The organism is Micromonospora sp. Utrum1, from assembly GCF_057197805.1.
This window is the reverse complement of record NZ_CM170071.1, coordinates 5255646-5370988: the sequence shown is the minus strand read 5'-3', so window position 1 is coordinate 5370988 and position 115343 is coordinate 5255646. Positions and strand designations below refer to the sequence as shown.

The following is a 115343-nucleotide window of genomic DNA, read 5'->3' as shown; positions in this document are numbered from 1 at the left end:
CGGCATGCTCGCCGCGCCGGCTCCCGAGCGCGCCGAGGTGGACGCGGCCGGCTACTTCGGTGCGGCCAAGTTCGCGCCCGAGGTGGACCGGGACCGGATCGACGGCGCCCGGCGGGAGGCGCGGGACCTGCCCGGCGTACCCGAGGTGGCGGAGGGCTTCGCGCGGGCCTGGCGGGCCGCGGACGCGGCGGTGGCCGCCGAGCCGCCGGGGCGGCTCGTCCGCACCCGGCACGGCGACGCGATGACGCTGACCGAGTTCCTGCGTACCCGGGTGGTGGAGGTCGCGGTGCACGGCCTGGACGTGGCCGACGCGCTGGGCCGGCGGCCCTGGCTGACCCCGACCGCGGCGGCGGTGGTCGCCGACCTGCTGCGGGACGGCCGGCCGGTGCCCGACGGGCTCGGCTGGGACGCGCTGACCCTGGTGCGGAAGGCCACCGGCCGGGTGCCGGTGACCGACGCGGAGCGGACGGTGCTGGACCGCACCGGCTTCCGCTGGCTTGCCTTCGGGGGCTGACCGGCGACGGTCAGGCGTCACCGGCCGGCGCGGCGGTGCGGCGCAGGTGCTCGAGCACGACCGGGTCGATCCGGCCGGGGACGATGCGCTCCTCGAGGTTCTCCACGCCGGCCCAGGCGTCGAGCGCCTCCTCCAGCCCGGCGGCGCGGACCGGGTGGCCGGCGGCGGCCAGCAGCCCGGCCACCTCGCCGGCGACCGGGCCGGTGAGATCGAGCAGCGTGGCCGGGTCGGGCTTGCCGAACAGCAGGGTGTGGATGTCGAGCAGGCGGCCCAGCTCGGCCACCGGGTCACGGTGGTCGTCGACCCGCAGGTCGACCAGCTCGTCGCCGGTGCCGGCGTAGCCGCCGTGGCGCCGCACCACGAACAGGGCGGCGCTCTGTCGGCCCCGCCGGTCGCCGCCGGCGCGGTCGCCGGCGGCCAGCGCGGCCAGCAGCCGCTGCGGGAAGGGCAGGTCGGCGCCGCCGAGCCAGGTGTCCCGGAGCGCGTCGATGACCTCGGGGCCGGCCAGGATGTTGCCCTGGGCCGCCCAGCCGTCGCCAGACTGGCCGCCCGCCCAGGGGTGGCAGCGGGGCCCGGTCCAGGTGGCGCCGTCGCCGGTCGCCCCGACCACGCCGAGCTGCCGGTCGTCGCGGCCCGGATCGGCGGCGATCAGGCCGGCCACCACGTCCGCCGCCGGCACCCCGGTGCGCAGCATGGTGAGCCCCTGCGCCCGGTACGCCAGGTTGGCGTGCGCCTGGCTGGCGAGCGCGCCGACCTCCGCCTCGGCGGCCGGGACCAGCGCCCCGGCGGCGAGAAACTTGCTGGCCACGGCGATGCCGTGCACGAGGCCGTCGGCGGAGCGGGCGACGATCGAGAAGGTCACCCGCGGATGTTAGCGCCGGGGCGGGCCCGTCGGCGGCCCCCGACCGATCGCGGTCAGAACGGCGGAGCGGCTTGCTCCGGTGGGCGGCCCCAGGCGCGGCGGGCGTCGGCGACCGCCACCCCGAGCAGCACCAGTGGGGCGGCGATCGCCGCAGCCAGCGGCACCACCGGCTTGAGTGGCGCCATGAGCAGCAGCAGGACGAGGATCGCCACCCAGCGTGACCGCGACACCCGGCCGAACACCTCGTACTCGAAGCGGGCGCGGCCGGCCAGGAAGAGCGCCGGGCCGCCGAGGATCATGGCGAGCCAGCCGACCTCGTTGTGCCCCGTGGGATGCTCGTTCACCAGCTCGTAGCCGATCGCGGTGGCCACCACGCCGATCACCATCACCAGGTGGGTGTCGGCGGCGGAGCGGCCGATGGTGGCCGGGTGCGCGGCCCCCATCACCGCCTCGCCCAGGATCTGCCCGGCCCGCTGCACGTAGATCCGCCAGATCAGCACCGAGGTGACCAGCGCGACGGCGAAGGCCGCGGTCCGGGTCGCGCTGGCCGGCGCCCGGCTGTACGCCAGCCCGGCGACCAGGATCGCCTCGCCGAGCGCGACGAGGAAGAACTGCTGATACCGCTCGGCCAGGTGCTCGCCGTGGATGTCCCAGCGCGAGACGGTCGACCGGCCAAGCCCCGGCACGGGCCAGCCGAGCCGGGCCAAGAGGTACTCCAGCAGGAGCGCCAGCGTCCAGAGGATCACCCGGGGGGTGGTGGGCAGCAGCGCGCCGCTCAGCCAGAGCACCCCGGTCAAGCCGAAAGTGATCAGCATGCGCAGCTTCAACCGGCGGTGCTGGTACCGGCCCAACGTCACCAGCAGGATCGCCGGCCGGCTGACCTGGGCCACCACGTACGCGGCGGCGAAGGCCAGCCCGGTGGAGGAGAAGGCACGGGGGATCGCGATCCCCATCACCATGCTGCAGACCAGCGCGATGACCACGACCGCCTGGAGCCAGATCTCGTACGGGTCGTACCGGCTGGTGGTCCAGGAGGTGCCTTGCCACACGGCCCAGAGCGCGAGGAGCAGCAGGAGCGTCTTGCCGCCCCCGGTCACCGCCGACCAGCCGATCTGCCCCGGTTCCAGCGCCAGGTCCTCGAAGGCGCGGGCGGAGACCCGGGTCAGCGCGAAGACGAACACCAGGTCGAAGAAGAGCTCCAGGAACGTCGCCCGGTTCGGACCGCGTTCCGCAGGGGCCACGGCGGCCGGCTCGGAAGTCGTCACCGCGGCCTCCCGCCCTCGGCCCAACCCACCTGGCAGTCGTAACACTCTTTCCGGGTGCGGTGGTGCGTATCGCCGGATCGCCCCGATCGGGACCGATCAGGATCTTGCTCGGGACGACGGCGACCGGGCACGATCGACCGATGACGAATCGATGGGGCATGACGGTGCCGCTGGGCGGCATCACGCTCGCCGACCACGCCACCGTCTACGCGGCCCTCGACCGGGCCGGCTTCACCGACGTCTGGTCGTCCGAGGTCGCCGGGACCGACGCGTTCACGCCGCTGGCGCTCGCCGCCGCCTGGCAGCCGCGGCTGCGGCTGGGCACCGCGATCACCCCGGTCTTCACCCGCGGGCCGGGGCTGCTCGCAATGAGCGCCGCCGCCCTCGCCGAGGCCGCCCCGGGCCGCTTCGCGTTGGGCATCGGCGCCTCCTCGCCGGTGCTCGTCTGGGACTGGAACGCGGTGCCCTTCGACGAGCCGTTCCAGCGGACCCGGGACGTGCTGCGCTTCCTGCGTGCCGCGCTGCGCGGCGAGACCGTCGACGAGGCGTACACCTTCACCGTCCGCCGGTTCACCCTGGAACGCCCGCCGGCCGTGCCGCCGCCGGTGCTGCTGGCCGCGCTGCGCCCCGGCATGCTGCGGCTCGCCGCCGCCGAAGCCGACGGGGTCATCCTCAACTGGCTGTCCGCCGACGACGTGCCGACCGCCCTGGCCGAGCTGGGCGAGCGCCGCCCCGGCTTCGAGGTCGCCGCCCGGATCTTCGTCTGCCCCACCGAGGACGCCACGTACGCCCGGGCGCTGGGCCGCAGGCTGATCACCGGCTACCTCACCGTGCCCGCGTACGCGGCCTTCCACCGCTGGCTGGGCCGGCAGGACAGCCTCGGTACGATGTGGAAGGCGTGGGCCGCCGGCGACCGGCGGGGCGCCTCGGCGGCGGTGCCGGACGAGGTGGTCGACGCGCTGGTCCTGCACGGCTCGCCCGAGGAGTGCGTCGCCCAGGTCCGCCGGTACGCCGACAACGGCGTGGACGTGCCCGTGCTGGCGCTGCTGCCCACCCCGGAGCTGACCGCCGGCGGCGCGGCGGCCTGGGCGGGGCTGATCCCGCGGCTCTCCCGGACCGGCGTGAAGGCTGGCTGAGCCGTTGAGGCCGCGATCGGAGACAACCCGACGTGAAGGTGATCCAGGTGTACCGGTTCGTCCTACCTTGATCTTTAACCTGTGCGTCGTGGCCTCGGGCTATTCGAGGTCTTCGTTTTCTTGGTGTTGCTGTTCGGCTTGTTGCTGGTAGTGGCTGTGACGATGTGGACGTCGTGGCGGGCGGCTCGGTGGCGGTTGGGGTGTCCGGGTGGTCGTCCTGGGCCTGGTCGGCTCGGTTTCGGTGCGGCGGCGGGGCAGCCGGCTTTGGTGCGTAGGTGCCGAAACGCGCGGCGGACGCGGGCTGGGGTGAGCCGTTCGGGTGGTGTGGGGCGTTCCCAGGGCCGGCGGAGGTCGGCGGCGGCGGTGCGGGCCAGCCGTAGTTGGGTGTAGGCGGCCAGCACCAGCCAGGTCCAGCGGTCGGCGGCGTGTGGGTCGCGCAGCTTGGGGCTGGTCCAGCCGAGGGTTTGCTTGAGCATGCGGAAGGTGTGCTCGATGTCGAAGCGGCGCAGGAACGCCTGCCAGAGCAGGTCAACCTCGGCGTCGGTGGCGGTTGCCTGTGACCACCACAGCCAGACCGGTTTCGCGGTGGCGCCGCTGGGCAGTCGGTCGACGGTCAGCAGGATCACGGTGCCTTCGATGATCGGCAGCGGGCCGTGCTGGGCGGTCCAGGCGGTGCGGAGGGTCAGTCTGGGGTGCAGCCGGTGCCAGGCCCGTGCGGTCGCGGTGCCGTAGAGACGGGTGTCGGTGGTCGTGGCCACGTCCGGGTCGCCCCAGCTGGCCGGGTCACCGAAGATGAACTCGCCGCCGTGCCTTCGTGGGCGGCCGGTGGTGGCGGGCGGCCGGGGTGGTGCGGGTCGGCGCAGTACCCGGTCCGAGCGCATCCGCACCAACACCTGAACGGGCAGGTCGGCTAGCAGGAAGGCCAGCCGGGGCCCGTCGTATCCGGCGTCCGCGACGATCCACACGTCCGGATCACCAGGCTGCCACTGCCCGGCAGTGATCAGCCGCTGCACCACGTCCCGCAACTGGCCGGCGGTGACCGTGGCGGCGTCGCCGCCGGGCGCCAGCCGGCGGGCGTCCAAGGGCGCGGTCCACGAGGTGCGCCCGGTTTCCAGGGCGGTGACGAACGAGTACGGCCAGCCCGGAACCCCGATGTGGGTGTCCTTGCCGCGCCCGTAGGTGTGGCACAGCACCCGCTGCGGGCAGGTGTGCGCCTCCGGCCGCAACCAGCAGGTCACATCGACCGCCAGGACGATCCGCCCGTCCGCGGCCCGCGGCAGGGGCACCGCCGCCACCGCGGTCCGCAGCCGCTCGATGTCGATCCGGCCGCGGTTCAACGCCGCGTACAGCGAGCCGTGACCACGGCGGTGCTCACCCACCAGCGATAACTCCACCAGCGACCGCACCGGGCCGTCACCGCACAACAGCGCGTCCGCCAGCTCGAACAACGCATCCCCACGAGCGGTCAGACAACTGTGGAACTCACGCCGGAACGCGGACAGCCGCCCGACCTCATCGGTCGTCGCGCCATCGTGCACACTGATCACCAGACAGCCCTTGGTTTGCGATCTTCTTCCCCTAGAGGGAGTGTCAAGTTAACGGCTGATCTTGGTTCTTGAGGTGGTCAGTGGTTGGCCGGGGTGAGCCGGCCTTCGAAGGCGATCTGGAAGGCGTTCAATGGGGCCTTCCAGCGCATGGTCCACCGCCGGCGGCCGGCGCCGGTGGGGTCAAGGCTCATCAACGCCATGTAGACACACTTCAAGGCGGCTTGCTCGTTCGGGAAGTGGCCGCGGGCGCGGACGGCTTTGCGGATGCGGGCGTTCACCGACTCGATCGCATTCGTGGAGCAGATGACCTTGCGGATCTCGACGTCGAAGGCGAGGAACGGCACGAACTCGGCCCAGGCGTTCTCCCACAGCTTCACGATCGCCGGGTACTTCTTGCCCCAGGCGTCGGCGAACTCCAGGAACCGCTCGGTCGCGGCGTCCTCGGTCGCTGCGGTGTAGACCGGCCGCAGCGCCTTGGCAATCTTGTCCCAGTCCTGCCGGGCCGCGTACCGGAACGAGTTGCGCAGCAGGTGCACCACACACGTCTGCACGATCGTGCGTGGCCAGACCGTCTCAACCGCCTCGGGCAGGCCCTTGAGCCCGTCGCACACGAGCATGAGCACGTCGGCGACGCCGCGGTTCTTCAGCTCGGTCAGCACGTGCAGCCAGTGTTTGGCGCCTTCGCCGCCGTCACCGGCCCAGATGCCGAGGATGTCACGGTGCCCGTCGACGGTGACCGCCATCGCGAGGTAGATCGGCCGGTTCGCGACCTGACCATCCCTGATCTTGACGTTGATGGCATCGATGAACACGACTGGGTAGATGGCGTCGAGGGGCCGGTTCTGCCACTCGGCCATGCCGTCCATGACCTTGTCGGTGATGGTGGAGATCGTCTGCTTCGACACGTCGGCGCCGTACACCTCGGCCAAGTGGGCGCTGATCTCGCCGTGGGTCAGGCCCTTGGCCGACAGCGACAGGACCATGTCGTCGACCCCGGTCAGGCGCCGCTGCCGCTTGCGCACGATCTGCGGCTCGAACGTGCCCGCCGCGTCCCGCGGCACCCGGACCTCGACCGGCCCGACGTCGGTGAGCACGGTCTTGGTCCGGCTGCCGTTACGAGTGTTCCCGCTACCCCGACCCGCCGGGTCATGCTTGTCGTAGCCGACGTGATCGGTGATCTCCCCGTCCAACGCCGACTCCAGGACCCGCTTGGTCAGCTGCTGCAACAGCCCACCCTCGCCGGTCAGCTTCAGCCCGTCACCACGAGCCCGATCGACCAGCATCGCGATCAACTGCTCGTCCGTGACCGCACCCACCGACCCTGCGGCCGGCTCCTGCCCCGAGGTGATCTCGGTCGTCATCTGGCGTCTCTCCCTTGATCGGTCGATCAGCCGTTATTTGTACAGTCCCTCCCTAGATGATTGAGTCCGAAGTCTGAGCTGTGTGGCTGGGCAGCTTGACTTGGACACGGCGAAGGGTATCGATGTCAGTTTGTGAAGACAGACCTCGATACCCTTCTGACCGCACTCTACGTGTTCCTCGACGATCACGTCATCGGCCGTCGCCGGATCGGTCGCCCGCCGCTGCTGTCCGACGCCGAACTGCTGTGCCTGGCCATCGCGCAGGTCCTGCTCGACTTCCCCCGTGAGCGGCACTGGATCCGCTACGCCCGTAAGCACCTGCGTCACCTGTTCCCCTACATCCCCGACCAGTCCGGATACGGCAAGCGGCTACGAGCCGCCGGTCCGCTGATCGCCGCAGCGATCCGACACCTGGCCGAGAACACCCCGACCGGGGTACCGATCCTGCGGCTGGTCGATTCCACGCCCGTGCCCTGCGGAGCCTCTCGCGAGACCGCGAAACGCTCCGACCTGGCAGGCGACGCCGGCTACGGCTACTGCGCCTCCCACTCCCGCTACTTCTGGGGCATGCGCCTGTATCTGGTCACCACCGTCGAGGGCATGCCGGTGACCTGGTGCCTGGCCAACCCGAAACTCGACGAACGCGACGTCCTGGCCGCCCTGCTGCAAGTCGACCACCACCTTGTCCAGTCCGGGCAGGTGATCCTGGCCGACCGGGGCTTCGCCGGTCAGACGTTCGAGGCGTTCCTCGACGACCTCGGTGTCCACCTGCTGCGCCCCGCCCGCAAGGGCACCCGGGACCCGACACCGAGCTGCACCGAACAACGTCTGCTGTGAACCGCCCCGACGCTGGTAGAGACCTCTTTACTTGAGAGGATCTTCGTCATGCCGAAGCAGTACCCGAAGGATCTACGTGATCGTGCGGTGCGCCTGGTTCGTGAGCATCGCGGCGATTACGGCACCGAGTGGGAGGCGATCGGGTCGATCGCGGCCAAGCTCGGGATCGGGTCAGCCGAGACGCTGCGCAAGTGGGTCCGCCAAGCCGAAGTTGACGCCGGGCAGCGCGCCGGGGTCACCAGCGATGAGTCGGCGGAGCTTCGCCGGTTGAAGCGGGAAAACGCCGAGTTGCGCCGGGCGAATGAGATCTTGAAGGCCGCGTCGGCTTTCTTCGCGGCCGAGCTCGACCGGCCACACACACGCTCGTGAGGTTCATCGACGAGCACAAGGCCCGCTTCGGCGGAGTCGAGCCGATCTGCCGTGCCCTGACCGGGCACGGCGTGCAGATCGCGGCCTCCACGTACTACAAGGCCAAGGCGATGCCGCCCTCGGCGCGGGCCGTCTCCGACGCTCAGCTGACCGAGCAGATCCGCCGCGTGCACGCGGGCAACTACGGCGTCTACGGCGCCCGGAAAGTGTGGGCGCAGCTGCGCCGTGACGGGATCGAGGTGGCCCGCTGCACCGTCGAGCGACTGATGCGCGACGCCGGCCTGCGCGGGGTCGTACGCGGCAAGAAGATCCGCACCACCGTCACCGATCCCGGTCACGATCGTGCCGGTGATCTCGTCGCCCGGGACTTCACCGCCGCAGCACCCAACCGCTGTTGGGTGGCCGACTTCACCCACGTGGCCACCTTCGCCGGCGTCGTCTACGTCGCGTTCGTCGTCGACGTCTACTCGAGGGCGATCGTGGGTTGGTCAGCGGCGACCAACAAACGCACACCCCTGGTCCTCGACGCGGTGGACATGGGCCTGTGGCGCCGCGACCGCGACGGCCGAACCGTGACGGGAGGCTTGATCCACCACAGCGACGCCGGGTCGCAATATACGTCGTTCCGGTTCACCACTCACCTCGTCGCCGCCGGCATCGACGCCTCCATCGGCACCGTCGGCGACGCCCTCGACAACGCCCTCATGGAATCCACGATCGGCCTCTACAAAACAGAGCTCATCAAGCCGCGGCGGCCGTGGCGCAGCCTCGCCCACGTCGAGCTGGCCACCGCCGAATGGGTCGACTGGTACAACCACCACCGCCTGCACTCCGCGATCGGCCACCGCCCACCCGCCGAACACGAATCGATGTTCTACGCTCACCAACAGCCCGACCAGCCGGAGCTGGTCACAGTCTGAGGACTCCACCAGACTCGGGGCGGTTCAGTGCAAGTGGTGGGGTGTTTGTCGGTGGTGTGTGGCATGGTGTGCTGCCGTGGCCCGTTTCACCACGTTCCGGTTCTGTCTGAACCCGACCGGCGAGCAGGAGATTGTGCTGCGTCGGCATGCGGGTGCGGCCCGGTTCGGCTACAACCAGTGCCTGCGGCTGGTCAAGGACGCTTTGGACGGCAAGCGCGGTGGGACGGTCGGCAAGGTGCCGTGGTCGGGCTTCGACCTGATCAACGCGTTCAACGGGTGGAAACGGTCGGGTGACGCGGGCCGGGTGATGGTCGCCGCCGGTGACGGCACCGTGACGGTGCAGGTGACCGGTCTGGCGTGGCGGGGCGAGGTGTGTCAGCAGGTCTTTGAAGAAGCCGCGGTCGATCTGGGCCGCGGCTTGTCCGCGTACACGGCATCGGGCACTGGCCACCGGCGGGGTCGGCGGGTCGGTTTTCCGAGGTTCAAGTCGAAGAAACGCGCACCGCTGTCGTTTCGCATCCGCGGCAGGACCTCTGCCGCAGGTCGGGCGGGTATCCGGGTCGGTGAGCACGCCGCGGACCGTGACCCTGCCTGGCATCGGCGCTCTGGCGGTAGGGCAGGACACCCGCCGGGTGCGGCGCATGCTGGCCGAGGGGCGGGCGAAGGTGGTGTCCGCGACGGTCAGCCACCGGGCCGGCCGGTGGGCGGTGTCACTGACCTGCGAAGCCGCCGACCTGCACGATGCCCGCCGTCACGAGCCGAACACCGGCGCCGCGGGGTGGGTGGGTGTCGACCGGGGCCTGTCGACGTTCGTCGCCGCAGCGCTCGCCGACGGCACGCAGGTCCTGCGGGTCGACGGCTGGCCACGGCCCGCCCGGGCTGCGGTGGCGCGCCGGCGCCGCCTGTCCCGGAAGGTCACCGGCAAACAGCGCGGCTCCAACAACCGTGCCAAGGCCGCGGCCCGGCTGGGCCGCCACCACGCCCGGGTGGCCGCGATCCGGCGTCGTTTCCTGCACCAGGTCTCCAACCAGCTGGTCAATACCCACGACCGGCTCGCCATCGAGACCCTCACCATCACCGGCATGCTCGGCGACCGGCGCCTGGCGTCGGCGGTCGCCGACGCGGCATGGGGCGAACTGGCCCGCCAACTGGCCTACAAGCAGCAGTGGCGCGCCGGCCAACTGGCCCTGGTCGACCGCTGGTACCCGTCGACCAAGACCTGTTCCGCATGCCGGACCGTGGCCCCCGCGATGCCTCTGCACCAGCGCACGTTCACCTGCCAGGTGTGCGGGTATCAGGCCGATCGGGACCACAACGCCGCAGTCAACCTCGCTGTCTGGGCCGAGCAGCACCACGCCCAGGTCCGGGACCTCCCCGCAGGGGGCCCGGTCACCAACGCCGGCCGAGGGGAAGGCTCTGGCCCGCGCACACGCGCGGGCGAAACCGGCCCCGACGACGCAGGAACCGAACCCACCCCACCCGGGGCGAGGCGCGGACGCCCGAGAAGGGCGCTGTCTCACAACTCCACCGAGTTATGAAACAGGCCGTAGACCTCAGTGCCAGGCAGGAACGCGCCGTGCTGGGTCATGCCGGCGCCGCCCGTAAGGCGTACAACTGGGCGCTGGAACGGGTGCAAGCGGTAAGGGGCCAGCGGGCAGCCGAGCGCACCTACGGCATCCCCGCCCAACAACTCACACCGTCGATCTCGTGGTCGCTGCCCGCGTTGCGCAAGACGTGGAACGCCGTCAAGGATGGGGTAGCGCCGTGGTCGCGGGACTACTCCAAGGAGGCGTTCAGCTCCGGCCTTGATGCCCTCGCCCGTGCCTTGAAGAACTGGTCGCACTCGCGGCGTCTCGTCGGATGCGCCGTTTGGCGCGGTGGATGTCCCGGCGGGTCGGCCCGGACCGGCGGACGGGTCAGAAAGCCTCGCACCGGCGGGAACGGGCACGGCGACAAGTGGCGCAAGCTAACGCCCGCGTGACGAACCTGCGCCGCGACGGCCTACACAAGCTGACCACCCGGCCGGCTGGTGAGCACGGCACGGTCGCGGTGGAAGACCTCAACCTGTCCGGGATGCTACGCAATCGCTGCCTGGCCCGGCACATCACCGACGCCGGGTTCGCCGAGATGCGTCGGCAACTGGCGTACAAGACTGAATGGAACGGCGGGCGGCTGATCTGGCCGACCGCTGGTCGCATAAGGATCAGGAAGTCAGTGGTTCGGGGCTGTCGAGTAGTGGATGGTCTGGGCGACGATCAAACCCTCGCGGACGACGTAGGTGTCAGCGCCGTCGTGCACCTTGGTGTCGGCGCTGCGGCCGGTCCAGGCCAGCATCGCCACGTCACCGTCGTGGAGTACCCGGTGGTACCGGTATTCGCTCTCGGGCAGGTAGCTGTTGAGGATCTGGGCGAGTTTGCGTACGCCGTCGTGGCCATGGTTGACCCCTTCGGCGGACATCAGCCGGACGTGGGGGTGGTAGTTGTGCGCCAGGTCGCCCTCGAGGTCGCCGACCCGGCGGCGGCGCAGATGGTCCTCCACGACCTCTCGGGTAGAGCGTGCCACCGGTACCTCAACTCGATCGACGAACGTTCAGCTCCTCGCCATACCCTGGGCAACGGGAAAGATGCCGGAGCACCTGAATGGCGTTTGCGGGATTGACCCGGGCGATATGGGGAATTTGCCGGCCATGCGTACCACGGGTCTCGTCGTCGTCGTCACCGGAGCGTCGGGGGGTATCGGCCGGGCCACCGCGGAGACCTTCGCCGCCCACGGGTGCGCGGTGGCGTTGGCCGCTCGCCGGGAGGCGGGGTTGGAGCGGGTCGCCGAGGAGTGCGTGGCTCGTGGCGGGCAGGCGCTGGTCGTGCCGACGGATGTGAGCGACGAGCACGCCGTGCAGGAGTTGGCTCGGCGTACGGTCGAGCGGTACGGGCGAATCGATGTCTGGGTGAACAACGCGGCGGTGAGCGTGTTCGGCCCGTTTCAGGACGTCCCGGTGGAGGACTTTCGCCGGGTTCTCGATGTCAACGTGATGGGGTACGTGCACGGGGCACGCGCGGTGCTTCCGATCATGCGGGAGCAGGGCCGCGGTGTGCTGATCAACGTGTCGTCGATCGTCGGCGTCGTTTCTCAGCCCTACACCCACGCCTACACGATGGCGAAGTTCGCCATCCGGGCGTTGAGCGCCAGCCTGCGGCAGGAACTGCGGCTGGAGGGGGCACGCGGCATCGACGTGTGCACGGTTCTACCGGCGACGATCGACACCCCGTTGTTCCAGCACGCAGCGAACTACACCGGTCGTGCCGTGCGGGCCATGCCCCCGGTGTATCCGCCGGAACGGGTGGCGCGCACGATCGTGAACTTGGTCCGGCTGCCGCGGCGGGAGGCCGTCGTCGGGACCATGGGTCGGGCTCTGGTCGCGCAGTCCCGACTGACTCCCGGGCTCGTCGAGAGACTCATGGCCGTCCAGGTTGATCGAAAGCATCTGTCCCGTGACCAGCCGGCCCCGGCCAGCTCCGGAAACCTGTACCAGCCGGCACCCGGCACCGGCTCAGCCCACGGCGGCTGGACCGGACCGCGACGCATGGCACTGCGCGGCGTCGGCACCGCAGCAGCAGCGCTGACCTGGGCCGTCGCGGCCGGTCGCCGATGGCTGGGATGAACGGCTGGCAACAGGCCGAGTTGGGACGCGCGGGTGGCCGCTCCGGATTTGCCCGGTTTCGAGCGGCTCATGGCCGTCCAGGTCGACCGGCAACACTTTCTTCGGTCAAATCCGGAAACCTGTACCAGCCAGGTTCCTCAGCTCAGGCCCGCACCGCATCCATGGCCTTCTTCAGCGCGCGCGGGGCGGTCGGCTTCCGGGGCGCCTTCTCCTTCATTGCGGCCAGCCTGGCCCCGAGGTCCTGCAACTGTTGCGATGAGACGGCCTCACGCACCTTCGGGAACCACTCCTTCTCTTCTTCCTCGATGTGATGAGTGACCGCCTCGATGAGCACCATCGTCTTGGCCTCAAAACGCTCATCATCGGGGCTCATCATGGCGAGCTCGAAGCCCAGCACGTCGGCGACGTGGTGCTCTTCGTAGGACTCCAGCACCGCTTCATCGAGGTTCGGCACCAGCCTGCGGGTCTCCGGGTACATGCACTCGTTCTCAATGTAAGTGTGCATGGTCAGTGCTTCGAGAATCTGGCTGACCAACTGCTTCTTCCTGTTCGCGTCCGCGCCCGTCTCCTGGAATTCCTTGAACAGCCGGCGTACCTCGCGGTGGTCCTCAATGAGCAGGTCTATAGCGTTCGTGGACATGGGACTCCCTCGGATGGCTCCTGGTGGCGCCTCCGAGCGTAGACCGGGCCAAACGCATCATGCGGACAAATCGCCATGCCGCCACAACCTCTCCCACGCCCCTGTGCACCGACTCCCCGTATGCGGTGGTGCCGGGTGGACCGGCAACTGGTTGGCGCCGCTGACGAACTCGTGGAGTTGACCCATGAGACCCGCGAAGGCACCTCCGTCGTCGCCGTGCAGATGTGCAACCGGACATTCGTGTCTGCCAGCCACCCACGCTTATGCAGGCCATGCGGATGGGACCAGGGCGCTCGCGTCCTCGCGGACGGCCCTGCACTGTGGCCCGCTCGGTCGGGGTTCTTCGTCGTGCCGCTCGCCTCGGTGCTGCTGCGGCAGCACGACTACCGGATCGGTCCGCGCGAGCCGTGGGGGCTACCTCGCGGTGGCCGGCGCTGCGGGACTGGCACCTCCCGCGTTGCTCTACGCGGCTGCCGGTGCCACCGGGCGGACGGCGGAGAACAGCATCATGATCTTCCTCGCGCTGTCCGGACTCGCGGCGCTCTCCGGCAGGCTACTCCGGCGTCAGGAGAAAGTGCTCCACCGTGGTGAGGTGGCCCACGAGGACCACCGAGTCCGCCGTGGCCACCGGCAAGCCGACGAGCGGCTGAACTGTTGACCAGGCCGCATGACCAGCGCCCGGTCCACACCTCGCAGGCCCGCCACCCGCGCGGGCGCACCTCCGCCCGAGGAACCGAGGAGTAGGTCGACGGGAAGCGGGTACCGCGACCGGGCCGGCCGGGAGCTGACCGTGGCGACTGCCTTCGCGAACGTCGAAAGGTCGAGCCTTGTTGACACCCAGGATCGGGCGGAAGGGCGGCGGCACGCCGGGACGGTCCGGTCGGCCGATCCGACCCATGACGCGGCTCGCCACCGCAGGGGTCGCCGCGCACGTCTTCTTCGAGCTCGGGGCCGGAGTTGGCATGCCCACCGCCTCCATCCTGGGACCGGTGCCCGCCGCCGGACTGTGGGCGCTTGGCGCCGCCACGGTCTGGCGGGCAGCGGGTAGCCACCCGCCCTCCAGCGACGCCGCCTTTTCCGCCTGCAACGGCATCGGGCTGGCCGCGGTGATCGCCCACCTGCAGGGGTGGCCGCGTGAGCGCGGCTATCTCGGCCTGCCACGGCTGCGCGAGTGCGAGGGTATGGGACCGGAACTCATGACGTTCTACAACCCGATCCTCTACGTGTCCAGCGGAGCGGCGGTCGCCGGGCTGGTCTGGGAGAACCGCTCGGCACCCCGCTACCTCCCGCTGCTGACGCTCGCCCTCGTCCCGATGCTCATCGTGCTGCAACACGCCGAACAACTGCGGCTCAAGGACCTGGCGCAGCGGCGGCCGGGCTGGTGGAACCGCAGACTCCAGCAACAGAGCGATCCAGCCATCGCCTGACCCGCACCCGACGTGCCGAGACGGGCCATGCCTGGTCCACACGTCTGGGAGGGGTGGCCATCCGCCAACTTCCGCCCAGAACCAGGCGGTCAGTTTTACGCGGCAGTGATAGTTGGAGCCGCGCCAGACGAGGCCGGACGATCCGCACAGAGCTTACAAGCGAGGGGTCGTAGCTGCGAAAACCCGTCAGTGGACGTTGGGCGGCTCGTCCTGCGGAACCCCTGATTCCGGCGCCCGCCAGCACGTCCGCCAGTGCCGTTGACCGCCGTCGGGCTGGCCACAGGGGCACTCGCCGTCGAACCACGCGACGACCCCTCCGTACCACACGCCGTCCCAGAGCATAGAGATCGCAGAGTGGCGTGGTTTGGCTGGTGGCGGTGGAGTCTGGAAACTGGCTGAAAGGATGATCGGCCCGGTTGGGCGTGCTGGTTATGGTGTCGCCTGCTGTATCACCCCTTGGAAGGAACACCAGTGTCAGAGCAGGTCGCACCGCCTTTCCCCCCGCAGCCCGGCCAGCCCGAGCCGGCCTTCCCGGCGCAGCCGCCGGCGGAGGCGAAGAAGTCTCGGGGTCGGAAGATCCTCAGCATCGTCGGCCTCCTTCTCGCCGTCGTGGCGATTGGCCTCGTCAAGGGCGGCCTCCACCTGTGGGAGCAGCGCGATGACACCGTGCAGGCGAAGGCCGGCGACTGCATCGCGAAGCTGCCCGAGTTGGCCGACGGCAAGGAAACGGAGGCCAACGACGCCAAGGTGGTGGAGTGCACCTCCACCGAGGCGGTGTACAACGTCGTGGGTCGGGTTGACGGCCAGACTGAGGCCCAGGCGCAGGCCGGCGAGGCCTGCGACCAGTACATCAAGGAGGGCGAGGACGGCTACGTCTTCTGGGGCAACGAGCGCACCGGGGACAAGTACTACCTGCTCTGCCTGACCAAGAAGGCCTGACCTCCGCGACGAGCGACGGCGGCACGGGTGGCCCCGCGCCGCCGTCGGCGTTTCTGTGTCGGTCTCACGGGCCAGCCTGGCGTGGACTTACGGTTGGGCACCGGTCAGGCTTCTAGATCAGGATGGTCGGTCGGGCGTCCTGCTTCTCTCACTTGTCGTCTCGTTCGCGGGCGTGCGCGGGTGACCGTAGACGACCGGCCGTTCGGGTAGCCTAGATGATTGAGTCCGAAGTCTGAGCTGTGTGGCTGGGCAGCTTGACTTGGACACGGCGAAGGGTATCGATGTCAGTTTGTGAAGACAGACCTCGATACCCTTCTGACCGCACTCTACGTGTTCCTCGACGATCACGTCATCGGCCGTCGCCGGATCGGTCGCCCGCCGCTGCTGTCCGACGCCGAACTGCTGTGCCTGGCCATCGCGCAGGTCCTGCTCGACTTCCCCCGTGAGCGGCACTGGATCCGCTACGCCCGTAAGCACCTGCGTCACCTGTTCCCCTACATCCCCGACCAGTCCGGATACGGCAAGCGGCTACGAGCCGCCGGTCCGCTGATCGCCGCAGCGATCCGACACCTGGCCGAGAACACCCCGACCGGGGTACCGATCCTGCGGCTGGTCGATTCCACGCCCGTGCCCTGCGGAGCCTCTCGCGAGACCGCGAAACGCTCCGACCTGGCAGGCGACGCCGGCTACGGCTACTGCGCCTCCCACTCCCGCTACTTCTGGGGCATGCGCCTGTATCTGGTCACCACCGTCGAGGGCATGCCGGTGACCTGGTGCCTGGCCAACCCGAAACTCGACGAACGCGACGTCCTGGCCGCCCTGCTGCAAGTCGACCACCACCTTGTCCAGTCCGGGCAGGTGATCCTGGCCGACCGGGGCTTCGCCGGTCAGACGTTCGAGGCGTTCCTCGACGACCTCGGTGTCCACCTGCTGCGCCCCGCCCGCAAGGGCACCCGGGACCCGACACCGAGCTGCACCGAACAACGTCTGCTGCGCATGCGCCAGTGGATCGAGGCGATCTTCGACACCCTCAAAGGCCAGCTCAGTCTCGAACAACACGGAGCCCGCCGCCGGGCCGGCATCTACGCCCGCGTCGGCCAGCGTCTGCTCGCGATGGCCACCTGCATCTGGCACAACACCAACACCGGCGCACCCAGGAAACGATCACTCATCGCATACGACCACTGACCAGCCCGAACTTCGGACTCAATCATCTAGATGGCGAACCGGCCCGATCAATCGCGTACGGGGCCGAGCAGACTTGGAAAGCGTGTGTCTCGGAACGGCTGTCGACAGCAACGCCGACAGCAACCGCGCCGGACGGCAGCGCACTGACGAGCGCTGGCACGGACGAAGCTCCGAGTGTGCAGCCGTTGCCGGACGTGTGCGGACGCGATGCACAGAGCTTGTAATCGAGCGTCCGGCAGCGGGGCGCTCAGCCCCTTCCCCGGTGCCCGGGTCCTGGCCGAGGTGTCTGGCGGGCGTGCCCGGCCTCCTTATCTGGCCAGGACGGTCACCAGGATGGCGAGGCACCCGACCAGGAGGATGATTCCGCCGAAGATGCCATACGTCGACCACTGGCGGGCGCGTTGCGGCGTCCGGCGAAATTGCTGCGTCGGCTGGTTCCACGCGGGAGGTGCAGCCAGGGCGTGGCGGCGGTCTGACCACAGCGGTGGCGGGGTCGGGATCGGCGGCTTAGGCATCATGTGGTGCCTCCAACGGCGTCATGGTGCTGTTCCGTCTTGGGACCGGGCGGGGCCGAGGGGGTCGGGTCGGTAGTCCTGCCCGGTCGTGGAGGCCGCGCACCCGACCTTCCAAGAGCAATAGGCGGTGAGTGGCGGTGGTCTGTTACATGTCTCAGCATCCGAGATGGTCGGATTTCTCGCTTACACGCGTCTTGCAAACCTTGTCCGCCCAACCGCCTGATCGCCTTCTACCCGACGCGCCCACCCGTGGGCGGTCAGCCGACGATCGTTTCCCTGCTCAGATGGCTGGGTACGTTCTGCCCAACCCGGGGCCCCTCCGCGGGTTGCTCAATCACGGGAGAACAGGCATGACCATCGCCGAGGTGCCAGCGCCGGTCGAGGTCGATACCGAGGAACAGCTGAGACTGGATCTGGAAGAGCTGCATGTCCGCGCGCAACAGGCAGCAATCCAGCTCGCGGACATCAATCGCCGGCTCGCGCTGTTACAGGGCCAGGTTCGACGGCATCAGAAGCGCCATTAGCACTACGGCCTACCGTCGGAAGCTTGCCAGCGCCACAAGGCGGCGTAGGGGGTCCGACCGGAGTTCCGGCGCGTAGCAACCGTCTCGCCGGTAATCCCTTAAGGACGTCCTCGACGAGCGGGGCCAGGACCAGAAGTAGGACGCGGGCCAGCCGTTGTCAGGCGGAGTCAGCAACGCGTCAGCAAAAGGCGCACCACGCGACGACGCCGGTCGGAAGGAGCGACAGTGCCGCCGAGCGTGAGCGCGTAGGACGACACCTGTTGGTGCTGGCTGACAACCGCGATCAGGCTCCCCCCGGCGGGGTCGTCCCTATGCTGACTAGCGCTCCACCGCGGGTCACAGGTCATCTCCGCCCCCCGTCGAGCCCTCCCGCCGGTGTTCGGCAGGTCAAAGCAAGAGATCGTCAGAGGCACCATGAAGGCGGCCAAGATCCAGCGGCGTGGTCCTCCGGGGTGATCGTTCGCGCCACATGGCGGCTATGAGCCAGAGCGGTCGTCGCGCCTGCTGCAGCGGCGTCGTGAACGGCGATCCACGGTGCTCGGTGGCTGCTCGGACGTCGGGGGACTGGTCCAGACGTGCCGGGACCTGTTCGGATTTCGGGGCGTCATCTGGCGGCGAGCGGCGATCGACGAAACCGGATACAGGGCCTGGACCTGCTGGCATCCGGTGGGATCGATACGGACCGGGCGGGACTGGGCGGATGCTTGACCACATCCGATCAAATCCATAGACAGGCACCGGTCTACCAATCACGTGCTCACCAGAGCACGCTGAGAGGTAACGGTGATCCTCAACTGGCTGGCCGTGCTGGCGCTGCTGCCCACCCCGGAGCTGACCACCGGCGGCGCGGTGGCCCTGGCCGCGCTGGTCCGGCGGCTCGGCGTGACCGGTGAGGAGGCGGGCTGAGATGAACCTGACCGATCGGGTGGCCGTGATCACCGGCGGGGCGGGCGGCATCGGGGCCGCCCTCGGCCGCCGGTTCGCCGCCGAGGGAGCCGCCGCCGTCGTCCTGGCCGACCTGGACGCCGACGCGGCCCGCGCGGTGGCCGAGGGGATCGGCGCGGTGGCGCACGGCGACGGGCTCGACGTCACCGACGAGGCGCAGGTACGGGCGCTGGTCGACGAGACCGAGCGCCGGTACGGCCGCATCGACCTCTTCTGCGCCAACGCCGGAGTGGCCACCGGCGGGGGAGTGGAGGCGCCCGACGCCGACTGGGCTCGCCTACAAAACCCAGTGGAGCGGCGGCCGGCTCATCGTGGCCGACCGGTGGTACCCGTCCTCGAAGACCTGCTCGGGCTGCGGCGCGGTGAAAGCCAAGCTGGCCCTGTCCGAGCGCACCTACCACTGCCAGGCGTGCGGCCTGGTGATGGACCGCAACCGCAACGCCTCACTCAACCTGGCCGCCCTGGCGGCCCAGTTCGACACCGCCGGGAGTGGCCCGGTGGCAGCACGTGGAGCCGACCAGAAGACCCGCCAACGCGGGCAGGCGGCTGTGAAGCATGAACCCGGCACGGCGCCCGCCGGTCAGACCGGGACCGTCCCCCCGCAAGGCGGGACTACCCACCGTGTGCTCGCTAGAGCGCACTGAAAGGTAACGGTACCTGCTGTTCACCTGCTCGGCGGCGGGCGTGCTGACCGCGGTGGGCGATGCCCCGTACACCGCGACGAAGCACGCGGCGGTCGGCCTCGCCGAGTGGCTGGCCATCACCTACCGGGACGCCGGCGTCCGGGTCAGCGCGCTCTGCCCGCAGGGCGTGGCCACCCCGATGCTCGCCGGCGACGTCGCCGAGGGACACCTGGGCGCCCGGGTGATCGCCGCCTCCGGCGCGGTGCTCACCCCCGACCAGGTCGCCGACGCCACCATCGCCGGGCTGGCCGAGGAGCGGTTCCTCATCCTGCCGCACCCCGAGGTCGCCGGCTACGCACGCCGCCGCGCCGAGGACCCCGACGGCTGGCAGGCCGGCCTGCGCAAACTCGTCCGGAAGCTACGCGCGGCGGATCAGTAGGAGCCGCCGCCGTCCCCGCCGCCGTGTGGCCGGCGGCGTCGCCGTACGCGCTGTTCTCCAGGATCGCTGCGGAGTGGCGGTCGACGGGGGCGGCGCCCCGCTCGAAGGTGTCCCGGTGCGCCCGCGGGCCTGTCCGGCGCAGGTCGCGCGCGGCCTTCCGGGCCGCGGCCAACCGTTCCGCCCGGGTCGGCTCGTGACGGGCCCGCGCACGCCACCGCCTGCCGGCGGTCACCGCCAGCGCGACGCCCACCAGGGACAGCGTCACCCACATCGCGACGGACATGCCCTCACGCTAAGCGCCCCGCGCCAGCCCGCCGGTCGGCACCGGTTCGTCGGAGCCCTTGGCGAGTTGGCGCTCGGCCCGCGCGGGATCCCGCCAGGATCGGTCGTGGGTCAGCGGCGCCAGCGCAACGGGCCGGGGTGGACGGTCCACAGGAGGCGGCGCCAGCGGCGGCGGGTGGCGCGGAGGGCGGCCACGTACGCCGTGGCGACCGCCGCCGCCCGGTCGGCCTGGGCGGGGCTGGCGGTGCCGGGGGCGAAGGCCACCTCGTTGAGCAGGCCGGCCAGCTCGTCCACCTCGACGCCCGGCAGGTCGGCGCCCGCCTCGCCGGCCGGACCGGGCATCGGCGCCCGCGGCGACCGGGCCTGCGCCGGTGCGGCCTGCGCCGCCTGAGCCGGCCGCGATGTGGCGGCGCGGGCCTCGGTGAGGGTGCGGCGGGCGCGCTCGGCGACCTCCGCGGCGGACAGGTCCGCGCCGACCGGGTGGCCGGCCAGCCGCAGGGCGTCGGTGAGTTCCCGCCAGGCGCCGGCGATCCGGCGGCCCGGGTCACCCTGCCTCAGCCGGGCGCGGGTCAGGTTGCGGCGCAGCGCGGCCAGGGTCAGCAGCAGCGCCCCGACCAGCAGCACGAGGCAGCCGACGCCGCCGCCGACCAGCACCGGCAGGCCCGGCCCCCGGTCGCCGCCGCGCCGGTCCGGGCCGGCCGCCGCCGGCGGGGTGGCGGTGGGTTCCACGGTCGGCGCGGGCACCTCGGACGGCGGCGGGTCCTCCGGCTTCGGCCGGAAGTCCTCCTCCACCGGGCGCGGCTGTTCGTCCGGGCGTGGCATCGGGTCGAACGGCACCCAGCCGACGCCGTCGAACAGCACCTCCGGCCAGGCGTACGCGTCCGCGGCCCGGACCGGGCCGTCCGCCTTGGGTTCGAAGCCGACGACCACCCGGGTGGGCAGGCCGGCCAGCCGGCCCAGCACCGCGAACGACGCTGCGAACTGCTCGGAGGTGCCCCGTTGCCCGCCGCCGTTGCGCGGTCCGAAGAGGAAGAACGTCAGGTTCGGGTACGCGTGTCCGCTCGGCGCGTCAGCGGTGACCCGGTAGTGCTCGGCGAGGAAGTCCGCGATCGCGGTGGCCCGGGCGTACGGGGCGCCGTTCTCCTCGGCGAGCTGGGTGGCCAGCCGGCGCAGCTGCTCCGGCGCCCCGTCGGCCACTCGCAGTACCCGGGCCACCGGGTCCCCGGCCGGCACGTTCGCCGTGCTGAGCAGGTTCACGTCCGGGCGCTCCCGGACCGAGGCGACCGTGTACCGCAGCCCCGGCGTCAGCCCTTCCGGCCGGATCAGCGTCCCGGTCGCCGGGTCGTATGCCACCCGCGCGCCGGTCACCTCGTGCGGGGTCGGCACGGCGGGCAGCAGCCGGCCGGTCAGGTCGGCGACGGTGATCTCCTGGCGTACCGGATCGGTGGCGGTACCCGGTGTCGGGTCGGCGGCCGGCAGGATCCGCCCCGCGTTGCGGTACGTGGCGCCCACCCGCCAGGTCACCCCGTCGTAGTCGCTGAGAACGGCGAGCCGGATCCGCGGCGGCCCCGCGTCCGCCGGGCCCGCCTCGGTCCGCACGTCGAGCAGCTTCTGGTCCGGGTTCAGCGCCCACCCGGAGATCCGGATCAGCGGGTTCTCGTCCAGCGACTCCACCTGCGGCGGCTCGACGTAGCGGCGCGGGTCGACCGGGCGGTCGTCGACCTGGCCGGCCACCACCGGGGCGAGCAGGGCCGCGAGGGCCACCACCACCGCCACCCCGGCCGCGCTCGCTGCGAGCAGCCGCAGCCGCACCGCCGCGCGCACCGCCGGGGCCAGGCCGGCGACCGGATCGGCCGGTCCGGCCCGCCCGGCGGGCGCCGCCAGGCCGGCGGCCGCGGCCGCGGCGAAGACCACCGTCGGGCCGACCGCCGGGCCCGCGTTCGGCCCGACCACGTAGAGCGCGCCGGCGAAGAGCAGCACGGGGGGCAGGTAGCCGAGCAGCACCCGGCCGGCCCGCAGCGCCACCTCGGCGGCGGCCAGCCCGGCCAGCCAGGCGGCCACCACCGGAAGCAGCACGGTGTCCGGGGCCGGCTCCACCGGGATCATCGCGGTGAGCAGCCGGGGGATCGCGTTGCGGGCGGCGTCCGCCGCCACCTCGCCGAGGCCGCCCGGCAGCGCCGCGTGGCTGGCCGCCAGCCGCAGCGACAGCAGCGTCCAGCCGGCGAGGGCGGCCACGGACAGCGGCGCCACCAGCCAGGACGGCAGCCGCCGGGCGGCCACGCTGACCAGCACCGAGCCGACCGCCGCGCCGGCCGTCAGGCGGGTCAGCAGCGGGTCGGCGTACACCCGGCCGAGCACCACGCCGGCCAGGGCGATCATGACGATCAGCGCCAGCGGCACCGGCACGGCCCGCAGCACCCGCGCCGCGCCGCCACCCGCCGCGCCGGCCGGCGCGGCGATGTCCGGGCGCGGCGGTGCCTCGGTCACCACCGGCGGATCCCGTCCCACTCGGCGGCGAACTCGGCGCCGTTGGCCGCGTCCACCACGACCAGGCCCGCGCCGGCCGCCGTCGGCCCGGCCGCGCCGAACATCCCAACCACCACCGACGGGTACGGCCCGCGCAGCGCGCCCACGTGCCCCAGGTCGCCGCGGGCACCCGGCCCGGTGAGGAAGACCAGCGTGTCGCCGAGCCGGTCCTGCCGCAGCCGGGTCAGCGCGGCACGCAGCACGTCCGCCCCGCCCTCGGTGAGCTCCGCCGCGGCGAGCCGGTCCAGCGGCCCGTGCGACAACTCCAGCTCGGCGCGTCTGACGCCGCGCGACGACCCGGAGCCGTCCTCGGCCGGCTCCTCGGGCGGGGGCGCGACCAGCAGCAGGCTCACCGGCAGGTCCTCCCGGGTCGCGGCGGCGACCACCGACGCCGCCGCCTCGCATCCGGACTCGAACGACTCGGCCACCCCGGCGTCCCGGTCCGGGTGGGCGGCCGCCCTGTTGTCCAGCACCACCACGAGCCGGGGCAGGCTGGTGTCCACGTTCTCCCGCACCATCAGCTCGCCCACTCGGGCGCTGGTCCGCCAGTGCACCCGGCGCAGCTCGTCGCCGACCACGTACTCGCGCAGCGAGTCGAAGGTGATCGAGCCGTGCGGCACGCTGTCGGTGCGCCCGTCCAGGCTGCGGCCGGCGCCGGTTGGCACCGCCGACAGCGGGTGGATGCGCGGGTGCACCCACACCGGCACCGGCTCCCCGTAGGCGCGGGCCAGCGCCACCAGGCCGAGCGGGTCGCGCCGGGTCACCCGCAGCGGCCCGACCGGCACCACGCCGCGGCGCCGGGTCGGCACCGGGTAGCGCACCTCGGTGTCCCGGCCGGGACGCAGCCGCAGCAGCGGCACCGGCACCAAACGGCCGCCGCACCGGTCCTCGGCGACCAGGTTCGCCGCCCGCAGCCGGCCGGTGTTGCGCACGGTCAGCACCATGGCCGCCGGTTCACCGCGGGCCACCCGGTTCGGGTCGGCCACCCGCTCGACCGTCAACCGGGGGCGCCAGGCGGCGGTGACCACGGCGTACGCGACTGCGATTCCGGCCGCCGCGCCGAGCACGGTCAGCTCCGGGTACGCGTACCGGAAGCCGACGCCGAGCAGCACGACGGCGGCGACGAGCAGCCCGACGCCGCGGGCGGTGATCCCCACCGGTCAGCCGTGGACCGGGGCGGGCTGGCCCGACGGCAGCGGCACCGGCACCGAGGCGACCGCCTGGCGCAGCACGTCGGCGGGGGTCACCCCGCGCACCTGCGCGTCCGGGGTGAGCAGCAGCCGGTGCGCGAACACCGGCTCGACCAGCGTCTTCAGGTCCTCCGGCATGATCCAGCCTCGCCCGTCGATCAGCGCGTACGCGCACGCCGCCCGGGTCAGCGCGATCACGCCCCGGGGGCTGACGCCGACCCGGACCTGCGGGTGGGTGCGGGTCGCCGCGGCCAGCCGTACCGCGTACGCGTAGAGCGGCTCGGCGATGTGCACCCGCCGGGCCATCTTCACCATCTCCCCGACGGTGGCCGTGTCGGTGACCGCGGTGAGCGAGTCGGGGGAGCGGAGGGTGGCGCCCCGCAGCACCTCCACCTCGACCGCCTCGTCCGGGTAGCCGACGGAGAGCTTCACCAGGAACCGGTCGAGCTGAGCCTCCGGCAGCCGGTAGGTGCCGTCCATCTCCACCGGGTTCTGGGTGGCCACCACCAGGAACGGCTGCGGCACCGGGTGGCGTACGCCGTCCACGGTGACCGTGCGCTCCTCCATCACCTCCAGCAGCGCCGACTGGGTCTTCGGCGAGGCCCGGTTGATCTCGTCGGCGATCACGATGTTGGCGAACACCGGTCCCGGGTGGAACTCGAAGCCCCGGGTGGCCTGGTTGAAGATGGTCACGCCGGACACGTCCGAGGGAAGCAGGTCCGGGGTGAACTGGATACGCCGCCACTGCCCCTTCACGGTGGCCGCGACGGCCCGGGCCAGGGTGGTCTTGCCCACCCCGGGCACGTCCTCGAGCAGGACGTGCCCCTGGGCGAAGAGGGCGGTCAGCGCCAGCCGGACCACCTGCGGCTTGCCCAGCACGACCGCGTTGACGTTCTCGGCCAGCCGGGCGGCCAGGGCGGCGAAACCCTGCACCTCCGGCTGGGTGAGCGGTTCGTGGATGTTCACGGGCGGGAGTGCTCCTCGGTGCGGCGCGGTCAGCAGGTGGGCAGGAGGTTGATGTTGTCGCCACCCTCCAGGTTCAGCCAGGCCCACGGGATGTAGTTCTTGCCCGAGTACTCGACCTGCACCCACCAGGTGCTCTGCTTCTGGTTGTTGTAGATCCAGGAGTCGACGTTCTCGCCCTGCTTCTTGCAGTAGGCCTTGAGCCGGGTGCCGGGCTTCGCCCAGCCGACCTGCTTGGCGTTGAGCTGCTGGGGGACCGAGAAGATCTCGTTGCCGTTGCGGCCGTCCACCTCGGCGTTGCAGTAGGTGCGCTGGTCACCGGTCGGTCCGTTGTTGCAGGTCGCGATGCCGTAGAGCGCGTCGGTGCTCTGCGCCTGGGTGTCAGTGCCCTTGCCGGCCGCGTTGGTCGCGGTCACCGTCACCGTGTATGCGATGCCCGGCGTCAGGCCGGTCACCCGCAGGCTGGAGCAGCTCCCGCTGGCGGTCTTGCCGCCGGTGGCGGCCGTGCAGGTCGCCCGGCCGCCGCCCGCGTCCACCGTGAACGTCACCGTCACCGAGGTGGCGTCGGCCGACGAGCCGGTCACCGTGACCCGGGGCGCGGCCACCGTGCGGGCCGTGGTGCTGGCCTGCGCGCCCGGGCCGGCCTCGTTGACCGCCTTCACCTTGACCGTGACGTTCTGCCCGTCACCGAGCCCGCCGATCGTGGTCCGCACGTCGGTCACCTCGGTCGTCTTGCCAGCGGCCTCCACCACGTACTTCGTCACCGGGCGGCCGTTCTCCACCGCCGGCGCCCACTGCACCGCGATGGTGCCCGGCTGGTCGGCCACCGTGGACGCGCGCAGCTCGGTCGGCGCGGCCGGGGCGGTGAACGGCACCACCGTGTTGCTCACCGGCGAGGCCTTGGACCCGGCGCCCTTGTCGCTCACCGCGATCACGGTGAAGCCGTACTGCGTGCCGTACTCCAGCTCGCCGACGGGGATGACCAGCTCGGTCTTCGGCGACTCGCCGGCCGGGGCGCTCGCGCCGGCCGAGCTGGCGGTCACCGCGTACTTCGTGACCGTGTTGCCCTGGCCGTTCGCCGCCGGCCACTTCACCAGCACCGTGCCGTCCGGCCGGGCCTCCGCGGTGACGCTGGCCGGCGGGTCCGGCACGGCGGCGGTCGGCGTCACCGGGTTGCTCCGGCGGGCCGGTCCGTCGCCCTTGGCGTTCACCGCGTGCACCGAGAACCTGTAGGTCTCGCCGTTGGTCAGCCCGGTGATCTCCAGGGCCCGCTGGTTCGCGCCCACCTCGTGGCGTTGGCCGGCGCCCTCCACCACGTACTTGGTGATCTCGGCGCCGTTGGACGCGGCCGCCTGCCAGCTCACCCGCGCCGACGCGTTCCCCGCGGCGGCGGTCACCGCGCGCGGCGCGCCCGGCTTGCCCACCTTCGGCTTCTTCGGCGGGGGCGGCGGCGGCGCAACCGGCGGCGGGTCGCCGCCGAGCACGTCGTTGGCGTACTTGTTGACCTCGCGGACCTGGTTCCGGTCGTCCACCACCTGCGCGGTCGACGAGTTCGGCGGGTTGATGAAGAGGTGGTTCTCGCGGACCTCCAGCTCCATCGGGCCAGGCCGGCCGGAGCCCTTGATGGTGTCGACGAGCTGCCCGTTCGCGTCGAACGAGTAGACCGTGCCGGTGTTCTCGTCGGCGCAGTAGAACCGCCCCGCCCACGCCACCGCCGGGCTCAGCCGTTCACCCGCGCCCGGCACCGCGAACCGCCGCACTTCGGCGCCGTCGCTGACCACGTGCACCTTCCGCTCGCCGGCCACCGTGACCGGCACCTGCGGGCCCGTGGTGCGCGTCGGCAGGCTGCCCGGGGCGGTCATCGTCAGGTTGGCCCGCTGCGTCTGCCCGGCCCGGACCGTGACCAGCGAGGCGGAGGTGCGGTCGAGCACCGCCACGCCGTCGTCCAGCGTGGACACCACCAGCTCGTGGGCCGGCTCCGCCACCTCGTACGTCTCGACCCGCTTGGGGCTGAGCCCGGCCGGCGGCGCGGCGCCCGCGGTGGCGGGCAGCTCGGCGGCGGTGACTGCCGAGACCGTGCCCTCGCTCGGCACCGCGATCCACAGTTTGCCGGCGCCGTCGAACGCCCCGCCGGTGATGCCCGGGGGGTAGCGGACCGGCTCGCCCATCGGGGTCAGCGACCGTGGGTCGAGCTGCCGGACGATGCCCTGCACCGCGTCGACGACGAACGCCGCGTCCTCCTGCAGCGCGACGCTCACCCCGAGGCCGGGGGCGGTCGGCGTGGTCGCGGTGATCTGGAGGGTGGCCAGGTCCAGCGAGCTGACCTGACCGGTGTTCAGGTCGCGCAGGATCAGCAGCCGGTCGGTCTGGGCGACCTGCATCTGGTGCCGGCGCCCGCCGGGCACCTCCATCCGGGTGTCCACCCGGGCGGTGACCCCGTTGACCCGGGCCAGCTCGCTGCGGCTGGTGCTCCACAACCAGGAGGAGGCGTCGTAGTTGGCCACCGCGTTGTCGGCGGCGCCCAGCCCGAGCACGGTCAACCCCATGGCGGCCAGCAGCGCGGCCACGGTGCCGATGGTCACCAGCCCGCCCCGCATCCGGGACCGGGGGCGGGCCGTCTCCGGCCCGGTGCTCGTGACGTCCTCGATGGTGGTCACTGGCGGCTGCCTCCCCGCATCGGTGGGGGAGGGCGGCGCGCGTGGTCGACCCTCCCCAGAGCCGGGAGCCATCATAGGGGCCGGCCGGTGCCGGTGAAACCCGCACCGTCCGCCTGTGGACACCGAGCGTGTCGCCGGTGGCCGGTCAGTTGGGCGTCGTGCCGCCCTCCCGGTCCGTGCAGACCTGGCCGGAGGTGGCGTAGGTGTCGGTCGAGTAGACGGCCAGCACCGTGAAGCAGTAGTCCAGCTTCGGGCTCAACCCGTTCACCGTGTAGCGGGTCTGCCCGGCGTCCACCGTGGCCATCACCCCCAGCTTCTGCCCGGCCCGCCCGCCGGCCACCACGAACGGCACACCGCCGCCCGTCGGATCCGTCCAGGTGACCGTGATCGTGGTCGCGTCGTCCTGCAACCGCAGCTCACCCGGCGGCGGCCCGCTCACCTTCGGCTTCGCCGCCGTCGGCGCCGGCGCGGGCGGCGGCGCCGGGTCCCGATTCAGCAGCACCGCGCCCACACCGACTGCGGCCGTCACCGCGACCACCACGGCACCCGCCACCACGGCCACCACCGTCCGGTTGCGGCCGCGCCGCTCCGGCTCCTCCACCACCGGGTACGCGGCCGGCTGGTGGAACGCCGGCGGCACCGCCGGCCACGCCCCCTGGCTCGGGTACGCCTCCGGCGCCGCCTCCTTCGACTCGGGAAACGTCAGCAGGTCGTCGTAGACCGGCAGCGGCCGAGCCGCCCCGTCCCCGCTCTCCGGCGCCGGATCCGGCTCAACCGTGGCGGGCGCGTCCACGACTGGCTCACGCTGCGGGTCGCCGGGCCGGTCGACCGGCTGCGGCGGGGCCGCGCTGCTCCACGGCGGCGCGGTCATCCCCCAGGGCGGCACGGGCGAACTGACCGGAGCGGCGGCGGGCGGCCCGCTCACCGACGGCGGGTACCCGGGCGACGGCGACCCGCTCACCGGGTAGCCGGGCGGGCCGCTGACCGGATGGCCGGGCGGTGGGGGAGCGGTTGGCGTTAGTCCGCTCGCGGGCGGCGCGCTGAACGGCGGGTGGGCGCCCGGCGGGGTGGCGAAGGGCGTTCCCGTGCCCGGTGCGGCGTTGACGGGCGGGCCGCTGACCGGCGGCAAAGGGGGAGTGCCGCTGGTTGGCGGGCTGCTGACCGGCGGCGAAAGGGGCGCGCCGCTGGCGGGCTGGGGCGGAACGGGTGCTCCGCTGCCGTGTGGCGCGGCGAAGGCCGCACCACTGGCGGGCGGGCCGCTGACGGGAGGCGGCGGATGGGGCGCGCCGCTGGTCGGCGGGCCGCTGACTGGCTGGGGTGCGAACGGGGCAACGCTGGTCGGTGGGCCGCTGATGGAGAACGGTGCGGAGGGCACACCACTGACCGGTGGACTGCTGACCGGCAGTGGGGGGAAGGGGGAGCCGCTCGGGGGCCCGCCGACGGGCTGAGGCGCGGAGGGGATGCCTCTGACCGGTGGGCTGCCGACCGCCTGCGGTGGTGAGGGGATGCCGCTGGTCGGCGGCCCGCTAACGGGTTGCGGCCGGAAGGGCGCGCCGCCGGTCGGCGGCACGCTCACCGGTGGTGCGAGCAGGCGCCGGTCGCTGTCGGGCGCACCGCCGGTCGGCGATTCCGAGACCGAGGTGCTGGCCGGCGGAAGCGGCTCCGGCGCGCCAGCGGTCGACGTGTCGTGGATCGCCCGCGCGCCGACAGCGGATCCCTCCACCCCAGATTGACCCTCCCGTGCGGTGCCGCCCGACGGCGGCCCGCTAATGGGGGCACTCGCCGGCCGGGCGCCGACGGGCGGCTCGGCGACGGCTCCGGCGGCGGTCGAGGCGGCTGGCGGACCGCTCACCGGGAACGCGCTTTCGGGCGAGGTGCTCGCCGGGGATCCGCTGGCGGGCGGACCGCTCACCTGGGCGGTCGCAGGGGCACCCGGGGAAGACGAGGCGGCGATCCGCTCCGCCTCCTCCTGGAGCAGCGGGCTGATCTGCTGCACCTGGATGGTCGGCTTGTCCCACCCCGGCGCAGGGCTCGCTGGGGCGCCGGCGCGGTCGCCCGCACCGGACCCGCCCGCATCGGCGGCCGACTGCACATCCGTCCGGTGTGGTGGGACGGGAGTCGAGGGTGCGGATGCCGGCGGGGCCGAGGTGGGCGCCGGGATCGGCGCAGCGGCGGCAGGTGGGGAGGAGAACGGGGACGGAGGTGGAGGCAGCACGCCGGACGCGGGCGGAGCCGAGGTCGGGGCCGCGATCCTCGGCGCGGGCGGCACTGCTGCCGGGGCGGGCGGAACCGACGGTCCCGGCGCGCCGGAGGTCGGCGCGGCCGGCGGCATGTCGCGTGCGGGCGGTGTCGAGACAGGGCGGGCCGGAGGAGGGATGACCGGTGCCGGCGGCAACGGCACTGACCTCGCGGCCACGGGCGGCGCGGCCGGGACTGGCGGCACCGGCTCCGGCGCTGGCGGCGCCGGGTGCGCGGGGGGCGGCACGGGCCCCGGCGGCGCGGGGATCACGGGCGGTGGCGGGACGACCGGAGGTCGAGGTGCGACCGGCGTGATCCCGGGCGCCGGCGGCACGGCGCCGACCCGGGTGACCCCGGGTGCCGGGGGCGCGGCGGCGACCAGTGGCGGCGCCGGGGCGGCCGGAGCCGGGCCGGCAGCCGGCGGCACGGGGAAGCGGGTCGTCGCCTCCGCTGGCGGCGCCCAGCCACTCGGCGGGCCGCCGACAGGTGCACCCGGCCCGGAGGTCGGGGCCGGGGGAGCGGACATCGGCGCGGGAACGACCGGGGGCGGCGGCAGCGGGGCCGAGGCGGGAGCGGCGCTGATCGGCACGGGTGGCACCGGCGGCGGTGGCGGCAGATGCGTCGCCGGACCGGCGGAGGGCGGCGCCCAGGAGGCCGGCCGAGCCGGTCCCGGCTGGGGTGCCCATTCGGCACCGGGCACCGGCGGGACGGGCGCCGCGGGCGCGCCGGGTCGGGGCGGGGCGGGTTGCGCCGGGTGTGGCTGCTGCACCGCGGGTAGTGACATGGTCGGCCCCGACAGCGCCCCTGGACCGGGCTGCGAATCGGCGGCGGCGGCGGAGCCGCCGAGGTACTGGCGGGCTGCGCGTACCGCGGGGTGGTCCGGACCGAGCACGGCGGGCCCGGCGGTGGCCACGCGGGCGTAGTTGCGGCGGGCCTCGTGCCGGTTGCCCAGTTCCTCCGCCACCGCGGCGAGGTCGAAGCTGAGCGCCAGCATGAGCGGGTCGCCGTCGCCGCGGCGGCGCTCGCCGGCCGCGTAGGCCTCTTCGAGGACCCGCCGGGCGGCGGCCGGGGCGCCGGCCTCGCGGTGGAGCCGGGCGAGGAGGTGGCCGGTGGCCAGTACGTCGGGGTGGTCCTCCCCGTAGGCCGGCCGGGCCGCCGCGATCGCGTCGGCGAGCAGGCGGCGGGCGGTCGGCAGATCACCCGCGGAGCGCAGCGCGAGGGCCTGGTGCTGAGCGGCGGTCAGGGGGGAGGGGTGGGACACGTGAGCAATGCTGCCCGGAATCGCCGGTTCCTCGCTACCCGGCCCCCAGGATCCGGTATCGGCTGCCGGAGTCGGCCGCTCCAGTGTCGTACTGACCTGCGGAAAGGCGGCAGCGTGACGGCGATGTGCATGATCCATCCGGGCCGTGTACAGTAATGCCCCGTGCGGCCCACCGGGGCGGCCGAACCGGTGACAAGGTCACCTCGGCTGACAGGGTAGGCTGGACGAGTAGGTCCGGGTGGCGGAATGGCAGACGCGCTAGCTTGAGGTGCTAGTGCCCGTATAGGGCGTGGGGGTTCAAGTCCCCCCTCGGACACAAACCATTACCCCACGGTGCGCGCTTAGATCCACTGAAGCGCGCACCGTTTGCGTTTCCGGCTGGTAGGTGAGCCGAAGGCCGAGTTGGCGGTAGACCTCGGCCTTGTCCGCAGGGTCGGCGTCGCGAAGGGCCGCGGCGATATCGCCAAGGGCCGTCACCAGGCCTGTGATTTCCGCTCGGCTCATCCGGCGTGGGCTGTTGCCCGCGTACGCGTCAAAATCCGCTTCGGCGCGGGCGCGTTCGGTCTGGGTTTGAGCGATCCACCCGGTGACTACCGCCGGGTCGGCGCCGGCATCGAGGGCCGCTCGGTAGCGTTCCAGCTTCGCGTCGCATTCGTTGATGATCGTCTGGGCTGCCGTGGCCGGAGCGGGCGAAAGATTCAAGGGTTGGGCGTCGGCGAGCGCGGTGAGTGTCTGTTCGATGCGGTGGGGTGCGAAGGCAGAGGCCAGCCAGGTGTCGAGGGGGTCGGTGAGGGCGTCCTCGCGTAGGTACGCGTTGCGGGGATGTGGGACCTGGTTGGCGAGGGCGTATTCCTGGGGGAAGCGGCAGCGGTAGTAGGCGTCCCCGTGGTTGTACTGGCCCTGCATGCGTCGATCGCAGGCGGCGCAGTAGATCATCCCGCGGAAGACGTACGGGTTGCGGGTGCGCTGCCTGACGTGCTGACCGCGGGTTCCCCGTCCGCGCCGTTGCAGGATTGCTTGGACCTGCTCGAACGTCGCATCGTCGATGAGCGGCTCGTGGATGATCTCCTTTGAGACCACCCACTTGTCTCGGGTGTTCCAGCGCATGACGCCGGTGTGGCCCATTGCTACGTCGTCGACGTCGAGCAGCACCTCGTCGGTGCGTTGCTTGGTCCACACCTGCCGCCCTGTGTAGCGGGGGTTGGTGAGGATGACCCGAACGGCGCTCTTGGACCAAGCGATTCCGCTGCGGTGCGGGTTGCAGGCGCGGTCATGCGCCGACGGGCAGGGTAGGTGATTGGCGGTGAGTCCTTCGGCGATGGCGAAGAGTCCGATTCCGGCGAGGAACTCGGCGAAGATACGCCGGACGATCGGCGCGGTCTCCTGATCGGGAGTCAAGCCCTTGAGGCGTTTGCCGTCGGCGGCCTTGGCGGGGTTGGGGTGGGGTCCGAGGTCGCGGAGGGTGTAGCCGTAAGGCGGGCGTCCGCCTAGGTAGCGGCCCTCGAGGAGGGTCTGGGCGGTCATGGCGGTGCGGACGCGGAGCTTGATCCGGTTGCGTTCGCCTTTGCTCATGCCGCCGAAGACGGACATGACGAGTTCGTGTGCCTCGTTGTCGGGGTCGATCGGGCCGCCGATCTCAGGCACCCAAAGTTCGACGCCGTAGTGGGCGAACAGAGGCACCGTCAGGCCGAACTGGTTGCCGTAGAAGGCCCGGTGGGGTTCGCCAACGATGACGGCGGAGAACCCGCGCCGTGGGTTGCGCAGCGCGGCGAGGAGTTGGTTGGCCTGGGTTCGGCGTTGCCACGGCAGGGAGCGGCTCTGGCCGACGTCGAAGTATTCGGTGACGATGCTGCCGCCGTGGGGCTGGATCAGGGTAGTCGCCCGGGTGAGTTGCCAGCTCCGGGACGATTCGGGGTCCTGGATGTCCTCGGTCGACACGCGGCCGTAGAAGGCGAAGAGTTTCGGTTGAGGGGTGGTCATCGGTTCTCCTCGTTCGAGTTGTCCATGCGGCGGTCGTTGACGCGTCTGAGCAGCTTCAGCAGGGCCGCAGCTGCGCCGGGGTGCAGATCGGGTGGCTGGCCGGGAGCCACCACCTTGGTGAACCCGTTCGTTGCGCGGCCATCGGCGTTGTCGACCGTCCATGAACCGTCGTCTTCGCTGGCCTGGTCAAGTCGCTTGCCCGGTGCCGCGGCCGTTGCCGGATCGGGCTCCTTGCGTTGCTGATGTTGGTCATCGGGCGGCAGCGTCATGCGCCTCCGTCCGGCGGTTGGCCCGGCCGAGACACGCGTCGGTGGGCGTGCATCGTTCGCTCCTCGGCCTCCGCGACCCCGATGCGAAAGAGGGCGGACTGGAGGGCGATGCCAGCATCGGCTTTGTGAGCGGGCGGGGTGGTGGCGCTGCAGCTCGATGCGTCGGCGACTCGCGCCGTGGCGGATGGGTGGGTTGTCATGGAGCGGTCCTCCGAGAGTTGGTCGTGGCCGGTTGGTCCGGCAGGCATGAAGAAGCGGCCGGTGCCGTCGGGCACCGGCCGCTGGTTGAGCAGGGCGGGCGTTACATCTCTGCGGTTGTCATGTCCCTTGGCAGCCTTGGCATGGGCGAGCGTTGCTTAATGGCGGGGCTTGCTGCTGCGCGCCTAGTACTCCAACGTCACTTGGCTTCGGCGTTGGGCGTGGCGTGGGCATGAGGACGGCCACCGCGTTGATCATCGATGGTTTGTGAGGACAACCGAAGATCGTGCGGTGGCCGTGGGCCACAGCCTAGACCTTGACCGGTGGCGGGTCATCCTGGACGAGGCGGTGACGCGTGTCGCTGCCCGGTTCGTGCGGGTGGAGCCACGCCGGACCGCTGGGCAGTTCGTGGAAGGGCTGCTGTCGGACGCGGAACGCAAGACCTGCTGGTCGTTGGCGGAGCGGGCCGGCCACTGCGACCCGCAGGCGATGCAGCGGCTGCTGCGCACGGCGGTGTGGGACGCCGACGCCGTGCGCGATGACGTGCGTTCGTGGCTGGTCGAGCAGCTCGGCCATCCCGACGGTGTGCTGGTCACCGACGAGACCGGCTTCCTGAAGAAGGGTGTGTACTCGGTCGGGGTCCAGCGGCAGTACACCGGCACCGCCGGCCGGGTGGAGAACAGCCAGGTCGGGGTGTTCCTGGCCTATGTCACCCCGCACGGGCGGGCGCTGATCGACCGCCGGCTCTACCTGCCGGAGACGACCTGGTGCGAGCAGCCCGACCGCCTCACCGCCGCCGGCGTGCCGGACGACGTCGGGTTCGCGACGAAGCCTGCCCTGGCCCGGCAGATGATCGCCGCCGCAATCGAGGCTGGCGTCCCGGTCGGGTGGGTGACCGGCGACGAGGTCTACGGCGCCGACCCTGGCCTACGCGCTGACCTGGAACACCGCGAGATCGGCTACGTCCTGGCGGTCGGCTGCGACCGACGCGTGCACGTCAACGACGGCCGCACCCTCATACGCGTCGACGAACTCGCCGACCGGATCCCCACCAGCGAGTGGCAGCAGCACAGCTGTGGACCGGGAGCGAAAGGCCCCCGCGACTACCTGTGGGCGTGGATCACCACCGCCACCCAGCCAGGTGAGCACCGGTGGCTGCTCATCCGCCGCAACCGCACCACCGACGAGCTGGCCTTCTACCTGTGCTGGTCACCTCGCCCGGTGCCGCTGCACACCCTCGTGACCGTCGCCGGCTCCCGCTGGAGCATCGAGGAGCTGTTCCAGACCGGTAAAGGCCAGGTCGGCCTGGACCACTACCAGGTCCGCGGCTGGACCGGCTGGCACCGCTTCATCACCCTGGCCATGCTCGCCCTGGCCGTCCTGACCATCCTCGCCGCCACCGCGCAGCAGCCCGACGCTGACCCGGAGATCATCGCGTTGACCGTCGCCGAGATCCGCCGCCTCCTCAACGCCTTCGTCCTCGCCGCATCGCTACCGCCAGAGCACACCCTGCACTGGTCGATCTGGCGGCGAACATCCCAAGCCCGAGCCCGACGATCCCACTACCAGCGCAGACAGGCGAACTGACGTTGGAGTATTAGGTTGCCGGGCCACAGCACTGAGTCGTCGCCGCGCTGGGTCGCGGCTCATCGACCTCGATTCCAGATTCAGTCCGATCAAACCGCCTCGCAAGAACGCCACACCCGGCGCTCCGCTCGACATGACCAAGTGCAGTCAACTCGGCATGAGCGGACGCTCGGCGGGAACCGTCGTAGGCGGTATCACGGCGGAGTCCGAGCGCCCCCGGCGTGAGCGCTCCGTGGTCCTCCGGTGGCGACGCCGAAGGTGGGTACATGGACGGAACGTTGTTGATCTCCGATGGTGTGCGCGGTGTGTGCTCTCCAGCGGATGCCAACCCGGGTCAACCGGTGCCAACGCGGGTCACTGCGGCCGACGCCGGTCGCAAACCGGGGTTCGTGTGCTCCGGGTGTGGTCCTGGGCTGGGAGAACGGGGGTCCGGGTGACGTGGGTGAACATGGGTCACTCCCTGCCACCCCAGGTGAACCCCCATGTCGCTAGACTGGGCCCTCGCGCCCCCGTAGCTCAGGGGATAGAGTATCGGTTTCCTAAGACGATGCTCAATCTGCGCCCGCATGGCTGATTACCTGCGGCTCTCCTGGTTGTCGCCGCCTTTGCGCCGGTCGCATACGGGTTTGCTGTGCTCGCTCGCGTGAGATCTGCGGCCCGCTGGCCTGGTCAGTCTCGCAGCCAAGGCAGCGGCGAGCGGGCCGCGGTAGGGCGTCCGGCTCAGCACGATGGCTGCCTGGAGGCGGATGTCGAATACCGGGCTGAACAAAACTCGTCCAGCAGGACCGGCAGCACCTCGTCGCGGAAGTTCGGAATGTCACGGGGTGCCAGGGCAACCGCGGTGCCGGCGAGCCGGGTCACTATCCGCCGGCTGGCCTCCCGGTCGGCCAACCGGCCCACCTAGAGGACGCGATGCACTCGCGAATCGGCGGCCAGCGCGCCTCCCCGGGCGCCTACCGGGTCGCGCTCCCGGATCATTCGCTCTAGCGGGCGGAGCCGGCGATCGCATTCGCTGGCGGTGCGCTGACCCTGCCTTCGCCGGTCCAGGTTCACGAGAACGTGCGCCAGGACGTCGGGCAGCAGGTTAGAGCCCAGTTGGACTCCTGCGTGCGCCCTATCGAGCGGGCCCCCTCTGGCTGTCCCTTCGTCGCGAGCAGCAGCGTGCCGGTGAAGGTCCTGTCCTGGACCATCGTCCGGTACTCGGAGTTGAGCTTCACGGTCGCCGCGGACGGCGGGGTGTCGGTGACGAGTCCCGCACACGGCGTCGCCGCTGCGACCGTTGTCCGTGCCTCGGGCGTCGGCGCCTCCTGGCAGGAGACCGCCAGCATTGACATCAGCGGGACCGTGCGCGTCGTCGACGGAAAGGCGGTCCTCGCCGCCGAGCGTGGCTGAGAAGCGTTCGATCACACGATCCGAAGCTCTTCAGCAGCCCTACGCGACAACGAAATTTAGGCACACCCGTGTAGATACCGACGATCACGACCAGCGGCACTCCAGGCGTAGGCCGTGGCCAGCGAAGTGGTAACGGTCGCGGCTTGCGAGGTCGAATGCGTTCGGCAGCATGTGGATGCAGCGGTTCTCGTTAATGACGTTGGTGATCACGAGGAACCGCCATCGCTGGTCGCGGGCGTTCTCCTGCGCCGCGGTCACCTGGGTCTCACCGGGTTTGGTTCGGCCGCCCTCGCTGAGCGTGGTCTTGACCCCGTAGTGCTGGCTGCCGCGTCGGCCGGGGATTTCGCAGTCCCAGCCAAGTTGTCGTCACCAGCGCCGGGGAAGACCTGCTTCCGGTACCGCGGGACCCAGCACTCTGGGGTGAATTCGACCCTGTAATGCCGCTCCAGCCATCGATACGCGAACCACTCGCCCGCGAAACCTGCGCCCAGCTTCTGCAGACTCAGGTCGGATCGACGGCTTGCCGGAGGAGTGCGGCGATGGCAAGCCAGGCCATGGTGCTGGCGCCGAGGACGCAGAGCATGAGCGGTGCTTGAAGCGCGGTGGGCTGGCTCCCGCGTGCGATCTTGACGTTTGTGACCATGGCAGCGCCAGCGACGATCCCGCCGATCAATCCGCCGTGGAGTGCGAAAATGAACACGACAAATGGCAGGGCGGTCATGACTTGTAGCAGGGCCGGTACAGGTGGCCCCGTGCGGTGTTTGACGCCCGCGATCTCGAGGCTCGGGTAGGGGTCTAACAGGCCGCTGGTCAGCTTGGCGTCGACCAGCGTTCCGTCGGCCGCCGGTAGGACGTACCTGTTTCCGCGGGTGCGGGTGGCGCGCTGCTCTCCGACGGTGATCGATGCGACGCCGAAGGTGGGTGCGGTGACGACGACCGGGCCGGCGAGGCCATCGATTTGTATGGGTTCGGTGCGCATGGCGGGACATGCTAGATGGCCGTGGGGTGCTGCGCTGTCCCTCCGCTCTCCGCCCTTCGACGGGGCCAGTTGATGCCGCTCGCCTGTGCGGCCTTGTGAGGGCTTCCAAGGCAACAGGTCATGAGGTGCAAAGTGTCTGAATGGTGCCGATGTGTCTGTAGATTTCTTCCGTCACCCCAGGTGATCGACGAAGACATCTTCCAGGGCGTGGTCAAGACGCTTTCCGCAGGTCGGCGTGATCATGCTGTCTACCAGGCGTTCGTTCCTCTCGGTAATCGATGATGTTAGGTATTGCCACACGTGAATTACTGCACGTAGCGTCCTCGGAACTTGGTGTGTCGATCTGGGAGGGCTCGTGGTGGGGCGCGCAGGGGTTCGACGGCGGTTGCGGGTGGGTTGGGGATCCGGCTGGTTGATGAGTCTGGCGAGGAGCCGGTCTTGGCCGGTGCTGGCGGTCGGGTTGGTGGTGGCGCTGACGGCGAGTTTGCTGACGCAGGTGCCAGCATCCGCCGCGCCTAAACCGAAACCGGCAGTGCAGTCGCAGAAGCCGGTGCCGACTCGCAAGGTGAAGCCTCGGGCGACGGTCAAGGCCCAGACCGATGGGCGTGGAGTCACCCGATTGGGTAGCAGCGTGCTGCCGAAGGCAGGATCGGCGAGGGTGGCGGTGTCCGGGCGCAGGACCAAGGTCGGTGATTTGCCGGTTGTGGTCAGTCCTCTGGTCCCTGTGTCGGCGGAGGATGAGCAGCGGGCTATCAAGCGGCCGGAGCTGATGCCGACGTCGGTGACGGTGCGGGTGCTCGACCGCAAGGTGGCGAAGGCGGCGGGAGTGTCCGGTGCGGTGCTGGCCGTTTCCCGGGCCGACGGTGCTCGCGGGGCCGGGAAGGTCCGGCTCGGAGTCGACTTCGCCAAGTTCGCCAAAGCCTACGGCGGGGACTACGCCGGCCGGCTGCGGCTGGTGGCTCTTCCCGCCTGTGTGCTCACCACCCCTGCCGTTGCGAGCTGTCGTGTTCCACGGGACCTGGCGGCGGTGCGGGCGCAAACCACGCTGACCGCGGACGTGATGTTGACCGATACTGAGGGCGCTTCGGTGCTGGCGTTGACGGCTGGTTCGTCGTCCGGTGGTGGGACGTTCGCCTCGACGAACATGTCGCAGGCGTATTCCTGGGCGGCCGGCAATCAGAGCGGTAGCTTCACCTACAGCTATCCGCTGCCGGTTCCGCCGGCCGGTGCCGGCCCGCAGCCCAACCTTGCGCTGACCTATGACAGCGGGCGGGTGGACGGGCAAACCTCGACGCAGAACGGGCAGACGTCCTGGGTCGGTGAGGGCTGGGACCTGCAGGCCGGTTACGTCGAACGCTCCTACCGGCCGTGCGCACAGGATGGTCTGCCCAACGTCGGTGACCTCTGCGGGTTCTCTCCGCACAACGCGACGCTGGTGTTCGCGGGGAAAGCGTCACCCCTAGTCCGCGACACCGCATCGGGTGTGTGGCGGGCAGCCAACGATGACGGACTGCGCATCGAAAAGTTCGACGACAGCACGGCCTGGCCTGATTACCCCGTCAACAACGGCGACAACGACAACGAGTTCTGGCGCGTCACGACCCAAGACGGCATCCAGTACTACTTCGGCATCAACAAGCGCTACAGCAACGACAACGAAGACACGAACTCGGTGCAGACGGTGCCGGTTATCGGCAACAACCCCGGTGAACCATGCCCCAGCGGCTGCAACCAGGCCTACCGATGGAACCTCGACTACGTCGTCGACACCCACGGCACGTCGATGACCTACGGCTACACCAAGCAGCAGGGCGCCTATGCCGGCACCGCCACCTCAACCACTTATGACATCGCGGCCCAGCTGGACTACATCGACTACGGCGACCGAGCCGGCACCGAGCACGGACAGCGGGCGCCGATGCGCGTCGAGTTCGACACCGCCGAGCGCTGCACCGGCGAGCCTTGCCTCAACGCCGACGGCACCCCGATTCGCGACAAGTACCCCGACACCCCGTGGGACCTCTACTGCGAGATAGGCCTGCCCTGTGGAAACCACAGCCCGAACTTTCTGACCACCAAGCGGTTGGCCGGAGTTCGGACGATGGTGATGGATGACGGTAACCCGCCGCAGTGGCGCACCGTCGATGAGTGGAAGCTGACGCAGAACTACCCGGACACCGGCGAGTCCAACACCTCGCCACATCTGTGGTTGCAGTCGATCGAGCACACCGGCCGGGGTGTCGACGGCACCACCAAGACCGAGCCGAAGATCCAGTTCGGCGGCACCAGGAAAGCTAACCGGGTCGACTCCACCGGCGGCCCCCAGTACATGCACTACCGGCTCACCTCGGCGACCAACGGCACCGGCGGTGACACCCTCGTTGAGTACACCACCATCCCCGACGGTGGCGTGGTCTGCGACTCGACATGGGAGCCCATTCCGGACAACAACCCGTACCTGTGCTTCCCGCAACGCCACTACCAGCAGAGCAGCGACCCGAGCAACGCCAGCGGCTACGGATGGTTCTTCAAGTACCTCGTCAACAAGGTGACCCAACGGGATCTGGTCGGCGGCTCACCTGACGAAACCACCACCTACCGGTACGTCAACAACGCCTCATCCGACAGTGCGCTGTGGGCGCACGACGTGAACGAGAACGTGGAGCTGCTGTACCGTACGTGGTCGGTGTGGCGCGGCTACAGCAGCGTCACCGCCACCAAGGCGACCGCCGCCGCGCAGACCATCAACCGCAACATCTACCACCGCGGCATGGACGGTGACGGCAAGACTACCGGCGACGGCACAGGGGTGGCCTGGTACGAGCGCAATGCCGGACTGCTGACCCCCATCGGTACCCCCGGCCTGGACGGTGCGATCTCCGGCCGAGACGGCAAGTGCCTCGACATCAAGGGCCCCAGTACCGTCAGGGGCACGCTCGTGCATATGTGGAAGTGCTACGACACGCCGAGCCAGGTGTGGCAGTTGCAACTTGACGGCCACCTCAGGAACCCGTGGTCGGGCAAATGCCTCGACATCTCTGAGTACAACAAGGCCAACGGCGGCACCCTGCAAATCTGGGACTGCATCGCCGGCGGCTGGAACCAGATATGGCAGCCCCAGCCCAACGGAGCCCTCAAAAATCCCGACGCGGCGAAGTGCGTAGACATCTACAACTTCGGCACCGCCGACGGCACGAAGGTCCAAACGTGGGGCTGTGGCGGCAACTGGAACCAGGTCTTCCAGCCGCAGGCCAATCAAAGTCTGCTGAACCCGCAGGCAGAGCGTTGCATCGACGTCGCGGGCTCCGCGACGATCAACGGGACCGTCATCCAGTCCCGCCGGTGCAACGGCGCCGCCAACCAGGTCTGGCAGGCGCAGACAGACGGCAAACTGAAGAACCCGAACTCCACCCGCTGTCTAGACATCAAGGGGCCCTACAGCGTCAGCGGCACCGTGATCCACCTATGGGACTGCTACGCCACCTGGAGTCAGATCTGGGAGCAGCAGCCTGACGGCAGCCTCAGAAATCCGCAGTCCAACAAGTGCCTCGACGCCAGCCCCGACGTGACCGGCGGCGCCAACGGCCAGCTCGTGCTGAACGACTGCGACCCCACCCGCCTCAGCCAGAAGTGGACCAACCGGTTCAACGACGCCGACGGGCTCGCCGGCTTCCTCCGCGAAAGCATCGACCTCGACGGCACGGACATCGCCGCCTCCACCATCCACGTCCCCAGCACCACCCAGACGGCTGTGCGGACGAAACCGGTGACCGGCGGGCAAGATCTCTACGCGCAGCGGGTGACCGAGAGCAGCACCAGAACGCGCACCCGGATCGCCGCGGACGCCAAGTGGCGGTGGACCGAAGCCCAAGCCAGCTACGACACCTACGGCCTCCCGACCGAAACACGAGACCTCGGCGACATCTCCACCCCCAGCGACGACACCTGCCTGCGCGCCGAATACAAGCCCAACACGACCGCCTACCTCATCGCCTTCCCTTACCAGACCACCGAGTACGCGGGGGCCTGCGGCAGCGCGACGATTCTGGCCCAAAGCCGCACCTATTACGACGGCAGCCTAATCCTCGGCACAGCGCCCACCAGGGGGGACAAAACCAAGAACGAGTCCCTCGTCAAATCCCCTGATACCTGGGCAACCACCCAGGCCACCTACGACCTGCTCGGCCGTCCCGACACCAACATCGACGCCCGCGGCCAGTTCACCTTCACGACCTACAACCCGCCCGGGAACCTGCCGCTCAAGGACATCACGGTCAACAAGCCCATACGCCAGGACCTCGACTACGTCACGAAGACGACCTTCGACCCCGGCCGGGCGCTGCCCACGCAAACTCTGGACCCCAACGGCAGGACCACGCTGACCGAGTACGACCCGCTGGGCCGCCGCACCAAGGTCTGGCTTCCTACCGAAAAGAAGGAAATCAGCGACCCGCCGTCGATGACGTTCAGCTACGACATCAGAGCGGACGCGCCGAGCAAGCTCACCACCGAAACCCTCCAGAACCGGCCGACCGCAACCAGCGGCGCGGTTTACCTCACCTCGTACCAGTTCCTCGACGGCCGCATGCGCCCGCGAAACGCGCAAACCACCGCTCCAGGCGGCGTCGGCCGGATCATCACCGAAACCACCTACGACGCCCGTGGCCACGTCGCCGCCGAAACCGCCCCCTACTACGACACCAACACCGCTGGCTCGTCCATGGCAACCGCAGCCGCGGCGAACCTGCCCTCCCGCACGGTCTACAGCTACAACAACCTCGACCAGACCACCGCTGAGGCGCTGGAGGCCAGCGGCAGCGAGAAGTGGCGCACCCGCCACAGCTATGACGGGGACCGCCACACCCTCATCCCCGCCTCGGGGGGCAACAGCACGACCTACTACGACGCCGCCGGCCGCGCCACCCGCACCACGGTCAACCCCACCACTGGCACCTCCGAAACCACCACCTACGACTACAACCCCGCCGGCGAACTCACCACAATCACCGACGCCGCCGGCAACATCACCCGCTACGGCTACGACCTGGCCGGCAACCGCACCAGCGTCGAAGACCCCGACGCCGGCACCAGCACCTCCACCTACAACGAAATGGGCGACCTGCTATCGACCACAGACGCCCGCAGCCAAAAAATCTCCTACCAGTACGACACCCACGGACGACCCACCGTGAAGTGGGCGGGCGACCCCGGCACCGGTACGAAACTCACGACCTACGTGTATGACGGCCTCACCAAGGCCACGGGGATGCTGTCCTCGACCATCCGTCACGTCGGCAACGCCGACTACGTCGTCCAACCCATCGGCTACGACGACCGGTACCGGCCGACCGGCACCCGCTGGATCATCCCCCAAGCGGAAGGCGACCTCGCCGGCACCTACAGGGTCGACTACGGATACGACTCCGCCGACCACCTGACGACTCTGTCCTATGCGGGAGGGGCAGGCCTGCCAGCAGAAACGGTCACCACCGGCTACGACACCCTCGGCTACGCCACCACCCTCGCCGGCGTCAACAACTACGTCACCACCACCGGCTACACCAACACCGGACAGCTGGCCTCCCGCACCTACGGCGACCCCGGCGCCGGCGAACTCATCCGCAACTACAGCTGGGAAGCCGCCACCGGCCGACTCTCCACAATCTCCGCCACCCTGCCCGACCCGACACTGCCCGGAACCCGCAAGACCATCCAGGACGACCTCTACACCTACCTACCCGCCGGCGACATCGCCTCGGTCAAGGACCGCACCGACGGCCAGTCACAGTGCTACCGCTACGACGGCCTCCACCGCCTCACCGAAGCGTTCACCACCGCCATCGACGACTGCGCCGCGACCCCGACCGACGTCGCCGCCACCGGCAAACAGCCCTACTGGGACAGCTACACCTTCGACACCAGCGGCCGCCGGAAGACCGACATCCACCGCACCGGCACTGCCACCAACCGCACCTACACCTACCCCGCCAAGGGGCAACCTCAGGTCCACGGCATGAGCTCGATCGCCGTGACCGGCAGCACCACCCGCACCGACACCTTCGGCTACGACCTCGCCGGCAACATGCGCACCCGCACCGTCAACGGAGTCAAGACCGACTACACCTTCAACGCTGAAGGCCGGTTCGACACCGCCACCGTCACCGTCGGCACGGGCACCGAACAGACCAAACACCTTTACGACGCCGACGGTGCCCTCCTGGTGCGCCGCGATCCGACAGGCACGAGCCTCTACCTCGGCAGCGAGGAACTCCGCCTCGAAGGCAAGACCGTCACCGGCACCCGCTACTACAGCCACAACGGTGCCACCGTCGCCGTCCGCGCCAAAGACGGCCTCGACTGGCTTGCCACCGACCACCAGACCAGCGCCAACCTCACCGTCGACCCCACCACCGGCACCGCCCAACGACGCTGGTACACCCCCTACGGCGGCGACCGAACCGGCGCCACCGACTGGCCCACCGACCGCGGCTTCCTCAACGCACCCGCTAACGGCTCCACCAAACTCCTCGACGTCGGCGCCCGCGAATACGACCCCGACACCGGCACCTTCACCTCCCCAGACCCCCTCATCAACCCAGGCAACCCGAACAGCCTCAACCCCTACGCCTACGCACACCACAACCCCATCACCCTCAGCGACCCCAGCGGCCTCTTGCCGCAAGAGCTGTATGGCATCGGCGGAAGCAAGCTGTCCGACAACCAAAGAGCGGTGCTGGTATACGGCGCGACCGTCGTAGCGGCGTTCGCGGTCTGCGCAGCCACCGCGGGAGTCGGCTGCGCAATCATGATCGGCGTCTCCGTTGGCTTCGGGCTAGGCGCAACATTTGCCGAGGAGGGGCACCGGACCGAAGGCGGAGTAATCGGGGCCATCGCCGGAGGCGTCGGTGGCGGCGTCGGAGGGCTCCTAGGCGTAACCCCCGGTATTACAGCGATCTCCGGAGCGCGGCTATTCGCCGCCACCGTCGCCGCCGGAGCCTCCGAAAACGTCGCTAGCCAACTTCTCACCACCGGCACGGTCGACTGGCGGCAAACAGCAGAAGCCGCAGCGGCGGCCGCCACCTTCTTCTTCGCAGGGGCAATAGCAGGAAAGGCCGCCAGAAAGATTCGCGGCGGGTGCGGCGTGAGCAAGCACAGCTTCGCGCCTAACACACCTGTCCTGATGGCCGACGGCACCACCAAACCCATCGAGGAAGTAGAGCTCGGTGACGAAGTCGTTGCTACCGATCCGGAGACAGGCGACACCGAGTCGAAGCAGGTCGAACAGCTTCACCTCAACCATGACACCGAACTGACCGAACTCACTGTCCGAGTCGAGGGCAGTGCACCCAGCGATGGGGATAGCCCCAACGTCAACAATGTTCTGCACACCACCCAGACCCATCCATTCTGGGATGAGACCCTCGAAGACTGGGTCGACGCGGCCAACCTTGTCACCGGCCACCGACTCCAGACCAGTGACGGCAAGACCGTCACCGTAACCGGAGTTCGGAACTACACCGGCGCGGTCGGCATGAACGACCTCACCATCGCCGACATCCACACCTACTACGTGATGGTCGGCGGGACCTCAGTCCTCGTCCACAATAACAACGCGGCCTGCCCGGTTCCGAATCATATTATGAAGCGAACTGATTTCGATTCCCGTGGCAATAAGCGGGTGGGGTCTGAGCAGACCTACTACGCAGGGCGTCAGACGCCGGAGGAGCGGGCCCAAGGTAGATACAAGGGCGGACTGATTTCTCACACGGAATCTAGGGCGACTCGGGAAGCTGGCTCTCCTCATCCGTACTGGAAGGGCGGCGACGATCCGATCTTGGGGCGGCAGCGCCCTGCAGCAGGTGACACGGTATTCTTTGAAGGTGACTTGCCGCCATGCCAATGGTGTCAAATCGCGATGGAGGAAGCTGCCGAAAACACTGGCGCGAACTTCGTATATCGCTGGGTCGAAGGTGGGGTTGAGCAATTCTGGTGGCGCGGACCAAGTGGGAGATGATGTGGGCACGCTGATTATTAATGACTTCAGTTTCGAGGAGCATGGTCCGGTGCTTTCGGTCGGGTTGGCCGAGTCAGCAGACGAGAGCGGCCGCGACTTGATTTTTCAATGCGACCTCAGGCACAACAGCTACCCAGCTGAAAGTAACTGGCCCGAGGGCGAGACTTACTGCGTGACGGATACCTGGGGCCGCACAAGCTATGGCGGCGTAACGGAAGCCTCGTTTCGCGGCAGGGTATTGCGGATGGTTTTCAATGAAAAGACAACGCGAGTGCTGGGATTGGAAGAACCTAGTTGGGAATTCGTAATCAGTGATGCTCTGGCTAACGTAGACGAACTTCGGCGGCAACTTGAACGCGTACTTTCGTGTGGCCGTCCGGAGTATCGGCCTCGTGTATTCGACTTCGGGGAATAGCCTGGAGTGGAGGCCCTGTGGGCAAGAGCGGAAATTCGCTTATCACCCTCGTCTTGCGAGTAGTCTGGGTGCAATGAACGGCGCTGAACAGCGCTCAGCGGCACCTTGAACGAGTTCAACAGCAGTTGCCCGGGCATGTCCACTCTCGTCTCCGCAGGTCGATGCGCTGCAGCGTTCGGCGGGGAAGACGAAGTGGTCAGCCCGGGCTGCACCGCGTCTCGCCGGTGCGGGCCGTTCCCCTAGATGCTGGCACCGGCCCAGCAGCACGGCGCCGCATCAAGCCATGACTCTGGCTTCTGCGGCACCAGCCGTCGGTATCGTCCCGGCGGCTGAGGCGAATTTAACTTGCCACCTCGGACCACGGTCTTCAGCATGATGAGCCCTTCGGACTCCAGATGGCCGGCGCGTGCAGGCGGGCGATCCCGTCGATCCCCTCCTCGAGTTTCGCCTTGCCCAGCCGCCGGCCCGCCTCGTCCTGTATCTCGACATCGTGGTGGTCCTCGGCCCAGTCGTCTCCCACGAACAGCATGTCCTCCTCCCGCTGGTCCAAGGTCGAGCGAGCTGTCTGGCAGCCTCCGGGAGACCTTCCGCAAGCTAATGATCAAGTGCTCACGCCGGTGCGGCGGGCACGACATCCCATCAGCGGTTACGTCTCCCGACCACCGGCAGGGGCACGATCTGTCAATAGGACTGCAAGCACGTCCTGCAACGGGGAGTGCTCACCCGCCAGCGGGGCTACCTGCTGAGCGTCATCGACGGAGCGACGACGGAGCAAATGGGCGCCGCTTGGCGCGCTGCGGCTGACATGCGCGACTGGGCGCTGGCCCAGTGCACCGCCGTCGAAGCGGAACTGAACAGCGGCGACCTTGGCGACGCGACGCTGACCTGGATGTTGGGCGCCGTTCTCGGCTTGCCGCGACTGCTCGTCCGCGACGTGCTGCGCGATCGCCGCCCATCCATCGGCACCCGGGTCAACACCGCGATCATGCTGCTGCTCATCAGCGACGGTTTGCACCGGCTACGCGAGTTGGTGCCCGACGGACAGTTCGAGCTGTTGCCCCAGATTCTGCCGCCCTTCCTACATGTGCTCGCTGGCGTGCCGACCCCCGCCAACCCATCGTGATCACCCCGGGCGTGCCTCACCTCGGCCCGAGCCGAAATTCATCACGGTCGGGTGCATGACGTGGGCGCCCGTCGAGGCGTCGATGTACCAGAGACACCAGTGAGAACAGATCCGGGGCGTCCGGCTCGTTACCGCCCATCCGGCGGTGGCCCGCGGTGTGTGGGCTGGCGGGTTTGTGGAACATCCCGACTCTGCTGCCGAGTTTGTGACACGCCGGCGGGATCGTTCTGGCTGGCTGGTTCTGGGTTGATGATCCCTGTTCGCGGTCGTGTTCTCGTCGTTGGTGGCCGCGGGATGGGGGTGTGTGGGTGTCGATGCAGCCGCGGTCGCGGGTGGAGATTCCGGAGCAGACTGAGCTTCCCCCGGTTTCCCGGACACCTGAGCTGAGGCGACACTGGTCGCCGAGGGAGGAGTTCGGATGCCCGCACCACACCCGCCGGAGTTTCGTCAGCGCGCGGTCGAGTTGGCTCGGCTGCGGGACAAGCCGATCCAGGAGATCGCCAACGATCTGGGGATCTCCGAGCCGTGTCTGCGGAACTGGCTGGGCCAGGCCGACACCGACGACGGTAAGCGCGAGGGCCTGACCAGCGACGAACGCGGAGAGCTCGCGACGCTGCGTAAGGACGCGCTGTGGGTTACCGACATCACCCAGCGCCGCACCCAGGGCGGCTGGGGTTGGCCGTGTCCGGCAACAAGATCTACGCGGTCACTGACCAGTTGGCCGAGCCTCCGAAGTGGAAAATACGGGAAACGCCCCGGCACCGAGGCGGCCAGATGAGGCGGAGGAGTGGGCCAGTCTCAGCGTGAGGCCCGCCGACCGGGGACCGGAAGCCAGGCGCGTGCCACTGTCGGACGAGAGCCGGAACGGACGACGGCGCGGACGTAACAGTGACTACGGTCTTCGCGCTCAACCCGAGGGACGCCGACGATCCCGACGACTCGGGCCGGCTGGCCCGGTCGATCCCTCCGACGTTAGGACCTGATGTCCGTTCGTCTCCGTTCCACCCGCCATCACCTGCTCCGTAGCAGTCTCCTGGTCGGCGCGCTGGCCGGTCTCGGTGCCGGTCTGCTGCCCGCCGCCCCGGCCGGCGCCGCCGCCTCCCGGGCGGACCTGGTGGTCGCCGCGTCCGTCAGCCCGGTCGAGGTGCCGGCCAGCGGTGGCTGGTCGACCCTGACGCTCGACGTGCGCAATGCCGGCACCAGGGCCAGCCAGGATGTGACCGTGGCGTTCACGCTGCCGCCGGGAGCCTGGTTCTCCACCGACGGATTGGTGATTCCGCCAAGCTGGCACTGCGACCTGGCAGGCGCCGCGACCTGCACCCACGCCCCCCTGGCCGCCGGGGAGGTCGCCGACGCGCTGAACATCCCGTTCGGTGTCCCGGCCGCTACCGCCGGCGACACGCTCACCGTCACCGTCACGGCGTCGACCCGTACGGACTCGACGACCACCAACAACACCGGCCGGGCGAGCGTGCGTTACGTGCCCAGCACCGTGGACCTCGAGTTCGTGCCCGCCGCAAACAGCCAGCAGCTGCTCCCGAACGAGTATGTGAACCTTTCCGCGTCGGTCCGGAACACCGGGAACTCGCCCTCGGGTGAGGTGACCGTCACCATCCCGGTGCCGGCCGGGGTGCAGGGCTCGGAGACGTCGAGCGAGGGGTGGGACTGCGCGTTCGGCGACGGCGTGGCCGACGGCCGGACCGGCTGGCGCTGCATGCACGGCCCGCTGCAGCCGGGTCAGACGAGCGAGCAGCTGTACTACGGCGGGATGCTCACCGCCACCACGGTCGGCGAGGTCGTGACGGTGGAGGCGACCGCCGCGACGACCGCGCTGGAGACCACCCTGGACAACAACACTGCGCGGCACACCATCACCGTCGAACAGGGGGCCATCATTCGCGGCACCGTCTGGGTGGACGGCAACAACAACCGCGTATGGGACTCGTGCGAGGTGGGCGCCCCGGTCGGCTCCGAGGGCATCTCCCGCATCGACGTGGTGACGGCCCCGGGGCAGCCCGGCTCCGGTGGGCTGACCACCATCAACCCCGACGGCACGTTCATCGCGTACGTCCGCTCGGGCACCTATCGGGTGCAGTTCCACGTGTATCACCCGCACGACTTCATCGACTCCGTCGACTCGGACCTGATCTACTACTGGAACGAGACCGGCGGCGCCAACTACGGCTACACCGACTGGGTCACCGTGGCTACGGGTGACGAGGTGACGCTGGACGCGGGCGTGCGGTCACGCTGGATCGAGTCCTGCTGACATTTCTCGACGCCGTTCCGGCGACACCCGGGCGGCCCGGCGTCTGCGGCCGGGCCGCCCGTTGCTTGTCGTGGACCCTCGCCCTCATCGATATTCAGGTCTGCCACACCCACCGTGACCTGCAAGATCAGGTTAGAAGAGGCTCATTGGCGAGCCTCAACGACGTCACCCCGGCCGACGTAGGTGGAGCCAGAGTCGTTCGGTGCTCGTATGGTGATCGGACGTGGGCGAACTGGCCCACCCGGTACCTGGCTGAACTCGCGTCCCCGCTTCCCGCCGCTACCCTGAGCCCGAGGGGCGGGAGCGGTGAGCGTCGAGATCCTCAGCAAGGTCCCGTTCTACGTCGAGCAGGCCTCCTACTGCGTCAGCTACCACGAGAAGAACACCTGTGACCGCTGCACGGCCGTGGGGTGTCCTCGGCTAGATGAGGCTGCGGAGCTGCTAGCCCGTGTTTCATAAGGCCCGGAGGTACTGGTTGATTGCGGCGATGGTCAGGGTGGCTTCGTAGCGCACGGCCAGTTTGTCGTAGCGGGTGGCCATGGCGCGGTGTTGCTTGAGCTGGTTGATGCCGCATTCCACGGCGTGGCGCCGGCGGTAGGTCTCAGGACTGAAGGCGGGTGGCCTGCCGCCGCGGGAGCCTTTCGCGCGGCGGTGGGCGTCTTGGTCGCTCTTGCTCGGGATGCAGGCCTTGATTCCCCGTCGGCGTAGGTAGGCGCGGTTGGCTTTGGAGGTGTAGGCCCGGTCGGCCAGGACCTGCTGTGGGCGGGTTCGGGGCCGGCCGGGCCCGGAGCGGGTGACTCGGATGCGGTCGAGGACCGTGGTGAATTGCGGGCTGTCACCGCGGTGCCCGGCCGTGACGACGGTGGCCAGGACCTTGCGGCCCTGTTCGCAGGCAAGGTGAGTCTTGGTGGTCCATCCGCCTCGCGAACGGCCCAGCGCGTGATCGGCAGGCTCGGCATGGATCCCGCCGGGTGGTTCTTTCTGCCGGTCGCCGTCGCGACGGGCACCGGCCGCGTGTTGATGGGCGCGGCTGATCGTGGAGTCGACGCTGACGGTCCAGTCGATCCGCCCGGCCGTATCGGAGGCGGCTTGCAGCCCGGCCAGGACGCGGGCCCAGGTGCCATCACGCTGCCAGCGGCGGAACCATCGATACAGCGTTTGCCATGGAGCGTAGTTCGCGGGCACGTCACGCCAGGGTGCACCGGTGCGGACCCGCCACCGTATGCCGTCGATGATCTGTCGTCTGGTCCACTTGCACGGTCTTCCCCGCGACGATTCCGCAGGCAGCAACGGGTGCAGGTGCTGCCACTGGATGTCGCTCAGGTCATGCCGCGCCGCCGCCGCTAGGCTGGCCACGAGGTCTCCGGTATTCAGGTTTGCTTGGTCGCTAACCCACTTACCGGAGACCTCTTCAGTTATCGATCACCGCCACGCCGTGACCTCACCCAGCCCACGCCCACTTACGAAACGCGCCCTAAGGGATGTCTCGTAACCCTGGCGTCTGTCTCTTGAGGATGGTCGGGCAGGATGCCTGGATGCAGGTGATCACCGCGGCCCGCCCGGAGTGGATCTTCCCGTTCACCGGGTTGCAGCCCGTTCAGTTCCGCAAGCTGGTCCGGCTGGTCGCCGAGCGTGGCGGTGACGGCATCGCCGACGGCCGGCCAGGCCGGCAGTGGGCCCTCGACCTCGCCGACCGGGTGCTGCTGGTCGCGGCGTACTGGCGCACGAACCTGACGATGCGCCAGATCGGCCCGCTGTTCGGGGTGTCGCACTCCGCTGCGCACCGCGTCATCGACACCCTCGCGCCGCTGCTGGCCCTGGCGCCGGTACGTAAACGGCCGGTCGAGCAGATCGCGATCGTCGATGGCACCCTGGTCCCCACCCGCGATCACCGCCTGGCCGCCCGGAGCAAGAACTACCGCTACTCGACGAACCTGCAGGTCGCCATCGACGCCAGCACCCGCCTGGTCATCGCCGTCGGCGACCCACAGCCGGGCAACCGCAACGACACGATCGTCTACCGCACCTCGGGCATCCAGGAGAAGCTGGACGGGCGGCCGGTGATGGCCGACGGCGGCTACCGCGGCAACCCCGAGGTGATCATGCCGTACCGCAAGCCCTCCGACGGCACCGTCCTGCCTGACTGGAAAGAAGCCCTCAACATCGAACACCGCACCGTCCGAGCAGGGGTAGAACACGCCCTGGCCAGGATGAAGTGCTTCAAAATCCTGCGCGACTACCGCCGGGCCGCCCACACATTGGCCGACGCCGCTTCCGGCATCGCCAACCTCCACAACATCATCCTCGCCGGCTGACCACCGGCCTGATGCCGGACAACGCCTTCACCCAGTTACGAGACGTCCCTTAGGTGATGGGTTGAAATAGCAAATTAGGGCCTGCGGTACTTTCTTCACCAACACCAATCGGTTAACAGGTGAAGTTCCTGCCGCGATGCCGGACGTCTTACATGAGGCGCCAACCGATATCCACATTGGAGGCAATGATTTGATGAGTTCCTACACCATCACCATCGCTGCTGACGATCCCAGTCGAGCGACCACAACCCTGAAGGTCGAGGTGAACGACACCATCCCGCGCATCACCGAACTGGTGGTACGCGCCGGGCAAGGGGACGGGCTGACCGCGGGCCAGATCCCCGCGGTCGACCTGGACCTGCTGCTGAGGGCGATCGCGCCCGCCGCCGGTGGGCGGCAGGCGATAGCCACGCCGCCCATTGCCGTATCCGACGAGGCGCCCGCAGCCGATGCCGTGCCCGTTGACGACGGTGAGCCCGCCGCCGAGCCGACGGCGGTCCAGCCCACCGCCCCTACCACGGGTGCGGATGAGCCGGCTACGAGTAGCCCTGTGGAAGCTGGTGCGGTTGACGTCGTGGTGCCCAAGCAGGCGTCACCGGCGACCAAAGCAAGCAAAGCGAAGAAGGCCACCCGGGCGTCAGGCGCCGGCGCGGCCCGCAGCCGAGCGGGCAAGCCGACCGCAACGGGGGCCAAGGCCACGACTACGGCGGCGAAGGCCAGGAAGCGGACCGCCAAAGGCGGATCCTCTGGAGGCGAGGGACGGGTGTACCGGCGCTCACCGGCCGATCTCGAAGCGGTCTACCAGCAGGCCGGCAGTGTGACGGCTGTTGCCGACCATTATGACGTGCCTCGGCACACCGCCCAGGGGTGGATCCGCACGCTGCGCCGCCGGCAGGCCGGGCCAATTTCTGAGTAGGGAAACGGGTACCGGGTCGGAACGGGCCAACAGGGGTGTCGCTTCAAGGCGCGGGATAAGTCCTGACGGCGAGGGCTATCGACGTGCTGCGACAAGCTGTCAGTCTGTCGTCTCCGTCGCGGGCGGCCGGTACTGGTAGACCTTGTGCCTCGCTCTCCAGTCCGCGGCGTGCCCGATTCGGCGGGCCATTGGCTTCTCCTTCACGGGCTTGGTCAGTCACCCTCGAAGCCGCGGAACGTGCCGGACTCGTCGGCGGCGTCGGCGAAGTCGGCGAAGTCCATGTTCGCGATGGACATGTTGGCGGAGACTTCGGCATACCAGCGGGGCGGCACCCGGAAGGTGCGGCCGGGTTGGTCGTAGAGGCCGACGGCGAGCAGCGGGTGTTCGTCGTCGGCCATGGTGGTCGAGTCGGCGAGGAACAGGTAGGTCAGCTTGTCGTCGTCGTCCGCGTCGGCATCGGCTTGGATCAGGGCATGGATGCCTACCCGGGCGTACTGAGGGTCGCTGACGAAGGTCGCGTTGGGGTAAGGGTCTCCGGCGATGAGGGCGGCTTTCAGTGCGTCCCAGGCCGCGTTATCGGTGAAGTCGGTACGCAGGACCAGCGACGTGAGGTCTTCGGGTTGGGGCAGAGGGGTCACGGCTGCGATCCTTTCAGCCCGTCGCCGCCGCTGATCGGTTCCGACTGCTGCCGGGTCCAGGAGGCAGCCGGTCCCCGTGCCGTGTGGCAGATAGGGTGCCACGATGGCTCGGGTGGAGTGGTCGGCGCTTAGCGGCGACGAGGTCGAGACGCTACTGGCAAACTTGTACTACAACCGTGACGGGCGGTTCTTGCGAATCCGGCCTGCTCAAGGCGACTTCGGTGTCGACCTGATCCTGCCCGTAGCTGCTAAGCCGCAGCTGTGGGACGTCTACCAGATCAAGAAGTTCGCCCTGAATCTGACTTCTGGTCAGAAGGGCCAGATCGAGGCGTCGTTCAGGCGGGTTCTCGTCGCCCTCGTGCGTCATGGGCTGCCGCTCAACGACTGGTACGTCGTGATGCCGCTGGACCCAACCCCGGACAACGTCACGTGGTTCAAAGCAATGCCAGAGACCGCGTGCGCTGAGCTGGAAGCCGACGCGGACCTCGCGCTCACGGCCGACGAGTTGGGGCGGATCCGTGAATGGCTCGATGCCCCGGGACGAACCATTGCCTGGCTGGGTCTCAATGCTTGCGAGAGTCTCGTCGCCGACTACCCGTACGTCGTCGACTACTACCTGCACGGCGGCCAGCAACGTATCCGCGACGCGGTGGCCGAGGTGGCCAAGCTCCTGCAGCAGGATTTACCACTGCAGGCCAACGAGGGCGCCGCCGCAGGTGACGCGCAACCCACGGCCGCGCTGCTCACGCCGGGCGAGATCCGGGAGCACCTGCTGCGGCTAGACCGCGTGCTCGACACCGACCCCCATTTCCGGTACGGCCACAGCCTGGACGTGAACCCTCCCGACCTGCTTCCGGAGCCGGGCCTGGTCGCGGCCACCCAGGAGCAGATCTCGGGCGGGCGGTGGCTGACGTTCAAGGTCTACGTACGGTCGGCGCAGTCACTGATCGAACGGCCGATCCCGGTGACCATGACCTTCGACTTCGAGCAGTCCGCCGAGGATCTGCGGGCCATCGAGCTCTGGCAGAAGTTTGGAAAGCCGGTGCAGGTAGCCGGGACGATCGAGGCCGACATGCCGGGCGGACTGAGCCGCGGAGGTCGGGCCGGGACGGTGCGTCTCTCGCCGGCGGCCGACGTGCTGAAGCAGGCCCGGGTCCGGTTGCGGATCGTGAATCCTGCGGGGACCCCGTTGGCGGAGTGCGCATTCCGCACGGAGTCGGCGAACGGCAGCGACGGAATGTGGGTACGCGGGACGGACGACGCCGCCCTCCTGGGCCTGGAGATGCTCATCGCGACCGACGGAGCCACCACCACCGACTTCCGGATTGAGGCGCTTGCGGGACGCGAGGCCAACGCAGTGCTCAGCCCGGTCCGGTTCGCCGGTTTTCTGACCGCGCCGAACACGCTGCAGTTCGCCGGTGCCTACGGCCCTTTCAGCGACATGGTGCAATTGACGATGGCCGGGCCGCTCCTGCCCGAGGCGGTCGTCTGCTTCGTCGAGAACCTGGACACGATCCAAACCGTCACCACGATGCCGGTGGTGATCCCCGACGTCTCGGCCATGAGCACCCAAGAACGCCTCACCATCATGCGGACGGCGTCGCTGATCAGCGGCCGTACGCTGGTCGCCCACTGGCGGCCGTTCAAGGTCGCCGACACCGGTACCGCCGAATTCGATCCGGCCGGGGATTATGAGTTCATGGTCATCGAGCCGTTGACCGTGTCGCTGGGGTCCGCACGGCACGTTCTCGGCGCGCAGAGGGCGCGGCCGCTCTCCGCACGGATTGAACAGCTCCCCGACGGCAGCGCCCGGCTGACGCCGGACGAGAACGACGTCGCTCATTTCGACTTCCTGCGCGAGATCCCCGAGGACGTCACCGACCGGCAAATGGTCTACTCGCGGCGTATCGATGATCCGGCCGAGGAACAATAACGCCGCTCCACCAGCGCCTGCACGATCTCCTGCGCGAGGCCGTGGTCGACCCGGACCTCGTCCAGGCGCCGAGCCGGCGCTGAGCCTGTGCCGTTCGGAAACTCGTCGCTGCTGGTCAGCCTGGATATCTGTATTCGTTGATGACGCCGCCGAGCACTTGGGTTCGTAGGAGTCGGTGAGCGGTAAGGTCGGTCACGGGCGCGGGGTGCTCTTTAGCGAGGGGAGGTAGCTGTCCTCGAGCCTGGTGCGGGCGGTGGCGGTTGTAGTGGCGGGCGTAGGCGTCGAGGACGTGCCGGGCGTGGGTCTCGTTCCAGATCAGCAGGTGGTCGAGCGCTTCGCGCCGCAGGGTTCCGATGACCCGTTCGCAGTGGGCGTTCATCCGAGGAGCCCGCGGAGCGGTCCTCACGGCCTCGATGCCGTCGGCCGCGAAGACCGCGTCGAATGCCTTGGTGTACTTCGTGTCCCGGTCGCGGATCAGGAAGCGCAGCGAGTTGACCCGTACGCCCAACTCGGCGGCGAGGTTTCTTGCCTGCTGTACCGTCCAGGAGGCCGTCGGATGCGCGGTCACCCCGGCGACGTGCAGTCGTCGCGTGCCGTGTTCGAGGAACACCAGCGCGTACACCCGGTGCAGGTCGACCAGGTCGATGTGTACGAAGTCGCAGGCGATGACGCCCTCGGCCTGCGCAGTCAGGAACTCGCGCCAGGTCGGGCCGCTGCGGCGCGGGGCCGGATCGATGCCGGCAGCGGTAAGGATCTCCCAAACTGTCGTGGTGCCGATGGGACGCCCGAGGCGAACAAGTTCGCCCTGGATCCGACGGCAGCCCCAGCGCGGGTTCTCCCGAGCCAGCCGCAGCACCAGTGCCTTCACCGCGCTCCCGGTCGGCGGCCTGCCAGGTTTGCCCCGGCGCATGCTGTAGTCCCACTTGCTCGCGATGAGTCTGCGGTGCCAAGCGAGCAGGGTCGCGGGCGTCACCGGGAACACCTGCGCCCACCGGCGTCGGGGTATGAGCGAGGACAGCGTCGCGATCCACAGTCGGTCCGCCGGGTTGTACCGCATCGGTCCCGTGAGCTGTCTGCGTAGCACCGCGTTCTCATGCCGCAGCACGAGCAGTTCGGCATCCTTGGCCGCGTCCCGGCGCAGTAACACCGCCGGGACCGTGAGCAGCTTGCGTGCTACCTGGTACACCAGTGAGACGATCACCTGGACAAGCTTCCGGCAGGCCGTCGTGGCGCGCCACACCCACTTCGAGCAGCAGCGATGAGTTTCCGAACGACACAGCACCCCGGACGCCATCGCGAACGCCGCGGTGTACTTGGCCAGCGACGAGTCCGAGTTCGTGCACGGCATCGTGCTCGACGTGGACGGCGGCCGCACCACCGCGGCCGTCATCGCCGGCTGACCCGCCGCAGCGGGCCGGGGCGCCCGGGAACACGTCGCCGTCGCCCACGTACCCCCCCGGTACGTGGGCGACGGCCAGGTACCTCGGCCGAGCGGATCCACCCGTCAGGGATCCACCCGGAGGAAGAACTGCTGGTTGGTGGGGGGCGTGGCGGCGCAGCTGGTCTGGACGACGGCGGCGTTGTTGGCCGTGCTCGCGCCGCTGACGGTCAGGCACTTGTCGCTGTGCACGTTGCGGATGGTGACCACGGTGTCCAGGTCGCGGCCCGAGACGTAGTCCAGCCGGAACTGTTGGTTCGGTTGCGGCAGCCCGTCGCTGTCGCAGGTCCACTGGACGGCCGCCGCGTTGTCGAGCAGGCTCCAGCTCTTGTCGTCGACGCACTTGCCGGCGTCGGTGCCGAGACGGAAGTACGGCGAGGCGCCCACCCGCGTGACGCGGAACTGTTCCCAGGTTGCCGTGGCGACGCAGTCGTACTGGTCGAGGGCCGTCCCGTTGGCCGTGCTGCCGCCCGGCACGTCGACGCATTTACCACTGTGCACCGGCTGCAGGCGGTACTTGCGGCCACCGTCGACGTACACCCCGGGCTGGGCGTTGCTGACGTACCCCTCCCACCGCGTCTGCTTGTCGGCGAAGGCGGTACCGCTCGAAGCGAAAGTGTACATCCGCCGCACGCCGCCGCCGAGGTCGTACAGGGTCCCGACGTCGGCGCGGCCGTCACCGGTGTAGTCACCCACGGCCAGGGTGGCGCGGCTGGCGTCGAACGCTCCGGTCCCGCTGCTCCACCACGCCGCGCTGGACCAGGTGCCGCCCCGGTTGCCGATGGTGAACAGCCGGGCCGTGGCGGCGCCGTCGTCGTAGAGCGCGACGATCTCGTCGCCGGCGGTGCCGTCGACGTCGCCGGTCGCGAACCGGGCGCGGCCGGCGGCGAAGGCGCCGGCGCCGCTGTCCCAGACCTGGGCCGGGGCGCCGAAGGTGCCCTGGGCGGAGGTGTACAGCTGGACCTTGGTGCGGCTACCGCCGGCGTCGTAGACATCGGCGAGGTCGGCGTTGCCGTCGCCGTTGAAGTCGCCGGCCACCAGGTTGGCCTGGGCGAAGGCCAGATTGCCGGCGCCGCTGTCCCAGGCCAGGACCGGGTTCCCGAAGGAACCCTGCGCGGACAGCTGCACCCACAGCCTGCCCTGGTTGCCGGCCAGGCCCTGCAGCAGCGCGAGGTCGGCGTAGCCGTCGCCGTTGAAGTCGCCGGCCACCACCTTCAGGTGGCTGACGTGGAAGCCGGTGCCCGACCACGTCGGCTGGCTGGCGGCGGTGAACCGGGTGCCGTCGGACAGCAGCAGGAACAGCCGGAGATAGCCGTCGGGGTCCTCGCGGAAGACTGCCACGTCGGCCCGGCCATCGCCGTTGAAGTCCCCGTTGGCGCTCCTGATCCGGTCGAGCGGGAAGCCACCGTTGGTGTCGGTGTCCCAGCCGATGTATCCGGTGGACAGGCTGCCCTGCGGGCTGGTCAGCACGCTCCACACGGTGGTCCGGCCGTACCCCTGGTCGATCACCGCGGTGAGGTCGGCGTGCCGGTCGCCGTTGGTGTCGCCGGGCACCGGGGGCGTGCTGACCGTCCGGCCGTGCGCGACCAGGCTCCAGCCGGCGGTCAGGCCGCTGGAGTTGCCGGCGCGGTCGATGGCCCGCGCGTACAGGGTGCGTCGGACGTCCGAGGTGTCGCCGGCGATCGAGGGCCAGAGCGTAACCGGCACCGTCGCCGTGCCGTCGGCGCCGGCGGCCACCCACATGGTGGTGCTCTCCGGGCTGAAGCCGTACTGGAAGCCCGTGACGTCGGCGTCGGCCGCGCCCTTGGTGAACGTCACCGTGCCGGTCTCCCCGACGGAGCGGACGGCGGTCCCCGCCGGATAGTCGGTCGAGGCGATCGTGGGCGTGCCCGGCCGGGCGGTGTCCACGGTGAAGTAGCAACGGGCCGAGTACGGCCCGGCCAGGCCACCGTCCGTAGTGCGGGCCCGGTAGCTGAACACCGTGTTCGGCTGGCCGCCGGGCAGCGCCCCGGGCGGGACCGCCGGCCACGGCACGGCGGTCCCGGAGGCGACCGTGCCAGAGTTGATCGTGGTCACGACCGTCTCACCGGACAGGATGTCCAGGTCGTTGGAGACGTTGTCGCCGTTGGGGTCGTAACCGACACCGGTGAGGGCCGGGGTGGTGGTGTTCAGCGGCGTTGGGGCGGTGGCGGTGCCGCACGGGGTCGGCGGCACCGTGCTCACGCCGGTGGGAGCCAGCGGCGCGGTGTTGTACTCCACGTCGAGCCGGGCGGTCGCCTGGTCGAACCGCTTCCAGTAGTTGTCGTCGCTCTCGTGCGCGCTCGGGATCCGCAGTCCGAAGCCGACGGCTTCCTGCGGGGCGGCCGCGTCCACCGCCTGCTGCACCACCGACTTGACGCTGCCGTTGCCGAGGCCGAACTCCATCAGCAGGGGCGGCTGGCCGCAGGCGGTCTTGTTGGCCTTGCCGCTCTGGGTGTCCAGCGCCTTGCCGTCCAGCCAGTTGACCCCGCTGTTGTTCCAGGTAACCGCCGTGGCCGGGTCGATGGTCTTGGTGTGCCAGAGCTCCACGCTGGTCGCCGAGCAACTGCCGGTGTGCGTCATCGTGATGGAGAACCACGCCCGGGAGATCGTGGCCCGGGCCAGCGGCGCGACGTTCATCTGGAAGAAGCTGCGCCACGGCCCGTCGCTGCTGCCGTACACCGGGCCGACCCGGACGTCCTTGCGGTAGAAGTCGTCGGTCCAGTAGGACGTGCTCGGGCTGGCCTTGTCGACCAGCGTCCAGCGGTACTGGGCGGCACTGTAGGACGGGTCTAGGTACAGCGGATAGTGGACGTCCGGGTCGGACAGCGCCGCCGGGTCGGGTAGCACCGCCAATTCGCCGCGGTCCATCTCGGTTCGCATCGCCCAGCGCCGCGGCTCCCGCGCCGGCACGCCCGGTGCCGCGCCATCGTCGGGTGCGGCACCCGCATCCGGCGCGGCGGACCGGCGGGACGCGGTGGCGCCGTTGTCCGGCGCGGTGGCCGGACCGCCGGGGGTCCCGGCGGCGGGGGGCGTGTCCCACATCATCGGCGTGCCGGAGGTGAACACCGCCCGTCCCTGCGGGTCCACCGCGCTGCTCCCACCGTCCGGATCGGCCCGCAGGGTCAGCCCGCGGGTGGCGGTGGCGAACCGGATCCGGCGCAGCGCCGGATTGCGGGCGGCCGTGGCGTCGTGCACCACCAGCACCTCGGAGAAGCCGACCGGATCCACCGCGACGCGCAGGTCCACCCCGGGCAGCACCGCCGGATAGGTGGCGGTGTCGCCCTCGAGGATCGGCGCCGGCAGGGCGGTCGGCCAGGACAGCGACAGCTGGCCGTCGTCCCAAGAGGCGGTCACCAGTGGACCGGAGCCGCCGCCGGACAGCCGCAGGTCGGTAGAGGTGGCGCCAGGGGACACCGAGCCGTCCGCGTTGCGGGCCAGTCGGGTGTCGACCGGCACCCAGAGGCCGTCGCGGCGGGTCCGCACGGGCAGCACGTACTGCTCCATGGTCCGGGTGCCCGACGGATTGGCGAACACCTGCGTGGTCTCGGTACGTTCGCCGGTGATCTCGACGCGTCGGCCGGTCCGCCGGGCCAGGGCGACCGCGCCGGCCGCGTCCGCGGCCTCGGCGGTCGGGCTCGCGGCCGAGGCGGCCGTTCGCGCGCCCGATGGTGGCGGAGCCGTCGGCGTCGAGAGGGCTGGAGCCGTTCCGACCAGGAGCGTCGTCAACAGCACCGCCGCCGTGGATGATGCCACTCTTCGCCACCTCATTCGCCTGCGATCCGGGGTTGGACGGGCAGCATCCTACGGTCGGCGCGGCGCCTTCCGGGTCGGCCGACCGCCTGGGGTGTGCCGGTCGTGTGCGGATCGTGTGCGCGCCGATTGCGATGCTGCCGTCGACCGAGTCTGGCCGTTGCTGTGCGCGCGGGGAGGTGTCTCTGATGGTGCTTGTGCCCTATCTACGTCGGCCCGGATGGTTCCGGGTGTTGGCGTTCGTGTTGGGGTTCGTTCTCGTCGACTCGCTGGTGGTCGTCCTGCCGGCCACCGCGGCGCCGGGGGTGCACCGGCCGGCGCCGGCACACGACAAGTCCGTGCCGGGTGTGCCTGCGGCCACCCGCCCGGTGGCGCCGGATCCGGTCGAGCAGAAGGCGGTCCACCAGGCCCCGTCCGCGACGGTGTGGCCCGGCGCCGGCAGCGCCACGGTGGACGTACCCCGCTCGGCGGCGGAGACGGGCGCGGCGGCGGGCGCCGCGCCGCGGTCGGCGGCGCCGGCCCGGGCGAAGGCCGGCTCGCTGCCGGTGTCGGTGGGCCCCGCGGCGGCGGGTGGCACGGCGGCCGCGGCCGGCCAGGCGTCCTCGGTCGAGGACGCCGCGGTCGCGCCGGCCCGGGTCCGGGTGGACCTGTTGGGACGGCGGGGCGACGGGCTCCTGCTGCGGGTCAACCGGGCCGACGGCGGGAACCGGGCCGGACGGGTGTCGCTGGAGGTCGACTACTCGGCGTTCCGGGACACCTTCGGCGGCGACTGGGCGACCCGGCTGCGGCTGGTGTCGCTGCCCGAGTGCGCGGCCAGCACCCCGGACCGGCCGGACTGCCGCGGCGTCCCGGTGCCGACCGCCAACAACGGTTCGGGCCGGCTGACCGGGGACGTGTCGGTGGGTGTGTCGGGCACCAGCGCCGGGTCGGCCGCCGGGTCGGGGTTGTTCGCGGTGCTGGCGTCCTCCTCCGGCGGTGCCGGCGACTTCGGCGCCTCCTCCATGTCGCCGTCCACGACCTGGCAGGCCGGCGGTCCGTCCGGCGACTTCACCTGGAACTACCCGATGGCCATCCCGCCGGCACTCGGCGGACCGACCCCGGAACTGGCCCTCACCTACAACTCCGGCAACGTTGACGGGCGCACCTCGGGAACGAACAACCAGCCGTCCTGGGTCGGCGAGGGGATGGACCTTTCCCCCGGCGGGTACGTGGAGCGCCGGTACACCCCGTGCGCCTCGGACATGAAAACCGTCAACGGCCAGAAGCCGAACAACACCACCAAGACCGGCGACCTGTGCTGGGGCAACGACAACCTGTACTTCTCGCTCAACGGCGCCGGCGGGGAGCTGGTCCGGGACGACGCCACCGGGACGTGGCATCCGCGGGTGGACGACGGGTCTAAGGTGGAGCAGCTGTACGACGCGAGTCTCGGAAACGGGGCCCGAAACGGCGAGTACTGGCGGATCACCAACCGGCAGGGCGTGCAGTACTACTTCGGGCTCAACAAGCTGCCGGGTTGGACGTCGCCGAACCTGCAGACCCAGTCTGTCTGGACGGTTCCGGTCTTCGGCAACCACCCCGGCGAACCGTGTCACGGGTCCACCTTCGACGCCTCGTCCTGCCCGCAGGGCTGGCGGTGGAACCTCGACTACGTGGTCGACCCGCACAAGAACACGATGAGCTTCTTCTACCAGCAGGAGAAGAACAACTACGCCCGGAACCTCACCGCCAGCAAGGTGTCCAGCTACGTCCGCGGCGGCTGGCTGGAGCACATCGAGTACGGGCAGCGCGACCGGGAGGTCTACACCACGCCGTACGTCGGCCGGGTGCTGTTCCAGGCGGCCGACCGGTGCATCCCCGGCACCACCTGCGACACGGCGCACCCGGGCAACTGGCCGGACGTGCCCTGGGACCAGTCCTGCACCTCGTCGACGAGCTGCAAGGACAAGTACTCGCCGACGTTCTGGACGCAGAAGCGGCTGTCCTGGCTGAAGACCCAGGTGTGGGGCGGTAGCGGGCCGCGGGACGTGAACCAGTGGAACTTCACCCCGCAGTATCCCGACCCGGGTGACGGGACGAAGCCCCGGCTGTGGTTGAACTCCGTGCAGCAGACCGGTCTGGTGAACGGTTCGGCGACCCTGCCGCCGGTGACCTTCGAGGGCCAACAGCTGCCCAACCGGGTGGACGGGACCGACCACATCCCCGCGATGAACTGGTGGCGGATGAAGGCGATCCGCGGCGAGAGCGGCGACGAGATCCGGGTGACCTACTCGCCGCAGGAGTGCAACTACCTGACCAAGCTGCCGGCGCCGGACACCAACGGCTTGCGCTGCTACCCGCTGCGCTGGACACCGGATGGGCTGAGCGAGCAGACCGACTGGTTCAACAAGTACGTGGTCACCCAGGTCACCGAGTCCGACCGGACGACCGGCTTCGAGCCGGAGGTCTCGGACGTGGAGTACGTGGGACCCGCGGCGTGGCGGCACGACGAGGAGGACGGCCTGGTCCCGGAGGACCGCAAGACGTGGAGCCAGTGGCGCGGCTACGCCCAGGTGCGGGTGCGCAAGGGCCGCGCCGACCAGCCCCGGTCGATGACCGAGATGCGGTACTTCCGGGGTATGGACGGGGACGCCACCGCCACCGCCGGGGTGGCCAAGCATGTGCAGGTGGTGGACTCGACGAACACCCCCTGGCCGGACACCGACCAGCTCGCCGGCATGCCACGGGAGACGACCACCTACACCGGCAACGACGGCACCATCCTCTCGCGCACCATCACCGACCCGTGGCTGTCGACGGCGACGGCGACCCGGGTCCGGTCGTGGGGCACCACCAGCGCCTACCAGGTGCAGCAGCAGAAGATCACCCAGGGCGAGACGGAGAACGGTCAGTGGCGGCAGACCGCGACCGTGCACACCTACGACCCGGACGGCACCCTGTTGCGGGAGTACGACCAGGGGGACCTCGCCGACGCCAAGGACGACACCTGCACCACGTACACGTACGCCCGCAACACCTCGGCGTGGATCCTGGACGCGCCGGCCGAGCGGCGGACCACGGTGGGGGACTGCGCCCGGCAGCCCACCGGCGCGCCGGATGTGATCTCCGACGAGCGGCTCTACTACGACGGCAGCGACACCCTGGGCGCGGCGCCGGTTCTCGGCGACGTCACCCGTCGGGACCAGTTCAAGGGCTGGTCGAACGGGGCGCCGACGTTCCTGACCGCCCTCCGCTCCCGGTATGACGGGTACGGCCGGCTCATCGAGGCCCGGGACGTGTACGACCGGCCACAGACGTTCACGTACACCCCGGCCAGCGGCCCGACCACCAGGACGACCACGCTCAACCAGCTCGGTCAGCAGGCCACCACCGACGTCGACCCGGCGTGGGGGACCGCGACCGAGACCACCACGGTCAGCGGCGCCCGGACCGACGTCGAGTACGACCCGCTGGGCCGGGTGGTCAAGACCTGGGCACCCGGCCGGGACCACGGCCAGAGTCCGACGAACAAGTACCAGTACCTGCTCCGCAGCGACGGACCGAACGTGCTCACGACCTCCACCCTGGAGGCCGACGGCGGGTACCGCACCGAGTACCAGTTGCTCGACGGCAAGCTCCGGGTGCGGCAGACCCAGGACCCGTCGCCGGCCGGCGGTCGGGTGGTCACCGACATCGTGTACGACTCGCAGGGCCGCAAGGTGAAGGAGAACGGGCCGTACCACAACGACGCGCCGCCCGGCACCGACCTGCTGCTGCCGCAGGAGGACCTGCTGCCGGCGCAGACCACGACCCTCTACGACGACGCCGGCCGGGTCACCAACGAGATCTTCTCGTCGCTCGGCCTGGAGAAGTGGCGTACCACCTACGTCCACCATCTCGACCGGCAGGACACGATTCCGCCCAAGGGCGACACCCCGACGACGCGCTTCGTGGACGCCCAGGGTCGCCTGGCCGAGCTGCGCCAGTACAAGGGTGACACCGCGTCCGGGCCGTACGACTCGACCAGCTACGCCTACACCCCGCGCGGGGAGCTGTCCACGGTCACCGACCCGGCCGGCAACACCTGGCGGTTCTCCTACGACGCCCGCGGGAACAGGTCCCGCGTCGAGGACCCCGACCAGGGCACCACGACCTCCACCTTCGGGGACAGCGACGAGCTGCTGACCACGACCGACGCCCGCGGCACGATGCTGGCGTTCGAGTACGACGCCCTCGGCCGCAAGACCGTCGAGCACCAGGACTCGGTGACCGGACCGAAGCTCGCCGAGTGGACGTACGACAAGCTGCCGGACGGCACGGCGGTGCCCGGTCTGCCGGCCACCACGACCCGGTACGTCAACGGCGAGCGGTACACGACGGCGGTCACCAAGTACGACACCGTCGGCCGGCCCACCGAGCAGACCGTCACGATCCCCGACAAGGAGGGGAAGTTGGCGGGCACCTACACGTTCGGCAGGTCGTACGCGATCGACGGCGAGGTGGCCACCAGCAAGCTGCCGGCGCTGGGCGGGCTACCGGAGGAAACCCTGACGTTCGGCGTCAACTCCCTGGGCATGGCGACGACGTTGACCGGTGCCACCAGCTACGTGACCGGCACCGGCTACACCGAGTACGGGGAGCAGAACCAGCTCACCCTCTCGGCCGGCGGCAAGAAGGTCTACCGGGACTTCAGTTACGAGACCGGCAGCCGGCGGCTGACCGAGGCGACCACCCGGCGCGAGAACGGCGCCGCGCTGGTCTCCGACGTCAGCTACCGGTACGACGACGCGGGCAACCTCCGGCGGATCAGCGACGCCCCCGACCCGGCCACCGGCTCCGGCACCGACACGCAGTGCTTCGACTACGACTACCTGCGCCGGCTCACCCAGGCGTGGACGCCCGGCAACGGCGACTGCGGCACCGCGCCCACGGCCGCCGCGCTGGGCGGCGCCGCCCCCTATTGGCACGCCTGGACCTTCGACGCGACCGGCAACCGCAAGACGGAAACCCGGACCAGCCCGGGCGGGTCCACCACCACCAGCACCTACTCCTACAACGCGGCCGGCGGCGCCCAGCCGCACGCCCTGCGCGGTGTCACCACCACCGGCCCCGGCGGCACCACCAGCAACGGCTACGACTACGACCCGGCGGGCGACCTGACGACCCGCACCCGGGCCGGTGTCGGGCAGACGTTCGAGTGGGACGCCGAGGGGCACGTCAGCACGGTCACCGAGAACGGGAAGACCACCAGCTATCTCTACGACGCCGACGGCAACCGGCTGATCAGCCATGACCCGGACGGCGCGGCCACCCTCTACCTCGGCGACAGCGAGCTGCACGTCGACTCCGGCGGTGGCCGGGTGGGCACCCGCTACTACCAGCACAACGGGCAGACCATCGCCATGCGCAACGGCCTCGACGGCCGGCTGACCTGGCTGGTCTCCGACCAGCACGGGACCGCCGAGATCGCCGTCGCCGAGGACACCCAGGCGATCCAGCGGCAACGCCACGACCCGTACGGCAACACGCGCGGCACCCAGACGGCGCCGGTGGCCGGGGACCGCGGCTTCGTCGGTGGCGTCACCGACGCCACCACCGGGCTGACCCACCTGGGTGCCCGCGACTACGACGCGACGACCGGCCGGTTCATCTCGGTGGACCCGGAGATCGACTATGAGGATCCGCAGCAGATGAACGGGTTCGCGTACGCGAACAACAGCCCGGTCACCTTCACCGACCCGGACGGCACCGCCTACGTCACCCGCACGGTGACCACCTGGAAGACCGTTTATCACACCGTGATCCGCAAGGTCGTGGAGGCCATCCAGGTCCTGGTCACGGTGATCGTCTTCTGGTTCCTGATGATGATCTCAGCGCCCTGGCACGTCTACAGCTACTACGTGACCAAGCTGATCGTCCGGTACATCAAGGAGGTGGTGAAGCGGATCGTCAAGATAACCAGGCTGATCCGGGTGTTCGTCCGCACCCATGACTCCAAAACCGCCAAGCACCTGCGAAGTCTCGCCGGCCAACTGGACCGGCTCAACCAGATCGGGCTGAGTCTCGCCCGGTCCGCCGCCTCGGTGATGATGATGGCCAAGGCCATCGCCGACCAGCAGCAGAAGCAGCAGGATCGGGACAAGGGCAAGCCCTGGTACAAGCGACTCTCCGACAAGATCCATTCGGTGGTCCAGAACAAGTGGTTCCAGTGGGCTGCCGTGGCGGCCGGCGTCGTCGGGCTGTTCGCCTGCCCGGTCTGCGGGCTCATCGGCTTCGTCGGCGTGGCGATGTCGACGGCGAGCACGGCCGATTCCTGTAGCCACCGGCAGTGGAGCAGTTGCGGCATCGGGGTTGCCTCGATGGGCCTCGGTATGGGCGGTGAGGCGACGGAGGTGTCGGGTGCCAGGATGGTGCTCCGCGGGCGGATGACCCTCGACGAGACCCGGTGGCTGGTGAACCCGATCCGGCGGCTGGGCGGCTACGGACGGACCTACGTCGGCAGGGGGATCGAACGGGTGGGACGGTTCACCCAGTACGGTGCCGCCGGCTTGGACGCCTACGGGGCTATGTGAGCGCCGGCATCGCCGGATCCCACGGCTCAGCCGTGTGGTCCGGCGACGCCGGGTGTCACCGATCGAGGGCGTAGGCGCGCAGCAGGGCGTGCATGGCGTACCGCTCGGGCCGGCACTCGGTCACCAGCCGCGCCTCCGCCAGGTCGGCCAGCCAGCGGCGCACCACCGGCGTCGGAGCGCCGGCGAGTCCGACGGCGTCGGCCACCGAGATCTCCGGGTCCGGATGCGTCCCGAGCAGCCGGAACAACCCGCGGGCGGCCGGATCCAGGGCCCGGTACGACCAGGAGAGCACGGTCCGGACATCCAGGACCGGGTCACCGTCGCGGAACGCCTCGAGGCCCCCGTCGCCCCGCCGGAGTTCCGCGGCGACCGCGCCGAGCGGACGATCGGGGCGGGTGGCGGCCCGGGCGGCCACGAGGGCCAGCGCCAGCGGCAGCCGCGCACACCGGCTGATGATCTCGTCGACCGCCGCGGGCTCGCCGGCCACCCGCCGGGCGCCGAGCCGGCCGACCAGCAGGTCCCGCGCCTCGCCCACCGGGAGCAGATCCAGCTCCATCGGGTACGCGCCGGCCGTGGCGATCAGCCCGGACAGCCACCCCCGACCGGTGGCCACGGCCAGGCACCCCGGGCTGCCGGGCAGCAGCGGCCGCACCTGCCCGGCGTCCCGGGCGTTGTCCAGCACGATCAGCATCCGCCGCCCGGCGACCAGGCTGCGATACAGGGCCGCCCGCGCGTCCAGGCCCACCGGGATCCGCTCCGGCGGCACGCCGAGCGCGTCGAGGAAACCGCGGAGCGACTCGGCCGGGTCGACCGGGGGCTCGGTCGGATCGAAGCCGCGCAGGTTCGCGTACAACTGCCCGTCCGGGAACCGGTGCACCACCCGGTGCGCCCAGTGCATCGCCAGGGCGGTCTTGCCGACCCCGGCCGTACCGGTGATCAGCGCGACGGTCACCGTCGCCGGCCGGTCGGCGGCCGGGTCCCCGGTCAGCGCGTCGAGGGTCGCCACCTGCTCGCCGCGACCGGCGAAGGTGGCCAGGTCGGCGGGGAGCTGACGAGGGCGCGGCGCGGCCCCAGCAACCGCCGGGGCGGGCCGCTGCGGCAGGTCGAGGGCCCGGTCGGCGGCCAGGATTCGCTGCTGCAGCCGTTGCAGCGGCCGACCCGGCCGGATGCCCAGCTCCTGGTCCAGCAACCGGTACACGTCCCGGTAGGCGGCCAGCGCGGCAGCCTGCCGGCCGCTGCGGTAGTACGCCAGCATCAGCAGCACCCAGAGCTGCTCCCGCAGGGGATGCTGGGGCACGATCCGGGCCAGCTCGGTCGCCACCTCCTCGGCCCGGCCGGCGGCCAGTGCCACCTCCGCCCACTGCTCGACGACGTCCAGCCGGCGTTCCTCGAGGCGGGCCCCCTCCACCCCGAGCTGGGGTCCGCCATGCACACCGGCGAGCGGATCGCCGCGCCACAGGTCCAACGCCCGGCGCAGCCGGTCCAGCGCAACCGCGCGATCGGCGCGGTCGACCGCCTGTCGCCCCTCCGCCACCAGCTCGGTGAACCGGGTGAGGTCAAGCTCGTCCGACCGAACCCGCAGCCGATACCCGCCGGGCCCACTGATCAACCGGGACTCGCCCTCGCCCGGCGCGCCGAACTGGCCGCGCAGCCGGGCCACGTACGTCCGGATGTTGGACTCGGCCGCGCGCGGCGGCTGCGTCCACAGCGCCCGGGCCAGGTTCTCGCCGCTGACCGCCTGGTTGGCGTTCAGCAGCAACGTGGCCAACAGGGCTGGCAGCCGGGCGCCGCCCAGTTGCAGCGTCCGGCCGGCGCTCACCGCCTCCAACGGACCCAGCAGTCGGAATTCCATGCGCGCGGCCGGGAAGGTCACCGCCGGCGCCGCGGTCGCCAGTGTCACAGGGCCATGCCGTCAGACGTCGCTGATCCGGAACAAGCCGATGTCGTCGGCGCTGGTGCCCTGGGCCGGCACGCTCTGGTTGATGGACGCCTCCACGCCGACCCAACCGTGCAGCACCCCGTCGCTGTCGATGATCTCCATCATCGGCACGACGTGCGAGTTGCCGGTATAGCAGTACTCGCCCCGGGCGTCGGCGTTGGCGGTCCGCCAGTACCAGAGGGTGTCCCGCCGATCGGTACTGGTGGTGTTCGCCCGGGACAGGTAGTACTGGTTCTTGGTGGTGGTGCCGCCGAGACAGCGGCCGCTCGAGCAGGGGTTCCAGTCCCGGTTCCAGAACGGATCACCGCCGCCGTCGGTGACGTAGGGCGTACCACTGCTGTCGGTCTGCCAGATGTCGTAGTAGTGCAGCATCGCGCTCCAGTCCGCCGCCGCGATCTGTGCGATGCCGGCCTGGGTGCCGAGCGACGCGTTGCTGCCGTACCCCCACCCGTTGGTGGCACCGAACGAGTTGCCCACGTAGGCCAGCCTCGCCAACTTGCCGGGGATGGGCTCGCTGACGGTCCACTCCTCCCAACCCGTGGTCCCGTCCCAGGTGACGCGCAACAGCGGACCGTCCACCGTGTACGTCCCGTGCAATGTGTTCGGCGCTGCCGTGCTCTGGAAACCGTTGCCCGTCTTCACCACGCAGTTGCGCGCCGCGCAGTTCGCCGCGGTCACCCCCGTCGAACTCCGGGTCACCCGATCCCGCTGGCTCCAATGCCAGTGCGACTCGACGACCTCGTTGGTGTCGGTGAAGGTGTACGTCGCCAGCCGTACCCAGTTCGTCCGTACGCTCGCCCGCACCTCGCCGATCGACACCACGAACTGGTGCATGCCGGCCGGTGCGTTGCTCGCCGCGGGGTCCGCCGCCGACGCGGCAGCGGCCGCACCCGGTAGACCGGACCCCAGCAATGCCAGGGCCGCTCCGGCCACCAGCGCGATCCGGAAGGGCCGCACACCCATCGACTTCTCCTAACACGAGGATTGCTATCGTTGGCGAGTGGCGATGATCGATCACATCCGCCGGCATCGACTCGGGACCGGTAGCGGGATCCATCCTCCGGGCCACCCCTGCACGAAACCTGAACGGTCCCTGGGCGACGGCACGTAGGGCCCCAGGTCGTGGAGTTCAGGCTGCTCGGGCCGTTCGAGATCAGCCACGATGGGCGGCCACTCACGGTCGGCACACCGCAGATGCGGGCGCTGCTCGCGGTGCTGCTGCTGCGCGGGGGCAGGGCGACGGTCGACCAGCTCATCGCGGAGCTGTGGCCGCACGGCACGGCCACGGACGCCCGGGCGATGGTGCACAGCTACGTGTCCCGCTTGCGACGGGTGCTGACCCCGTCCGGCGCCGCAGCCGTCGATCAGGTCCGGCTGCTGACCCGCCCGTCCGGCTACGAGCTTGTGGTCCGTCCCGGTGAACTGGACCTGCACCGGTTCGACGACATGGTGGCGCAGGCGCGCACCGCCCGGCAGGCCGGGCAGCTCACCGCGTGCGCGACGCTGCTACGCCAGGCCCTCGGGCTGTGGCGGGGAGCGGCCCTGGCCGACCTGCCCGACACGCCCACCCTGGTCGCGGAGGCCGCCCGGCTGACCGAGTGCCGGTTGACCGGGTACGAGGAGCTGTTCGACGCGGACCTGGCCGCCGGTCACGGCGGCGACCTGGTTCCGGAACTTGCCACGCTGTGCGCCGAGCACCCGCTCCGGGAACGGTTCACCGGCCAGCTGATCCTGGCCCTCTACCGGGGCGGACGTCAGTCCGAGGCGCTGGCCGCCTACCAGCGGCTGCGGGCCGGGCTGTCCGACGCGTTGGGCATCGACCCGAGTCCCGAGCTGCAGGCCCTGCACGCGGCGGTGCTGCGGCAGGACCCGGGACTGGGCGGCCCACCCGCCGCCGGCGCCGGTCCCGACGGCGGTCCCGGTCCCGGCGGCCGGCCGGTCCCGGGCGCCGTCGGCAGGCCCGCGCAGCTGCCGCCCGCCGTGCACGGCTTCACCGGTCGGTACGACTCGCTCGCGGAGCTGGACGCCCTGCTGGAAACGGCGGACGGGCCGGCTGTCGTCACCATCGCCGCGATCACCGGCACCGGCGGGGTCGGCAAGACGGCGCTCGCCCTGCACTGGTCGCACCGGGTGCTCGACCGGTTTCCGGACGGACAGCTGTACGTCAACCTCCGTGGCTACGACCCCGGCGAGCCGCTGCCGGCGGCCAGCGCGCTGGAGGGGTTCCTGCGGGCGCTGGGCACCGAACCGTCGAAGGTCCCGGCCAGGCTCGACGAGCGGGCCGCCGCGTACCGGTCGGCGGTGTCCGGCCGGCGCATGCTGGTGGTGCTGGACAACGCGCGCACCGCCGAGCAGGTCCGCCCGCTGGTGCCCGGGACGTCCGGCTGCCTGGTCCTGGTGACCAGCCGCAACGACCTCGCCGGCCTGGTCGCCCGCGACGGCGCGCACCGGCTGGCCCTGCCTCGGCTGCCCGGCGCCGAGGCGGCCGAACTGCTGCGCCAGATCCTCCGCCCGGCCCGAACCGACCACGCCGCCACGGCGATCGCCGAGCTGGTACGGCTCTGCGCCGGCCTGCCCCTGGCGCTGCGCGTGGTGGCCGAGCGCGCCGCGCGCCGCCCCGACGTCCCCCTGGCCGACCTGATCGCGGAGTTGTCCGAACGCACGGAGCGGCTCAATCTGCTGTCCCCGGCGGACGACCCGCACGCAGCGGTCCGCACGGTACTGTCCTGGTCCCACGATGCCCTGCCGCCCGCGGCCGCCCGGCTGCTGCGGCTGCTCGGGCTGCACCCGGGCCACGACCTCGACCGGTACGCCGCCGCCCAGCTCGCCGCGGTTGGCCTGGCCGAAGCCGGACGCCTGCTCGACGCGCTGCTCGGCGGCTTCCTCATCGAACCGATCGGCACCGGCCGGTACCAGATGCACGATCTGCTGCGCGCGTATGCCGCCGAGCGGGCGGAGACCGAGGAGAGCGACAGCGACCGCCGGGCCGCCCTGACCCGGGTGTTCGAGCACTACCTGCGCACCGCCGCGGCGGCGATGGACCTGGTCGCGCCGCACGAACGGTACCGCCGGCCGACGATCGCGGCGCCCACCGACCCGGTGGTCCCGTTGACCACGGCGGCCGAGGCGCTGGCGTGGCTGGACGCCGAGCGGCGCAACCTGGTAGCCGTCGCCGGTTACGCCGCCGACGACGGATGGCCCACCTACGCCACCCGGTTGTCCACCGTCCTGTGGCGGTACCTCAACATGGGGGCGCACTACACGGACGCGGAGGCGCTGCACGGCCATGCGCTGCGCGCCGCGGAAGAGGCCGGCGACCCGGCCGCCTACGCCGACGCGCTCATCGACCTCGCCGTCGGGTACGAGCGGCAGGGGCGCTACGACGAGGCGATCGACCATCTCGACCGGGCCCTGGCGACCGCCGGTGCGGCCGGCCACCACTTCGGCGAATTCCGTGCCCTGAACAGCCTGGGCATCGTGCACGGCCAGCTCGGGCACGGCGAGCGGTCCCTCGAGCTGCACCACCGCGCGCTCGCGCTGGCCCGCGATCGCCACGACCGGGCCGGTGAGGCGGCATTACTGGGCAACCTGGGGGTGACCTACGAGGGGCTCGGTCGCTACGACGAGGCGCGCCGGCACGGCGAACAGGCGCTCGAGTTGGCGCGCGAGGTCGGCCACCGCAACATGGAGGCCGCGGCCCTGATCAACCTCGGCGCGGTGCTGCAGGCCCTGGGCGACCACCGGCTGGCCGTCGACCGGTACCGGGAGAGCCGCACCCTGGCCAGGGAGATCGGAAACCGCGGCATCGAGACCGCCTCGCTGATCGGCATCGGTACGGCCTGTCGCCTCGCCGGTCAGCCCGCGGCGGCCCTCGAGCAGTACGGCCGGGCGTTGGTCCTGGCCGGCGAGATCGGTGAGCGGCACAAGGAGGCCGAGGCCCTCGCCGGCATCGGGCATGTGCTGCATGGCTCGGCATCCACCGCCGGGCAGGCCCGGGAGCACTGGCGGCGGGCCCTGGCCATCTTCACCGATCTGGGCGCCGCCGCCGAGGCCGCGCAGCTGGAAGCCTGCCTGGCCGATGCCGGCCCGACCGGCCCGCCAACCGAGGTGGCGCACCGGTCGGCCCACTGACGGGTCAGGGCCGCCGCGACCGAGGGTGGACCGGCGCCGGTCACGGCGATCCCTCGGCGCGCCAGGTGCTGCCGGTTGGCGCGGGAACTGTAGGCCTTGTCTGCCAGGACCCGATCTGGTCGTGTGCGGGGCCGGCCACCGCCGGCCCTGGGGACCCGGATGCCAGCCAGCACGGGGACGAATTGCCGGCTGTCGCCGCGGTGTCCGGCGGTGAGCACCGTCGACAACGGCTTACGGCCCTGTTCACAGGCCAGATGAAGCTTGGTGGTCAACCCACCTCGTGACCGTCCCAGGGCATGATCGTCGGGTTCGTCATCGACACCGCCGGGCGACTCGACCTGCAACTGGCCACGGTTGCGGGCGCCGGCGGCGTGCTGGTGAGCCCGGGCGCTGGTGGAATCGACGCTGACGTCCCACGTGATCATCCCCGCCGCGTCGGCCCGGGTCTGCAACCCGGTGACCACCTCCCGCCACACTCCCGCCCGCTGCCACCTGCGGAACAGCCCATAGACGGTCTGCCAGGGCCCATACAGCGCCGGCACGTCCCGCCACGGCGAGCCGACCCGGGTGCGCCAACGGATCCCGTCGATCAACTGCCGTCTGCTCCACTTCGGCGGACGTCCTGACCCACGCGGGCCGCCGGCGCCGCCAGCCCGGCCCGCCTCGCCGAGCTGCGCGCCGGCCTCGACGACCTCGCCGACAAGGTCGGCCGGCCCGCCCTGCGCGCGTTCCTGGTCGCCGCGCGCGACCGCTCCGACCGTCGGGACAATCAGCGCGACTGGCAGCGCATGCTTGACCTCCTCGACGGCCGCCCGATTGCGGATGCCAGGGGTATCGACTGCCTCGCAAGCAAGCTGCGCCGCTCCGCCGTGCACATCACGCAGCAGCCGACCGCCGCCGCCGCCTGACACAACCACCCGGCAACCGTGCGACCAGGTAGACGCCTACGTAGCCGGCCTACCTATCGCTGACCAGCGGGCATGCCGCAGGGTAGGCACGGTCGATTTCATCCGCACGACGATTGCGTGGGCCAAAGTGTTGATCTACGGTTCGCACGTGACGAACCAGGGACGCGTGGTAGGTGGCCGCCTGACGGGCGCCAGCGTTGACTCAGGCCAGGGCGGACTCGTCATCCCGCACCCGTACAACCCCTTTAAGCGGTACAAGCTCAACGCCGAGACCGTGCTCGAGTGGGAGGAACTTCCGGGCAAGGAAGGTGTCGTCGGCGCCATGGGCCGGGCTGCCGCGACGGCTGCTCTGCCCGGGAGGATCGGCAAGGCTGTCGGCGCCAGCCTCGGGGCTGCCATGAAGCCCCCGCGGATAGTCCGCGTGGACTGGGCCGACGGCGATCAGTCCGTCCTCGAGTTGCCGGAGAAGCTGTTCACGGTCTTCTCCGTATTGCTCCAGGGCCGGCAGGTCGTCACCGAAGCCTCCGCGCAGGCCAAGTCTTCGGAGCTTCAGGCGCAGCCCGGCGTGACCGACAAGATCTTGGACCTCGCCTCCTCGGTGATCCAGCGAGGCATGCCGGCGACGCCGGCCGTGGCCGCGGCTCAGCCGGATGTCGTTGGGCAGATTGAAAAGCTCGCCTCGCTCCACGACGCCGGCATCCTCACGGATGAGGAGTTCGCGGCGAAGAAGGCTGAGCTGCTCGGGCGCCTCTGACACTCGAGCAAGCCAGTCTTCGCTCCGATCGCCGAACGCGGACGGACCGCTCAAGATGGCGATCCGCCGTAGCAGTACTAACGGCCCTCCCCGGCTGCGCCGGGCGTCGGCTCCGCCGCCGGGCGGGCGTGTCCCACGCATGACCCGCCCGGCCGGTCGCTGACCGCCCGCCCCGGTATGCCGACACGCCCCCCGGCCCGCTGTTCGCCGCCCCCCGCCACTGTCCGCCCCACCCCCACCCCGGCCGCTGGCGCTCGTGCTCATGCTCGTGCGCTCGTGCACCTGGGCGACGCTGACCGGCCCGGCCCGCTGTCAACGCCCCACCCGGTGCGCGCGATCGTGCGCTCGTGCACGACAGCAGCACAGCAGCACACAGCACAGCGACACAGCACAGCCACGCGCACGCGCTGGTTACGACTCAGACGTTGAGCGCAAGCGCGCGTGCAACTCAGCGAACGATGCTCAGACTGTCAAGCCCCGGGTTTGATGGAGAGTTGGTTAGCTGGTTTTCAGGGGTGCGGTGACCGGCTGGGTCATCGCGTGTAGTGCCTCGTGTTCGGCGGGCGGGATGTGCCCGAGCTCGCCGTGCAGCCTGCGGTTGTTGTACCAGTCGATGTACTCGACGGTGGCCATCTCCAGGTCGTCGAGCCCGCGCCACGGGCCGGTGTTGCGGACGAGTTCGGCCTTGTAGAGGGAGTTGAACGCCTCGGCCATCGCGTTGTCGTACGAGTCGCCCTTGGACCCGACCGAGGCGACGGCGCCGGCCTCGGCGAGCCGCTGGGTGTAGCGAATCGCTCGATACTGGACTCCCCGGTCCGAGTGGTGGACCAGTTTACGCAGGTCAGCACCCTGACTCTCGCGGCGCCAGATCGCCATCTTCAGCGCGTCGAGAGCCAGGTCGGTGTAGAGGCTGGTGGCGACCTGCCAGCCGACGATCATGCGGGAGTGCACGTCGAGAATGAACGCGGCGTACACCCAGCCCACACTCGTGCGCACGTAGGTCAGGTCGGCGACCCACAGCTGGTTCGGATGTTCCGCGGTGAAGTCCCGTTTGACCAGGTCACCGGGGCGGCCGGTCTCGGCTGCGGGCCGGGTCGTGCGCGGCGACTTGTCGCGCAGCAGCCCGCGCAGCCCGGACTCACGCATCAGCCGCTCCACGGTGCACCGGGCCACCGGCACGCCCTGGCGGCGCAGCTCGTGCCACACCTTGCGAGCGCCGTAGACACCGTAGTTCTCCGCATGGATCCGCTCGATCATCGCGGTCAGCTCCTCATCGCGCCGCGACCGGGCCGAGGCCGGGCGGGTCTTGGCGGCGTAGTAGGTCGACGGTGCGATCTGTGCCGGCGTGTCTTCGAGCGCCTGCAGGACCGGCTGGACACCGTGTTCGACCCGCTGGGAGTCGACGAAGTCGACCTTCATCGCGACGGACGGTCCAACTCCGCCGCGAAGAAAGACGCCGCGGACTTCAAAATCTGATTCGCCCGCCGCAGCTCACGATTCTCCCGTTCCAACACGGCGAGGCGTTCCGCGTCGCTGCTGGTGATGCCCGACCGCTCACCGGCGTAGGTCTCGGCCTTCTTCACCCACGTCCGCAACGCCTCCGGATGAACCCCGAGCTGACCGGCGATCCGCCGGATCGCTCCGACCGCGGACGCCGGGTCCCGGCGAGCCTCGACGGCCAACCGTGTCGCACGCTCACGCAGCTCATCGTTGTACTTCTTGGGTGCGGGCATCGCTGGTGTTCCTCCCAGGTTTCGATGTCTCCATCAAACCCGGTGCGGGACAGACCTCAGCAGCAGAGAGCAGCACAGCAGCGATCATCGATTGAGTCAACAGTCGCGAGCAACGAATGCAACGCAAGCACGACGAACGCGCGCCGATCGATGGGCAAGATCATCGATGTGCACGGCTGGGGGTGGACCCTCTCGACGCTGGCAGCTTCCCCGGTCGGTATGGCAGAAGCCGCCGCGTACGGGACTGGAGTTTTAAAGATCATCTCTGAAGGAGGGCAACATGCGCCGCCGCCGCATCATTCCGCCCGGAGCGACCGACCCTGGCCCGTACACGGGTGGCCTGCCCGCGATCATCTGTTCCCGGTGCCACACGCGCCGCGTGTGGTCCGACTACCGGCAGAGCGAGACGTCCGGCCGCCGTCCGGTGTGCGCATGGTGCGACCGTGCCGCAGACGTTGCCCGCGACGCTGCAAGGCTGGCCCGGCCGCTTGGCCCGGGCTGCGACCGGTGACCGCCTCGGCCGACCAGGAGTGCCTCGGTCGCTGACGCAGGCTTCCGCCGGCCGCGTTCGGCCGCGAGAAGCGCACGGTGGAAGGCTGGCACCGCTTGTGTAGTCGGTAACAGCGGCCGCATTCCTCGACCTCACGCGCTCCAACACCGCCAACATGCGGGCCAGCTCTGGTGAGACCTGTCCGCTCCCGGTGGACTGAGCGGCCGTAGCAGCTTCGGTAGCAGCGGCCGCCCTCCTCGCCTGCTCGCGCCTCAACGCCAACACCATGAGGAGCCGCGCGACCTGTCCGCTCCCGGTGGACCGAGCGGCCGTCTTGCCGCTAGCTTTGGCGGCGGCGAGTCGATTCGCCTCCCTGATCGCACGGTTCTCCCGGTTGACCCGGCTCCAATTCATCTCTGTCACTATTGGCCTTCCCTACTGCGGTCAGGTCATCCGGCATGGCACGGTATTTCATACCGGCTTCGCGGCGCCAACAAAAGGCCCGCCCTAGGGCCTGTGTCGAAGTCGGTCACAGCCACTCGTTGATCGCGGCGATGTGCACGGTGGCTTCGTAGCGCACGGCGAGCTTGTCGAAGCGGGTCGCCACGGCGCGGTTGCGCTTGAGTCGGTTGATGCCGCATTCGACGGCGTGACGCTGCTTGTACCGCTCGGGGTCGAAGGCCGGTGGCCGGCCACCCTTGGATCCCTTCTTGCGCCGGTTGGCGTCCTGGTCGGCCTTCGACGGGATGGTGGCCTTGATTCCGCGGCGGCGCAGGTAGCGGCGGTTGGCCTTGGACGTGTACGCCTTGTCGGCCAAGACCCGATCCGGGCGGGTGCGCGGTCGACCGGCGCTCAGGCGGGGCACCCGGATGCCGTCGAGCACCGCGACGAACTGGGGACTGTCCCCGCGCTGCCCGGCGGTCAGCACGATCGACAACGGCTTCTGCCCCTGCTCGCACGCCAGGTGCAACTTCGTCGTCAGCCCACCCCGCGACCGCCCGAGCGCATGATCGCCGGGCTCGACCGCCACGCCGCCCGGCGGCTCGACCTGCAGATCCCCCTTTTACGCGCCCCGGCGGCGTGCTGATGCGCCCGAGCGACCGACGAGTCCACCGACACGTCCCACGTCACCCACCCGGCCTCGTCGGCCACTGCCTGCAACGCGGTCAGGATCTTCGCCCAGGTCCCGTCGCGCTGCCAACGCCGGAAGACCGCGTACGCCGCCGACCAGGACCCGTAGCACTCCGGTATGTCCCGCCACGGCGCACCCACCCGGATCCGCCACCTGATCCCATCAATGAGCTGTCGTTTCGTCCATGTCGGCGGCCGACCCGGCCTGCGTCCCACGGGCAGCAACGGCTCCAGCGCCGCCCACTGCGCGTCAGTCAGGTCGTGCCGCCTCGTCACCGCTACAGTGGCCACGAGGTCTCCGTGCTGATGGTCTTCTTCGTCGATGAACCATCTACCGGAGACCTCGCTACTTATCGATCACCGCCACGCCGAAACCTCCTCGCCCCTGCACCCGCCACCGACTTCGACACAGGCCCTAGCGGGGGTCGAGGTGTCCTCGGGCTCGTCGGGTTGTGGCGCAGCGGGTTCGGAGCCGTTGGTTGACGCGGGCCGCGGCAGCCGTAGGCGTCGCGGGCGGCGGTCTTGACCACCCGGTTGGTGCCTTCGGAGCCGGCGTGGTGATACCGGGGTGCCGTTGCATTGACCGATCGGGAGACGCGTTACGCCCGGATCGGGTCCGCGGTCAGATCACCCGGGCGAGTTGAATGAACGCCGAAGCGACTCGAAGCTTGGGCTGACTGTCGAGCCCGAGTTCGTGGTGTCCGCGGCCGAGATTCTGCATGAACGCGTGTCCGGCGATGATCACCTCTCCGGTTGGGTCGGTCCGGAGCCCGAGCGTGGGTCGTAGCCGGTGCTTGAGCTGGCTGTGGTCGGCCTCGATCGGATTGTTCGCGTGTGTCGCTCGACTTGGTGCCAAGCCGGGGGATCAGGTCGTCGAACACGGCGGGATAGACCGGAGCGGCGTTGGTGACCACCTCGCTGGCGTCACCTTCAGCATCCCCAGTGCGCGCTGGAAGAACCGCCGGGCCGCAGCGGCATGACGGCGACTTGAGACGAGCACGTCGATGACTTGTCCGTGCTGGTCGATCGCGCGGTAGACGTAGCGCAAACCCCGTTGACCTTGAAGTAGGTCTCGTCGACGAACCACCGGTCACCCGGGAAGTGGCGAGCGACGGGCGGCGTCGGCCAGCAGCGGGGTCAACCGTTGCAGCCACCGGAACACGGTGACGTGGTCGACCTCCACACCGCGCTCAGCTAGGAGTTCCTCCACATTTCGGTAGGAGAGGTTGTAGCGCGGGAAGGACCGCGGCGACGATCAGCTCCGCGGGGAACCGGAACCCGGTGAACGCCGACTTCGGCGGCGACCAGGGACGACGAGGGCTCGATAGCTTCACCCGTCAAGCCTGCCTCGACCCCTGGACACGAGCAACGCAACAGACCCGTTTGAAAAGGCTCAATGATGCGCTGGCCGCGAACTTTCACCGTCAATTCGCCGGAACGAGGCCGAAGAGCTTGCTCACCTCGTAGCTACCGGTGCTCACTGGCGAACTGGAGCCAGAGGAATGGACGCTATGCGGCGGCAGCCGGACCTTTTGCTGTTTAATCCATTCGGATGAGAAATTGTGCAGAATCCCGTGTGACGTCTCCCAGGGCATGAAGTGTCCGGTTTGTGGGATCGCGATCATCAGCTTTCTCTCGCCCTGGATCTCGTCGAATAGCCACTTGGGACTAAATGGTGGACCGGCCGCGGGGGCCAAGTCCGGCTTACCGGGCTCGGGCAGTTTCCGGCCAGGTAGCTCCTTAAACACCTGCAGATCGCAGAGTCCGTACACGATGCACACAGGCACCTGCTTGCCGAGAACGACTCTGTCGTTCACAACCTTGGACTTGCTCCAACCCCACCACAGCGGATTGCGGATCCGGTTCACGCCCCTACCCCAGCTCTGCCCGGTCGCATCTTCGCTCAAGATGCTGGCCCACAATTGTGCGGCTATGAAGCCTTCCCGCTCCGCGCCCTTGAGCTGTTCGGCGTTCCAACTATCCAAAAAGCTTTCTGTCGCAAATGGATCCCCCAGGGCGGTGTCCTTGTCTTGGATGAACATGGGGAACTGAAGTCTTTCCGGCACAGGCTGTGACAGGTCGTTCATGAATGGTGGCGGGTCATTGTAGCCAAAGGGCGGAAAGATCGGTGCGAGCAGGAACAGGCTGTGCACCAGATCTCGGTGTTGCATTGCGAACGGCCCGAGGACGAATGAGGCGGCCGAGTAGCCAACTAGGTGGACCTTTGGCACACCGGTAGTTCCCGTGATGAAATGGATGACCGACTCCACAGCCAACATGTCACTATTCTGATCGTGGGACCAAACCGGGGACGGATACGGACCGGTGTCAGGTGTCGCCAACGGGAACGGCGCGAGGCGTTTCTGGTCGCGCTTGTACGCGTTACGCGGCTCGTTGAAGCGGGCGTGCCGACTGGAACGGCCCATCCCTGGCAAGTCCATCATGAAGACCCGGATACCTTGCTCCGCCAGCTGCCCGGCCCAGTTGTAGTGCCATAAGGGATTTGGACTGGTTTGTCCACCACCAGTCACGGTGCGGAAGCCACCATAGGCGAACACCTGGCGAGACGGCACGCTCCTTCCGTGCAGCATGAGGACAACCGGGCCCTCGGCGTCAGTGAACCACTCCTCCACGCATATCTCGTTCCGGAAAGAGAGCGGCCCCGAAACAGGTTCGCGGACGATGTGGTTTGCGCGCGAGACTTTCATCGGTAGTCAAGACCCAATCGGTCGTATACCACTCGGCCGCGGGCGCGGGCAGGCGCACCGGCATCGCGGCATTTTGAACGCCGCAGAGATTTTGTCGTGATGAACGCGCCGGCACCGGCAGATCGGGCGGCGGGTCACTCGGACGGGTGATGAAACCTGGTGAGTGTCTCCGAGTTGCGGAAACGTCGATAACGCGTGGTGGCTGGTACCCGCATAGCTCCCGATCATGACACCGGGGCCGCGGGCGCAGCAGACAGCCGTAATACCGCTTCGTGTGCCTTCTCGGGGCCGTCACGCGACTCCTCATCACCTCTGTGCCGAGCGCGCCGGCACGGTCGACCGCCGCTGGCCGACCGACAAGCGCGGCCGTCGCTGGCGAGCCAACGCCATAGCCTCAGGCAGTCGCGACGTTCCCATGCCGAACCCGGCTGCGAGGCGGGCGTAGGTGTCACCGTTGCATAAGCGTATGGCTGGCCTGTAGCCCATGGTCGATCATTCGCTCGCGGGTAGGGAGTCATGGCCGAGGCGAACAGCGCGACGGCGAAGAACCAGTAGGTGCCCCAGTCCTCACCGGCGGGCGGTCCCGGGTGGCTGGTGCCACAGCTGCCCGGTGTCGGGGGAGAGGCGGAAGAACGCGACCACGAACATGACCAGGGCCATCCCGGTGAACCCGAACAGGTTCTCCAGCAGGGAGAACTTCGCCCGCCACAACGCGACCCACAGCACCACCGCGACGACCGGCACCCACAGCAGGTAGTCGACGCGCGAACCAGCGTTTGACGAGGTTGAGCCAGGACGCCGAGGTCGGTGTGAAGTGCAGGTGGAAGCGGGGATGCGCGGCCAGCCACCGCTGCACAGCCGGGGTCTTGTGGGTGGCGTAGTTGTCCAGGACCAGGTGCAGATCCAACGCTGCGGGCGTGTTGGCGTCGACGACCTTCGGGAACTTGAGGAACTCCTGATGGCGGTGCTTGCGGTGGACCTGCCCGATGACGGTGCCGGTGGCGACGTCGAACGCGGCGAACAGGCTGGCTACGCCGTGGCGGATGTAGTCGTGGGTCTGCCGGGCGGGGACCGTAGGCAGCATCGGCAGCATCCGCCGGGTCCGCCGCGAAGTGGGTCAACGGCCTGCGGGACCGAGTGCCTGCATCTGCGACATCTCGTCCACGCACAACACCATCGCCTTGACCGGCGGATCGAGATACAGGCCCACCACGTCGCGGACCTTCTCCACGAACAACGGGTCAGCCGGATGCTTCCACGTGTCCATCAGATGCGGCTGAGGCCGAACGCCCGCCAGATCCGCGACACCGCGGTCTGCGACAGCCCGGCGGCCTTGGCCATCGACCGCGTCGACCAGCGGAGCCGGCTGGTTCGCAGCTAATGAGGATCGCCGGCCCGCAGCGCCGCAGCGGCGAGCTGCTCGATGTCGCTGAGTTCCTTGGCGTCTTGTTCAGGTATGTCGCCCCGTCCGCGGCGAACCGCTCACGGTGCCCTGCAGGGGCTTTCCTCGCTCAGTCAGCGTCGATCCGTACCGTCGGGTACTCGGCTGGTCTGTCGCGAAGGAAAGCCTGGAACGCTGCCAGGGGCAGGGGTGGTGGCAGGGGATGCCGGTCCGGGATGGCGCGCAGTGCGCGTTGGTAGCCGAAGAAGGTGTGCGGGTCGTTGGGATACCGTGTCGGTGAAACGCCCGCGAAGACACCGGCGACGCGGGCCCTCCGCAGGATCCCGCGCCACTGCCGCGCGCTCGCGGTGCCGACCGAGTCCACGCCGTGGCAGAACAGCCCCAGGTGCAGATAGTCGTAGCCGTCGCCACTGTCCAGGTACCGGTGCAGGCCAGCGAGCGATGGTTGAACTGGGAAGGCTGTCCAGTACGGCACGGCACCGGTGCGCAATGTCCACCACGGGTCCAGCAACATGAACGAGTCGATCACCAGCCGGTTGGCCGGAAGCCCCCGTTGCCGGTGCCACCAGCGGTAAAGGTCGGCGATTAGCGGGCTGAGGTCCTCCGGTTCGCCGAACGTCAGCCGGCTCACCCGGTAGCCGTGGCGGTCGGCGAAGGCGGCGATGTCGTCGCGGAGCGCCGGCTCGAAGCCCCATTCCGCTTCCGGGCTCTCGGCATCGACCGGCGGCGCCTGCCATCCGGTGACCGGAGCACCGTACCGGCGCAGATAGTCCGCGACTCTCGGGCTGCCGTCGCGGTACTCCTGCGGGGGCATGCCGCCCACCGCGCCGAACTGGAACAGGTGTCGCTCGCCGATTCGGGTAGTGGGCCAATGCTGACCGCACTCGGCGATCAGGACGATGCCGCCCGGTTCGAGGACGTCGGTGAGGAACCGCTCGTACGCCCGGCCCAGCCGGGTGCGTTTAACCCGGAAGTACGCCATCCGACGCAGGGTGAGGCGGTCCTGGTTCGGGTCGTGCATGTGGTGCAGCACCACATCCGGGTTGCGGTCGAGCATCGCCTGGGCGGTGCTGTCGAACGCGTGCGCGGCCCGCATCGGATCATCGGGCGAGACCCGGCGCTGGCGTACGGGCAACAGCAGCGTCTGCGGCAGCCAGGGCACCCCCAGAGCGGCGCACAGATGCGTCAGCGCGCCGCCGGAGGACCCGACGACCACTGCGGGGTAGCGGCGGCGCGGATAGAGCCGCGCAACCGATCCGGTCACGGCGCCGATGTCGAGCCCGGCGAGGTCCGGCTCAGGGCGTCCCTCGGCGCCGCTGAACACGCTGTAGATCCGCTCGCGGGTGCCCAACGGCAGCCGGGCCGCCACGGCGGCGGCCGGCCGCAACGCCCGGAGCGCGGGTTTGCCCAGCGGCGGCGTGTCCCGGCCGCGCAGGAATCGGGCCAACGCCACGACCATCGCGGACGCGGAGTCGAACCCGGCGACCTCACGGGGTAGCTTCATGGCACCTCCGGCCGATACATGCCCGTCCGCGCGGGTACCACACACGGCATGCCCGAGATCCCTCGCGACGTGACCACGTCACACCACGACGGGGTTCTTGGCCGGATGCGCAGCCGCGCCGTCGGCGAGCCCCGGACAGGCGTGCCGGAGGTGGTCCTTGTGCAGGGCATGGCCGTGGCCGACTACCTCCTGCCCGGACTGACCGCGTTCGGCCGCTGGACCCGCGCGCATCTGGTGGAGCTCCCTGGGTTTTCCGGCAGCGGGGAGCCGCCGCACGAGCTGTCGGTGCCAGAGTTCGGGCACGCCGTGGCCGACTGGCTGACAACGCGAAAACTCGGCCACGTCATCCTGGCGGGGCATTCCAGCGGCACCCAGGTCGCCGCGGAGGCCGCCGTGGGACATCCCGGGGTGGCCGGGCTGCTGCTGGCCAGCCCCACCGTCGACCCCGTCGCCCGCGGCCTGGTACGCCTGCTCGTCCGCTGGCAGCTCGACGGCCGGCACGAGCCCCCAGGCCTGACCGAGTCGCACTGGCCCGAGTGGAAACGCGCCGGTCCGCGCCGGCTGGTGCATCTGGTGCGCGCTCATCTGCGCCACGTCATGGAGGAACCACTAGCGCGGCTGAACGTGCCGCTGCTGGTCCTGCGCGGTGAACAGGACCGGCTAAGCACACCCCAGTGGGGACGGCGATTGACCCTCATCGTCTCCGACGGCCGCTACGTCGAACTCCCCGGTGCTCACACGTTTCCCTGGCGGGATCCGCAGGCCTGGTCCGAACCGGTGCGCGCATTCGCTGAAAGGGTGCGGTCACGACGCGAGCCGCGGTGACGACCCACAGGTGTCGGCGGACCAGCTGACTCAGTCGGACAGATGCCCCTTGATGCCGGAGTGAACCATCGCAAGCTCACGGCTGATCCCGAAGTGTCCTTGGCGTCCCGCCCCAGCCCGGGGCGGGACGCCAAGGCGGGTCAGGTCTGGTTGCCCGGAAGGTTCTTGTAGTCCTCCGGGCTGACCCCCTTCGGGCGTGGATCCTTCTGAGTCTGGCCTCCGCCGCGGTTGGCGTTCGTAGACCCGCCCAGAGCGTTGATCATCTCGTGCTTGTTCATCTGGTCGACGTCGTCGATTCCGGCGCGCTCTGCCTGCTTGCGCACCTCTCCGGTGGTCATCTGCGCGAGATCGCGGGCCATCGCCCCTCCTCGGGTGAGTGGATCAGTGGACGGACTGCAGGGCCTGGCAGGCGCCCGTAGGGTTGGCGGTGTGGTGCTTGCACTTCTGGTCGAGCTTGCGGAAGTCGTCGAGCAGCGGATGCGACTCCCGTCCCCGAGAGCTCGTTGTCCGCCTGCTGCCCTGGGCTGAGCTTCCGCTTAAGCGACCGCACCAAGTGGTGTTAGCTGCGCCAGTGACCGAGCCGGTGAGCGGCCTCGACGTTCGAGTCGCGGTAGTCCATCTCGGCCTCCGGTAATCCTGGGTCAGGTCTGCGGTTGTGTACCCGACTTCGGCGGCAGCAACGTTGCCGGCGGATCGGCACGAGGAGCTGTTTCCGGCGCGGGCAGACGGCTCTCACAGAGGCCCCTATTGCCGACTCGTCGAGTGATCACACTGTTTGTTGCGCAAGCCACTGCCCGCCAGCGGCTACGGCACCGGCGGCCGGTTGCCGGCCGGAATTCGCGCTGTCGGTAACGACCGAATGCGTTGTTGCCGCGCGAGTCGACGGGTTTGCCGCTCGTGAGCCAGGGAAGCCCAGTCCTCGCGAGCGCGATGTGGTTTAGCGCCGTAGTTGCCAGGGAGGTTGACGTCGGTGGTGACCGGGATCAACTCCACGAGCTGCGCCAGCAGGCTCACGACGCGGGCATCGAGGGCAACTCGAAGATGACCGAGGGCCAGCTGCGCGAAGCCCTGAAGAAGGTTGGCAAGGGCGCTAAACCGCGGATGGCCAAGCGAGAAGCCAAGAGCTGATGGACTCGGCGCTGACACCGACACCCGGGCGGGTGCCGGTGTCAGCCATTCCGGCCCGCGCCACCGCTCGCTGCGGTGGACATTTCGACCGGAATGCTGCCCGGGGTGCGCGGCACGCACAGATGGTGGACGGCATGTCTTGTGCATCCATTACAGCAACGTGTTCAGAAAGGTAGCAGTCAGGACCCAGGTGGCAGCTGTCTTCGGCGGGCCGACGCCGATGCCGGCATTTGCCAGGGCCACGGCCCGCAATTTCCGGCATGAGCGCGTTGGATGAGCTCTGCGGCTTACCGGCCCTCGCCGGTACCGATCACAGGATTGGGCGTCCGCCGGTGACGGCGACGCAGGATCCGGAGACGTAGCTGGCCTCGTCCGGCCACACCGACGGGAGTACTGGATCGGCACCTCCACCGTGCTCACCATCCTCGGGAACCGGATCGCGCCCGGCCTGCTCGACCGCTACCTGGCCCGGACCGGTTACCGGTCGCAACAGACCGGCCGCCCCGCCGACCACGATCGGCCCAACAACCTGTGGCATCCCCTCGACGGCCCGGGCGGACATGACTACGGCGCGCGCGGCGGCTTCGCGGGCCTCTCGCACAGCCACAGCCCGCAGGCTTGGCTGTCCCGCCACCGCATGGTTGCCGCCATCGGGCTGGCCGGGACGGTAGCGGGTGTGGCCGTCTGGCGCCGGAACTGAACCGGAACCCGGATCCGGCAGCACGAGAAAAGCCGTCATCCTCCGGTCGTTCCGGAACCACCGCCGACGCCGCCACAATTGCTCGCCTCGGGCAGATCCGCCACGGATGGCGGCAGAATACCCCGGTCGGGTGCCGTGCTGATGCGATGCACGGCAAGGCGTACCATGGCCGCCCTCAGCCGCCCGCCCCCGGCGTGCAGCAGCGCGGCCTTCGCCGCGTTGGCCCCCGGGCCGCCGTGCACCCCGCCGCCCGGGTGCGCGCCGGCGCTGCCCAGGTAGAGACCCCGGACTGGCGTCTCCGCCCGGGCCAGGCCGGGCAGCGGCCGGAAGACAAGCTCCTGGTAGATCTTCGTCGTGCCGCCGTTGATCGCTCCTCCCACCAGGTTGGCATCGGCCCCCGCTAGGTCGCCCAGCGCCTGCACCAGCCGGTCAGCACCCGGTCACGGAAACCGGGCGCGTGCCGCTCGATCAGCTCTTCCACCGCTGCCACCTAGCGTTGCACCACATTACGGTCGCCGGCGATCCCGCGTGGGAGGTGCGTGTACGCCCACACCATCTCAGTGCCCGCCGGGGAGCGGGTGGGATCGGCGGTGGTCATCTGCCCGAGCAGCACGAAGGGCTGCCGCGGGCGCCGGCCGGTGGCGAGGTCCGCCGCGTAGTCGGTCAACCCGTCGAGGCCGCCGCCCAGGTGAACTGTGCCCGCCCCGTGCACCTCCTCGGCCACCTACGGTATTGGACCGGACAGCGCCCAGTTCAGTTTGAGAGTGGCCGGGTCCCAGGCGAAGCGGCGCAGGTCCGACAGGACCCGCTCCGGTAGCCGGTCCGCGCCCACCAGCTGAAGGTAAAGGGTGGGAACGTCCACGTCGGCGACGACCGCCCGGCGGGCCAGGACCCGTCCCGCGCTGGTCTGCACACCGCGGGCGCGGCCGCCCACGACAATGATCTTTTCGACTCGCACACCGCAACGCAGCTCCCCGCCGGTCGTTCGCAGTCGGCGGACCAGCGCGTCCACGAGCCGGCCCGAGCCGCCCTGTGGGACGGGAAAGCCGATCCGCTGGCCGATCATCGTGAGCAGCCACCCGAAAAGGCCACTGCCCGGCTCCTCCGGCGACATGTCCGAGTGCAGGGCCGTGCCCGCGAGCAGCAGCCGCGCGCCCTCGCCGCGGAACTGCTCCATCCCGAGCCGCCGGACGGGCAGGGCGGCGAAACGGGCGGCGCGGACAGCTTCCGCCGGCCCCGTGCGGGCCAGCAGACAGACCCCAGCTCGTATCGGGGGGAAGGGGCTGAACAGCGCGTCGAGCACCTCGCCGCCGTAGTGGTCCCACCGCCGTACCAGGGCCTCCCAGGCGACGCCGTCGCCCGGCGCGAAGCGCTCCACCGATGCCGCCGTCTGCGCCAGGTCCCGTGACAGCACCACAACCCGGTCGTCGGGCAACAGGCGGGCCAGTGGAGCGGGGGCGTGACTCCAGCGCAGTCCATGCTGCTCAAGCTGTAGTGCGCGGAGCAAGGAGAGGCGCCGCCCAAGGGATAGAAGGCACTGAACAGGTCGGTGGTGAAGCCCGAGCCGAGCACGTCGGCCGACCGCACCGCTCCGCCGGGCGTTTCGTCCGCCTCCAGCACGAGGACGTGCCAACCAGCGTCGGCGAGCAGGTTCGCGGCGACCAGACCGTTGTGCCCCGCCCCGACGACTACCGCGTCGTAGTCGTCGGTCCTCATCGTGGCGGTGTGGGGTCGTTTCACATAGGTCCTGCCTTCCCGCACAAACCCCGCTGAAACGAGCGCTTCACCTGCCTGGGACGGCCGCCAAATCGTCGCCGCGGCGTGTCCGCTCGGACGATCAGGGTAGGCCGGGGCTGAGGGCCCGGAACGATACGACGCGAGGAGATTCTCATGGCACACCAGGATCTCAACCAGATGAAGACCGGCGAGGTGGCCAAGCAGGCGCGCAAGGCCGGGATCGACAACGTCGATCAGATGAACAAGGACGAGATGATCCAGGCGATGAGCCGTGGCGGCGGGTCTGGGCAGCCTGGGCACGGCGGGGGCAAGGGTGACTCCCCGCAGCCCAGGGGCACTCGCCCGCAGCAGTGGAAGAACGTGCCCGGCAACCAGAGCTGACGGGCACACAGGTACGTCCGTAATGAGGCCCTCGGCTGTGGTGACCGCTCCGGCGGTCGTCGCAGCCCCTTTATCGACATTTCGACAGGAGTAGACATGACACCGCGCAACGGTCCCCCGATGCGGCCGAGCAACGAGGCCACTGCCCAGCAGCTTCAAGTCGCCCGGGCCCAAGGCGACGCGTATGGGCGGGCGATCCGGGCGATGGCGAGGAGGACGGGGCGAACACCGCCCGCTGCGGCGATTTCCTGATCGCCTTTGTCAACGAGGAGGCCGAGGGCATGTACGCCCTCGATGGCGACCATCTGGTGTGGCGCGAGGCCGCCGAGGACGCGAACGTGCACCTCGAGGTGGCGGTGGCGGACGCCGGTGACGGCCGATTCGTCCCGGGCCTGTCGGTGTCCCTCCAACTGGCGGCGAGCCTCCACTCTGATGTGCCCGGTCGTCGCAGCGCAGTCGACGTTTTCGATCGTCCATGAACCGTCGCCTTCGCTGCGCTGGTCAAGTCGCTTGTCCGTTGCCGAGTCCGTCGCCGGATTGGTCTTCCTGGGCTGTTGATGTTGGCGATCCGACGGCAGCGTCATGCGCCACCGTCCGGAGGCTTGGCCGGCGCAGGCACCCGTCGGTGAAGGTGGATCGTTCGCCCCTCAACTGCCGGGGCCTCGTCGAAAGGAAGGGTGGGCTGAAGAGCGACGCGGGCGTCGGTGCCGTGAGCCGGAGGTGTGGTGGCGCACGAGCTCGATGCGTTGGAGGCTCGCGCAGTGTCGGATGGGAGTGACACGGTTCTGTGGGAGCCGGAGGGTGAGACTCCCTCCGGCTACCCGACCCGACCATCTTCTGCCCAGGCGCCTCGGCGGTGAAGTCACGGCCGACGAGGTCCGGCAGACGCCGGTCCTGGCCGTCGTTGTCGGTCAGGCTGTGCCGCCACGGCCGGGGCTGGCAGGGCACAAGGCCCAGCTCGCGCATCATGGACCGCACCAGCTCCGGGCCGCAGGTGACACCCCACGCGGCCAGGTCGGCGTGCACCCGTCGGTACCCGTAGGTGCCGTCGGACTCCTCAAAGGACACGATGATGAGGTGTTTCAGCTCCTCCCGCCGGCGGGCGGTCGCTGATTCGGGCCGGTCACGCCATTCGTAATAGCCGGATCGGGACACGCCGAGCCAAACGCACATCGCGGCAACTGACGGCCTCACAGTGGGAATGTCCTGGGCGGAACCGTGCGCGTACTCGGCGTCGATGAACTCAAACGTTTCACTCACCGATGATCCTTGGCGAAGTACTCGGCGGCTTTCTTCAGGAACTCGTTCTCCATACGCAGTTCCCGCGCTTCACGCTCCAACTGCCGCAGTCTTTCCCGCTCGCTGATGTTCAGCGCCGGCTCGTCACCGGCGTGGTCCCGACGGTACGCCGCGACCCAGTTCCCGAGCGTTCCTTCCCCGATCCCGAGTTCTCGGGCGACCTGAGCGATCGGACGAGACGTCTCGATCACCATCTTCACCGCTTCCTCACGGAATTCGGGAGAAAAATTCCTCTTCGCGCGTGGCAATAGTCTTCCTTCCAGACAGGGCAATTCTACTTTGGGGTCCCTGTCCGGAGAACCCGTGGCACCTCACCCACAACACCGTCTTCCGGCATCATCACGATGGCGTCCACGGCGCCGGCGCCAAGGCCAAGCCCTACGGGTGGGCCTGCGGCCCAGCCTTGACCCCGACGCCGCACACACGCCTGCTCAGAACCATGCCGGAAGACGGGCAAAACAACGTCAACGGTTCAAAACCCCAACCTTGACCGGCCCCGCTCCTTCATGGATGACGTGGCGGGCCGGGCGGCGGCCCGCTCCCCAGGAGGGCGGGTCGACGGCAGACAGGACGGCTGTCGCCTTGACGAGAGAGCCTAGTCTCCAATTTCATGGAGGACGACAATGTAGATGCCGGACGAAACACCTACGACGAACACTTCGCTAATTTCGCCGCGAAGCATCCAGAGTTCGCAAGAGAATACGTCTGGCGACTCGTGGACAAAATGAACGAACGAGATAGCTTGACCGCACGCGACTTCACTTCAATAACAGGCCTGGCATTAATTTTCGAGCTGCTAAATAGACGCGCAATTAGTAACGTATCTATAGCCGGATTCGGGGCCGATAGGCTCGACTTCCTAAGATACTTAGTTCCGATACTCTTCGGTTATCTCCACTATCGGGCAATGGCGGCGCTGCGAGATCGAATAATTATGCAACGAGTGTATTACCGACTTTCCGAAAAGATATTCACGGATCTTCATAAATCCCAAATGGACAGGCTGCTAAGGAATAACCCGGTACTCATAGGGGCATATGCCTATCCGGATTACGTGGTCGGCCAGCGAGCTGGGATCTGGATTTCACGGCATCGTGCAGCCGAAACTACCCTGCTCGTGCTAGTCCTTCCACTGCTCTTCTCTGGATATGCGCTGATCCAGTTGTTCAACCCCGCAGGATTCGGTTCTTTAGCGACTTGGATATGCATCTTCGTCGTTACTGTTGGCTTCCTCTTCATGAGCCTCACCACGATTACTGGTTTAGCTGATGGCTACGAGCAGTAGGTGCGCAGCCAAACGTGTGCCAGCACAAGCCCTTCATTAGGCGTTCCTCGGTCAGTTGCGGGTCTAAAGTCCCGCTTCAACGTCTGACGCTCACGCCTGGGTGACCAACTGGGTGACGACAGACGCGAGCAGAGACGGACGCCGGTGGACGCCGGCTGACCATCCGCGCAGTTCAGTCCCGATGTTCTCTCAGCTCATCGGCCAATGATCGTTCCTTCGGGACGAAGGGGTCAAGCTCCCGCCCGGCGAGACGGCGCCCGACGCAGCTTGATGACATGGCGCAACACGTCGAGGAGACGGCGAGGTGGATCAACCTTGAGACTGACGACGTGACCGCGTGGTCCAATCCACGGCCGGATTACCCCGTGCCGACCGCCCGGCTTACACCCCGAGTGGACCTGTACTGCGATCCCGGACTGTTCGAGGCGTGGGGAGAATACGTCTGGCAGTTGGAGGTGTTCGCCGAGGAGTGCCGGATGGCGGGCCCTCAGGTGCAATGGGCTGAGACGGATCCAACAGTGGCCAAGTTGCGGAAAAAGATCGAAGCTGTGAGGAAGAGGCTGAAGATCGCCGTGGCTGATGACGACGATTGAGCGGGGCAGACACGGGGCACAAGACAGTGTGAAATGTCGTCAAGCAGTCCAGCGCTGACAGCCCGCGACGCCCCGTCAGCAGGCGTTGGGCCGTGTTCTCGCTGGTGGCGAGCTAGCGGCCCTTAGTTCCGCTTCAACTTCTCGACGTAGCCTGACGTCGTGCTGATCAAGGTGATGGACGACTACGGATGCTGGCCCCTGTGGGTTCGTGACGAGGCCATCGGCGTCTACGAGCCACGCGATCCTGCCACCCTCGGGCTCTCCGCCGGTCTCGTGGGGCGACTGGCGGCCTGGCAGCAGTGGTCGGAATCCATGGTCAACATCGCCGATCCAGGAGACAGCAGAGCAGTCGGGGCAGAGGAGGACGCAGCCTTCGCCGCCGAGGGGCGTCTGCTGGCGGCGCGTGTTGCGGAAGAACTACCGCATGCGGTGGTTTGGTTCTACGACGACAGCAGCGCCGACACCGACGGGTCGGACTGAGCCGGGCCCCGGGGTGCGGCCGTCGACAGCAACGGCGACAGCAACAGGCCCGGACGAGGACGGTCAGCAGCCGCCGGGCGCGGACAGTCGCCCGAGCTCACAGATGCGGACGGACACGTCCAGACGAAGCGCCCAGAACTTACAAGCGAGGGGTCATCGGTGCGCTGGCTATCGGGGGTACCGTCGACATCGGTGGCATGCTGTATCGCGGCCGGGTGGATCCGCTTGGACCCTTTAGCTTGGAGCGGCGTATGGCTTCATTCGTCGACCCGCGCTTTGGCGTAGCTCTGCGTGGGTTTCGGGAGCGACGGGGTCTGTCGCTTCGGTCGCTCGGACAGTTCGCCCATCGGAGTAAGAGCCACCTACACGAGCTGGAGACAGGGGTTAAGGCTCCGACCGCCGATACCGCGCGTCACCTGGATCGGGTTCTCGATGCCGGAGGCGTGCTCGCTGGCATGGTCGATGCGCCGATCGACCATGCTGCCGAGGCCGGCGAGCTGCGCGCGAGGGTCATGGCCAGCGACGTCGGCAAGGATGTGCTCGACCGTATCGAGCAGGGCATCGATGATCTGGCCAGCGCCTATCCGACGACGGCCCCGGCTGAACTCCTGCCGCTCGTACGGCGGCATCTGGCATATGTCGGCCGGCTGCTGGACGGGCGCGTGACGCTTGCGCAGCAACGCCGGCTGCTGGTCGCCGGTGGGTGGCTCGCGGTGCTGCGGGCCACCGTGCACATCGACCTGAGACAGCGGGCCGCGGCTGCTGCCCATCTGCGGGTTGCTCATGACCTCGCCGAGCACGCGGAGCATGCGGAGATCCGGGGATGGTGCCTGGAGACCCGTGCCTGGGACGTGCTGACCCAGGGCGACTACCGGGCAGCGCTCGACCTTTCTCGACAGGCCCAACGGATCGCCCCGCAAGGCAGCTCTGCCTACATCCAGGCCACAGCTCAGGAGGCGCGCGCCTGGGCGCGGATGGGTGACGTGGGTGAGACCAGACGAGCGTTGGACCGCGTGGAGCGGCTGACGGCCAACCTGCCGGTTCCGGAGCGTGCCGAGCACCACTATCGCTACGACCCGGCCAAGGCTGCCGCGTACACGGCCACGACCCTGTCATGGGCGGGTGACCCGGGCGCCGAACAGGTGGCGAGGGCGGTGCTGGCCGACCTGGACCCCGACGGCGACGGGGGTGCACGGCCGCGCCGATCTGCGTCGGCCCGTCTCGACCTCGGTCTTGCCCTGGTTGCCGCCGGGCAGCCGGACGAGGCGGTCACTCTCGGGACGGAGGCTGTCGTGTCCGGGCGGGTGGTGCCGTCGAACTGGTGGCGGGCGATGGAACTGCTGGCGAAGGTGGAGCAGGCCGGGGTGCCGGAGGCGTCGGCCTTAGGTGAACTGTGCGCCGAGTACGCCCCCCGACGTCGGCAATCAGCGGACAGTACAACCGGTTAGCGGACGGTCACCTTCTAGATCGACGACGTTTGCGGCGCGACTCTGGTCCTCACTGCACCGGGGCGCGGACACGGCACATCGGCCGGTTACCTGCGCTCCCCCACAGGGAGGAGCCGAGCGTGACGGTGACTGTCAGACTTCTGAGACGGATCAGCGGCCGGTGGCTCCCGTCGACGCGGCCTCTGCCGAGCGTCGGACAGCGCATCCAAGCCGGGGAGCAGGAAGCGGCCCGGCGGCGGCTCCTGGATCAGGCGCGAGGCACGGAGCACCACCCGACGGCGGACGGTGGGCCGCTCGACCATGACCGGGATCGGCTCGCGGGACGTGACGAGTGACCGCCCATGGGCCGGTGCTGCCGATCTGGAGTTGCGGTGGCTGTGGCGCACCATGGCCGTGCGTCACCCGACGCCGGGAACTGCGAGCAGAGTTCGAGGACGCCCCGGTGTCTCTCTCCCTCTACATGGGGGCGCAGCTTGTCCGCGCCACCGCCGACCTGGCCTGGGCACCCGCCGGCACGCTGCATCGGCGCTTCCTCGGCTGGACCCGATGAGCATCCTGCGGCCCGGCGACGAGAAGTTCCACTACAGCGATGGTTCCCACAAGTGGATCCCACCGAACCCGGACTGCGACCAAGAGGTCTGGGACGAGGAGGTCCGCCAACACAAGCTTGCCCATCTCAAGAACGAGAGGCCGAAGGTTCGCATCCAGCGCCTTGTCTGAAGCCAGAAGTACAGCAGCGAAGTACAGCAGCCGTGCCAGCCGAACCAACCCGAGAAGCGCACAGCACGCCGTTTGACCTCGTATCAAGCCCGACCCAACCCGCTCGCCGAGAGTTCACACCGAAGAGGTCACCGGTTCGATCCCAGTATCGCCCACCATAGATTATTTGCAGGTCAGAAGTCCGTCACCGGAACGGGCGACCGGCTCAACTCGTTGGCCGCCGACTGGCCGCTCGCCGACCGGCAGCAGGGCAAGGTCTACCTCCAACAGCGCCAGTCGCAGCTCCGGAGCACCCTGCTCGGTGCGCTCACGCAGGCGTACGTGTCTCGCGCGCCCGTATCGAAGGGTTACTCACAGCGGTCCTCCGCACCCCGGCCATAGGGCTCGCAGCAGTCCGGGCGGTGCCGACACGCCCGAAGATCACGCCCGCCCCGGCGGGCGAACTCCGGCGTGATCTCGTACAAGCAGGCCCGCCACACGACGGTCTCCCCGCCGCCGGACACCACTTGGCCATCACCCGGCCCGCCGCGCAGCAGCACCTCCACCCCTCCGACCGTAGGTGATCCGCGAGGGCCGGGCCCGAGGTCGACCGATCACCCCCGCCGCCTTGGACGGGTCGAGAAGGAGTGGGTCCCCGCAGCGTGACGTTCACGCTGCGGGGACCGGATGTCGGTGGCCTGCGGCCGGGGCTGCTCCACCTGCACGTGGCCGTGGCCAGCAGCCCCAGGGGGGACCTCGCCGACCTGTCGAGGTTCGCCGACGCCGCCACAGTTCGCCAGCCCACGGCTTGGCGTTGTGGAGAACTTCGGCGGCTTTGGAAAACGCCCTGATCATGGCCGGATGTGCTAACACCGCCGCGACCAGCGGTTATACCGGCGGCTTCCAGACGGGGCGCCGCTTGGCTCCAACATCCCGGTGCGCCCGACGGCCGTGGCAGCTACCCGGAATGGGCCGGCCAGTCTGGCCGAGGTGCCCGTCACGAAGTGAGGGATCCTCCTGTGCTGGAGATCCAGCACCGACACGGCTGTGGGGCGCGTCGGTCATTCGTTGTCGCGGATCTCCACCCCTGCCAGCCCTCGTCTCTTCGAGCATGACGTGAAGGGGGCGGAGGATGAGTGGCGCTAGCGGCCGGCGTAGTGGGGACTGGAGGTGATGCCAGCCCGCCCACGGGGGAGCGCCGGTGAGGAGCCGGTGCTGCGTCGGCCGGTCGCGCCGATGCTCGCGGCGCCGGTGGACGTGGTGCCTGAAGGGCCGGGCCTGGTACACGAGCCGAAGTGGGACGGGTGGCGGGCGATCGCCTTCCGCGAGGCGGATGGGGTGTACCTGCAGTCGCGGGCCGGCCGGAACCTGTACGCCAGACGTGCAGAGGTCGGGGCGCGAAGCATTCGGGACGCTGCGACGGCGGCCGGCCGGACGACCCACGTCCGCTACTCACGATGAGTAATCGGTGGACGTGAGCTGGCGCCCGGAGCGCGGCAAATGAGTGCGGCATTAGGCCGGGGTGAGGCGGCGTTAGCGCTGCGCGGCGCCGAGTATGAACGGCACCAGCGCGACAGACCCCGCTCCTGGTCTCTGGTGGCTCATCGGTAGGGACCCAGCCTCTAGACTGCGCCGGTGACCGCTGCACCGGATGATGCCCTGCTCGAACCGTTTTCCGGCCAGGAACGGCGGATTCTGAGCGAGGCCGGCATCGCGCTGTTCGCCGGACGGCTCGTCCTGGACGCGCAGCCTCCGATCGATGACGCGACACTCGCCGCGGTGGCCGAGCGGTGCGCCGGGCCGCTTCCCGATTCGCTCGTCGCGTTATGGCGAACCGCCTTCGGCGGGCGACTCGACTACGACCTGTGCGCCGACCTCGACGGCCAAGACGTCCCGGTGTCGTTCACAGAGCTGTTCTACCCGGACAGCGGCGACTATCACGACCTGTGGGGCTGGATCGAGCACGAGCGCAAACTGGCCGAGGAACACCAGCCGGACCGGTCCGGCCGGCTCGTCCACCTGCCGATCGGTGGCTTCGAGTACCTCGACCGCGTTTACGTGCACACCGTCATCGGCCCGGACCAAGGCGCTGTCGTGTGCTGGCGGCAGGGATTGCCACCCGGCTGGGAGCTGCATGCGGGCGACCGGGCCGGGCGGCTCGCCGACGACCTGCGGGCGCTGTTCGGTCGACTGATGCTGGAGCACGACCCCTGGGAGGCGGAGGACGAAACGGGCGCGGAGATGCGCGATGCCATCGATGACCTGGCAGCCAGCGGCGACCCGCACGCGCGGGTCGCAGCGGCGAAGCTGCGCCAACTCGTGCAGGCAACTGTGCTCGACTGGCGCCGCGCCTTGGACCAGGGCACGCTCGTCACCCAGGGCCGGCTACGGCGTCTCGCCCTAGACCAGGCCGCAGCCGACGACGACGTGGCGCTGCTCGCGCGGCTGGTGGCGCTGGGATGTGATCCGGCGGAGCAGATTCGCAGCGGGCTGACCGCGATCGACGTGGCCCTGCTCCACCGGGCCTCCGCAGTCGTCCGGTGGCTGCTCGAACGACGGGTTCCGGTCGAGAACTCCCTGCAAGTCGGCGCGCACGCCGTCGACCTCGACCTTGCCAGGGATCTCCTCGACCGAGGCGCGAGGATCAATGCGTGCGCGGTTACGCGGGCGCTGGACAACGAGGACGTGGACGTCGTGCAACTGCTGTCGCGTGCCGTGCAGCCGGACGACGCGCTCGGCCGGCTTGGGCCGCGGCTGCGAATGATGGCCGCCCAGGCCACGCTCGCCAGCCGCCGCGCGGCGGCCCAATCCGACGAGACGGCGGCCCAGCGTGAGCAGCGCCGGTCCGCCGTGCTGGCGGAACTCGCCGACCGATTCGACCCCGACCGCCGGCCCTCACCGTGCAATCGCATCAGCAACCCCAGGTGAGGTGGGCCGCCCACCCCATTTGGGGCGCTGGCTCCCGTCGCACCGGACGCATGGCCGCACCGTGATTCATCGTTGTCGCCCGCGGTCCCGCTCGAACATGGCTGGCTGGGCACGCACCCATCTCGGCAGATCCGGACACCACCGGGGCTCGGCAAATATCACTGTGGGTAGTCGATGGCAGCAGCACGCCGTAGTCCGGGTTCACCGGCCGGTCCAGCGCGACGCTCTTCTGTGTGCTGGCGGCGACTCGGCCGGTCACCGCCGCTGAGCTTGCGGATGTCGATGGCCGTTGTGTACTCGGTGGCGTACGCGGTTCTGCGCTGCAGCCGTACGCCGACACCGGGATTAATTGCCGAACGGCTGCGGGGGGTGGGTGCTTGAGGTGGGATGCCATCCCGCCAGCCGCCGACCCAGGCAAGCCGAGCAGGCCAGGGCCAGGGTGACCAGATCGTACGTCCGGTAGGGCGCTCCACCTGGTCACCCTGGCCCTGGCCCGCTCCACGGTGGTGTGGGTCGGCGGCGGACGGGATGGCTGAGGCAAGGGGTGCGGTGGTTAGTGTGCTGGCGCGAGGCCGTGGCAGTGCGTCCGGGCTGGTGGCAATGGTGAGGCTCACCCATTGTTGGATGCGGTCGTCCATGTCAGGACACACGCGTCATCGCCGGCGGTGACGAGCAGGGTGGTGCCGTCTGGCCGGGTACAGGTGCCCACCGCGTTCACCGGGCTGGTGTGTCCGCGGAGTTCGCCGGCGGGTTGGAGGGTGTGCAGGTCCCACAGCCGCACCATCCGGTCGTCGCCTGCGGTGACGAGCAGGCTGCTGCCGTCCGGCCGGGTCCAGCTCCCCACCGCGCGCACCCAGTCGGTGTGTCCGCGGAGTTCGCCGGCGGATTGCAGGGTGTGCAGGTCCCACAGCCGCACCATCCGGTCGCGGCCGGCGGTGACGAGCAGGGTGGTGCCGTCCGGCCGGGTCCAGCTCCCCACCGCGCGCACCCAGTCGGTGTGTCCGCGGAGTTCGCCGGCGGATTGCAGGGTGTGCAGGTCCCACAGCCGCACCATCCGGTCGCGGCCGGCGGTGACGAGCAGGGTGGTGCCGTCCGGCCGGGTCCAGCTCCCCACCGCGCGCACCCAGTCGGTGTGTCCGCGGAGTTCGCCGGCGGATTGCAGGGTGTGCAGGTCCCACAGCCGGACCACCCAGTCATCGCCGGCGGTGACGAGCAGGGTGGTGCCGTCCGGCCGGGTCCAGCTCCCCACCGCGCGCACCCAGCCGGTGTGTCCGTGGAGAATCTCGCCGGCGGGTTGCAGGGTGTGCGGGTCCCACAGCCGCACCATCCGGTCGCGGCCGGCGGTGACGAGCAGGGTGGTGCCGTCTGGCCGGGTACAGGTGCCCACCGCGCGCACCCGGCTGGTGTGTTCGTGGAGAATCTCGCCGGCGGATTGCAGGGTGTGCGGGTCCCACAGCCGCACTACCGGGTCGTCGCCGGCGGTGACGAGCAGGGTGGTGCCGTCCGGCCGGGTCCAGGTCTCCACCGCGATCACTGCGCTGGTGTGGCCGTAAAGGTCGCCGGCGGATTGCAGGGTGTGCGGGTCCCACAGCCGGACCGCCGGGTCGTCGCCGGCGGTGACGAGCAGGGTGGTGCCGTCTGGCCGGGTCCAGGTCCCCACCGCGCGCACCCGGCTGGTGTGTCCGCGAAGTTCGCCGGCGGATTGCAGCGTGTGCGGGTCCCACAGCCGCACCACCGGGTCGCCGCCGGCGGTGACGAGCAGGGTGGTGCCGTCCGGCCGGGTCCAGGCCCCCACCGCGCGCACCCAGCTGGTGTGTCCGCGGAGTTGGTCGGCGGGTTCCAGGATGTCGTCCCACAACCGTGTGTTCCGGCGGTGGATAAGCTCGCCAGCGGGTGGCAGCCCGCGCGGCTCCCACAACCGCACCGTCCCGTTGTCGTCGGCGGTGACGAGCAGGGTGGTGCCGTCCGGCCGGGTCCAAGTCCCCACCGCGTTCACCGGGCTGGTGTGTCCGTGGAGGAAGTCGCTGGCGGGTTGCAGGGTGTGCGGGTCCCACAGCCGCACCCACTTGTGGCCGGCGGTGACGAGCAGGGTGGTGCCGTCCGGCCGGGTCCAGGTCCCCACCGCGCGAACCGGATCGGTGTGGCCGTAGAGGGGGGTGTGAGTAGCTCCTCGCCAGATCGCGCCGTCAGCGCGTGGAGTGTCAAGCCCCGGGTTTGATGGAGAGTTGGTTAGCTGGTTTTCAGGGGTGCGGTGACCGGCTGGGTCATCGCGTGTAGTGCCTCGTGTTCGGCGGGCGGGATGTGCCCGAGCTCGCCGTGCAGCCTGCGGTTGTTGTACCAGTCGATGTACTCGACGGTGGCCATCTCCAGGTCGTCGAGCCCGCGCCACGGGCCGGTGTTGCGGACGAGTTCGGCCTTGTAGAGGGAGTTGAACGCCTCGGCCATCGCGTTGTCGTACGAGTCGCCCTTGGACCCGACCGAGGCGACGGCGCCGGCCTCGGCGAGCCGCTGGGTGTAGCGAATCGCTCGATACTGGACTCCCCGGTCCGAGTGGTGGACCAGTTTACGCAGGTCAGCACCCTGACTCTCGCGGCGCCAGATCGCCATCTTCAGCGCGTCGAGAGCCAGGTCGGTGTAGAGGCTGGTGGCGACCTGCCAGCCGACGATCATGCGGGAGTGCACGTCGAGAATGAACGCGGCGTACACCCAGCCCACACTCGTGCGCACGTAGGTCAGGTCGGCGACCCACAGCTGGTTCGGATGTTCCGCGGTGAAGTCCCGTTTGACCAGGTCACCGGGGCGGCCGGTCTCGGCTGCGGGCCGGGTCGTGCGCGGCGACTTGTCGCGCAGCAGCCCGCGCAGCCCGGACTCACGCATCAGCCGCTCCACGGTGCACCGGGCCACCGGCACGCCCTGGCGGCGCAGCTCGTGCCACACCTTGCGAGCGCCGTAGACACCGTAGTTCTCCGCATGGATCCGCTCGATCATCGCGGTCAGCTCCTCATCGCGCCGCGACCGGGCCGAGGCCGGGCGGGTCTTGGCGGCGTAGTAGGTCGACGGTGCGATCTGTGCCGGCGTGTCTTCGAGCGCCTGCAGGACCGGCTGGACACCGTGTTCGACCCGCTGGGAGTCGACGAAGTCGACCTTCATCGCGACGGACGGTCCAACTCCGCCGCGAAGAAAGACGCCGCGGACTTCAAAATCTGATTCGCCCGCCGCAGCTCACGATTCTCCCGTTCCAACACGGCGAGGCGTTCCGCGTCGCTGCTGGTGATGCCCGACCGCTCACCGGCGTAGGTCTCGGCCTTCTTCACCCACGTCCGCAACGCCTCCGGATGAACCCCGAGCTGACCGGCGATCCGCCGGATCGCTCCGACCGCGGACGCCGGGTCCCGGCGAGCCTCGACGGCCAACCGTGTCGCACGCTCACGCAGCTCATCGTTGTACTTCTTGGGTGCGGGCATCGCTGGTGTTCCTCCCAGGTTTCGATGTCTCCATCAAACCCGGTGCGGGACAGAGCGTCAGGAGGGAAGCGGGCGGCGCAGGCAGCGGCGAGGGCGGTGCTACGGCACTTCAGCGCCCACACGTGCAACCAGCGCAACTGTTCGTCGCGGGTCAGGGCGCTAATGTCACCCATCAGTTCTCGTGCGGCAATTGCCCGGCGGGCCTGCGGGTCGGTGACCGTGTTCCTCGTGCGCAGCAGCGGCGCCAGCGGGGTCCACAAGAGAAAGCCAGGGTCCAGGGCCAGCCGGCCGAGTTTTACCGCCGCGGCGGCGTGGTCGGTTAGATGTGCTAGGGCGTAGTTGCTGGCCTCCTCCCACCGTCGGACGCCCGCCTCGTCCAAGGCGGGGGTGATGCAGGCGAAAATCCTCGCATGGGCCTCCCGGGTCGCCTGGGCGCAGCGCGCCGAGTGCTGCACCACCGTGTGGTCCTCGTGGCCGGTCTCCCGCCCGGTCAGGAAGTCCCGCAGGCTCTGGTGCCGCAGCCGATACCAACCAGTCGGATCAGCCGCCTCAAGATGCCCCCTCGTATGGGCGAGGAACGGCCGCAACGGGCCGTCGAGAAGGTCCTGCACCGGACCTAGCGGCAGATTCCCGGACCAGACAGCGAGCGTGGTACTCGTCACCGGTTCGGTGACCGCGGCCAGGGTGCCCAGAACCGGCAGCACAACGCCGTCCCACCGATCCGGGTTCAGCTCGCGGATTCGCCGCAGGTTCTCGCTGTAGTACCCGGCCAGCCCCGCCGGCAGCGCGTCGAGACGGTCAGCGGGCAGGTCACCGTCGCGGACCTGATCGAGTACAGACAACGCGTAGATCCACACCCCACCGGCAGCGGCCAGCAACCCACGCGTGAACGCCTCCGGGGTGACGTTGCTGGCAGCGAGCTGGCCTGCCAACGCGCGGTCGCTACGAGCCCGGAAGGTGACATGTTCGCGCAGATCGTCGAGGTTCGCCTGTCCCGTGACATCGATCCGTTCCACCCTCGCCCCAGCTGGCAAGGGATGCCCGGGGCGGGTGGTGGCCACCACGACCACTCCCGGCGGCAGGGTCCGGGGCAGTCCGAATGCGACCTCACCCGCCGACGGCGTGGGCGCCTCGTCCAACCCGTCGATCAGGATCACCAGAGGCGAAACCTCACCACGCGCACGCCGCTGCGTCTGAATTGTCATCAGCCGCTGAGCGAACCAGGCGGGGTCGGTGTAGTTTCCCGGCAGCCTGCCCGACCTGTCCGGGGAGTCGGCAGGTGTGTGCGCATAGGTGATTTGGGCGGCGAGGTTCGCCCGCGCAGCCTCCGGGCTGGTCGACTGACGCGAGAAGTGCGCCGGCCAACGTCGCGTCGGTGAGAACGCCAGATACGTCGCCAGGGCACTCTTGCCCAGCCCCGCCTCCGCTTCCACCAACACGTAACCACCGACCGGTCGGGCAGCGACCTGCGCGATCCGGGCGTCAATCTTCTCTACCAGCCACCCACGCCCGGTGAACCCTCCTACCGGTTCATCACCGACCGTCAGGCCAAGTTCAAGCGGATTCAGCGACGGATCGAGAACTACGTCCGCCAAGCCCGTCGCATTGCCTGCCAGGATCGTGCCCGCGACCGTCCCGTGATTCACCCCGACCGTCGGCCCGGAACCCCCACCCTGCACCGCACCGATCCGCTCCGGCACCTGACGACCGAATGAGGTGCCACGGGTTCTCCGGACAGGGACCCCAAAGTAGAATTGCCCTGTCTGGAAGGAAGACTATTGCCACGCGCGAAGAGGAATTTTTCTCCCGAATTCCGTGAGGAAGCGGTGAAGATGGTGATCGAGACGTCTCGTCCGATCGCTCAGGTCGCCCGGGAACTCGGGATCGGGGAAGGAACGCTCGGGAACTGGGTCGCGGCGTACCGTCGGGACCACGCCGGTGACGAGCCGGCGCTGAACATCAGCGAGCGGGAAAGACTGCGGCAGTTGGAGCGTGAAGCGCGGGAACTGCGTATGGAGAACGAGTTCCTGAAGAAAGCCGCCGAGTACTTCGCCAAGGATCATCGGTGAGTGAAACGTTTGAGTTCATCGACGCCGAGTACGCGCACGGTTCCGCCCAGGACATTCCCACTGTGAGGCCGTCAGTTGCCGCGATGTGCGTTTGGCTCGGCGTGTCCCGATCCGGCTATTACGAATGGCGTGACCGGCCCGAATCAGCGACCGCCCGCCGGCGGGAGGAGCTGAAACACCTCATCATCGTGTCCTTTGAGGAGTCCGACGGCACCTACGGGTACCGACGGGTGCACGCCGACCTGGCCGCGTGGGGTGTCACCTGCGGCCCGGAGCTGGTGCGGTCCATGATGCGCGAGCTGGGCCTTGTGCCCTGCCAGCCCCGGCCGTGGCGGCACAGCCTGACCGACAACGACGGCCAGGACCGGCGTCTGCCGGACCTCGTCGGCCGTGACTTCACCGCCGAGGCGCCTGGGCAGAAGATGGTCGGCGACATCACCTACATTCCGACCTGGCAGGGATGGCTGTACCTGGCCACCGTCATCGACTGCCACACCCGCGAAATCGTCGGCTGGGCCATGGACGACCACTACAAGACCACCCTGATCGAATCAGCGATCACCATGGCCGTGCGCAACCACCCGACCGACGACGGCGCTATTTTCCATTCCGACCGCGGCAGTAACTACACCTCCGACGACTTCGCCGCCATCCTGAAGAAACTGAGGCTGCGGCAGTCCGTCGGCCGCACCGGCATTTGCTACGACAACGCGATGGCCGAATCATTCTTCGCCGCGCTCAAGAATGAACGCGTCAACCGCACCCAGTACCCGACCCGCGAACACGCACGACGCGACATTGCCAGATACATCGAACTCCGCTACAATTCCCGCAGACGCCACTCAGGACTCGGCTACCGGACGCCGCAACAAGCCCGCAACGAGTTTCTGAACCACCAGCTCGCAGCATGAATTAGTTGCTGATCAGCTGTCCGGAAAACGCGAGGCACATCAGAATCCCACCATCACACAGCTCCCCGGTCGGCACCGCCGCCACGAGCCTCGCCATAGTTGACACCGATCGTCGGCCCGGACCCACCACCCAACACCTTGTCGATCCTGTTGTCACCCGTGTGAACAACATCAGACCCAGCGCCGCCGGCAGCGCCACGGTAGGTCAACCACGCCGACAACCCGGACCCCACCACCGCCAGTGCCACGAACCCCACCCAGAACCACGGGCCCTCACCGAGGTTGTTGCCAACCACCCCGGCCACCGCCCCTACAGCGAACGCCGCACCCGACCCGGCCGCCAATTTCCCCGCACCAGCCACAGCGCCCCCTCATGCCATCTCCCACCAACCAGCATGCCCAACGGGAGCTAGCGAGTCCCCAAAGGACACGAGCGCAACCAGCAACAGGGTCCCGACGCGATGCGCGCTGAGGCGGAGCTGGCGTAGTCGTACGACGACAACGTCCAGAACGGCGGCGGGAGGGCGTGCCCCGCCTCGGCTTCGAGCCGTGCCCAGAGGCCGATCGCGTCCTCGGCCATGACCGGTCACACCTCTGGCACCAGCGGCACTGGGGCCAGCCGGAGTCGGTCGATGCTGGCGGTCCCGGCCACGAACTCGGGGACGGACAGCGCGTGCAACACCGGCGGTTCGGGGCCTGGCAGGACCGCGGTGTCGGAACGGACCGGCATTCGCCGGACCGTGGTCTCAGCCACCGCCGTGGCGACGGGCGAGGCCTGTTCGCCACGGCTTGGCGGAGTCAACGTCAGACCAAACGGATGTTGGCGGCCTGAAGGCCCTTCTGGCCCTGCTCGACGTCGAACTCGACCCGCTGATTCTCTTCCAGGCTGCGGAACCCGCCCGATGAGATGGCGGAGAAGTGGGCGAAGACGTCAGCGCCGCCACCATCCTGCGCGATGAAGCCGAAGCCCTTGTCCGCGTTGAACCATTTGACTGTGCCGAATGCCACGTCTTCTCCTCTGAGTAGCTGATGGAGCCGTACAGGCCCTCGGTTGTCGCCGCTGCTGGTTTGGAAGAACCGGCAGAACAAAAGGCGCCTGGCGGGTTAGATACCCACCAGGCGCTGGCAATGTATGCGACAAACCGAAGGTTGGAACCCGGTGAGGCTAGCGCGGGCGCGCCGCCAGCGCCGTGTCTTCGCTGTCAGCGCTGACCGCGCCGGCTACCAACCCGCGTGCCGGAAGAGAACGCCGCCGCGCCCCGTGGCGCGGACGTGGTTCCTGCGGCACTCGCCCGACGACTTTCCGAGCCTCTCCCGCGCACTGCGCTGGCAGTCGATCCGCCCGCCGCTGTGCGCGGATCCGGGCGCCGCATGGCCCTGCGGCCTCGTCCGTGATGCGGCGCAGTCGTCGCTACGGGAGTCGTCACGAAGCGGCGCTCGCCCGGGGCGAGTTCGGTGAGCAGCGAGTCACCAGGCCCAAGCCGGGTGATCGTCGGGTTGATGCCGGCCTGGCGGGTCAGATCGCGCACGTCGGTGACCTGGTCGTCGGTCATCAGGGTGACGACGGTGCCGCTCGCTCCGGCACGCGCGGTCCGCCCCGAGCGATGCAGGTATGCCTTATGCTCGGCGGGCGGGTCGGCGTGGATCACGAGAGCCACATCGTCGACGTGGATACCGCGCGCCGCGATGTCGGTCGCAACGAGCGTGCGGGCGTCGCCGGCGGAGAACGCCGCCAGATTGCGGGTACGGGCGTTTTGCGCCAGGTTGCCGTGCAGCTCCACGGCGGGCACGCCCGAGGCGACCAGTTGACTGGTCAGCTTCTTGGCGCCCCGCTTGGTGCGTGTAAATACGAGCGTGCGCCCCGGGGCGGCCGTCAGGTCGATCAGGACGGGAAGCCGGTCATCGTGACGCACCCGGAGCACGTGGTGGGTCATCGCGGCGACCGGCGACATCGCCGAGTCGACGCTGTGAGTGACTGGGTTGGAGAGGTACCGCCGCACGAGGACGTCGACGCCCGCGTCGAGCGTCGCCGAGAACAGCAGCCGCTGGGAGCGGGGCGGTGTCTTGTCGAGGAGTCGCCGTACGACCGGCAGGAAGCCCAGGTCGGCCATGTGGTCCGCCTCGTCGAGCACCGTGACCTCGACGGCGTCGAGGATCGCGTGGCCGGTCGACACGTGGTCGGCGAGCCGGCCGGGACAGGCGATGAGGATATCGACCCCGGCACGCAGTGCACCGACTTGTGGCCGCGCGCTCACCCCACCGAAGATCGTCAGGGTCCGCAGCGACAGCGCGGTGGCCAGCGGTGCGATCGTCGCTTCGATCTGGGTCGCCAGTTCGCGGGTGGGCGCCAGGATGAGCGAGCGCGGGCGGCCGGGCAGCCGCGGAGACGTGGCGGCCGAGAGCCGGGCGAGGACCGGGAGAGCGAAGGCGTATGTCTTGCCCGATCCCGTCCTGCCACGACCCAGCACGTCGCGTCCGGCGAGTGAATCCGGGAGCGTCGCGGCCTGGATCGGGAATGGCGTGCTGATGCCCGCCTGATCGAGCGCGGCGACCAGACGGCCGGGCACGCCGAGGTCGGCGAAGGAGGTGGGTGTAACAAGGGGTGTCTTGCTGGGGCGGCGTGCCGCCATGGGAGTCTCCGAACGTGGAAGGGGTCGCTCTGCACGGCGCTGACCGATTGGTCGCGGCGCGTGGTGGTCGACATCAGATGCAGGCCGTGGTCGGAACCGGCGGACTGGTTGATCACTCTACCCGCACCCCGGCCCAAGCCGTACCACGATGGCTTTTTGGGTTAGGGTTCGGCGGGCCGAGCGAAACGGATCCAACGCCCCGGGGCGCGGCGGATCCGCCCCGCTCATTTTCCGCACCCGGCTTGCATGTACGAGCGGGTGAGTCGCGCGTAGGCGCGCAAACTTGGAGCAGCTGTTGACTGATGTAACCGCGCATGACTCGAACTTGTTCCGTGAAGCACCGGGAGCAGATACGCCTTTCGACCACACACCTGCCGTCGACGTAAGTTCGGCTGCCATGACCCGCCTGCGCATCCCGTTCCGCGTCGAGGGTGACGCCGACCGGAAGCCGACGACCGCGCCCATCGCCGCTCGTTAGGCATCACGACGCCACGGAGCCCAGCCGGTAAGGGCTACCACGCGTGTCGGTTCGACGCGTCGCAGGTACCGACGTCCTGTGCAGGTGGATCAGCACGTCTCCACGGGCGGACCACCGGATGGGGCGGCGGCGGTGGACCGCCGCTCGGCCTTGCCCGCATACATCGTCGCGTCGGCCATCCCGATCATCGTGTCCCCGTCGAGGGTGCTGCCGCGAACCGCGATCGCCGCACCCATCGTGACCCGGTCGGGGTGGTCACCCCAGTGCAACAGCGCACGGTGTAGGCGCCGCTCGTCTCGGCGCCGGTGATGAGAGTCGGACAGCTCATGACGTTTGGGGTCTGACTGGATGACTGGGAGATACGTGCGCCGAGGCGGTCGAACGTCGTCGCCGTCGGCGCGCCGTTGAATCGCTTTGACCGATCCGTGGATGGGCTCGCCGGACATCCGCTCAGAAAGGCATACGTGCGGCGTCGCGAGGGCGGCGCTCCGCGGATGCGTCCTGTGCCGGCCCGGTCAGACCTCCCAACTCTCGTCCGCAATTCGTGGCTTCCCGATCACACCGACCGTCTTCCCAAATCAACACCGGCGCGGCCTACGGGCATTCGGGCGCGACGCAGAAGGTGCATTACGTTCGGGCCGTGTTCCCTGTAAAGATCGGAGCGTGCCGACCTCGCCAGTCTGCTGGCCGGGGTTGCCGCCGCCGCCCGCCAACGCGCCCCGTCCCCAGGGAGGCCCTCAGGCGCGCAGCAGGCCACCCCGTCGGAGTCGAGCTTTTCGTCCCTGTAGGCGGGTTTTTCGGCCAGTCCGGCCAGGCGCTGGGTGGCGGCGTACCGGTCTCGCAGCTTTCGCGCGGCGCCGCCATCGGTGGGCGCGGGAGCGACCAGGGCCGTGGCGGGCGGTGTCGGCGTCGATTCGCCTGTGGCGGGCGCCGGGTCGCAGGCGGCGGTTGGGGCGAGCACGGCGAGGAGAGCCACCGAAGCGGCGAGACGTCGGGCCATGGCGGCGAGCATAGGTGGCGCTCAACTTCCGCCTCTGGCCGCCTCCACACATGGAGGGGTGGGCGGCCGGCGTTGATCCGGTGAGCGTTGGTGACGACGCCGGACTGGGCGGCCTGGCGGAAGATCTGGGTCAGCCGCACCCGGGGGATGGTGGGGGCGGCGAGCAGGTCGCGGAGGACTTCGCCGGCGCCGACGGAGGGGAGTTGGTCGACGTCGCCGACGAGGAGCAGGTGCGCGCCGGGTGGGACGGCTTTGACGAGTTTGTTGGCGAGGATCAGGTCGAGCATGGAGGCTTCGTCGACGACGAGCAGGTCGACGTCGAGGGGGTTGTCCCGGTCGTAGGAGGCGTCTCCGCCGGGGCGCAGTTGCAGTAGTCGGTGCACGGTGGCGGCGGGGTGGCCGGTGAGCTCCGAGAGGCGTTTGGCGGCCCGTCCGGTCGGGGCGACGAGGGTGATCTTGGCTTTCTTCGCGGCGGCGAGTTCGACGATGGAGCGGACGGTGAAGCTTTTGCCGCAGCCAGGGCCGCCGGTCAGCACCGCCACCTTCGAGGTCAGCGCGAGACGGACCGCCTGCTCCTGCTCCGGGGCAAGGTCGTTGCCGGTGCGTGCCTTCAACCACGCGAGAGCCTTGCCCCAGTCGACGTTCGTGAAGTGCGGCAGCCGGTCGGCGGGGGTGTCGAGCAGACGGTGCAGGGAGCTGGCGAGGGACTGCTCGGCGCGGTGGAACGGCACCAGATACACCGCCTGCACCGCCTCCCCGTCGGCGGCGGTCAGGGTCTCGCGGACGACGCCCTCGCCGGCGACCAGGTCGTCGAGGCAGCGGGCGACGAGGTCGGCGGGCACGTCGAGGATCTTCGTCGCGTCGGCGACCAGTTCCGGAGCGGGTAGGTAGCAGTGCCCGTTGTCGGTGGCTTCGGACAGCGTGTATTGCAGGCCGGCCATGACCCGCTGCGGGCTGTCGTGGGGGATACCGACGGCTTGGGCGATGGTGTCGGCGGTCTTGAAGCCTATGCCCCACACATCCGCGGCTAGCCGGTACGGCTCCTTCGTGACCACGTCGGTAGAGGCGTCGCCGTACTGCTTGTAGATCCGCACCGCCAGGGAGGTGGACACCCCGACGCCTTGCAGGAAGACCATGACCTCCTTGATGGCCTTCTGCTCCTCCCACGCCGCCGCAATCTTCGCCGTGCGTCTCGGGCCCAGGCCCGGCACCTCGACCAGGCGGGCCGGTTCCTCCTCGATGACCCGCAGGGTGTCCAGGCCGAAATGAGCCACGATCCGCTCGGCGAACACCGGCCCGATACCTTTCACGAGACCGGAGCCGAGGTAACGCTGGATGCCCTGAATCGTGGCCGGCAGCACCGTGGTGTAGGAGTCGACCTCGAACTGCCGACCGTAGCGCGGGTGCGACGACCACCGCCCGTGCAGCCGCAGCGTCTCACCAGGCTGCGCGCCGAGCAGCGCCCCGACCACGGTCAGCAGGTCCGTGCCGCGGTCGGTGGCCACGCGGGCGACGGTGTACCCGGTCTCCTCGTTGACGTATGTCAACCGCTCCAGCACCGCGTCCAGAACGGCGAGCGGCGGGCGAGCTGGCGTGGTCACGCCTGACATCGTGCCGCTTGCCGCCACGGCACGGGCACCCGCCCACCCGCCCACCCGCTCGCCTGAAACCGCGCGAGGCCCGCACGCTTGAAGTCATTCCCGCGGCGGTTCCCGGCGGGTGTCCCCACGTCCCGCGTACCGGTAGACCGGCGGAACGGTCTCGTCGTCCACGTGAGGTAGTGATGCATGAGCGCCGGAGCGGGCAGAGCGCGTGACCCGACACAGATCCCTGTCCGCGGGAACAGCACGGTCAACGGCAAGGATCCCATCTCATCGACCTCGACAGGTGCCAGACGGCCATCAACAGGGCCCCCCGAGAAACCATGCCTCTCTAGCGGGCATCACAACTGCCCGATTGCGTTGATCGCGGTCACCAGCGCCGCAGCCGCCCCGACAAGCCCCGCGAGCGCGCTGATGAGTCCGGTCATCCGGGCGAGGCGATCCGGCGCCACCTGCTCGTCGGCGCGTGCTGATCATCTGTCCCGTCTCGCCATGGCTGTCCCCTCCCCGGCCCGCCCTTGATCCTTCATCACGCCGTCGGAGGTACTTCACCAGCGACCAGCGCCGGCTGCCCTCCCGTGACGGCGGCCCTGTGGATAGAAGGGTTGCCTGTGAATGACGCGTTAGGCGCGCGTGTTCTGTGGCATGGCCGGCGAAGCTGTGCCAGGAGAAGGCCGAGGGGACGGGGGCGGCCACCCACAAGCCGCAGGGCGGACCCGTTACGACCTCGGGTTTGTGGCGCGGACAAGTCGACGCAGTCGGGAAGCACGGTCTGGGCGGTCATTCCAGAGCCGCCGGGCCCGGCCGCCGGCCTTCCCGCGGCGCCGTCGGCGGCCCACCGCCATCCTGCTTCCGCCACTGCCCGGCGGTGTCGGCGCGCAGCAGACGCTCGACCATGCGCACGGCATCCGTCTCCGTCTCGAACTCCCAGCGCAGGACCTTGCCCGTCTCGGTGTCGCCGGCGCGGGCGACGACCGTCCAGCGCGTCTGGCGCACCAGCCACACGTCTCGACGCGCCAAGCGTCCCCACACCCCGTTCCAATACCGCCGGACCACCTCCTGCACCAGGTGATCGTACGCATGTTCGAATGCAGTGGAAGGCGGGGTGGTGAACAAGCCCGGCGGATCCGCCGGGTGTAGGTCACTCGCATCGGTCCTCGGCGCCCCGACCGTAGGGCTTGCAGCAGTCGGGACGGTGGCGGTACACGCGCAGATCACGCCCCTGCCGATGGCCGCGTTCGGACGTGATCTCGTACAGGCACGGCCCCCACACCACGGTCTCCCCGCCGCCGGGCACCACCTGGCCGTCGCCCGGCCCGCCGCGCAGCAGCACGTCCATTCCTCGACCGTACGTAATCGGCCGCGACCGGGCCTGCTGACCGCTCGTCAGCCGCCACGAGACTGGCAGGCTCTGTTGATCGAGTAGTCGGAATTCACCTCATCACCGCCGTCGGGGCGATGCTCTGTCACGGGCCGGGACCTGGGCCGCCCGTACCGAGCATCCGCATCTGCCGATGAGCGCGCACTGGATCATGGGCGTTGAAGTATCCCGGCTCCCCGACGTCCGCGGGCCGTCAGCCGTTGAACGTGCTCCAGGCGGTGGTCCAATCGCGAGTGGCGCGCAGGCTTGCCCGTTGACGGGCGCCGACGAACACGTGGGTGCCGCCGTGCAACCCGGCGGTGAGAGCGACGAGCCCGGGCGCGACGTAGAGATGCGTCGGGTCGGCGGGCACGGCCAGCGGCTGCAGCGGCACAGCGATGAGGTGTCGAGTGAAGCGTTCGAGTTGCTGGTTGTCGAGGACGGCGCGCCCGGTGACGCGGCGCCGGTGTCAGCGGCCCCGCAGCTTGTCCCACACTGTCCGTCTGGGTTGTGGTTGCGCCGAGGGCAGCACGTCTTCGGCAAGCATCCGCCGGGCCGCGTCGCGCGTGGCGGCGGACAGGTCCGGAGTCACGCACGCAAGCTGCGCCAGCGACGTCGCGATGAGCACGGGCCGGGTCTGTTGCGCCGTAGACGCTTTCTCGAAGCGCTCGGCCACCAGCGCGGCGACGCCGGCCCGTTGCGACGGGTCCGTCCACGCCGAGGCCACCAGCGCGTAGACGGCCGCCTCGGTGGTCCAGTCCTCGACGCCGAAGACGATGTCGGCCAGCAGCCCCGTTTCACCCCGGTGCAGCAGGCCAAGGCAGCACCACGCCTGTACGGTCCGCTCCCACACGGACATCCGTGTGCGCACCGGCGACTGCGGCGGGTGGACGAGCAAAGACAACAATTCTTTGACGGGTACCTCGCGCAGCCGCGCCGCCGCATGCAAGGTGACCGCAGGCGGGCCCCAGGACCGTTGCGCGGCAAGCTCCGTCACCACCCCTGCGGCGTCCGGGTCGGGCGGGGGCAGGGCCGCGGTCTCCCGGGTACCGTCGTAATGCCACAGCACGGCGCCGCCTGGACGCAAGGGTTGGCGCGGATCGGGTTCGCCTGGGCGGCCCATCGCGATGACGATGCCCGGGCAGCGTCGCCGTACCAGGGCGATCGCGCTCGGCGGCTCCATCGCGGAGATCCCGATCTCCGTCGCCATCTGTTGGGGATTGAGTCCGGCGACGGCGTTGATGCTCGACGCCTTGCCGGCGGGCACAAAGCCTAGCCACGCAATGTCGCGGGCCTCCTCGAAATAACCGGCATTGACGCGCTCCATCAGCTGGCCGAGGTCACGTGCGCCATGATCAGCAGGCATGCGGGTCAGCCTAGACCGCCACCGCCGGCGACGCTGCCCGAGCGGTCCGGCCCGCGTCTCGCGACTGTGAAACATGTTCACCGATCTGGCCGTGCTCGCGGTAACGATATCGCTACGGTGCTGATGAGGGCCGCGCCGAAAGGGCTCGTGACAGTCCAGCCGTTACAGGGCAAGATCAGCCTCGATGTCCGCGACTCGCTACCGGACTGGGCAGCGCTGCGCCCATCTGGTTTCCACCCCGCCGCCACCATGCTCGGCCACCCTCATTTGCCGCTGACCGCGCGGTCAGCCATCGACGGCGACGCTTTCTCCTTACGCTGGCAGCATGGCCACGTGGACATGGTCGGATGCCTGGGTCTTTTCGTCGATCAAGGGCACCGGTCCGGACGATGGTTACACGCTGAGCGAGATCCTCAAGACGGCCGACACCATCAATCACGCCGTCCTGACCGAAGCCGAGTTCACCCGTGCAGTGCCCCGCCTTCTGGCCGTGGGCCTAATCGGGGCCGATGCCGAAGCCGACCGCTACTGACTTACTGAGACCGGTCGGGCACTGTACCGACAGCGGATGAAACGACGCGGCCTGTTCGGCTGGATGGACGGGATCCCTCCGGCGTTGGGCCGACTCGGCGAGCCGCAGGACAGCGCTTGGTCTCTGCCCGCGGGTGCCTTCGACCAGGCGGTTCGTGAGTACCTCAAGCAGGCCGAGCAGACCCTCAAACGGCTGATCGGTCCAGCAGCCCAAGATCCGCCAGTGTCGTGATGCAGCTTCTCGGTTACTCCGCGAGCGCCTCCCTGACGCGTGGACGCAGCATCCAACGGACGTACTCTTTTGCCGCATATTGAGCACTACGCAGTGGGCTGTCCCTTCGGTGGGAGGTCTTTTCAAGTGTCCACGTGGACACCGGACCTTATTGCTGCGCGTCGAGGTCGCGCAGTGCGAAGCGGAGGTGTTCCCACTCTTCGTCGAAGATCACGTGGAGGCAGTGCAGGACCCGCTCCTCGTGTTCGGGTGACCACACGGTCGGCCGAGGCTCGGCGAGCAGCTCCGGCGTGACGCTCGCGAGGAAGTCCTGCACCATGGCCTGCCGCTCGGCACGCAGATCGAGCACCTCGGCGAGACTCGGCTGCCCCGTGGCAAAGATCGACATATCGAATCCATCCGTCTCGTACTCGGCGTGCGGCTGCCCGAGCGGATGGAAGGGCTGCGGCAGGCGCAGGATCGCCTTGCCGAGCCATGCGTCGGTGGCGAACGCGAGGTGGCGCAGGGTCTGCGCGAACGACCACTCGCCATCGATCGAGACGTCGGCGGTGCCCTCGGGCATGGATTCAACCCGGTCGACCGCGGCCGCCCAGGCCCGTTCGAGCGCCGCCCACGCCGTGCGCAGGCCATCGGAATCCTTGGCATGCTTCAGTTCGCGCCCGGGAAACCGCCGGTTGAGTTCGGCCTCGACGAGCGGCACGACGTCGACACCGTTGATCAGCAGTGCGCCGTCCGCCAGCCACGGCGCATCGATATCGAGCCCGCGCACATCGACGCCGCGCATCACGGCACCGGCCAGCGTCGACCTGTTGAACCGCGCGCCCCGCAGGTCCCTATCGACGAACGTTGTGACGTCCTGGGCCACGGCGCCTTCCCTCCCGTTGGCGATCGCGGCGATGCTAGCGGGCGGGTCCGACAACGAATGCGCGACGCGGCCAGCCCGAAGTCAACGAGCATCGACCGGCGCAGGGTGACTGACCCGGACCAACTGGTGCGACGACGGCGACGGTACAGCTGGTCACCACCTTGGAAATGGTTCCGTCCGGCGAGGGCCAAAGATCGGGGGGCGCGTCGCCAAGATCAAGCATCCGCTACTGCCGCTGACCGCGCGCCCACCAGCCGCTACCGCCCGACTCTGCCGAGAGTAGTGCAGTCGATCACGCCGCTCGTCATCGTTGATTCACTCGATGTCGGTACGGGTGGTGCTGTGTGCGCCGGCCCCTCGATCCAAGGCCTTTTCACAGGCCGCCGCCTGGGCAGAGGACTTGTATCGGCGGTTGCAGGGGCAACTCGTCGAGGTCGCACGCCGCTGGCAGGCGGTCGGGAATCTGCCCGCCGACGCGATCCCGGAGCAGGTCGGCGCCCTCCTGCTCAGCCTCGGGCAGGGCTTCATCCTGCAGCGCCTGCTGGTAAGTGGCGCCAACTCCGACGCCTGTCTCGCCGGGGTGCGGGCGCTGCCGGCCGTGGCCCCGGCCGGCACGCCCGATCGGGTGTCGCGCATGCCCGCCGCCGGGCACGGGCATGAGGTCGGCGGTCTGCCGTACGTGCTCTGATCGTTAGTTGCTGATGGCCGGCGCGGCGTGGTGGAACCGGTCGTCGGTGAGCTGCGCGGCGGTGAAGGCGGCGATGTCGGCGCGGGTCACTGCCATGCCGATCTTGTTGGTGCCGAAGAAGCCGTAGCGGTTCACGCCGCGTGCGGGGCCGTTCTTGGGTGCGCTGAACCGCACGATGGTCCAGTCGATGCCGCTGTTCATGATTAGGTCGGACATGCCCAGCAGCTCCTGGTAGGCGCGGCTGAGCAGGTTGCGGCCCATGAATCCGATGAGCTTCTGCTGCAGGTTCGGCCTGTCGCGTTTGTCGACGATGCTGGGCGTGCCGTTGCCGATGAAACGTTCGACGCCGTGGCGCTTCATCGCCTCGATGATCAGCCGGGTGCCCTCGACCAGCGGCAGGCCGGTGGCCTTGCGGTCCATGCTGGGGCCGAGCGCGGAGATGACCGCGTCCGCGCCGGCCACGGCCTGGTCGATCCCGGCGGCGTCGGTGATCTCACCGACGATCAGGCGCAGGCCCTGGTGCCAGGTCGACGGGACCTTGCCGACGTTGCGCACGTAGGCGGTGATGGTGTGCCCGGCGGTGAGCAGGTCGGCGACGATGAGTTGCCCGATGGCGCCGGTGGCGCCGAAAACGGTGACGTTCACTGGCTCAGCCCTTCGACCAGGGACATGGTGCGATGTCCGGTGAGGCGGGTGAGGTCGTCACCGGCGTATGCCATGATCCCGGCACCCATGTTTCCGTCGAGGGCGGCCAGGAACCCGGCGGTTTCCTCATCGAGGCCGGTACCGGTCAGGATGGCCTGGTACTGCTCGGCGCTGACCGGCCGGTACTGCACCGGCTTGCCGAGGACCGTCGCCATGGCGTCGGCGAGATCGTTGTACGTGTAGTCGGTGACGCCGGTGAGGCTGTAGGTCTTGTGGTCGTGGCCGTCGGTGGAGACCACGGCGGCGAGGGCCTCGGCGAAGTCCCGTCGGCCGGCCGGAGCCACACGGCCGTCGCCGACGGCGGCGGTGAAAACGCCGCTCTGCGCGGCACCCTGCATGGCCTGGATGTAGTTCTCGATGTACCAGCCGTTGCGCAGGATGGTGTAGCGCAGACCGGACTCCTTGATGGCGTCCTCGGTGGCCTTGTGGTCGGCGCCGAGTGCGAAGCTCGGGTCGTCGACGCGGACGCCGCTGGTGTAGTAGAAGTGCTGCACCCCGGCGGCCTTGGCGGCGTCGATGACAGCGCGGTGCTGCTGCAGCCGGTGGGGGTCCTTACCCGACACGAGCGCCACCCGGTCGTGTCCGGCGACGGCGGCGCGGATCTGATCGGCGTCGTCGAGGTCCAC

The 115343-nt window shown here is 69.6% G+C and carries 79 protein-coding genes, 1 tRNA gene and 19 pseudogenes (2 of these 99 cut by a window edge); 46 read left to right on the top strand and 53 right to left on the bottom strand.

Annotated elements, in window-relative coordinates; genetic code table 11:
* Positions 1 to 514, top strand: partial view of a maleylpyruvate isomerase N-terminal domain-containing protein gene (locus tag AC0OLQ_RS25265; RefSeq protein WP_484528342.1) — the 3' portion only. 158 nt of this gene lie to the left of the window's left edge; 514 of the gene's 672 nt are visible here — the last part of the coding sequence; its start codon lies beyond the left edge, outside the window; the stop codon is at positions 512 to 514.
* Positions 515 to 524: 10 nt separating this feature from the next.
* Here the strand turns inward: AC0OLQ_RS25265 and AC0OLQ_RS25260 are convergent, their stop codons facing one another.
* Both AC0OLQ_RS25260 and AC0OLQ_RS25255 read right to left on the bottom strand, forming a co-directional pair.
* Positions 525 to 1376 (bottom strand): DUF1028 domain-containing protein, encoded by an 852-nt coding sequence (locus AC0OLQ_RS25260; RefSeq protein ID WP_484528341.1) that lies wholly within the window; start codon positions 1374 to 1376, stop codon positions 525 to 527.
* Between the two features lie 53 nt (positions 1377 to 1429).
* Complete coding sequence (locus AC0OLQ_RS25255) at positions 1430 to 2641, bottom strand: low temperature requirement protein A (protein ID WP_484528340.1); 1212 nt, start codon at positions 2639 to 2641, stop codon at positions 1430 to 1432.
* Between the two features lie 158 nt (positions 2642 to 2799).
* Between AC0OLQ_RS25255 and AC0OLQ_RS25250 the strand changes: the two genes are divergently transcribed.
* Positions 2800 to 3777: an LLM class F420-dependent oxidoreductase gene (locus AC0OLQ_RS25250; protein ID WP_484532425.1), complete on the top strand. Its 978-nt coding sequence runs from the start codon at positions 2800 to 2802 to the stop codon at positions 3775 to 3777.
* Between the two features lie 74 nt (positions 3778 to 3851).
* On the opposite strand, the gene AC0OLQ_RS25245 is transcribed toward AC0OLQ_RS25250, so the two are convergent.
* Positions 3852 to 5324 carry an NF041680 family putative transposase gene (locus tag AC0OLQ_RS25245; protein WP_484528339.1) on the bottom strand — a complete coding sequence of 491 codons (1473 nt, stop codon included), beginning with the start codon at positions 5322 to 5324 and terminating at the stop codon, positions 3852 to 3854.
* A gap of 77 nt (positions 5325 to 5401) precedes the next feature.
* A complete protein-coding gene (locus tag AC0OLQ_RS25240) occupies positions 5402 to 6607 on the bottom strand; it encodes an IS256 family transposase (protein ID WP_484532424.1) in 1206 nt (401 codons plus the stop codon).
* A gap of 210 nt (positions 6608 to 6817) precedes the next feature.
* Here AC0OLQ_RS25240 and AC0OLQ_RS25235 point away from each other — a divergent pair.
* The 5 genes and pseudogenes from AC0OLQ_RS25235 to AC0OLQ_RS25215 form a co-directional block, all read left to right on the top strand.
* A pseudogene (locus tag AC0OLQ_RS25235) lies at positions 6818 to 7519 on the top strand (IS982 family transposase); the annotation flags it as partial.
* A gap of 51 nt (positions 7520 to 7570) precedes the next feature.
* A protein-coding gene (locus AC0OLQ_RS25230; protein WP_484528338.1) for an IS3 family transposase occupies positions 7571 to 8811 on the top strand; the annotation gives its coding sequence in 2 pieces (ribosomal slippage) (positions 7571 to 7847 and positions 7847 to 8811; 1242 coding nt in all).
* Between the two features lie 58 nt (positions 8812 to 8869).
* Positions 8870 to 9001 (top strand): annotated as a pseudogene (locus AC0OLQ_RS25225) (helix-turn-helix domain-containing protein); the annotation flags it as partial.
* Between the two features lie 391 nt (positions 9002 to 9392).
* Positions 9393 to 10349 (top strand): RNA-guided endonuclease InsQ/TnpB family protein, encoded by a 957-nt coding sequence (locus tag AC0OLQ_RS25220; protein WP_484528337.1) that lies wholly within the window; start codon positions 9393 to 9395, stop codon positions 10347 to 10349.
* Positions 10350 to 10644: 295 nt separating this feature from the next.
* A pseudogene (locus AC0OLQ_RS25215) lies at positions 10645 to 10884 on the top strand (transposase); the annotation flags it as partial.
* 138 nt (positions 10885 to 11022) lie between these two features.
* Here AC0OLQ_RS25215 and AC0OLQ_RS25210 read toward each other — a convergent pair.
* Complete coding sequence (locus AC0OLQ_RS25210; RefSeq protein ID WP_484528336.1) at positions 11023 to 11349, bottom strand: nuclear transport factor 2 family protein; 327 nt, start codon at positions 11347 to 11349, stop codon at positions 11023 to 11025.
* Between the two features lie 85 nt (positions 11350 to 11434).
* Between AC0OLQ_RS25210 and AC0OLQ_RS25205 the strand changes: the two genes are divergently transcribed.
* Positions 11435 to 12469, top strand: a complete 1035-nt coding sequence (locus tag AC0OLQ_RS25205; RefSeq protein WP_484528335.1) for an SDR family oxidoreductase — start codon at positions 11435 to 11437, stop codon at positions 12467 to 12469.
* Positions 12470 to 12611: 142 nt separating this feature from the next.
* Here the strand turns inward: AC0OLQ_RS25205 and AC0OLQ_RS25200 are convergent, their stop codons facing one another.
* Complete coding sequence (locus AC0OLQ_RS25200; RefSeq protein ID WP_484528334.1) at positions 12612 to 13109, bottom strand: hemerythrin domain-containing protein; 498 nt, start codon at positions 13107 to 13109, stop codon at positions 12612 to 12614.
* Between the two features lie 896 nt (positions 13110 to 14005).
* Between AC0OLQ_RS25200 and AC0OLQ_RS25195 the strand changes: the two genes are divergently transcribed.
* The 8 genes and pseudogenes from AC0OLQ_RS25195 to AC0OLQ_RS25160 all read left to right on the top strand — a co-directional run.
* On the top strand, positions 14006 to 14536 hold the full coding sequence (locus tag AC0OLQ_RS25195; RefSeq protein ID WP_484528333.1) for a hypothetical protein: 531 nt from the start codon (positions 14006 to 14008) through the stop codon (positions 14534 to 14536).
* Positions 14537 to 15007: 471 nt separating this feature from the next.
* Positions 15008 to 15475 carry an LppU/SCO3897 family protein gene (locus AC0OLQ_RS25190; protein WP_484528332.1) on the top strand — a complete coding sequence of 156 codons (468 nt, stop codon included), beginning with the start codon at positions 15008 to 15010 and terminating at the stop codon, positions 15473 to 15475.
* Positions 15476 to 15766: 291 nt separating this feature from the next.
* Positions 15767 to 16663 carry an IS982 family transposase gene (locus AC0OLQ_RS25185; protein ID WP_484528331.1) on the top strand — a complete coding sequence of 299 codons (897 nt, stop codon included), beginning with the start codon at positions 15767 to 15769 and terminating at the stop codon, positions 16661 to 16663.
* A gap of 865 nt (positions 16664 to 17528) precedes the next feature.
* Complete coding sequence (locus AC0OLQ_RS25180) at positions 17529 to 17702, top strand: hypothetical protein (RefSeq protein WP_484528330.1); 174 nt, start codon at positions 17529 to 17531, stop codon at positions 17700 to 17702.
* Positions 17703 to 18485: 783 nt separating this feature from the next.
* Complete coding sequence (locus tag AC0OLQ_RS25175; RefSeq protein ID WP_484528329.1) at positions 18486 to 18608, top strand: hypothetical protein; 123 nt, start codon at positions 18486 to 18488, stop codon at positions 18606 to 18608.
* A gap of 1 nt (position 18609) precedes the next feature.
* A pseudogene (locus AC0OLQ_RS25170) lies at positions 18610 to 18925 on the top strand (SDR family NAD(P)-dependent oxidoreductase); the annotation flags it as partial.
* Between the two features lie 33 nt (positions 18926 to 18958).
* Complete coding sequence (locus AC0OLQ_RS25165) at positions 18959 to 19291, top strand: zinc ribbon domain-containing protein (protein WP_484532423.1); 333 nt, start codon at positions 18959 to 18961, stop codon at positions 19289 to 19291.
* Between the two features lie 10 nt (positions 19292 to 19301).
* Positions 19302 to 19709, top strand: a pseudogene (locus AC0OLQ_RS25160) (SDR family NAD(P)-dependent oxidoreductase); the annotation flags it as partial.
* Positions 19710 to 20102: 393 nt separating this feature from the next.
* Here AC0OLQ_RS25160 and AC0OLQ_RS25155 read toward each other — a convergent pair.
* The 5 genes and pseudogenes from AC0OLQ_RS25155 to AC0OLQ_RS25135 form a co-directional block, all read right to left on the bottom strand.
* Positions 20103 to 22499, bottom strand: coding sequence for a transglutaminase TgpA family protein (locus AC0OLQ_RS25155; RefSeq protein WP_484528328.1), 2397 nt, complete (start codon positions 22497 to 22499; stop codon positions 20103 to 20105).
* A complete protein-coding gene (locus AC0OLQ_RS25150; protein ID WP_484528327.1) occupies positions 22475 to 23674 on the bottom strand; it encodes a DUF58 domain-containing protein in 1200 nt (399 codons plus the stop codon). Before AC0OLQ_RS25150 ends, AC0OLQ_RS25155 begins: the two co-directional genes overlap by 25 nt.
* A gap of 3 nt (positions 23675 to 23677) precedes the next feature.
* Positions 23678 to 24673 carry an AAA family ATPase gene (locus AC0OLQ_RS25145; RefSeq protein WP_484528326.1) on the bottom strand — a complete coding sequence of 332 codons (996 nt, stop codon included), beginning with the start codon at positions 24671 to 24673 and terminating at the stop codon, positions 23678 to 23680.
* Positions 24674 to 24702: 29 nt separating this feature from the next.
* A complete protein-coding gene (locus tag AC0OLQ_RS25140) occupies positions 24703 to 27267 on the bottom strand; it encodes a fibronectin type III domain-containing protein (RefSeq protein ID WP_484532422.1) in 2565 nt (854 codons plus the stop codon).
* A 205-nt stretch (positions 27268 to 27472) separates the two neighbouring features.
* Positions 27473 to 27967: pseudogene (locus AC0OLQ_RS25135) on the bottom strand (fibronectin type III domain-containing protein); the annotation flags it as partial.
* Positions 27968 to 28832: 865 nt separating this feature from the next.
* Between AC0OLQ_RS25135 and AC0OLQ_RS25130 the strand changes: the two are divergent.
* Positions 28833 to 29060 (top strand): hypothetical protein, encoded by a 228-nt coding sequence (locus AC0OLQ_RS25130; protein WP_484532535.1) that lies wholly within the window; start codon positions 28833 to 28835, stop codon positions 29058 to 29060.
* Between the two features lie 1592 nt (positions 29061 to 30652).
* Here AC0OLQ_RS25130 and AC0OLQ_RS25125 read toward each other — a convergent pair.
* A pseudogene (locus tag AC0OLQ_RS25125) lies at positions 30653 to 30964 on the bottom strand (hypothetical protein); the annotation flags it as partial.
* 94 nt (positions 30965 to 31058) lie between these two features.
* Here AC0OLQ_RS25125 and AC0OLQ_RS25120 point away from each other — a divergent pair.
* Positions 31059 to 31142: transfer RNA gene (locus AC0OLQ_RS25120), tRNA-Leu, on the top strand.
* On the opposite strand, the gene AC0OLQ_RS25115 is transcribed toward AC0OLQ_RS25120, so the two are convergent.
* The gene (locus AC0OLQ_RS25115) at positions 31124 to 32806 is read right to left on the bottom strand and encodes a recombinase family protein (protein ID WP_484528325.1); all 1683 of its coding nucleotides are present in this window, start codon (positions 32804 to 32806) and stop codon (positions 31124 to 31126) included. The genes AC0OLQ_RS25120 and AC0OLQ_RS25115 overlap by 19 nt on opposite strands.
* Entirely contained in the window at positions 32803 to 33075 is a 273-nt protein-coding gene (locus AC0OLQ_RS25110; RefSeq protein ID WP_484528324.1) for a hypothetical protein, read from the bottom strand. The genes AC0OLQ_RS25115 and AC0OLQ_RS25110 overlap by 4 nt, the downstream gene beginning before the upstream one ends.
* Positions 33076 to 33564: 489 nt before the next feature.
* On the opposite strand from AC0OLQ_RS25110, the gene AC0OLQ_RS25105 reads away from it, so the two are divergent.
* Both AC0OLQ_RS25105 and AC0OLQ_RS25100 read left to right on the top strand, forming a co-directional pair.
* Entirely contained in the window at positions 33565 to 34860 is a 1296-nt protein-coding gene (locus AC0OLQ_RS25105; protein WP_484527277.1) for an IS701 family transposase, read from the top strand.
* A gap of 1161 nt (positions 34861 to 36021) precedes the next feature.
* Positions 36022 to 36252: a hypothetical protein gene (locus tag AC0OLQ_RS25100; protein WP_484528323.1), complete on the top strand. Its 231-nt coding sequence runs from the start codon at positions 36022 to 36024 to the stop codon at positions 36250 to 36252.
* Between the two features lie 84 nt (positions 36253 to 36336).
* Here the strand turns inward: AC0OLQ_RS25100 and AC0OLQ_RS25095 are convergent, their stop codons facing one another.
* Complete coding sequence (locus AC0OLQ_RS25095; protein WP_484528322.1) at positions 36337 to 36510, bottom strand: hypothetical protein; 174 nt, start codon at positions 36508 to 36510, stop codon at positions 36337 to 36339.
* A 244-nt stretch (positions 36511 to 36754) separates the two neighbouring features.
* A complete protein-coding gene (locus tag AC0OLQ_RS25090; RefSeq protein WP_484528321.1) occupies positions 36755 to 37231 on the bottom strand; it encodes a hypothetical protein in 477 nt (158 codons plus the stop codon).
* A 445-nt stretch (positions 37232 to 37676) separates the two neighbouring features.
* Between AC0OLQ_RS25090 and AC0OLQ_RS25085 the strand changes: the two genes are divergently transcribed.
* Positions 37677 to 45245, top strand: coding sequence for a ricin-type beta-trefoil lectin domain protein (locus AC0OLQ_RS25085; RefSeq protein ID WP_484528320.1), 7569 nt, complete (start codon positions 37677 to 37679; stop codon positions 45243 to 45245).
* A gap of 1 nt (position 45246) precedes the next feature.
* A complete protein-coding gene (locus AC0OLQ_RS25080; RefSeq protein ID WP_484528319.1) occupies positions 45247 to 45660 on the top strand; it encodes a hypothetical protein in 414 nt (137 codons plus the stop codon).
* Between the two features lie 406 nt (positions 45661 to 46066).
* Here the strand turns inward: AC0OLQ_RS25080 and AC0OLQ_RS25075 are convergent.
* A pseudogene (locus tag AC0OLQ_RS25075) lies at positions 46067 to 46189 on the bottom strand (IS110 family transposase); the annotation flags it as partial.
* Between the two features lie 186 nt (positions 46190 to 46375).
* Here AC0OLQ_RS25075 and AC0OLQ_RS25070 point away from each other — a divergent pair.
* From AC0OLQ_RS25070 to AC0OLQ_RS25060, 3 genes are all read left to right on the top strand, one after another.
* A complete protein-coding gene (locus AC0OLQ_RS25070) occupies positions 46376 to 46783 on the top strand; it encodes a hypothetical protein (protein ID WP_484528318.1) in 408 nt (135 codons plus the stop codon).
* 418 nt (positions 46784 to 47201) lie between these two features.
* The gene (locus AC0OLQ_RS25065; protein WP_484528317.1) at positions 47202 to 47561 is read left to right on the top strand and encodes a transposase; all 360 of its coding nucleotides are present in this window, start codon (positions 47202 to 47204) and stop codon (positions 47559 to 47561) included.
* Between the two features lie 204 nt (positions 47562 to 47765).
* Entirely contained in the window at positions 47766 to 49052 is a 1287-nt protein-coding gene (locus AC0OLQ_RS25060) for a hypothetical protein (RefSeq protein WP_484528316.1), read from the top strand.
* A 453-nt stretch (positions 49053 to 49505) separates the two neighbouring features.
* On the opposite strand, the gene AC0OLQ_RS25055 is transcribed toward AC0OLQ_RS25060, so the two are convergent.
* Positions 49506 to 50408: an IS5 family transposase gene (locus AC0OLQ_RS25055; RefSeq protein ID WP_484528315.1), complete on the bottom strand. Its 903-nt coding sequence runs from the start codon at positions 50406 to 50408 to the stop codon at positions 49506 to 49508.
* Between the two features lie 179 nt (positions 50409 to 50587).
* Between AC0OLQ_RS25055 and AC0OLQ_RS25050 the strand changes: the two genes are divergently transcribed.
* Positions 50588 to 51367, top strand: a complete 780-nt coding sequence (locus AC0OLQ_RS25050) for a transposase family protein (RefSeq protein ID WP_484528314.1) — start codon at positions 50588 to 50590, stop codon at positions 51365 to 51367.
* A 193-nt stretch (positions 51368 to 51560) separates the two neighbouring features.
* Positions 51561 to 52283 (top strand): hypothetical protein, encoded by a 723-nt coding sequence (locus AC0OLQ_RS25045; RefSeq protein WP_484528313.1) that lies wholly within the window; start codon positions 51561 to 51563, stop codon positions 52281 to 52283.
* 212 nt (positions 52284 to 52495) lie between these two features.
* On the opposite strand, the gene AC0OLQ_RS25040 is transcribed toward AC0OLQ_RS25045, so the two are convergent.
* On the bottom strand, positions 52496 to 52921 hold the full coding sequence (locus AC0OLQ_RS25040; protein ID WP_484528312.1) for a DUF6924 domain-containing protein: 426 nt from the start codon (positions 52919 to 52921) through the stop codon (positions 52496 to 52498).
* 103 nt (positions 52922 to 53024) lie between these two features.
* On the opposite strand from AC0OLQ_RS25040, the gene AC0OLQ_RS25035 reads away from it, so the two are divergent.
* Positions 53025 to 54854 carry a hypothetical protein gene (locus AC0OLQ_RS25035; protein WP_484528311.1) on the top strand — a complete coding sequence of 610 codons (1830 nt, stop codon included), beginning with the start codon at positions 53025 to 53027 and terminating at the stop codon, positions 54852 to 54854.
* Between the two features lie 115 nt (positions 54855 to 54969).
* Here AC0OLQ_RS25035 and AC0OLQ_RS25030 read toward each other — a convergent pair whose 3' ends face one another.
* The gene (locus AC0OLQ_RS25030; protein ID WP_484528310.1) at positions 54970 to 56055 is read right to left on the bottom strand and encodes an integrase core domain-containing protein; all 1086 of its coding nucleotides are present in this window, start codon (positions 56053 to 56055) and stop codon (positions 54970 to 54972) included.
* A gap of 79 nt (positions 56056 to 56134) precedes the next feature.
* On the opposite strand from AC0OLQ_RS25030, the pseudogene AC0OLQ_RS25025 reads away from it, so the two are divergent.
* A pseudogene (locus AC0OLQ_RS25025) lies at positions 56135 to 56254 on the top strand (SDR family oxidoreductase); the annotation flags it as partial.
* Positions 56255 to 56358: 104 nt separating this feature from the next.
* On the opposite strand, the gene AC0OLQ_RS25020 reads toward AC0OLQ_RS25025, so the two are convergent.
* Positions 56359 to 60066 (bottom strand): RICIN domain-containing protein, encoded by a 3708-nt coding sequence (locus AC0OLQ_RS25020; RefSeq protein WP_484528309.1) that lies wholly within the window; start codon positions 60064 to 60066, stop codon positions 56359 to 56361.
* Positions 60067 to 60251: 185 nt separating this feature from the next.
* Between AC0OLQ_RS25020 and AC0OLQ_RS25015 the strand changes: the two genes are divergently transcribed.
* Entirely contained in the window at positions 60252 to 66614 is a 6363-nt protein-coding gene (locus AC0OLQ_RS25015) for an RHS repeat domain-containing protein (protein WP_484528308.1), read from the top strand.
* Positions 66615 to 66669: 55 nt separating this feature from the next.
* Here the strand turns inward: AC0OLQ_RS25015 and AC0OLQ_RS25010 are convergent, their stop codons facing one another.
* Together AC0OLQ_RS25010 and AC0OLQ_RS25005 are read right to left on the bottom strand one after the other, a co-directional pair.
* Positions 66670 to 68514 (bottom strand): AfsR/SARP family transcriptional regulator, encoded by a 1845-nt coding sequence (locus AC0OLQ_RS25010; protein WP_484528307.1) that lies wholly within the window; start codon positions 68512 to 68514, stop codon positions 66670 to 66672.
* Positions 68515 to 68526: 12 nt separating this feature from the next.
* Positions 68527 to 69516, bottom strand: coding sequence for a hypothetical protein (locus tag AC0OLQ_RS25005; RefSeq protein ID WP_484528306.1), 990 nt, complete (start codon positions 69514 to 69516; stop codon positions 68527 to 68529).
* A 159-nt stretch (positions 69517 to 69675) separates the two neighbouring features.
* Between AC0OLQ_RS25005 and AC0OLQ_RS25000 the strand changes: the two genes are divergently transcribed.
* Positions 69676 to 72684, top strand: coding sequence for an AfsR/SARP family transcriptional regulator (locus tag AC0OLQ_RS25000; RefSeq protein ID WP_484528305.1), 3009 nt, complete (start codon positions 69676 to 69678; stop codon positions 72682 to 72684).
* 47 nt (positions 72685 to 72731) lie between these two features.
* Here the strand turns inward: AC0OLQ_RS25000 and AC0OLQ_RS24995 are convergent.
* Positions 72732 to 73307: pseudogene (locus AC0OLQ_RS24995) on the bottom strand (IS5 family transposase); the annotation flags it as partial.
* 433 nt (positions 73308 to 73740) lie between these two features.
* Between AC0OLQ_RS24995 and AC0OLQ_RS24990 the strand changes: the two are divergent.
* Positions 73741 to 74346 (top strand): SHOCT domain-containing protein, encoded by a 606-nt coding sequence (locus tag AC0OLQ_RS24990; protein ID WP_484528304.1) that lies wholly within the window; start codon positions 73741 to 73743, stop codon positions 74344 to 74346.
* Positions 74347 to 74844: 498 nt separating this feature from the next.
* Here AC0OLQ_RS24990 and AC0OLQ_RS24985 read toward each other — a convergent pair.
* The 9 genes and pseudogenes from AC0OLQ_RS24985 to AC0OLQ_RS24945 form a co-directional block, all read right to left on the bottom strand.
* Positions 74845 to 76079: pseudogene (locus AC0OLQ_RS24985) on the bottom strand (IS3 family transposase).
* A gap of 1019 nt (positions 76080 to 77098) precedes the next feature.
* Positions 77099 to 77976, bottom strand: a protein-coding gene (locus AC0OLQ_RS24980) for an IS5 family transposase (RefSeq protein ID WP_484532421.1) whose coding sequence is annotated in 2 segments (ribosomal slippage) — positions 77099 to 77608 and positions 77611 to 77976 — 876 coding nt in all. Because the reading frame shifts where the segments join, the coding sequence is not laid out codon by codon here.
* Positions 77977 to 78115: 139 nt separating this feature from the next.
* Positions 78116 to 78257: pseudogene (locus AC0OLQ_RS24975) on the bottom strand (ISL3 family transposase); the annotation flags it as partial.
* A 65-nt stretch (positions 78258 to 78322) separates the two neighbouring features.
* Positions 78323 to 78700: pseudogene (locus tag AC0OLQ_RS24970) on the bottom strand (DDE-type integrase/transposase/recombinase).
* Between the two features lie 132 nt (positions 78701 to 78832).
* Positions 78833 to 78959: pseudogene (locus AC0OLQ_RS24965) on the bottom strand (IS6 family transposase); the annotation flags it as partial.
* Between the two features lie 165 nt (positions 78960 to 79124).
* The gene (locus AC0OLQ_RS24960) at positions 79125 to 80333 is read right to left on the bottom strand and encodes an alpha/beta hydrolase (protein ID WP_484528303.1); all 1209 of its coding nucleotides are present in this window, start codon (positions 80331 to 80333) and stop codon (positions 79125 to 79127) included.
* 642 nt (positions 80334 to 80975) lie between these two features.
* The gene (locus AC0OLQ_RS24955; RefSeq protein WP_484528302.1) at positions 80976 to 81152 is read right to left on the bottom strand and encodes a hypothetical protein; all 177 of its coding nucleotides are present in this window, start codon (positions 81150 to 81152) and stop codon (positions 80976 to 80978) included.
* Positions 81153 to 81171: 19 nt separating this feature from the next.
* Positions 81172 to 81764 (bottom strand): annotated as a pseudogene (locus AC0OLQ_RS24950) (IS630 family transposase); the annotation flags it as partial.
* Between the two features lie 155 nt (positions 81765 to 81919).
* A complete protein-coding gene (locus AC0OLQ_RS24945) occupies positions 81920 to 83179 on the bottom strand; it encodes a hypothetical protein (RefSeq protein WP_484528301.1) in 1260 nt (419 codons plus the stop codon).
* 183 nt (positions 83180 to 83362) lie between these two features.
* On the opposite strand from AC0OLQ_RS24945, the gene AC0OLQ_RS24940 reads away from it, so the two are divergent.
* Positions 83363 to 84139 (top strand): alpha/beta fold hydrolase, encoded by a 777-nt coding sequence (locus tag AC0OLQ_RS24940; RefSeq protein ID WP_484528300.1) that lies wholly within the window; start codon positions 83363 to 83365, stop codon positions 84137 to 84139.
* A gap of 140 nt (positions 84140 to 84279) precedes the next feature.
* On the opposite strand, the gene AC0OLQ_RS24935 is transcribed toward AC0OLQ_RS24940, so the two are convergent.
* Complete coding sequence (locus tag AC0OLQ_RS24935; RefSeq protein ID WP_484528299.1) at positions 84280 to 84498, bottom strand: hypothetical protein; 219 nt, start codon at positions 84496 to 84498, stop codon at positions 84280 to 84282.
* 538 nt (positions 84499 to 85036) lie between these two features.
* Between AC0OLQ_RS24935 and AC0OLQ_RS24930 the strand changes: the two genes are divergently transcribed.
* Together AC0OLQ_RS24930 and AC0OLQ_RS24925 are read left to right on the top strand one after the other, a co-directional pair.
* The gene (locus AC0OLQ_RS24930) at positions 85037 to 85267 is read left to right on the top strand and encodes a hypothetical protein (RefSeq protein WP_484528298.1); all 231 of its coding nucleotides are present in this window, start codon (positions 85037 to 85039) and stop codon (positions 85265 to 85267) included.
* Between the two features lie 358 nt (positions 85268 to 85625).
* A pseudogene (locus AC0OLQ_RS24925) lies at positions 85626 to 85967 on the top strand (SDR family oxidoreductase); the annotation flags it as partial.
* A gap of 143 nt (positions 85968 to 86110) precedes the next feature.
* On the opposite strand, the pseudogene AC0OLQ_RS24920 reads toward AC0OLQ_RS24925, so the two are convergent.
* A pseudogene (locus AC0OLQ_RS24920) lies at positions 86111 to 87683 on the bottom strand (phytoene desaturase family protein); the annotation flags it as partial.
* A 174-nt stretch (positions 87684 to 87857) separates the two neighbouring features.
* Here AC0OLQ_RS24920 and AC0OLQ_RS24915 point away from each other — a divergent pair.
* Positions 87858 to 88085, top strand: a complete 228-nt coding sequence (locus AC0OLQ_RS24915) for a hypothetical protein (RefSeq protein ID WP_484528297.1) — start codon at positions 87858 to 87860, stop codon at positions 88083 to 88085.
* Between the two features lie 155 nt (positions 88086 to 88240).
* Here the strand turns inward: AC0OLQ_RS24915 and AC0OLQ_RS24910 are convergent, their stop codons facing one another.
* The 3 genes from AC0OLQ_RS24910 to AC0OLQ_RS24900 form a co-directional block, all read right to left on the bottom strand.
* Positions 88241 to 88669, bottom strand: a complete 429-nt coding sequence (locus AC0OLQ_RS24910; protein ID WP_484532534.1) for a hypothetical protein — start codon at positions 88667 to 88669, stop codon at positions 88241 to 88243.
* Positions 88587 to 89258: an IS3 family transposase gene (locus AC0OLQ_RS24905; RefSeq protein ID WP_484532420.1), complete on the bottom strand. Its 672-nt coding sequence runs from the start codon at positions 89256 to 89258 to the stop codon at positions 88587 to 88589. Before AC0OLQ_RS24905 ends, AC0OLQ_RS24910 begins: the two co-directional genes overlap by 83 nt.
* 83 nt (positions 89259 to 89341) lie before the next feature.
* Positions 89342 to 89632, bottom strand: coding sequence for a transposase (locus AC0OLQ_RS24900; protein WP_484528296.1), 291 nt, complete (start codon positions 89630 to 89632; stop codon positions 89342 to 89344).
* 362 nt (positions 89633 to 89994) lie between these two features.
* On the opposite strand from AC0OLQ_RS24900, the gene AC0OLQ_RS24895 reads away from it, so the two are divergent.
* The 5 genes from AC0OLQ_RS24895 to AC0OLQ_RS24875 all read left to right on the top strand — a co-directional run bounded on the left by AC0OLQ_RS24895 (position 89995) and on the right by AC0OLQ_RS24875 (position 93910).
* On the top strand, positions 89995 to 90669 hold the full coding sequence (locus tag AC0OLQ_RS24895; protein ID WP_484528295.1) for a hypothetical protein: 675 nt from the start codon (positions 89995 to 89997) through the stop codon (positions 90667 to 90669).
* A 275-nt stretch (positions 90670 to 90944) separates the two neighbouring features.
* Entirely contained in the window at positions 90945 to 91262 is a 318-nt protein-coding gene (locus AC0OLQ_RS24890; RefSeq protein WP_484528294.1) for a hypothetical protein, read from the top strand.
* 159 nt (positions 91263 to 91421) lie between these two features.
* Entirely contained in the window at positions 91422 to 91742 is a 321-nt protein-coding gene (locus AC0OLQ_RS24885; RefSeq protein WP_484528293.1) for a hypothetical protein, read from the top strand.
* A gap of 251 nt (positions 91743 to 91993) precedes the next feature.
* Positions 91994 to 93190 (top strand): helix-turn-helix domain-containing protein, encoded by a 1197-nt coding sequence (locus tag AC0OLQ_RS24880; protein ID WP_484528292.1) that lies wholly within the window; start codon positions 91994 to 91996, stop codon positions 93188 to 93190.
* Positions 93191 to 93736: 546 nt separating this feature from the next.
* Positions 93737 to 93910, top strand: a complete 174-nt coding sequence (locus AC0OLQ_RS24875) for a hypothetical protein (RefSeq protein WP_484528291.1) — start codon at positions 93737 to 93739, stop codon at positions 93908 to 93910.
* Positions 93911 to 94257: 347 nt separating this feature from the next.
* Here AC0OLQ_RS24875 and AC0OLQ_RS24870 read toward each other — a convergent pair whose 3' ends face one another.
* Positions 94258 to 94455, bottom strand: a complete 198-nt coding sequence (locus AC0OLQ_RS24870; protein ID WP_484528290.1) for a hypothetical protein — start codon at positions 94453 to 94455, stop codon at positions 94258 to 94260.
* Between the two features lie 1069 nt (positions 94456 to 95524).
* Between AC0OLQ_RS24870 and AC0OLQ_RS24865 the strand changes: the two genes are divergently transcribed.
* Positions 95525 to 96817 (top strand): SMI1/KNR4 family protein, encoded by a 1293-nt coding sequence (locus AC0OLQ_RS24865; protein WP_484528289.1) that lies wholly within the window; start codon positions 95525 to 95527, stop codon positions 96815 to 96817.
* A gap of 610 nt (positions 96818 to 97427) precedes the next feature.
* On the opposite strand, the gene AC0OLQ_RS24860 is transcribed toward AC0OLQ_RS24865, so the two are convergent.
* The 3 genes and pseudogenes from AC0OLQ_RS24860 to AC0OLQ_RS24850 all read right to left on the bottom strand — a co-directional run bounded on the left by AC0OLQ_RS24860 (position 97428) and on the right by AC0OLQ_RS24850 (position 101981).
* The gene (locus AC0OLQ_RS24860; protein WP_484528288.1) at positions 97428 to 98939 is read right to left on the bottom strand and encodes a WD40 repeat domain-containing protein; all 1512 of its coding nucleotides are present in this window, start codon (positions 98937 to 98939) and stop codon (positions 97428 to 97430) included.
* Between the two features lie 107 nt (positions 98940 to 99046).
* Positions 99047 to 100230, bottom strand: a pseudogene (locus AC0OLQ_RS24855) (IS3 family transposase).
* Positions 100128 to 101981, bottom strand: a complete 1854-nt coding sequence (locus AC0OLQ_RS24850; RefSeq protein WP_484528287.1) for a P-loop NTPase family protein — start codon at positions 101979 to 101981, stop codon at positions 100128 to 100130. The pseudogene AC0OLQ_RS24855 and the gene AC0OLQ_RS24850 overlap by 103 nt, the downstream one beginning before the upstream one ends.
* Before the next feature lie 78 nt (positions 101982 to 102059).
* Between AC0OLQ_RS24850 and AC0OLQ_RS24845 the strand changes: the two genes are divergently transcribed.
* Positions 102060 to 103261 (top strand): IS3 family transposase gene (locus AC0OLQ_RS24845; protein ID WP_484528286.1). Its coding sequence is split into 2 segments (ribosomal slippage): positions 102060 to 102321 and positions 102321 to 103261, totalling 1203 coding nucleotides; the frame shifts between segments, so codons are not numbered across the junction.
* An 804-nt stretch (positions 103262 to 104065) separates the two neighbouring features.
* Here AC0OLQ_RS24845 and AC0OLQ_RS24840 read toward each other — a convergent pair.
* The 8 genes and pseudogenes from AC0OLQ_RS24840 to AC0OLQ_RS24805 all read right to left on the bottom strand — a co-directional run bounded on the left by AC0OLQ_RS24840 (position 104066) and on the right by AC0OLQ_RS24805 (position 111696).
* Positions 104066 to 104269: a cold-shock protein gene (locus tag AC0OLQ_RS24840; RefSeq protein ID WP_484528285.1), complete on the bottom strand. Its 204-nt coding sequence runs from the start codon at positions 104267 to 104269 to the stop codon at positions 104066 to 104068.
* Positions 104270 to 104463: 194 nt separating this feature from the next.
* Complete coding sequence (locus tag AC0OLQ_RS24835; protein ID WP_484528284.1) at positions 104464 to 105891, bottom strand: DEAD/DEAH box helicase; 1428 nt, start codon at positions 105889 to 105891, stop codon at positions 104464 to 104466.
* A 567-nt stretch (positions 105892 to 106458) separates the two neighbouring features.
* Positions 106459 to 106638: a hypothetical protein gene (locus AC0OLQ_RS24830; protein WP_484528283.1), complete on the bottom strand. Its 180-nt coding sequence runs from the start codon at positions 106636 to 106638 to the stop codon at positions 106459 to 106461.
* Positions 106639 to 107422: 784 nt separating this feature from the next.
* Positions 107423 to 108979 (bottom strand): annotated as a pseudogene (recD2, locus tag AC0OLQ_RS24825) (SF1B family DNA helicase RecD2); the annotation flags it as partial.
* Between the two features lie 771 nt (positions 108980 to 109750).
* Complete coding sequence (locus AC0OLQ_RS24820; RefSeq protein ID WP_484528282.1) at positions 109751 to 110035, bottom strand: hypothetical protein; 285 nt, start codon at positions 110033 to 110035, stop codon at positions 109751 to 109753.
* Positions 110036 to 110111: 76 nt separating this feature from the next.
* Positions 110112 to 110309: a hypothetical protein gene (locus AC0OLQ_RS24815; protein WP_484528281.1), complete on the bottom strand. Its 198-nt coding sequence runs from the start codon at positions 110307 to 110309 to the stop codon at positions 110112 to 110114.
* A gap of 235 nt (positions 110310 to 110544) precedes the next feature.
* The gene (locus AC0OLQ_RS24810) at positions 110545 to 110724 is read right to left on the bottom strand and encodes a hypothetical protein (RefSeq protein ID WP_254336772.1); all 180 of its coding nucleotides are present in this window, start codon (positions 110722 to 110724) and stop codon (positions 110545 to 110547) included.
* A gap of 75 nt (positions 110725 to 110799) precedes the next feature.
* Entirely contained in the window at positions 110800 to 111696 is an 897-nt protein-coding gene (locus AC0OLQ_RS24805) for a hypothetical protein (RefSeq protein WP_484528280.1), read from the bottom strand.
* Between the two features lie 325 nt (positions 111697 to 112021).
* On the opposite strand from AC0OLQ_RS24805, the gene AC0OLQ_RS24800 reads away from it, so the two are divergent.
* Together AC0OLQ_RS24800 and AC0OLQ_RS24795 are read left to right on the top strand one after the other, a co-directional pair.
* Complete coding sequence (locus AC0OLQ_RS24800) at positions 112022 to 112228, top strand: hypothetical protein (protein WP_484527175.1); 207 nt, start codon at positions 112022 to 112024, stop codon at positions 112226 to 112228.
* Positions 112229 to 112264: 36 nt separating this feature from the next.
* Positions 112265 to 112459 (top strand): hypothetical protein, encoded by a 195-nt coding sequence (locus AC0OLQ_RS24795; RefSeq protein ID WP_484527176.1) that lies wholly within the window; start codon positions 112265 to 112267, stop codon positions 112457 to 112459.
* Between the two features lie 148 nt (positions 112460 to 112607).
* On the opposite strand, the gene AC0OLQ_RS24790 is transcribed toward AC0OLQ_RS24795, so the two are convergent.
* Positions 112608 to 113324: a DinB family protein gene (locus AC0OLQ_RS24790; RefSeq protein WP_484527177.1), complete on the bottom strand. Its 717-nt coding sequence runs from the start codon at positions 113322 to 113324 to the stop codon at positions 112608 to 112610.
* Positions 113325 to 113646: 322 nt separating this feature from the next.
* Here AC0OLQ_RS24790 and AC0OLQ_RS24785 point away from each other — a divergent pair, with 322 nt between their 5' ends.
* Positions 113647 to 114012: a hypothetical protein gene (locus AC0OLQ_RS24785; protein ID WP_484528279.1), complete on the top strand. Its 366-nt coding sequence runs from the start codon at positions 113647 to 113649 to the stop codon at positions 114010 to 114012.
* 3 nt (positions 114013 to 114015) lie between these two features.
* On the opposite strand, the gene AC0OLQ_RS24780 is transcribed toward AC0OLQ_RS24785, so the two are convergent.
* Both AC0OLQ_RS24780 and AC0OLQ_RS24775 read right to left on the bottom strand, forming a co-directional pair.
* Positions 114016 to 114657, bottom strand: a complete 642-nt coding sequence (locus tag AC0OLQ_RS24780) for an NAD(P)-dependent oxidoreductase (RefSeq protein ID WP_484528278.1) — start codon at positions 114655 to 114657, stop codon at positions 114016 to 114018.
* Positions 114654 to 115343: the 3' portion of an SDR family oxidoreductase gene (locus AC0OLQ_RS24775; RefSeq protein ID WP_484528277.1), read on the bottom strand. 156 nt of this gene lie beyond the right edge of the window; only the last 690 of its 846 coding nucleotides appear in the window; its start codon lies beyond the right edge, outside the window — the gene reads right to left on this strand; its stop codon occupies positions 114654 to 114656. Before AC0OLQ_RS24775 ends, AC0OLQ_RS24780 begins: the two co-directional genes overlap by 4 nt.

Excerpts from the sequence above, each read along its gene's own strand:
- AC0OLQ_RS25250 (WP_484532425.1), top strand. The coding sequence starts at position 2,800 with ATGACGGTGCCGCTGGGCGGCATCACGCTCGCCGACCACGCCACCGTC.
- AC0OLQ_RS25240 (WP_484532424.1), bottom strand. The coding sequence starts at position 6,607 with ATGCTGGTCGATCGGGCTCGTGGTGACGGGCTGAAGCTGACCGGCGAG.
- AC0OLQ_RS25205 (WP_484528335.1), top strand. The coding sequence starts at position 11,435 with ATGCCGGAGCACCTGAATGGCGTTTGCGGGATTGACCCGGGCGATATG.
- AC0OLQ_RS25200 (WP_484528334.1), bottom strand. The coding sequence starts at position 13,109 with ATGTCCACGAACGCTATAGACCTGCTCATTGAGGACCACCGCGAGGTA.
- AC0OLQ_RS25195 (WP_484528333.1), top strand. The coding sequence starts at position 14,006 with ATGACGCGGCTCGCCACCGCAGGGGTCGCCGCGCACGTCTTCTTCGAG.
- AC0OLQ_RS25180 (WP_484528330.1), top strand. The coding sequence starts at position 17,529 with ATGACCATCGCCGAGGTGCCAGCGCCGGTCGAGGTCGATACCGAGGAA.
- AC0OLQ_RS25140 (WP_484532422.1), bottom strand. The coding sequence starts at position 27,267 with ATGCGGGGCGGGCTGGTGACCATCGGCACCGTGGCCGCGCTGCTGGCC.
- AC0OLQ_RS25130 (WP_484532535.1), top strand. The coding sequence starts at position 28,833 with ATGCCGCTGGTCGGCGGCCCGCTAACGGGTTGCGGCCGGAAGGGCGCG.
- AC0OLQ_RS25115 (WP_484528325.1), bottom strand. The coding sequence starts at position 32,806 with ATGACCACCCCTCAACCGAAACTCTTCGCCTTCTACGGCCGCGTGTCG.
- AC0OLQ_RS25110 (WP_484528324.1), bottom strand. The coding sequence starts at position 33,075 with ATGACGCTGCCGCCCGATGACCAACATCAGCAACGCAAGGAGCCCGAT.
- AC0OLQ_RS25090 (WP_484528321.1), bottom strand. The coding sequence starts at position 37,231 with ATGCGCACCGAACCCATACAAATCGATGGCCTCGCCGGCCCGGTCGTC.
- AC0OLQ_RS25065 (WP_484528317.1), top strand. The coding sequence starts at position 47,202 with ATGCCCGCACCACACCCGCCGGAGTTTCGTCAGCGCGCGGTCGAGTTG.
- AC0OLQ_RS25060 (WP_484528316.1), top strand. The coding sequence starts at position 47,766 with ATGTCCGTTCGTCTCCGTTCCACCCGCCATCACCTGCTCCGTAGCAGT.
- AC0OLQ_RS25050 (WP_484528314.1), top strand. The coding sequence starts at position 50,588 with ATGCAGGTGATCACCGCGGCCCGCCCGGAGTGGATCTTCCCGTTCACC.
- AC0OLQ_RS25045 (WP_484528313.1), top strand. The coding sequence starts at position 51,561 with ATGAGTTCCTACACCATCACCATCGCTGCTGACGATCCCAGTCGAGCG.
- AC0OLQ_RS25035 (WP_484528311.1), top strand. The coding sequence starts at position 53,025 with ATGGCTCGGGTGGAGTGGTCGGCGCTTAGCGGCGACGAGGTCGAGACG.
- AC0OLQ_RS25015 (WP_484528308.1), top strand. The coding sequence starts at position 60,252 with ATGGTGCTTGTGCCCTATCTACGTCGGCCCGGATGGTTCCGGGTGTTG.
- AC0OLQ_RS25005 (WP_484528306.1), bottom strand. The coding sequence starts at position 69,516 with ATGGGTGTGCGGCCCTTCCGGATCGCGCTGGTGGCCGGAGCGGCCCTG.
- AC0OLQ_RS24940 (WP_484528300.1), top strand. The coding sequence starts at position 83,363 with ATGCCCGAGATCCCTCGCGACGTGACCACGTCACACCACGACGGGGTT.
- AC0OLQ_RS24935 (WP_484528299.1), bottom strand. The coding sequence starts at position 84,498 with ATGGCCCGCGATCTCGCGCAGATGACCACCGGAGAGGTGCGCAAGCAG.
- AC0OLQ_RS24915 (WP_484528297.1), top strand. The coding sequence starts at position 87,858 with ATGGCACACCAGGATCTCAACCAGATGAAGACCGGCGAGGTGGCCAAG.
- AC0OLQ_RS24910 (WP_484532534.1), bottom strand. The coding sequence starts at position 88,669 with ATGACGCTGCCGTCGGATCGCCAACATCAACAGCCCAGGAAGACCAAT.
- AC0OLQ_RS24905 (WP_484532420.1), bottom strand. The coding sequence starts at position 89,258 with ATGTGCGTTTGGCTCGGCGTGTCCCGATCCGGCTATTACGAATGGCGT.
- AC0OLQ_RS24895 (WP_484528295.1), top strand. The coding sequence starts at position 89,995 with ATGGAGGACGACAATGTAGATGCCGGACGAAACACCTACGACGAACAC.
- AC0OLQ_RS24890 (WP_484528294.1), top strand. The coding sequence starts at position 90,945 with ATGGCGCAACACGTCGAGGAGACGGCGAGGTGGATCAACCTTGAGACT.
- AC0OLQ_RS24880 (WP_484528292.1), top strand. The coding sequence starts at position 91,994 with ATGGCTTCATTCGTCGACCCGCGCTTTGGCGTAGCTCTGCGTGGGTTT.
- AC0OLQ_RS24875 (WP_484528291.1), top strand. The coding sequence starts at position 93,737 with ATGAGCATCCTGCGGCCCGGCGACGAGAAGTTCCACTACAGCGATGGT.
- AC0OLQ_RS24835 (WP_484528284.1), bottom strand. The coding sequence starts at position 105,891 with ATGGCGGCACGCCGCCCCAGCAAGACACCCCTTGTTACACCCACCTCC.
- AC0OLQ_RS24815 (WP_484528281.1), bottom strand. The coding sequence starts at position 110,309 with ATGGACGTGCTGCTGCGCGGCGGGCCGGGCGACGGCCAGGTGGTGCCC.
- AC0OLQ_RS24805 (WP_484528280.1), bottom strand. The coding sequence starts at position 111,696 with ATGCCTGCTGATCATGGCGCACGTGACCTCGGCCAGCTGATGGAGCGC.
- AC0OLQ_RS24800 (WP_484527175.1), top strand. The coding sequence starts at position 112,022 with ATGGCCACGTGGACATGGTCGGATGCCTGGGTCTTTTCGTCGATCAAG.
- AC0OLQ_RS24795 (WP_484527176.1), top strand. The coding sequence starts at position 112,265 with ATGAAACGACGCGGCCTGTTCGGCTGGATGGACGGGATCCCTCCGGCG.
- AC0OLQ_RS24785 (WP_484528279.1), top strand. The coding sequence starts at position 113,647 with ATGTCGGTACGGGTGGTGCTGTGTGCGCCGGCCCCTCGATCCAAGGCC.